This window comes from Bacillus velezensis, assembly GCF_001461825.1.
GTDB lineage: Bacteria > Bacillota > Bacilli > Bacillales > Bacillaceae > Bacillus > Bacillus velezensis.
Window position 1 is genome coordinate 461,372 of record NZ_LLZC01000019.1, and the last position, 113,852, is coordinate 575,223.

Here is a 113,852-nt window from a genome sequence, read left to right on the forward strand (position 1 = left end):
CGCATTTTCCGATATCGCTTAAATGCGGAGTAATCCCGAGCGACAGGCCGGTCGTTCCGAAAGCGGAACACACTTCAAAAAGCAGTCCGAGCAGCGTCTGATTTTTCTCCGTCACGGCCAGAATCAGCGTCGATCCGAACACGAGCAGAATCGCCATCATCGTAACGACCAGCGACTTCATGACATCAGCCTGGTGAAGCTCGCGTTTAAAGACCTTGACCGCTTTATTCCCCCGGGCAAAATGAAACAGAGCAAGAAGGTTAAGCGCAAACGTCGTCGTACGGATTCCGCCGCCGACCGAGCTCGGTGATGCGCCGATAAACATGAGGGCACAGATGAAAAATAATGTCGGCGCCGACAGCTGGCTGATATCAATTGTCGCAAGCCCGCCGCTTCGCGTAGCGGTTGATTGAAAGAGACATAAAAATAAAACATCATGCCAGCTTTTCCCCTTCATGACATGGCTTGCTTCAAGTGCGTAAATGCCCACGGCTCCGAACAAAACGAGCATTCCGAACGTAACGGTCGTAATTTTCGTAAACAGCGTGAATGAGTATCTGCGCTGTTTTGAAAACAAAAAGTCCTTTACTTCAACGAGCACCGGAAAACCGATCGCACCGAAAATAATCAGAAGCATCGTAATAAACTGCACGAAATAGTCATGTCTGAACGGGACGAGTGAATTTCCCGTAATATCAAAACCGCCGTTTGTCGTGGCGCTGACGCTCGCAAAGAATCCGTGCAAGTACGCCTGTTCAAACGAATCATAATACGTTAAAAAATATGTTCCTAAGATGATGCCGCCTAAAAACTCGATTAATAAAATCAAAAACAGCACTTGCTTCATCAGGTTGACGATACCGGAAAACTGCGATTGATTCTGATCCACCATGATGAGCTTCCGTTCCCGCAGACCGATCCGTTTGCCCATAATGAGCCAGACGAATGTTCCGAGCGTCATGATGCCGATTCCGCCGAATTGAAGCACGAAAGCCAAAATGACAATCCCGGCCGTGCTGAATGTATCAGCCGTGTTGACGACCGTTAAACCGGTGACACTGACTGAGCTGACAGCCGTAAACAGCGCGTCTATAAACGACCAGCTGGCCCCTTGTTTGTGGGCGGCCGGCAGACTTAGCAAAATAAATGCCACCGTCACAGCAAGAAAATAATATAATGCAATCAGCTGTGCTGGCGACAAGATCTGTATGAATTTCTTCAGTTTTAATTTCATAAGATAGTTCCTTCTGCCTCTCAAATGTAGTACGTAATTATTCTAATGATATTGGGAGAATTTTTAAAGGTCTTTTTAGAAAGATTTTTCATTACCTTATGTAATTTGCCGATCTTTAAACAAAAAACCTCTGAAACGATTGTCAGAGGTTTTGTTGATTATTTTGCTTCCAGCCTGCGAATGCGCTCATCGAGATCAGGGTGTGTGGAGAACAATGACGAATGCTTTTTGCCGTTAATTTTTAACGTCTGCACTGCCGTCTGGTCTTCTTCATTCACATGTCCTGTATAAGACTTCAGCGTACGCAGGGCGTGAATCATTTTATCCTTGCCGGCAAGGTCTGCACCGCCGCGGTCAGCGTGAAACTCTCTGTGGCGCGAGTAGGCGAAGACGACAAGACTGCCGAGAATGGAAAAGATAATCTGAAACACGATCATCGCGATAAAATGCACGACCGGTGCGAGGTCTTCTTTGACAAAGCGGCTTGCAACCCATGCCGCGATTCGGGAAAGGAATACGACGAACGTATTGACGATTCCCTGCAGCAGCGTCATCGTGACCATATCACCGTTTGTGATGTGTGCGACTTCATGGGCAAGAACCCCTTCCACCGCAGCATCATCCATCTGCTGCAATAAACCTGAAGAAACCGCGACAAGCGAACGGCGCTTAGAAGGCCCGGTCGCAAAAGCATTGACCTCCGGGGAATGATAAATGCCGACTTCAGGCATTTTCGTCATCCCTGCGGCACGGGACAATCTGTGCACACGGTCAACCAATTGCTGTTCTTCATAGCTGAGCGACTGTTTCTTCGGATTTAACACCCGGACGCCCATCATCGTTTTGGCCATCCATCTGGACATTCCGAGAGAAATAAAAGAACCGACAAAACCGACGACAAGACTGAACACGAGCAATGCCATCAGATCAATGCGGCCATTTTGTATATACGAGCCGACACCGGTAACGCTTGTAATAATCGTAAGCACAATTCCGATTGTCGTAATGACCAAAAGGTTCGTTAAAATAAACAGAAATATTCTTTTCGCCATAATTACCTCCGTCTTTTTTAAGATCAAAAGAACTTATTTACTTAAATTATAAATGATCTGTTTGAAAATGCAACAATTTCGACGTATGATGTTAATGTAATTCTCAGTGATATTAAAAAGTGAACACGTAATCAATCAGAGGTGAACCATGAACACGTTTAAACTGACCCGAACTGATATGGTCCGGCTTCTTTACGCGTTAAAAGGCCAAGGAGACGCAACTCCTCTCCAAATCTTATTGCACTCAGCGGATATGACCTTGGATGAAGCGGAAAGCCGTCTGCATATCCCTGAATTTCTGACGAGATTCGAACGAAAAAAAGAGAAAAAGGAATACGGGCTTTCAACTAACGAGATTGTCGAGCTGGGAAATCTGTGCGAGCTGACGTCTTTAAAATCAACCGCCGTCCAAAACTGGGTGAAGCGCGATATTAAAGATTTAATCGGCCACCCCTTACTCGGCAAAAAATATACAATTGAACAAGCTGTCATCCTTCTCATTGTACGTGATTTAAAATCAATTTATGACTTCGAACATATACGCGGCATATTAAAAATCGCTTTTAACACGATCACAGACAGATCAGACGACGTCATCAGCCCGATCAGCTACTATGAAAGCTGCGCCCAAGTGATTGATTATCTTCATCATAAGGCAAACCCGCCGATGAAGGAAACGAGCCTGCAGGAGCTCGTCGAAGAGCAGACGGACAAGCTCAAAGGCTGCTTTAAAGAACTCGGAAGCGGACAATGGAACAATATCAGATCCATAATCGCCGTCACGGTGCTCTCCGTTTTGACTTTCCATATTCAAGCCTCGGCCTACAAAATGATCAGCCATTTATTATAATTCATAACGCTTCTTCGCCCCGGTGTCTGCGCCGGGGTTTTTTTGCTGTACAACAATTGCCAGCATAATCAATACCGTTCCGTTTGAAACTAAAATGCGAAAACACATCTTGCCAGAGAAAAGGAGATGAAAAAGATGGCGAGCAGAAATAAACTCTTAGTTCCAGGGGCTGAGCAGGCACTTGACCAATTTAAATACGAAGTGGCTCAAGAATTCGGCGTGAACCTTAGCTCTGATACAGCAGCACGCGCAAACGGCTCTGTAGGCGGGGAAATGACAAAACGTCTTGTACAGCAGGCTCAATCACAATTAAACGGGAAAAATCAATAATGCAGCTTATTCGCCGGGACTTCTCGGCGAATTTTGATATTTATCGGCATTCTCCTTTCCGTGTCGGTAGCCGTTCGGATTCCTTCGGTCTGACGAATCTTCATGATGCCGATAGGATTCCCAATGTTCATTGCGATCATGATTCCAGTAATGATTGTAATACTTTTGCTTAGGCTCTTTGTCATTTCCGTTTTCCTGAGGATTTTGTGTTGGGGGCTGCTCTGTTTCCCCATCTTGTTCCTTCTGTGTGTTTTCCTCTGATCCGGAAGCTGCATTTTTTTCGGTTTGCTGATTGCCGTCCTGACTGTCCGGCTTCGCTTCTTCCGTACCGGGCGTTGTTTCATTGTTTCCCGGCTTCTCTGCTGCCTTTTCTTCATCAGGAGCTGTCTTTTCATCAGCCGCCGGCTTGTCTGTGTCCGGCTGCTCGCTTTGATCAGCGTCTGTTTCGGTATCTTTTTGATCTGTTTCATTGCCGTCGGTTTGCTTTTCAGGCTGTTTTTCTTCTGTTTTCTTTTCGTTTCTTCTTATGTAGCTGCCTGTTGACATCCCTTCCTGTTTTGCTTTTTCTCTTGTTTCCATATCAGATTCAAGCGATTGGACCTGGTAGGTGCCCTTATATTTTTCAGTCATGTCGGCCAGCTGTTTTTTAACGCCTTTTTTATATGTATTGTCATCTGTATTTTCATAAACCGTGGAAATTAAAATCTCTTTTGATTCCTTTACATATCCATGCTTGCTGCAATCGGTAATAATATTACTGATGACTTCCTTAAAATCGCTGCTTTTCCAATCTCCGATGTCACTGATGACCTGTTTGGCGTCATGGTTCAGCGGTGTCAGTTCAATGACTTCATATTTGCTGTTTAAAGCCATTTCAATACTGGGATTAATGTCAAGCGTCATATACGCGTAAGCTTTGTTATCCGAAAAAACCGGGAGCAAAATTAAAATAAACAAAATAATAGCAGTCATCGTAAACACTCCCAATTTAAAAGGGCGCAGTTTCAGAAAATCAAAAAAGCTGGCCCTTCTTCCCATACGCGTTTCGCCTTCGAACGTAATTTCCTCTCCGATTTCACAAGTGCGGTGATCATTTTTTGTTTTTAAAAATTGTCCGTCAGGGGTTAGCAACGTGACGAATTTTTTATTTTTCTCTACTATGATCCCTCTTCTCATGAGTGCAACACCCCTTTAAGATAATCTTTTAAATAAATATAATCACCGGTAATAATAATACTCATGGCGATGATATATTTTCGGTTCCGTTCGATCGTTTTTCTGCTGACCGACACGAGCTGCTCCAGCTGTTTGACAGGAAGCTGTTTTTTCTGGTGCAAAATGGACGCCAGCTCTTCATTTTCAACAAGCGTGTAGGCTACCTTAATCGCATTCTGCCTCGCATCTGTATGCTTCGGCGATTGTTCCAGCAGCTCTTTAAAAGACAGCCCGTATTCTTTGAGCTGCTTCTGAAAAAAAAGAATTTCTTCCCGGCGCTGTTCCTGTTCTATTTGTTTGCGGTATTCATCAATGGAAAGCTCCGCTTCGATAAGGCTCTGCGAAGATTCCTGGTCGTCGCCTTCCTGCACATCCATATTGATATGCTGAGCGGTTCTTGCTTCTTTTCTGATATAGTCTATCACTTTTCTTTTTATAATCAGCTCTGCAAATGCAAGCAGCGAATTACCTTTTTCAGCCGAATACTTTTCAATGGCTTCGTTAAACGCGATCAGCCCGATGCTGAATTCGTCGTCTTTTTCATCTATATATCGTTTACAAACGGATGAAACCGTCTTCGCGATAAAAGGCTTATATTGCTGTATTAAATCGTTCTGCAGATCTTTGTCGCCTTTTTGTATTTTTTCAACAGATGTTTCAAGCGTTTGCTTCTTTTTTCCCAATTTAAACAAAAGGCTAAGCACTGGTTTCACCTCAGTTCCTCCCTATAACTACTCATAATCATAGCTAATTTAGTAGGGATTCGCAAAGGAAGAAAAAGAGAAATCGATTTCATTTGTCTCAATTATGACAAGCCAATAAGACGTACTATACATGATTTCGTGCCCCCATGCAGAATTAAGGGGGTTTTCTCTGTGTTTTTTGTAACAATGCTGTTATAAAATTGTTATCATATGTCTTAAATGTAAGCGTTTCAAACAAAAAAAGGGAACCTGCTTTTTAAAAAGCCAGACTCCCTTTTTGATCATTTTACGCGTGTTCCCTTTTTTCCGATTCCGCGCCAGACTCTATTTGTTTTGCTCCTGACATAAACCATCCGCAAACCGCGATGGCAGCCAGAACCGCCCAGAAAATGATTTTCCAGGCCGCCGAATGGATGACATCTGCCGGAATTATACCGAGTTCCTCATGGGCCAATGTATAAAGAGCGAGCTTTACGCCTACCCATCCGACAATCACAAATGCCGCCGTTTCAAGGCCCGGCCTGGTTTTCAGTAAGGATACGAACATTGATGCCGCAAAACGCATAATGATTAAACCGATTACGCCGCCGGCTAAAATAACGAGAAACTGACCGCCGTCCAAGCCGCCGATGGCAGGAAGCTGAGTTCCCGGGAGCGTTACGGCAAGCGCGACCGCCGCTAAAATGGAGTCAACGGCAAAAGCGATGTCCGCGAGCTCCACTTTCAAGACAGTCTGCCAAAACCCGCTTTCTTTCTGCGTTTTCTGACCGGCGTTATCTTTAAATACATACCGCTTCAGCAAATGGCTGACCGCAATGTAAAACAGATATAAAGCGCCGACGGCCTGGACCTGCCAAACATTCACCAGAAAAGAAATGGCGAACAGCGACCCGAAACGCAAAATAAATGCACCCGCCAATCCGTAAAATAAAGCCTTCTTCCTTTGTTTTTCAGGAAGATGCTTCACCATCACAGCCATCACCAGCGCGTTATCCGCCGCCAAAATCCCTTCCAGCCCGATTAAAACGAGAAGAACCCATCCATACTCCAATAATAATGCAAAGTCCAATCCATTCCCTCCGTTTCTTTTTTCTATCATCCGAGCTTATACCGGCGGTTTTTTACGCAAAAAAGACCTTTGCCGATATAAGGCAAAGGTCTTGCTAGACATGAATGATTGGCATGCCAACAAAGCCGATGGATATGATCCATGAATTGACGACTTTGTTTCCGGAATATCCGGACGCTACTCCCCTTTGGGATTTCAAGAAATATTTGTTTATACGCTCATGATAAAGCCTGTTTCATCATTTGTCAACGCTTAACTTTTTTAACAAATTGAGAAATTTTTTCTGTTTTGGCCCGCTGTTTTCTTCTCTTTAAAAACATCCAAAGAATGAGAAGCAACACAATGAATATACCGAGCGGCAGCATATATTGATCGAGAATGGAACCGACGCTTTTCCAATTTTCCCCGAGTTTCATTCCGAGGTATACGTAAGCAAATGTAATCGGCAGCATCGCCGCATATGTATATAGAGAGAACACCCAGACATTCATCTTCGCAATGCCGCACGGCAAAGAAATCAGCGTCCTGACCCCCGGTATAAAACGGCCGCTGAACGCGACCAAACCTCCGTGCTTCTGAAAGAAATCATCTGATTTCTGCAGGGATTCGGGTTTTATCCATATATACTTTCCATATTTCAGCAAAAACGGCCGACCGCCCAGCCTGCCGATTCCATATAAGACAAGCGGACCTGAAACACCGCCGAGCGAACCGGCAAACACGGTCCCGGCAAGCGTCATATCCCCTTTTGAGACCCAATAGCCCGCAAGCGGAAGAACAATTTCCGCCGGGATGAATTCTATACTGAGCGCCAAAAAAATCCCGGCGTAAGATAAGCTTTTAAACGCCTCTATTATTGATATGATGAAATCTTCGATGATCTATCACTCCCGGCTTACGTCTATATTCCGAAACTTAAGAATGATTTTAACACAAAACCTTGAGGCTGAAATATCTTTTAGACATGCCCCGTTATAAATGTGAGTCGTTTCAGATCGGTATAGCGGGAGGGAATGACATGAGCAATACAACGTCCCGCCTGTCTCCTGATTGCTTGTCTGGCGGCGTTTACATCACTGAAGATCTCCGGAAAAGTTACCCTTCGCGGGAAGCGGCGGCTGACCGCGGATTCAGCATATGGGCATTGCGTTTTGCCGGGATCTTTTCCATCACCGGATCTGTTTTTATGGGAGCGGGAAATTCTCTCAGGCATTACATGGGAATGCGTGGGCATTTCCCGGGGAATGATTTTGTATAATCTTTTTGATTACCACTGATGATTTTCAGGGACTTCAGCGCTTTAAAGAACTTACCGATTCACTGATTGTAAATAGAGAATTCATTTGCTTTTCAGCCGACCATTGCCGCCTGAGGAAATGGAACAGCCGCTCCATGAAGCGCCGCAACACCCATAAGTTGCTACACATGGAACGGACCCGTTTATCCACAATAAAGACAAAAAGGAGTTTTTATTCATGCACACGATGTGGAAGGGTTCGATCAGTTTCGGTCTCGTCAATATCCCGGTCAAGCTCTTTGCGGCCACTGAAGATAAAGATATAAAATTCCGCAGTCTTCATAAAGAAGACCATGCGCCGATTAAATACGAAAAAATCTGCACCGGATGTGAAAAAAGTCTGGAACCTGACGAAATCGTGAAAGGCTATGAGTATGTAAAAGGGAAATACGTCATTATGACAGACGAAGACTTGAAAGACGTAAAACAGGAACATGAAGAAAAAGCGGTTGAGATTGTTGACTTTGTCCAGCTGCAGGAAATTGATCCGATTTATTTTAACCGGTCGTATTATGTCGGGCCGGGAGATAACGGCACAAAAGCCTATACACTTCTGCGGGAAGCGCTGAGAACGACGGGTAAAATCGGGATTGCCTCCATTACGATCCGCTCTAAACAGCAGCTTGCGATTCTTCGCGTGTATGACAACTGCATCGTGATGGAATCCATTCATTATCCGGATGAAGTCAGAAATGCCGGACATGTGCCGGGCGTTCCCGAGCAGACAGCCGTTAATGAAAAAGAGCTGCAGACGGCGATTACGTTAATTAATGAACTGACAACCGAGTTTGACCCGGAACAATACGAAGACACATACCGGAAAGCCCTTCTCGCTAAAATTAACGATAAGCTCGAACATGAAGAAGCGGGCGTGACACCGGCTGCTGCCGGTCCGCGCGAAGATGTCATCGATCTTGTCAGCGCGCTTCAGGCAAGCATTGACCGGACGAAGCGGCCGGATCGCGAACAGGCTGCACCGGCGCGGACAAAAGACGCCGCGTCAGCAGGCGGCGGAGGCAAAAAGCAAAAGACGACCAGACAAAAAGCCGGAACATCTTAATCATGGTGCTGACGATGCAGCCGATTTTGACCTCTGTACCGCCTGAAGGCAGTGAGTGGCGCTATGAGGTAAAGTATGACGGATTCCGCTGTCTTCTCCGCATAGACGAAAGCGGCGTTACATTAACCAGCAGAAACGGACAGACGCTGACGAATCAATTTCCAGAAATCACGGCTTTTGCGGCCCGGTGTTTTCAGCACATGAAAGACAGGTTCCCCATTACGCTTGACGGAGAGCTTGTCTATTTAATCAATCCGTACAGAGCGGACTTTGAGCATCTTCAAATCCGCGGACGTTTAAAACGGACGGAAGCAATTGAAAGCACCGCTGATAGACGGCCGTGCCGCTTTCTGGCATTTGATCTCCTCGTTCTGGAAGGCGCCGGCACCGTCTCATTACCGTATGTGAAACGGAAGCGCGCCCTTTCCAAACTGTTTAAAGAAGCAAATCTTCCCGCCTGCCCTCATCACTTAGCGGAAGAAGCGATTCAATACATTCCGGAGCACACTGATTTTGATGCGCTTTGGGACAAGGTCGTCCGCCATGACGGAGAAGGTATCGTAGCAAAAAGGGCTTCCAGCGGCTGGGCGGAAAATAAACGCTCTCCCGACTGGCAAAAGTATAAACATATGAAAACGGCTCACGTGCTATTAACCGGATTCAATCCGAAGAACGGGTATGTGACGGCCTCGGTATTAAAAGACGGCACCGCCATCCCGATCGCTTCCGTTTCCCACGGCATGCAGGCGGAAGAAAAAAACGCCGTCAGAACCATTATGGAGACCCACGGAAAAAAACAAAAAAGCGGCGAGTATACACTTGAGCCTTCTATCTGCATGACCGTGCAGTATTTAACCATATTGCAGGACACGCTGCGTGAAGTATCTTTTGTGTCTTTTCAGTTTGAAATGGATTGGACGGAATGCACGTATCAGCAGCTCATCCTCCGCTCTAAAACGCTGCCGCCGAAGCTGCAGTTCACAAGCCTGGATAAGATCGTTTTTAAAAAACGTGAAAAAACGAAAGCAGATTTCCTTAGTTATATGGTGAAAATGAGCGATTTTCTTATGCCCTTTCTTAAAGATCGGGCCGTCACGGTGATCCGTTATCCGCACGGCGCGCCTGGCGAATCTTTTTTTCAAAAAAACAAACCGGACTACACGCCGGACTTTGTCTCAAGCGTGTTTGACGGGAGCCACGAGCACATCGTATGCAGCAGCATACCGTCACTTCTATGGCTGGCTAATCAGCTGGCGCTTGAATTTCACGTTCCGTTTCAGACAGTGCATTCTGAAAGGCCCGCAGAAATCGTCATTGATCTTGATCCTCCGTCAAGGAATGATTTTCCTATGGCAGTGGAGGCTGCGCATGTGCTGAAACAGCTGTTTGACTCATTCAGCATTACGTCATTCCCGAAGCTCTCCGGAAATAAAGGCATTCAGCTCTACATCCCGCTTTCACCGGAAGCATTCACCTATGAAGAAACCCGTGCGTTCACAATGCTCATCGCCGATTATTGCGTCAGGACGCGCCCGGATCTTTTTACGACAGAGCGGTTTATCAAAAACCGAAACGGCAGGCTCTACCTAGATTACTTGCAGCATGCCGAAGGGAAAACCATTATCGCCCCCTATTCGACCCGGGGCAACGAATTGGGAACGGTTGCGGCTCCCCTTTATTGGAGCGAAGTCAACTCCTCTTTAACACCTGATGATTATACGATCGATACAGTAGTGAACCGCGTCAGGACAGAGGGAGATCCGTTTTATGATTTTTACCGGAATCCGCAGGACGGCCCGCTTTCAATCGTGCTTGAGCAAATCAAGAGAAAGAGCTGACGCTTTTTGTCAGCTCTTTTCAGTCTGATACGTGCACATCAATTTTTCTTTGGAAATAAATAAATAGCAGGAGTAAGGAATGTTTTTGAGGGTGAGCTGTTTTGCAGTAAAGTATAAAATCGGAATATGGGCCGCTTTCTTAAACAGCCTGTAGCAGCCGCTGGACGGTTTTATCACATCAAAACCGAGTCTCGCCGCTCCTTTATGAAGCATTGTAATGCCGACGACTCCCTTAATCTCGTCTTTCCGTTTATGCTGGTTAATATAATCCGCTAAATGAGGCATGGATTGATATACCTTCTGATATAGCATAATCCCCCTTCTGACCGCGCTTTCAATAGGCTGCAGCTCTTTCAGGAGTTTGACATTATGAAGATGAATCTTAACTAACACGTCGTTTTTTTTAATTCTGGTTCCGTCGCTCAGGATGACTTCTTTTCCTTTATATCTTGTCAAACGGACGCGGAATACATTCGATTGCCGTTTATCAATCAGCGTCAGCCGGGTAAAGAAGAAATAAAGCGGATCAAGTAAGTACCATATAGACAGCAGACAGCTTCTCACATGTTCACCTTCTTTATATTCAAAGCACCCTCATATTTTGGCATGGGGCATGTCACATTATGATTGGTAAATAATGATGCCGACCTGTATCAGCTTATGCAAAAACCGCTTCAGGCTCTACTGTCCGGAACAGAAAAAAACACTCTTCCTGAAGAAGAGTGTCTGTATCCGCTTTCTTTTAACGGAAAAGCAAATGCTGGCTGTGAATTCCCGCTTTTTTCAGTAAGGCTATCAGCTGTTCCTGTTCTTCAGGCATAAGTCCTGAAAACGCTCTCGCAATTCTCAATGAATGAATCGGATAAATTTTATCCAAATACTCGTTTCCTTTATCAGTTAAATGGGCGTAAACAGACCGTTTGTCCTTCGGGTCTTGTTCTCTGACCAAAAACCCGTTTCTTTCAAGCTTGTCGATGACATAGGTGACATTCCCGCTGACAAGCAAAAGACGCGACCCGATTTGCTGAAGCTTTTGCGGTCCTCTCGTATAGAGCAGCTCCAAAACGGCAAATTCAGTCGGATTAAAACCGTGTTCTTTACTGTCGCGGATGCTGTGTTCAGACACACTCTTGAAAGCCCTTGCAAAAACTTTGTACAAATTCATCGAACGCATCACTTCTTCTTCGTTAAATGATAATCTCATCATATCTACCCCGTATTTAAGATTTTTATAAAAAAATAATGTAAACCCTTACAATTCATAAGAGTCGTTCTTTGTTTTATATTCTATTCGTGCCGTTTTTCAGAATTCCTTCTTTTTTATATAAAAAAATACCCTTATACATCATTTAATTTGTATAAGGGTTCCGTTCTTTATAGGGAATGTTCCGAAAAAAATACGCGTATTCCTTTCTCAGCTCCGTAATTGTCATGGAATTGAGTATTTCTTTCGTATAGACTCCGATCTGAAGAAGCTTTTTGGAATAATGGTTTCTCTCTTTGTCCAATGCATTTTGAAGCAAACGACTCATGGCGGCCTCCTTTGTTTTCCGTTATTCTATGATCAGAATAACGCTTTTATATCAAAGACGTATAAAGCCATTGTAAATCTTCTGTGGATTATGATGTTTTTCGGTAAAGTCCGTTCTGGACGGCTCTGAGCAGCGGAAAAGCATGTTCCCCGGCAAGCTGCATGAACGCCTCCAGCATTTCATCGCGTTTCATATCTAATTCAATGATTTCTTTTGCCAGCGAAACCGCTTTTTCTTTCTCCATTCCTATCCTTCCTCCTCATTGTGTCTGTACAGTAAGCATAAAACGGGGCAAAGGACCATGCATTAACCTTGTCAATTTTTCTGCCGCTTTTTTTCTAAAATTTTCTATTCCGCGTCAGAAAACCTGACAAGCGTCAGGTTTTTTCTCTTTTTTTCTTATATAATATGAGTAAAAGACATCCAGGGGTGGAAAAATGACGACAGACGAACAATCTTACAAAGATAAAAAAGTAATCTCGATCGGCATTGTAAGCGAATTAACCGGATTGTCAGTCAGACAGATCAGATACTATGAAGAACGGAAATTAATCTACCCGCAGCGTTCATCACGGGGAACGAGAAAGTATTCCTTCGCGGACGTTGAGCGGCTGATGGATATTGCCAACAAGCGGGAAGACGGCGTGCAGACGGCTGAGATTTTAAAAGACATGCGAAAAAAAGAACAGGCTCTCAAAAACGACCCGCAGCTCCGCAAAAAAATGCTGGAAGGACAGCTTAATGCTCATTTTAAGTATAAAAACCGCTGATCAAAAAAGTCCGCCTCCTGTGAGACGGACTTTTTTTATAAAGCATGAAGAAATGCAGTTGCAATGCCGAAATAAATTAATAAGGACAAAATATCGTTCAGCGTCGTAATCAGCGGTCCTGATGCAATCGCCGGGTCAATGTTCAGTTTATGAAGAATAATAGGGACAATCGTTCCGGCCATCGTACCGATAATCAACGTTGCAAGCAGCGATGAACCGACGACAAAACCGAGCGTTAAGTCTTTCTGCCAGACGGTTGCGACAATCGTAATCGCGATCGCACAGACGATGCCGATATAGATACCGGTTCTTAATTCACGGAAAATCAGTTTAAAGATGGTTTTTTTATTCATTTCTTCTTTAGCCAGTCCTCTGATGACGACGGCGAGTGACTGTGTGCCTGTATTACCCGTTGTTCCCGCAATCATCGGCATGAAAAATGCGAGGGCGACTACTTTTTGCAATGTATCTTCAAAATAATTCAGAATGCTTCCGGAAATCAATCCGATAAACAAAAGCAGAATGAGCCACGGCAAACGGCGGTACGCCGCAACGTACGCTTTCGTATCAAATGTAATCGCCTTACCGGAGGCTGCGAATTTTTCGTAATCTTCATCGGCTTCTTTAATCACGACGTCAATAATATCATCGACAGTGACAATACCGACAAGCACATGATTTTCTTCCACGATCGGAATGGCTAAAAAGTCATACCGCTGGATCAGCCGGGCGACTTCTTCCTGATCTTGGAGCACCCCGGCCGAGATGACACGCGTAAACATGAGATCCTGCACTTTATCCTCAGGCTCGCCAAGAATTAAATCTCTGTAAGAGAGCACTCCGACAAGCTGCTTGCTGTCATTAATCACGTACAAATAATTTATTGATTCTGCGATTTCTGCAAAGCTTTTCAGCTTCACGACCGCATCTTTTACTGTATAATGCTGCGGAATCCAGACGAAGCGGTTCGTCATCATCCGGCCCGCCGATTCTTGCGGATAGTTCATCAAAAGCTGTACGGCCTTTGATTCCTCAGCTTCCATGCTGGATAAAAGCTGTTCTTTCAGTTCTTCATCCATCTCTTCCAGCAATGCGGCGAGATCGTCGTTATCCATTTTATTCATTGCGAGAGTGGCTTTCGTTTTACCGACTTTATGCAAAACGGCAAGCTGAAATTCCCGCTCAAGCTCTCCGATCATGTCGGTGATGTCATCAACCGTCATATATGACAGATAGCGGGCCCGGTGCTTTTCCGGCATTTCTTTAAACAAAAATGCCATGTCATAGGGCTGAAGCTCATCTATCATGTTTCGGAATTCTTTTATTTTTCCGTCCCGCAATAAAATGATAATGCGTAATATGAGTTCGTCATAGGTCATGTTTTGGACCATCGGGACTCGTACCTCCTTTACGGAGACGCGCCGTCCGTCAAGGGAAGTGCGGCGGTTTGTCTCCTCATCATGTCGTCACTGGTTATCTGGCTGTATATGGGTACTTCTTCTGACATACTCGAATGGGGAGAATCCATACTCCGCACCTCCTTATCATGCTCAGTCGTGTACGTTTTGAGGCATAAAAAAAACCTTCCGATATGAAGGCGAAAACAAGCACGGCAAATAAACGTGCGGGGCCTCCAATCGTAGAGCTTTAGCACTGTATGGCATAGGACAGCCATCCAGCTGCGTTAAGAATCACCTTATGTCGATGATTCCTGTTGACCCATTGGCGTCTTTGGACATTTTTGGGCAGCAGCGTATCTCCATACAGGAGCCTCACCTAACGAAGTTCTTATTTGAATTGACACACTGAGATTACAGAAAAAAAAGGAATGTGTCAACCTTAAATTTGTGATTTCAGCACATGCCTATAAAATAAACGGAATAAAGGCATAAAGCCCTTATTCCGGCAAATCGCTTTCATCCTCTTCTGAAAGGAAATGATAGGATTCATGCAGCATGAGCGCGTACTCCCCTTCTTTTGTCGGATGCGGTACATACTCAGCCTCGTTGATATACTGCTCTTCCCTTTTCTTCATATGACAGACCTCCTGTTCAATTTTAGATTGTCCAAAAGAAGACCCGTTATCATAGGAAAAAAAATCACTTGCGGAGCGGGACATGCAGCTATATTTTTCGGATCGTGAAAAAGTTCCTAAGCAGCCACGGGCCCGGTTTGAAACCGAGCGTTAATTGCCACGCGCCGATCGCCTGCAGTCCGAACTCCCGAACGAGAACCATTTTTTCACTCATGCTCCGCACATCCTCAAACCACACTTCATGCGTTCTTCCATTTTCATCAGTATACCGGAAGTAAGGGGAACGCTCCTGCTGGGAATAACGAATCACTGATTGATGCTTCATGGCCGTTTCCATGGCGCGCTGGTTGGAGATGGCGGATCCGATCGTTCCGGGACGGTACGGAATCACCCAATCATACCCGTACAGCGGAACACCGAGAATCACTTTTCTTCTCGGCACCCTGCTGATGGCAAAATTGATCGTTTGCCTGACCTCTGTCAAAGGCGCCACGGGTCCCGGCTCACTGCCGGCGTGGTGCCAGTCGTACGCCATAATGAACATATAATCGACGACGGCTCCGATTCCGCCGTAATCATATCCCCTCAGCCACGGCACTGCATCACTTGTTTTCGCCGGAACCGATATCGTTAACGCGAGCTGATGCTCTGAAAGCCGGGTTTTTAACTGCCGGAGAAATCCTGTGAAGAGGTCCCTGTCAGCTTCTCTGACCCGTTCAAAATCGATATTTACACCGCCGTATCCCTTTCTTACGGTTAAGGAGACGATATTGTTGACGAGATTCGTTCGTGCCGTCGGATTTTGCAGCACTTGATGGGCTAATTCCGGACTGAATCCCCCTTCTGTCAGATTTGTAATAACGGCAAGCGGGCGCACTCTGTTCTGCCATGTGGTTTCTATTGCGGTTCTGTCGTTTAAATCGTTAATGATATCTCCGTTCGGGCCAAAATGATATTCAAACAAAGAAATCGCCGAAGAATACGGCGCAAAATCATTAATTAACTCTCTATCCGCTTCAGGCGTCCGAATGACATAAAATTGCAGGGTTCCCGCAAGATAGTTAGAGATATCAGGGATCTTCACTTTCATACCCGCCCGCAGCCGGTTCGGCGGAATATCCGGGTTTGCCTGCATCAGCTGCATCTGCGGCACATAAGCCTTACCTGCGATAACGGCATACGTATCATTCGGCTGAACCGTATATTCATTAAGAGGGATTAAAAGCGCCTGCCCCGGAACGATATTCGTTTCCTCAAGCCCGTTGACGCTTCTGATGCTGTCAACAGGGTATCCGTACTTTCTGCTGATGGAAAATAACGAGTCGCCAGACTGCACTGTATGAACAAACATAGATGTCCTCCGTTTCCTTTTGATCAAAAGGGCTCTTCTTATCTTTATGAATGATCATCCGGTCCGATTCCAAACTCTGTTTGGAGAAAGGCTGTTTACAAATCAGACATGATCAACTATGATGATGTCATCATAAAAAACTGTATAGGAAACGCACTAGGGGTGCTGTTATCGGCTGAGATAAAACATGCGGCAGGCGTGTTTTGATCCCTTATAACCCGATCTGGATAATACCAGCGTGGGGAAGTGCAGATTGACCGGAGCGCAGGGTTTTTCCCCATGCGTTTTCGTTCTGCTGCTGCATATTCCCTCGGATATGCAGTTTTTTATTTTTCATTAAAAAACGGGGGAGGACACCGCAATATGAAACTGAATATAAACCGCCTGTAAAATCATCTCTTTCATACATACGACTATCCGATAAGAAAGCAGGAGATCACAATGAAAAATTGGAAAATGAGAGAAATTGTCGTCATGTCCGTCATCAGTGTAGTATTTGCTGTCATTTATTTAGTATCAACTCATGCAAGCAATATAGCGGCAGGGTTTTTCGGCCGGATGAGCTACGAACCGATTTACGGTATCTGGTTTATCGTCTCGGTAATTGCCGCGTACATTATTCAAAAACCGGGAGCGGCTCTTGTTTCTGAAATCATCGCCGCGTTTGTGGAGTGCTTACTCGGAAATCCGTCAGGACCGATGGTGATTCTGATCGGGATCGCACAGGGAATCGGTGCGGAAGCGGTCTTTTTTGCGACACGCTGGCGGATTTATACCCTGCCCGTGCTTCTTTTATCCGGTATGGGGTCTTCTGTGACGAGCTTCATTTATGACTTGTTCGTTTCCGGATACTCTGTTTTGAATCCGGGTTTATTAGCCGTCATGCTTCTTGTCCGTCTGATCTCAGGTGCGCTTCTTGCCGGCCTTCTCGGCAAAGCAATCAGTGATGCGCTGGCTTACACAGGGGTGCTGAACGGCATGGCGCTCGGAAAACAATTCAAGAAGAAAAAGAAACAGGTGAACCAAGATGCAGGCATCTGAGCCCCTTCTATCGGCCGGCTGTCTTACCTTTTCTTATGATCAGGATGAAAAGCCGATTCTTCAAAACGTGTCCTTTCAGCTCCGCAAAGGAGAGCGGGCTTTATTACTCGGGCCGAGCGGATGCGGCAAAAGCTCGCTCGCTCTCTGTTTAAACGGTCTGTACCCGGAAGCATGCGATGGGGTTCAATCGGGAACCGTTTCTTTATACGGAACACCTCTTTCACATCTGACAGAACCCGCCGCCAGGTCCATCGGCGTCGTGTTTCAAGATCCGGACCAGCAGTTTTGCATGCTGACGGTTGAAGATGAAATCGCCTTCGGCTTGGAAAATTTGCAATATACAAAAGAAGATATGGACGCAATCATCGATGACGTTTTAGAAAAATTAGAGATCACTCATCTGAAAACGCGAACGATCGCTTCGCTGTCAGGCGGTTCAAAACAAAAAGTGGCGCTTGCCTGTATCATTGCGATGGAACCGGAACTCATTATTTTGGACGAACCGACGGCACAGCTTGATCCATATTCCGCACGTGAATTAGTGCGGCTGATCAAAGATCTACAAGCAAAAAAAGGCTTCGGCCTTCTCGTTATCGAACATCAGCTTGATCATTGGGCGCCGTGGATGGACAGGACGATTGTCCTTGACGAAACGGGTCAGAAGGTGATGGACGGAGAGACGGACGTTATCTTTGAAACAAAGATTGAAGAGCTGATGCAGCTCGGCATTCCGATTCCGCGTGTGATCTCTTTGCAGGAGCACGTCAGCATTCCTTTTACATTGTGTAAAGAAAAGCTGTTTCACGAACCTGTACCATCTCTCCCCGAATCCCGGCCCGCCGCGCTTTCGGCAGAAGACGCGCTGAACGTTCACGAGCTGTCATTCTCAAGAGGAGCAGACGTCATTTTTCAGGATGTGAGCTTTTCCGTAAAAAAAGGTTCAATCACCGCGATTGCCGGCCCTAACGGAACAGGAAAATCCACGCTCCTTTCTGCCGCGGCCAAGCTCATCCGTCCGCTGGGCGGAGACATCAAAATAGACGGCAGACCGATTGATTCCTATTCTGAAAAAGAGCTGCGGCGGCTGATCGGATATGTTTTCCAAAATCCTGAACACCAATTTGTCACAGATTCCGTCATTCAAGAGCTGATGTTCGGTTTTGAAAGCAGCAGAGCCGCAAAGGAGAAAGCTCTTCAGCTGTTAACCCGATTCGGCCTGAGACGCCATGCCTCACAGCATCCGTTTTCTTTAAGCCAAGGACAAAAACGCCGGCTCAGCGTCGCGACAATGCTTATGCACAATGTGAACGTTTTGATGCTTGATGAACCGACTTTCGGACAGGATGCCAAAACGGCGCGGGAGTGTATGCAAATGCTCCGTGAGATTCAAAAGGAAGGAACGGCTGTTTTGATGGTGACACACGATATGGAACTCGTCTCAGATTATGCCGACACGATCCTTGTGCTCTGCGGCACGAAACTGGTATTCCGGGGAACTCCCGACGCTTTATTTTCTGATAACACCGGGATCGCCGAGCAAGCGCATTTGGCTTTGCCGCTGCGGTATGAATGGATGAAACACGACAGGAGGCGGAGAAATGAACTTGCGGCTGGAGGCTGTTAACCCGTCAATAAAGGCGGCGGCTGTATTGTTATGCGTCATTATGCTGTCGTTTATTTATAATCCGTACACCCCTGCTTTGTTTTATATCATCATTGCAGGAGGCGTCCTCTCGGCGGGGCGTGTGCCGCTGAAAAAATGGCTGCTGTTCACGATTCCGTTTGTCATTCTGGCCTTCGGTTCTTTATGGACAGCCGCCGTATTCGGAAACGTCCCGACAACCGGAAGCAACCTGCTGTTTAAGCTCGGGCCGATTGCCGTCAACAGTGATAACGCGGCGCTCGGGATTTCTATCGCGTTTCGTATTTTATGTTTTTCCGCTTTGTCGATGATGTTTCTTTTCACAACCGATCCGATTCTGTTCATGCTCAGTCTGATTCAGCAGTGTAAGCTGCCGCCCAAGCTTGCATATGGCGTTATCGCGGGGTTCCGGTTTCTCCCTCTTCTGAAAGATGAAATCCTGATCATCCGGCAGGCGCACAGAATCAGGGGCGCGGCGTCTGATTCCGGGCTGAAAGGAAAGCTCTCCGCCGTCAGGCGCTTCACCATTCCGCTATTGGCAGGCGCAATCAGAAAGGCGGAACGCACGGCGATCGCGATGGAATCTAAAGGCTTTACGGGGAGCCGAAACCGCACGTTTTACAGAACTGTTACCGTGCGCCGCGCCGACTGGTGCTTTTTCCTGCTCGTGCTTCTGTTATTCGGCGCAAGCTGGCTCATTTCATTGTTGTTTGTATAAAAACAGGCCGCCGGAGTGATTCGGCAGCCTGTTTTGTTATGTATGTTATTGGTGATAATTGAGAGCCTGAGCGAGATTGGACTTGATCGTAATATCTGAGAAATTAATGCCGAGCTGTACGGCGGTTTGAGCGATTTCCGGCCTGATTCCGGATAAAGTGGACGTGACGCCGATCAATTTCAGCGCCTCAACTAATTTAAAAATCTGATGCGCCACCATCGTATCGACAACCACTACACCCGACAGGTCAATAAACAGATGTTCAATCAGCCGTTTTGCACATGTGCTCAGCGTATTTTCAAGAATGAATTTGGCGCGCTCCGTGTCAATATCGCCGACAAGCGGCAGCAGCGCCGTCCGTTTGCTCAGCGTGATAACCGGCGAGCTTAACTCCAAAATCATTTCTCTTTGCGCGTTCAGCTGCATTTTCGAGTTATGCTCGGCATGATCGACAAACGTGTAAATCGTAAAATCAAATACTCGTACAATTAAATTCTCCCATTTCTTCCTTTCTCCCTCTGCAAACGAAGATTCATGTTTATCGGCAAACGCATCATAATAACTGATGTATAGCCTCCGGTTTCTCATGAATTCACGGACCACATACTGGACGGGTGTATCCAGATGCTTCTGGTCTTTCGCGAGCTCAATCACCCACTGCTCGAACTCTTCTAAAAATTCTTTTTCCGGCATGATATACATTTTATTAATATGCCGGTAAAATTCTTTATCCTGCTCCGTCAGTTCTTCTGTGATGACAGGATTTGCCAAAGAATAAACCGAATTCGGGTCCGAATCTTCCATCGTTTCGATCCACTCTTTCGCAATTTGATCCGCTTGTTCTGTAAAATAGTCGTATAATGCTTCATTTATCTTCATATCTCTTCTCCTTTCCCATTTCCAATTATAGCGTCAGCGGGTCATGAATGAAAATAAAAGCTGTTAAACTATCCATTTATTTGAAATTTTTTAGTGCAATAGATTACGCCTTTTTTATGAAAATGCTTCAAATGACTCTTTCCGGCCGGCATGCTCTGCCATAAAATAGTAGCAACACCCTTGTATCCACTCGCAAGCATAAAAAAGGAGGGCTTTTTTATGAATGGTGAAATGCATTTGATTCCTTATGTCACGGATGAACAGATCATGGATGTGAACGAGCTTCCAGAGGGTATTAAAGTGATTAAGGCGCCAGAGTTGTGGGCAAAAGGGTTTAAAGGCAAGGATATTAAAATCGCGGTGCTTGACACAGGCTGCGACATCAATCATCCTGATTTGAAAGACCGGATTGTCGGCGGGAAAAACTTCACCGATGATGACGGAGGCAAAGAAGACGCGATTTCCGATTATAACGGACACGGGACACACGTTTCCGGAACGATTGCCGCCAATGATTCAAACGGCGGAATTTCGGGTGTTGCGCCGGAAGCAAGCCTTTTAATCGTTAAAGTTCTCGGCGGGAAAAACGGCAGCGGCAAATACGAATGGATCATTAACGGCATCAACTACGCCGTTGAACAAAAGGCCGATATCATTTCCATGTCACTCGGCGGGCCAAGCGATGTGCCTGAATTGAAAGAAGCCGTCGCAAATGCGGTAAAAAGCGGTGTTCTGGTCGTTTGCGCGGCAGGAAACGAAGGCGACGGAGACGAGCGTACAGAGGAACTGTCGTATCCGGCCGCTTACAACGAAGTGATCGCAGTCGGATCAGTCTCAATCGCCCGTAAATCGTCTGAATTTTCAAACGCCAATAAAGAGATTGACCTGGTGGCTCCGGGAGAAAATATTCTCTCCACCCTTCCCAACCATAAATACGGGAAGCTGACGGGCACTTCAATGGCCGCCCCGCATGTGAGTGGAGCGCTTGCCTTAATAAAAGGGCTTGAACAGGACGCGTTTCAGCGGACGCTTTCTGAGGCTGAAGTCTACGCCCAGCTCGTGCGGCGGACCCTTCCTTTGGACATCGCCAAAACATTGGCCGGGAACGGGTTTCTGTATTTAGACGCGCCTGAAGTGCTGATGGAAAGAGCCGAACAGGCACAGCTGCTGTCTTTCTGATATTTTTCTCATATAATGAATGGTCAGCTTGTCACATCACCAATTTTTAAAATGTGAGATTTTCTATTGACAGTGATCTGAATAAGCTGATAAGATAACCAACAAATGATGTAACTTTTCAAAAAAATTGAAATACTTTCTCTTATCGAGAGTTGGGCGAGGGATTGGCCTTTTGACCCCAACAGCAACCGACCGTAATTCCATTGTGAAATGGGGCGCGTGATTTTTGCGCCGAGACGACTGTCTCATAAGGCACGGTGCTAATTCCATCAGACGTGATCTGAGAGATGAGAGAGGCTTACATTTTGAAGTTAAAGCCTCTTTCTCTCATGAGAAAGGGGCTTTTTTGTTACATCTCACTTAAAGGAGGAAACTTAATGACAACAATCAAAACTTCGAACCTCGGTTTTCCGAGAATCGGCTTGAACAGAGAATGGAAAAAAGCGCTTGAGGCTTATTGGAAAGGAAACACTGACAAAGAAACGTTTCTTAAAGAACTTGACGGTTTATTCTTATCAGCTGTCAAAACACAGCTTGACCAACATATCGATATCGTGCCGGTCTCTGATTTCACCCATTATGACCATATGCTTGATACAGCCGTCAGCTTTAACTGGATTCCGGAAAGATTCCGCAGCATCACGGATCCCGTTGATACATACTTTGCGATTGCCCGCGGTGTAAAAGACGCCGTTTCCAGTGAAATGACGAAATGGTTTAATACCAACTACCATTACATCGTTCCTGAATATGACGAAAGCATTGAATTCCGTCTGACGAGAAACAAACAGCTTGATGACTACCGCCGGATCAAAGAAGAATTCGGAGCGGAAACGAAACCTGTCATTGTCGGTCCGTACACATTTGTCACGCTTGCGAAAGGATACGAAGAATCAGAAGCGAAAGCGATTCAAAAACGCCTTGTTCCTCTTTATGTGCAGCTGCTGAAAGAGCTTGAAGCTGAAGGCGTCAAATGGGTTCAGATCGATGAGCCGGCCCTTGTGACAGCTTCTTCTGAAGACGTCCGTGCCGCCAAAGACCTCTATGAAGCGATCACAAAAGAGCTTTCAGGACTGAATGTTCTCCTGCAGACATACTTTGATTCGGTTGATGCATATGAAGAACTCGTTTCTTATCCCGTACAGGGAATCGGGCTTGACTTCGTGCATGATAAAGGCAGAAACCTTGAGCAGCTGAAAAAGCACGGCTTCCCGAAAGATAAAGTGCTGGCAGCCGGTGTGATCGACGGCCGCAACATTTGGAAAATCGATGTTGAAGAACGCCTTGATGCGGCTCTGGATATCCTCAGCCATGCTGACGTTGAGGAGTTATGGATTCAGCCTTCAAGCAGCCTTCTGCACGTGCCGGTGGCAAAACACCCTGACGAGCATCTTGAAAAGGATTTGCTGAACGGCCTGTCATACGCTAAAGAAAAACTGGCGGAACTCGGCGTCTTAAAAGAAGGGCTTCTGTCCGGCAAAGCGGCCGTCAGTGAGCAGATCGAAGAGTCAAAAGCGGCACTTAAGGCTTTAAAAGCATTCGCAACAGGAGCGAACTCAGCTCAAAAAGAAGAGCTGAATCAGCTGACGGAAAAAGATTTCTCCCGTCCGGCAAGCTTTGAAGAACGATTGGCGCTGCAAAATGAATCACTCGGTCTTCCCCTTCTGCCGACGACGACAATCGGAAGCTTCCCTCAATCTGCCGAGGTGCGGAGCGCACGGCAAAAATGGCGGAAAAAAGATTGGACGGATGAACAGTACCAAGCCTTTATTAATGCGGAAACGAAGCGCTGGGTTGACATTCAGGAAGAAATCGGCTTAGACGTGCTCGTTCACGGAGAATTTGAGCGGACGGACATGGTGGAATACTTCGGTGAAAAACTGGCCGGATTCGCCTTTACGAAATATGCATGGGTGCAGTCTTACGGTTCACGCTGCGTACGTCCGCCTGTCATTTTCGGAGATGTCGAATTTATCGAACCGATGACGGTAAAAGATACGGTCTACGCCCAATCGCTGACGGAAAAACACATGAAAGGCATGCTGACGGGACCTGTCACCATCTTAAACTGGTCATTCCCGCGTGTGGATATTTCAAGAAAAGAAATCGCCTTCCAGATCGGGCTTGCCCTCAGAAAAGAAGTAAAAGCGCTTGAAGATGCCGGTATCCAAATTATCCAAGTGGATGAACCCGCGCTCCGCGAAGGACTGCCGTTAAAAACGCAGGATTGGGATGAATATTTAACTTGGGCCGCAGAAGCATTCCGGTTAACGACGTCTTCTGTGCAAAATGAGACGCAGATTCATACGCATATGTGTTACAGCAACTTTGAAGATATCGTAGATACGATCAATGATCTTGACGCGGATGTCATTACAATCGAACACAGCAGAAGCCACGGAGGATTTTTAGAATACTTGAAAGAACATCCTTACGTGAAAGGCCTCGGACTCGGTGTATACGACATTCACAGCCCGCGTGTGCCGGCAACTGAAGAAATCTATCAAATTATTGATGACGCGCTTGAAGTGTGTCCGACTGACCGCTTCTGGGTAAACCCGGACTGCGGACTGAAAACAAGACAGCAGGAAGAAACCGTTGCGGCATTAAAAAATATGGTCGACGCCGCGAAACAGGCACGAAAAAAACAAGCTCAGCTTGTATAATGAAAACAGCCATCCGCAAATCGCGGGTGGCTGTTTTTTCTGGGCGTGCTACTTATTCTTCAGCGCTTCTGCAAGTTCATATAATGAATCATGCTGCTTAATTTGATAGCCCCGCCCTTCTTTTTGCAAATACCCTTTTTGGCAGAATTGCGTCAGCACATGCAAGAGATGACGGTAAGATACACCCAAATAATCACAGACCGTTACGTGCTTCTCTTTATAAACCCCTTCATAAGCCGTCTGCAAAATAAAATCAGCAAGCCGGTTTTCAAGCGGGAACGCCAGACTTTGTGAATATTTCGAAGCCATAAGCGTTGCCTTAGCACTTAAAAACTTAGCCAACTCACGCAGGAATTTCGCATCCTGCAGCAATTGCGCGCGGCAGCGGTAAATAGGCAGAGCAAAACAAACAGTCTTCGCTGAGGCTTGAATTCCTTTTGTGTAATACACTTCATGTAATAGTTCCATCTCTCCGATGTAATCATTTTTGTTGATAAAATTAATTAAAGAAACTTTCCCGTTTTGATGGGTTACATATATTTTCGCTTTTCCTTCAATCACGTAAAACAGGAAGTCAGGCCTCCTGCCCTCTTGAATCATCCATTCGTCCCGCTCATATTCGTGCACTTCCATAAACTTTTCAGCGGGGAAAGAGAATAAATGCGCGATTGAGTGTTTTTCTAACTGATGCCGCTTTTTCTCGCCTTTATAAATTTCCATCGTCCACCCCAAAAATATGAGATATCTCATATTGTCTTTATGTCTTTACATGATAACATGCCAATTAAAGGAGGAACGGGAATGAAAGCATATCGCTGGATGAGTCTGCATTTTTTTAGTTTTTTTATGACATGGGGTGTTTTTCTGCCCTATTGGACGGGATGGATGGTGCATATAAAAGGGGTTTCCGTATCCGAAGCCAGTTTCATTATGAGCCTGGGCTTGGCGGCAAGAGGGATTTCCACATTATTTTTCTTCCCTTATTTATCAGGAAAATTCAGCAGCAAAGCCTTATTAAACGGCGCCAGAATCGGGACGCTTCTCGCACTTTTATGTTATATTCCCGCTGATTCTTTTCAAAGCCTGCTTCTTGTCACATTAGTGCTGCATGTGTTCTACCCTGCTTTAATGCCTGCTTTAGACAGCGCTTGCGGCGTCCTTGTACAGCATAACGAATTAAAGGCTTATGGGACAAGCCGCCAGTGGGGGTCCGCGGGTTTTGTTTCAGCCGGCGTCATCCTGTCCGTCTTTACAGGTATATTCGGAGATCAAGCGATTTTATGGGCACTGCTTTTGGGCACCCTGATATTCGCATGCCTCAGCTTTATGCATGCACCAGCTGTTCTCTCGAAACGGCCGGAAACAGACCGCGCAAGAAAAGAGGGTATGTTTGCCTTATTCCGCATCAAATATTTCGGTCTGGTGCTCGCAATCGTTATCTTACTGCAGGCGGCACATGCATCTTACTACAATTACGGTTATCTCTTTTTGCAGGAAATCGATGCGCCCGCATATGCCATCGGAATCATCATCAACATCGCCGTTATCGCGGAGATTATCTTCTTTGCAATCGCTGACCGATACTTTCATCAATTTACGGCAGGCTCTTTGCTCGCCTTGGCGGCGCTTGGTGCTACCGTACGCTGGATACTCGTATTTGCCTTTCCGCATATCATCATTTTCTGTATTGCGCAGACGCTGCATGCCTGTTCATTCGCTATGGGACACTATGCATTTATGAAATACTTAATTAAAAATATTTCACCGGCGCAAATCCCGAAAGCCCAAGGCATATATTCAGCGCTTGCTCTCAGCTGGAGCACTGCGGTATTTACTATTTTCGGAGGTTTTTTATATGAAATTGAACCCCGGTATGCCTTTATCGGAATGATTGTTTGTACGATACCATCCATGCTTCTCGCCCTTTTATACAGAAAACTTGAAATGAAAAAGAGAGTTTTTGCAGGAAACGCTCAAGATATGTAGCCATCGCTTTATAGACGATCACATGTCCCGCTGTCATTTTGACCGATTTGCGAATGCTGTGCGATGTATTTTCTCTATATTTAAAGTATTTCCTTCATATATGATGAATTTAATGAAGGGAATTCGTTCAGAAACTTGGACAGAGTCAGTGAATATACTGATACAGTACTGCTTACGCTTATTTCGGGGAACTTTGTTCGTAATAAAATGATTTTCAGCCAACTCATAAGGAGGGACATTGTGTCACAGCCTAATTTGCCTAATATCACCCCTGTCGTTACACTTTCCAGAGACGATACCATTAACCTTCTTCTTTCGTCAATTGCTATGGAAGAGCTGGGAATGGCACATATTCTGAATGCGGAAGGGGAAAAAATCCAATACGCGCTCGGAACGATTCCCGGATTAACAGGGCCCCCGTCAAGTCTTGCGGATATTCTGAACCTGAATGAGAGCGTCCGGGATACGCTTGACAGCTTAATGAAACAGGAGCTTCTTCTCGGTTCAAAATTGGACAGTATCTCAAATATCCCTACACTGGCGGGACCGACTGGTGCTACGGGGCCGACGGGACCAGCCGGAGGGCCCGCAGGACCTACGGGAGCAATCGGCCCGGCCGGAGCGACAGGGCCAACCGGACCGACCGGGCCGACGGGGGTCACCGGTGCGGGTCTTCAAGGGATTGTTGCTTTTAATCCGCTGATTGCTCCCACTTATACACCCGGACAGGTTGTCTTGTATAACGGAAGCTCCTATGTCGTGAACACACCTTCGCCGGCAGGGATTCCGGATACGTCTGCCGATTATACGCTTTTAGCTGCCGCAGGATCAACCGGGCCGATCGGACCAACAGGCGCTACAGGAGCCGGATTGACAGGATTGACAGCTTTTGATCCCGCTGCTGCGCCTTTTTATACAGCGGGGCAGGTTGTATTGTATGAGGGTGCTTCTTATGTCGTAAATATCAATAACCCTTCAGGCATTCCCGGGACATCGCCGGATTATACACTGCTTGCCGCCGCGGGGCCGACCGGGCCGACAGGGGTCACGGGCGCCGGACTGCAAGGCATCGTACCGTTTGATCCCCTCGCCGCCGCTGCCTATACCGCCGGACAGCCAGTTACTTTCAACGGCAGCTCTTACGTCGCAAACGTAAACAGCCCGGCGGGAACCCCTGGAGCCTCAGCTGACTATACACTTTTAGCTGCGGCGGGAATTACCGGCGCTACTGGCGTTACCGGACCGACCGGATTTACCGGCGCTACTGGCGGCACCGGACCGACCGGAATCACCGGCGCTATTGGCGAAACCGGGCCGACCGGAATCACCGGCGCTACTGGCGTTACCGGACCGACTGGAATTACCGGCGCTACTGGCGGCACCGGACCGACCGGAATCACCGGCGCTACTGGCGTTACTGGACCGACTGGAAGCACCGGCGCTACTGGCGGCACCGGACCGACCGGAATCACCGGAACAAGTCTGACAGCAACTTCCGGCTATGCAAGCAATACGGGCGGCGGTGTTGTCGCAGTTATTGTCGGCGGCACGACCATTTCTTTACCGAATGAACAAAACCTTTCTGCGGATATAACGGTTAATGCCGCAAATACCGTATTCACCGTTGCTCCGGCGGGACGTTACTATATCTCCTACCATATTAATTTAACGGCCGGCTTGCTTGTAAGTTCGCGTATTTTAATCAACGGCACTCCTCCTGCAAGTTCGATTATCGCCCCGGTCGCGTCTTTGGCAAACTTTAATAACTCCTTTATTGTGACATTGCCAGCAGGCAGCACCATCCAGCTTCAGCTGTTCGGATTATTGGGTGCGGCCACATTGCTTGGAGGAAGCGTCGGTGCAGCTTTAAACATTATTCGATTATCTTAATGGAACATGCAAAAAAAAGGATCAGGCGTTTGTCCGCTGATCCTTTTTTAATTGAGACAGAAGCTCTTGCGCGGGTTTAAATTGAGGATTGAACTTCACGGATTTTTTGGCGTAAGCGATGGCCGTCATATCATGGTTTAATTCAGCATGGCATTTTGCCATATAATAAAAAGCTCTGAAATCGGCGGCACCTTTTAAAATTAAGTGATCAGCGTTTTCTCCTTCAACCTGCGTTCCGTTTTCAAATGCTTTGATTGCCGCTCTGTACTTTTCCAAATGATATAATACAAGGCCTTTATAATAATGAAGATTGCTGTAATCAGGATATAGCTTGAGCACTTTTTCAATCCCTTGTTCGGCTTCTTCATACCGTTTGAGCTCAAGCAATATTGTATATTTCAAATAATACAGGAGAGACGGAGGCATTCGTTTTTCGCTTAAAAATTGAAAAATTGAGCCGTTGACAAGATGTAATGCTTTTTCATAGTCTTTTATTCTGTAGCATTCACTTGCCAAATGATAGACAAGCCACGGATCAGGATTTTCCTCTGAAAGCTCTTCATTTAAAATGCTGATATTCCGTTTATGTTTTTGCTTGATCTTTTCTTCCTGCTCCAAGTAGCCGTAGTGATGAATCACACATGGGATCGTGAAAAAAGTATTGTTTTCTTCCTCATTGGAAGCCGAGATATTCTCGTGAATTCTGCCTTGATACAGAAGGCCTTTATGATTGCGGAACAGTCTCGGCTGCATGCTTTCAAACGCTTCGTTTTCATCGAGCTGCTTCCCCGTATAATTGATGATTTTCAAAAGGCCCCGGCTCGGTAATCCGTCATGAAGCAGCGAAGTTAAAAAGCGGCCCGTCTCCTGATCGAGCTCTTCATCCGCGTCAAGCACTAAAATCCAATCTCCTTCGGCATGCTGCAGGGCGTAATTTCTGGCCTTTGCGAAATCATTCTCCCATTCGAAATCAAACACTCTTGCCTGAAAGCTTTTGCATATATCTTTTGTATTATCTTGTGATCCGGTGTCTGCGATGACGATCTCATCAACGATGTCTTGTACACTTGATAAACAACGGGAGATGTATCTCTCCTCGTTTTTCACAATCATGCAAAGAGTCAGTTTACATTCAGCATTTCCGCTCATTTTCTCACCTTTCCCGATTTTGGAGTTGTTGATTGAACCAAGGCCGTTCAGGAGTGCCGTTCATCGTTATGATGACAGGCCGCACCCATCTGACGGCAGGTTCGGCAGTTGATTCTGCATCCCATTCCTGAAGCTGCCTGACAGCCCGCTTCGTAATGGGATGCGCCCGGAATTCGCGCGGGCTTTCAAAAATGAATTTTTTCGTTCGTTCCGTAACTGTCTTCATTTCATGAAAGTGCCGCTCATACATCTGCTTCTGCTCTTCTTCCAAGCTGACCATTAAAAACAGCCGGCCGCCTGTTTCCATCTGACAGCGGCACAATGCGGAGAACAGCCTGATTTCTTCTTTGTAATCTGAATCCCTTCTTTTATCCACGGTCACAGATAATATATTTAACAGCGCAATCGTGAGGCAATGCATGGCTTCAAAAGATGTCTGTTTCGCTTTTGAGATGCTTGGATACGGCATATGCTTCACCCGTCTCTTTTTTTATGAACGCTCCCCGCCTTTCTTCTTCCAACCGCAGTCCTCACAATCCCCGCACTCACAGCAGCCAATGCGGCCGTAAAACAGGCCGTCACACGGATCTTCAGGATGCGGATTCGGAAAGCACGGGTCGCATGGATCTTCCGGATCACTGGGATCGTCCGGATTCCACGGGTCATCAGGATCGCCCGGATCACTCGGATTACTTGGGTCGTCCGGATTCCACGGGTCATCAGGATCGCCCGGATTACTCGGATTGCTTGGATCGTCCGGGTCCATACAGGCTTCAGAATCCTGTAAGAAGATAATGTCCTCAAGCTTCGTCTGCAAAAGGAGTTGTGATTTCATGACGGTGCGCAGGAGCCGTTCAGTGCTTCTATTGATTGATGACAATTCCTCCAAGGAGGGATCGCCGGAAGCGCCGAGAAACATTTGAATCCTTTCCGCTTCCGCCTGCAGAATATGGGATAGTCCGATTTCTTCCATAGCCACGGATGAAAGAAGGAGGTTCAGGGTCTCACATCTGGAGAGTGTAATGTCGGGGGTGATGTTCGGTATGTTTGGAAGAGACATCGATTTCTCCCTCTTTTCTCTTGGTGTCATTATGCAAAAGTGCTATATCGTATTCTTATTCCGGGAGAGAAGAGATCATTACTGATGTTTTCGTTAATAAAATATCCCGGATATAAAATCCGGGATATTCGTTCGTTGATTTATTTTAATTCAAGTTTGACGTCTACATTTCCTCTTGTTGCTTTTGAATACGGACAGAACTCGTGAGCGGCGTGCACTAGCTTCTCCGCCGTTTCTTTGTCAAGATCTTTTGTATCAATGACGAGCGTTACGCCGATTTTGTAACCTCCGTCACTCTCATCTTTTAAAAGGCTGACCTGTCCTTCAATTTCAGAGGTCATGTCGATTTTTTGTTTTTGGGCGGCAAGCTCAAGCGCTCCCCCGAAGCAGGCAGCATACCCTGCCGCAAAGAGCTGTTCAGGGTTTGTGCCGGTTTCTCCGTCTTTTTTTGCATTCGGCATGATGATGTCAAAATCCAGCACCCCGTCTTCGGATTTAATATGTCCTGCTCGTCCGCCGACTGCGGTCGCTTTTGAAGTAAATAATGCCATTATTATCAGCCTCCTCATTGTACTTACTGTATATATTGCCCCTGCTCATATTTTTAAACATGAGGAATAGGAAATGGACCGTTTTTCGGCTACAATAGGGGTAACGTTAACAAACAAAGAGTTGGTGAAAGAAGTAATGGCAGAAAAAGATTTTGAACATATGAAACTGGAGAATCAGCTTTGTTTTTTGCTGTACGCAAGCTCAAGGGAAATGACGAAACGGTACAAACCGCTGCTTGATAAGCTCAACGTAACTTATCCCCAGTATTTGGCGCTGCTTTTATTATGGGAGCACGAAGAACTGAATGTGAAACGGATGGGTGAGCTTTTGTACCTGGATTCCGGAACGCTGACACCGATGCTGAAACGGATGGAGCAGCACGGAATCATCATGAGAAAGCGGTCGGCTGAAGACGAGCGATCCGTGACGATCAGGCTCACAGATGAAGGACGGGCCTTGCAGAAAACAGCGGCGGATATCCCCATTGCCATGCTGGAACAGACGGGACGGTCAAAAGAGGAATTAAAGCAGTTAAAGCAGTCGCTTTATGAGGTTTTGAATACGCTGCACGGCAAAAAATAAGGATGCCCCGAATGGGCATCCTTATTTTTATTCTGCTGCCAGAAGCTTCACTTCAATATTTCCCGCTGTCGCTTTTGAATACGGGCAGACACCGTGCGCTTTTTGAATAAGGGCTTCAAGCTCCTGTTTATCAATGCCGGATGCTTTGACCTCAAGCGTAACGCCTAGTTTATATCCTTGGTCTGCTTCATCTTTCAGCAGACTGACATGTGCAGTGACCTCTGTTTCAATACTCAGACGCTCTTTTCTCGCTACGAGCTGAAGAGCGCTGTCAAAGCAGGCTGAATATCCTGCGGCAAACAGCTGCTCAGGGTTTGTGGCATGTTCGAGCTTTTTTGCTCTTGGCGTTCCCGGCATGGCAACATCAAGATTCAGCACTCCGTCAGAAGACGTGACTTTCCCTTCACGTCCGCCGGCGGCTGATACGGTTGCAGTAAATAATGGTTTTGTCATGTGAATTCACCTCTATTATATTGTGTACAATTTAATCTTACACAATATAATAGAAACCGTCAATCTTTCCGCATAAAAAAAGCCTACCCTTTTTGAAGGATAAGCTTAAAAGATTATACGCGGATTTGTCCGTTTCCTTTGATGATGATTTTTGTAGATGTTAACGCCGGAAGCCCCATCGGCCCTCTCGCGTGAAGCTTTTGCGTGCTGATGCCGATTTCGGCTCCGTATCCGAATTCAAAACCGTCCGTAAACCGGGTTGAAGCATTATGATACACGGCGGCGGCGTCAACGGCGGTCTGGAAGTAAGCCGCATGCTCGGCGTTCTCCGTCAGAATGGCTTCTGAATGGTTTGTGCCGTACTGCTGAATGTGGCGGACCGCCTCCTGTACGTCCTGCACCGTTTTCACACTGAGAATCGGCGCCAGGTACTCCGCTCCCCAATCGGCTTCTTCTGCTTGTTTCGCTTGAGGCTCCAGTCTGCAAATCACCTGGTCTCCCCGGAGCTCCACCCCTTTTTCTGTCAGCTGATTCAGCAGCTTTCGCCCGTGTTCTTCGGCCCATTTTTCATGAATCAAAAGAGATTCAATCGCGTTGCAGACCGAAGGACGCTGTGTTTTGGCATTGATGACGATCTCGCCTGCCATTTGAGGATCTGCTGACTCATCTATGTACACGTGGCAATTGCCCGCTCCGGTTTCTAAAACGGGTACGGTTGATTCCCTGACCACAAGATCAATTAAATTTTTACCGCCGCGCGGGATCAATACATCCAGCCCGTCATTTAATGTAAAGAGCTGTTTGGCGGTTTCTTTGCTTGTATCTTCTATGAGCTGAACGGCATCAATCGGAAGCTTTGACAGCCCCAGTGCGCGTTTCATCACACTGACAAGCGCTATGTTGCTGTGGATGGCGGAAGAACTTCCTCTGAGCACAACCGCGTTTCCGGTTTTCAGGCAGAGTGTGGCCGCGTCTACGGTAACGTTCGGTCTGGCCTCATAGATCATGCCCACTACTCCGAGGGGCACGCGGATTTTTTCAATGGATAATCCATTCTCTTTTTGAATGGTCTCCAGCGATTCACCGACGGGATCTTCAAGACCGATTAATAGTTCCACGGCGTCCGCGATATCGAGCAGGCGTTTTTCATCAAGAGTCAGCCTGTCAATAATGTCAGGTGTCAGTCCTCTGTTCCGTCCCGCTTCAATATCTTTCTGATTCTCTGTTAAAATCAGCCGGCGTTCATTTCTGAGTCCGTCTGCAATACATTGGAGCGCTTCGTTTTTTTCAGCCGTCGTTTTCATGACCATTTCGGCAGCCGCTTCTTTTGCCAAAGCCGCTTTTTGCAATACTTCACTCATTTGTGTTCCCCCTCGTCAAATAAATTCACCCAATCATCTCTGTGAATCACTTCCACCTGCTTCGTTCCTGAAAGCTGGTCGCTCCGCTTCCCTTTGGCTTCTAAAATTTCATCGGATGAGTACTGCGTCTGCCCTTTGCCGATAATGCCGCCGGGCCCTCTGACTTCCACTACAGCCCCTTTCGGAAAACTGCCGCAGACATCGGCGACACCGGCCGGGAGGAGACTTGACCCGTTATGGATCATCGCCTGCTCCGCTCCCCCATCAATGATGATTTCCCCTGATATCGGAGAATGAAACATGATCCATTGCCGTGTATTATTCACTGAGGACAGGTCTTTATCGCCGATATAAGTGCCGTCGCCTTTTCCGTCTAAAATTCCCATCAGTTTTTCCCGTCCGGAGCCGGTTCCGATAAACACCTTCACCCCGAGCGACAATGCGGTCTGGGCGGCGAGAAGTTTTGACTTCATGCCTCCGGTGCCAACCTTTGAGCCTGCTGATCCGGCATACCCGAGCAATTCTGGTGTGATGTCATTCAGATAGTCGAACCGCTTTGCGTCCGGGTTTTCATTCGGATTGGCATCGTACAGCCCGTTAATGTCTGTGAGAATCATTAATTGGTCTGCATGAATCAACCCGCTTACAAGCGCCGACAGCATGTCGTTATCACCGAACGTCAGCTCTTCGACTGATGTGGAATCATTCTCATTAATAATCGGCACGACTCCCCGCTCCAACAGTTCCATTACAGTGGCATAGGCATTTCTGTACCGCTCTCTTTTTGAGAAATCATTTCTTGTTAATAAAATTTGTGCCGGCGTCAGACCGTATCTTTTTAAATGGTCCATATATTGCTGCATTAAAAGCGTCTGGCCGACTGCGGCAGCTGCCTGCTTTCCTTTTATCGTAACGGGTCGCGACGGATAGCCGAGAGCGGAAAAACCCGCTGCCACCGCGCCTGAGGTAATGAGGATCACTTCATGCCCGTTTTCTTTTAATAAAGAAATGGCTTCCGTATGTTCCTTGATTTTTGCTTCATCAATACTTCCGTTACTGTTGGTGAGCGAGCTGCTCCCGATTTTCACAACAATTCTTTGTTTTTTCATCATTTCTCCTCCGTGGCAATCAATCCAAACCGGCTCTCGTCAATAAAAAAAGCCCATTCCGTCCTGAAAAATAAGGACGAAATGGGCTTTCCGTGGTACCACCTTGTTTGAACGCGTTTTTCACGCGTCCCGCTTTCCTGTAACGCCAGGTTATCGCGCCTGAGTTTTCCCCTCAGGACTCCAAGGCAGGTTCGGCAGGTTTCATGCGGCAAAATGTTTCAGCGGGCCATTTTGCTCTCTGTCACAGAAAGTTCTGCGTACTGATCCTCTTCAACGCTCAATGATTTTTTTATATTATGCAAAGAAAACAGGTTCTTGTCAAGACATTTTCATCCATAAAAAACAGTCCGCCTCCCCGGCGGACCGTCATTAATTAAATACGATCGTTTTGTTTCCGTGAACGATGACGCGGTCTTCCAGATGCCATTTTACGGCTCTTGCCAACACGCTCCGCTCAATCGTTCTGCCGATATTCTTCAGATCCTCTGCGTGATCTCTGTGATCGACGCGTTCAATATCCTGTTCAATAATCGGCCCTTCGTCAAGATCGTCCGTCACATAGTGAGAAGTCGCGCCGATTAATTTCACTCCGCGCTCATAAGCCCGTTTATACGGATTAGCGCCGATAAAGGCCGGCAGAAATGAATGGTGGATGTTAATAATCCGATTCGGATGGGCAGATACAAAATCAGACGTCAAAATCTGCATGTATCGGGCAAGAACGATCACATCAATCTTATACTGCTCCAGCAGCTCAAGCTGGCGCCGCTCCACTTCGGCGCGGATGTCTTTGTTAGCTTTCATGTAATGGAACGGAATATTCAGCGGTTCGACCACTTCTTTGGCCTCTTCGTGGTTGCTGATGACGACCGCAATTTCGGCCATCATATTGCCGCTTTGCCATTCCCAAATCAGTTCATGAAGGCAGTGCAGCTCCTTCGATACAAAGATCGCCACTCGCTTCAGCTCACTTGCCAGAGACAGGCTCCATGTCATGCCGAATGTCTGGGCGATTGAGGCGAACGCCTGCTGTAAGTCCTCTTTTTTCTCACGAATGCCCTTACAGTCGAATTCGATCCTAAGAAAAAACCGTCCGCCTTCAGGGTCAGTCGTGTATTGATTTGATTCAATAATGTTTGCGCCATGTTCAAACAAAAACGCCGACACGGCCGATACAATTCCCGGCTGGTCGGGGCAGCTGACAAGCAGGCGCCCTTTTTCCTCATTCCCGCGGCGGTATTCTTTCAGCCGCTGTGTCATATATGAATTCATCTGTTTTAATCCCTCGTATCTTCATAATTCGTAACTTACTAATAGATTATACTGAAGATTTGATAAAAATCAATTTACGAAAGAATTTTCAGCCCTACGGCAGCGCATAAAATAAGCGCAATGAAAAAGATGCGCTTCGCATCCTTCTGCTCGCCGTAGAAAAGAATGCCGGCTAATGCGCCGCCCGCTGTGCCGATACCGGTCCAGATCGCATAGGCCGTGCCCATCGCGATCGTCTCCATCGCATAAGAAAGCAGGGAAAAAGAAGCCGCAAATCCGGCGATAATGAAAAGAATCCATTTGACTTTCTTTTCTTTTTGAAATTGATTCATTAAAATGACCCCGAGCATTTCACAAAGACCCGCGGCTATCAGGCTGATCCAATGCATTACGCCTTCTCCTCCTTCGTCTCAGGCTTATCCTGTGTGACCAGCTTTAATCCGATGACACCGATCAGCAAAACGCCGATCAGCACGATTTTCACCGGATCGGCCTGTTCTTTGAAAAGCAGGATTTCACTGAGCACGGTGCCCGCTGTCCCGAGTCCGGTAAAGACCGCGTATACCGTTCCTACGGGCAGGCTGTCTGTCGCCTTGATTAATAGATAAAAACTGATGATGATTCCCATAATCGTGCCGCTCCACGCCAGTGCTGAATCAGCATGTTTCAGGCCGGTGACCCATACCACTTCAAATACGGCCGCTATGACCACTAAACCCCATTTCATGTTCTTCACCCTTTCTGTATCCGGACAATACAAAAAAGCCCGGATAGTCGTCTCTCATGAGATTGACTCTCCCGGGCTTTTTTCCCTCCGTGTGCATATGCGGGATATGTCCGCATATGTGTTTTCTCTCGGACCAGGCCATGTATGAACATGCGGAACCCTAGAAAACATGTCTGTTCGTATCATACTACATTTCGCCGAAACGTTCAACGTCAGATGTGATGTCAAAAACCGTCAGCTGCCTCTCCCATTTGGTAACGGTCTCACCGGGCACCATGCCGATTTTTTCCGCGACACGGACGGAGGCAGCGTTTTCCGGATCAATCAGCGCCGCTATGCGTCCGTATTGCTGCATATGAAAACCGTAGTCCAGACAGGCGTTCGCCGCCTCTGTCGCATAGCCGCAGCCCCAGTGGCGGCGGGCAAACATATAGCCGATTTCCATCAAAGTGTTTCCGTTTACCGTCTGCGGAACGATTCCGCATTGACCGAGAAATGCGCCCGTCTCTTTATCCTCTCCGATCCAAAGACTGACGCCGTATCCTTTCGCCAATCGTTTGTTCCAGGCAATCCATTCCTTCGTTTCCCGTCTGCTTTTAAGAGAAGGATAATATTTCATGACCTCTCTGTCGGTAAACAGCCCGTACAAATTTTCTTCATCGTCATCCCGCATAGTCCGCAGACGGATACGCCCGGTTGTCAGGATGGTGCCGGAAGACTTATGTTCCATCATGCACGCCACGTCTCCTTTCCCTGTAATAGATTATGGATCCGGCAGGAAAAGTCCTTTCTCAGCATAAAAAAACCGCTTTTTTAAAAAGCGGTTTGACGATTACCAAGGTTTATCTGTTCCGAGCGCCTCGGCCAGGGCTTTGCTGTGTTTTAAGCGGTTTTTTCGTTCTCCGGCGCGCTGAACGGCCGTATTGTGAAGCATGACTTCTTCCTCGGTTTCCGGCACGATCCGCGGAACGGGTACCGATTTCCCGTTTGAATCAAGCGCGACAAAGGTCAGAAACGACGTTGCCGCAAGCTCGCGTTCGCCCGTCATCAGATGCTCTTTAATGACTTTGACAAACACCTCCATAGACGATGTGCCGACCCATGTGACGTAAGATTCAAGGCATACGGAATCCTGTTGGCCGATGGGGCGCAAAAAATCTACAGAATCCATTGAGGCCGTGACTGTTTCACACCGGCAGTGGCGGGCCGCGGAAATTGAAGCGATATCATCAATGTAGCTCATCAGCTTTCCGCCAAACAGCGTATTGTGATTATTCGTATCAAGCGGAAAAACCCTGCTTGTTTTAACAACCCTTGTTTCTTTGCAAAATCTTGATTCTGGCAACTTCATATTATTTAAACTCCCCTTTGGTGTCTGGTCGTTTTGACTCATTCATCTGTACCCTATTAAACAATACTTTGACCGTTTTGTCTAAAATTTTAAATATTAAGTTGGTTAGATATTCTCTCAGAAATGTTTCATTATTCATCACATCCGGGAATAATAAACGCACATTGAATACCGATAGGAGGATATCACATGGACGTATCCATTCCCAAATCCACGCGGAAACCGGCTTGCCGCAGTGAGTTTGATGCTTTGCAGACAGTCATCTTATGCCGGCCGGAACACATGGCCATCAAGGATATTATTAACGGAACGCAGAAACATTTCAAACAAGAAAATATTAACATACCCGTTGCCCTCAAACAGCATAGTGAGTTTATTGACATTTTAAGATCTCATCAGATTGAAGTCGTCCTGCTGCCTGCCGATCCCGCATTGCCTGAACAGGTATTCACCCGGGATATCGGATTTGTTTTAGGCGAGACGGCGTTTGTTTCAAACATGGCGGCTTCAGTCCGGCAGGGAGAAGAAACAGTGTTTCAAGACCTGCTTGACAATAAGAAAATCCCTTATACGCGACTGAAAAAAGCGAACATTGAAGGCGGCGACATCTTGATCGCAGACGGCACCGTTTACGCCGGGCTGAGCAAGCGCACGGATAAAGCGGCTGTCCGGGAGCTGCAGGAGGCGCTGCCGGAGATGACGGTTGTGCCGATCCCTCTCAAGGAGGATTTCTTACATTTGGACTGTGTATTTAATATGATCTCGGAAACGGAAGCGCTATACTGCAAAAATGGCTTGCGGCAGAAAGAAATTGATCTTCTCACCGAACGTTTTGAGATGATAGAAGTGCCTGAAGAAGAGCAATTCACGCTCGGCCCGAATATCCTGTCAATCGGCAATCAGACAATTATCAGCCTGCCGCAGCACCGTCATACGAACCGCGAGCTCAGAAAAAGAGGTTATACGGTCATTGAAACCGAGTTTTCCGAAATTATTAAATCAGGCGGTTCCTTCCGCTGCTGCACCTTGCCGCTTGTCAGAACATCTTAAACATTTACAAGGCAGTTTCCTTCAAGATACGTTAATATAGAGAAGACAAGACTCTAAAGGGGGAAACCGAATGGCTAAGTACATAGGATACGCGGGAACATATACAAAAGGCGGAAGCGAAGGCATTTATTGTTTTGAACTTGATACAGAAGCGAAACGGCTCAGCCGGCCGAAGCTGGCAGCAAAGCTCGGCAACCCGACATACGTCACTCCGAATTCTGATAACAGCATGCTGTATTCCATTGAAAAGACAGACGGAAAAGGCGGCGTCGCAGCCTATCAGATTCATCAGAACAGCGGGGAATTAACTTTTGTGAACCATCAGCTGATTGAAGGCCCGTCTCCATGCCACGTCAGCATTGATGATAAACATGAATATGTGTTAACCGCTAATTACCACAGCGGAAAAGTGCACGCCTTTCCCGTCAATGAGGACGGAAGTCTGCGGGAGCCGGCTGCCGAAGCCGCTCATACGGGAACAGGTCCTCATGAAAGACAAGAGAAACCGCATACCCATTTCGCAGGCTATACACCTGAGCATAACTACATTGCAGCCGTCGATTTAGGGACGGATACGCTGTATACTTACCAAATGAAAAACGGTTCGCTCACAGAGGTGAAAACTCATTCTTTCGCACCGGGTTCAGGGCCGCGCCACATCGTTTTCCATCCGGCGGAAAAATACGCCTATGTCATGACGGAAATCAGTAATGAAGTCATCGCGCTTGAATACAACCCGACCTTAGGTGAATTCAGAGAGCTGCAGGTCATTTCCGCTTTGCCTGAAGGCTTTACGGACAAATCGCAAGGCAGCGCGATCCGCATATCTAAAGACGGCAGATTTCTTTATGCCGCCAACCGCGGACATGACAGCATCGCCATCTATAAGATCAACCAATATTCCGGTGAATTGTCTCTGATTGAATGGGTGCCGACAGAAGGAAACTGGCCGCGTGATTTCGCGTTTGACCCTTCCGAGACATTCCTTGTCGCGTCAAACGAAGAAACGGGAAATCTGGTTTTGTTTGAACGTGATCCGGAAACAGGCAAATTGACTCTGCTTCAATCTGACATTCCGGTTCCGTATCCGGTCTGCGTGTCATTTCTGCATCAGGTTTAATCAAAAAAGAAAGCTGACTTTATATTGTCAGCTTTCTTTTTTGTATAAATGGCAGGCGACAAAACGCCCCGCCTTCACTTCTTCAAGCTCAGGCGTTATCTTACCGCAGAGCTCCATCGCTTCAGGACACCGCGTCCTGAATACACAGCCGCTCGGCGGGTTAAGGGGGCTCGGGAGCTCCCCTTTCAGAATAATCCGTTCACGCTTGTCCTCAAGAAGCGGATCAGGAATCGGGATTGAGGATAAAAGCGCCTTCGTATAAGGATGAAGCGGTTCCCGGTAAAGCGCAGCGCTTTCTGCAATTTCCATCATGCGGCCCAAATACATCACGCCGATCCGGTCGCTGATATGCTTGACCATTGATAAATCGTGGGCGATAAATAAAAATGTCAGCCCTTTCTCTTTCTGAAGCCTTTTTAAAAGGTTGACGACCTGAGCCTGTACCGACACATCCAGCGCTGAAATCGGCTCATCCGCCACGATAAATTCGGGATGCAGAGAGAGCGCTCTGGCAATCCCGATTCTCTGCCTCTGTCCGCCGCTGAATTCGTGAGGATACCGGCTGCCGAAATCCGGATGGAGCCCGACAGCTTCAAGCAGTTCATCCGCCATCATCAGACGGGCTTTTCTTGTATTGTAAAGATTGTGGATTTCCATCGGCTCCATAATAATTTCCCTTACGGTCAGGCGCGGATTTAACGAGGCGTAAGGGTCTTGGAAAATCATCTGCAGCTTGCGGAAGAAGACAGACCGCTGTTCTGCCGCGGCACGGTGTATATCCGTCCCTTCATATGATACCGAACCGGCCGTCGGGTCATACAGACGGAGAATAACCCTTCCGAGCGTCGATTTACCGCATCCCGATTCTCCGACAAGTCCGAATGTTTCCCCTCTTTTAATGTGAAAACTGACACCGTCGACTGCTTTTACGGCTTTCTTTCTTCCTGCGTCAAAATGCATTTTCAGCCCGCTGACTTCAAGGAGCGGAGATGCCGTCATTTTCTATTCCCCCTTTTCGCTTATACAGCGGCGTACGGTACATAATTCTTTTTCATAGACGGTTCCTTCTAAAGACAGCACTTCGATTGTTTTTCCCGTTTTCGGGGAGTGCAGCATTCGGCCGTCTCCCAGCGCCAAACCGACATGGTGGATCGCGCCTTTTCCTTCTTCATAGGCGAAAAACAAAAGGTCAGCCGGCCGGATATCGTTTACCGCCGCGCCGCACCCGGCTTTTGCTTGGTCCTTTGCATCACGGGGAAGGGTATAGCCGTTTGCTTTAAATATCGAATACATAAACCCGGAACAGTCAAACCCGAAACCGCTCAGTCCTCCCCATAAATACGGAAGCCCGAGAAACATCATGCCCGTTTCGATGACATCGGCCGCCCGTCCTTCCGTATGCCGGCACTCGTCTGCGTCAGCTTCATTTACGAACCGTTCTCCGAGGGGCGTCACCACCCGGAAAAAACCTTTTTCACGTCCTGGAGCCGGAAGACGCGTTAAGAAACTTACTTCCAAGTCCGGTTCGCCGTTTGTGTGATATAAAAAAGCTGTCGGTTTGGTAATCCATACGGCGGGGGAAGATGTATGAAAGCCGTCTTTTGAAAGCTGGCTTTTTTTCATCCAGCCCGGATATCCGCGCGCGTCCTTGTTTGAAGGCTGGCCGGGAACGGCGACAAAAGCCCATTCCCCTTCCTCTTTGAGAATGATCACTTCTTCTCCGAAAAGCACTTGCGTTTGGACAAGGTTGTCTGTGCATAATTGCAGCCGCTCTTCATATCCCATAGACACTAACCATTTTCTGATCTGCGGCGGGTTTTCGAGCATCGGCGCATCATCCGAACGGGGAGATGACGGCAGCGTCCATACGTTGGCTGCCGCCGCTGTAACGGCTGCTCTCATCCTTTCGCCTCCTCTTGTATCGACACACCGGTAATGCCGAGACCCGGTTCATCGGGAATCGTAATCTGACTGCCGCTGTATGTGATGCCGCCTTGAATCAAATCATCTTTCAGCATAAGCGGCGCATCAAAATCAAACCTTGTCACATTCCGTTTGCCCGCGGCAAAATGAGCCGCGGCGGTGATGCCGAGCTTGGTCTCAATCATGCTGCCGACCATGCATTCCACGCCGCACGTTTCGGCCATCGCATTGATTGTTTCCGCCTGCTTTATGCCGCCCGCTTTCATCAGCTTAATATTGATTAAATCGGCGCTTCTCGTCTGCAGCACGTGAAAGGCCTGACGGGGGGTAAAGACGCTCTCATCCGCCATAATCGGCGTGTCTACGGCATCTGTGACCTGCTTCAGCCCGGCGATATCGTCTTTATGAACAGGCTGCTCGACCAGCTCAATGCCCAGGCCGGCGTCTTCCATCTTTCGGATCGCAGTCACGGCTTCTTTCGGCGTCCAGCCTTGGTTGGCGTCCAATCTCAGTTTGACGTTTCCGCCGACACGTGATCTGATCGCCTGAATCCGGGCAACATCGTCCGATATGTCACCTATGCCGACTTTTATTTTTAAAATATGAAATCCTTTGTTCACATAACGGTCTGCATCCCCCGCCATCTCCTCAGGAGAATTGACGCTGACGGTAAAATCTGTTTCCAGTGTATTCCGATAGCCTCCGAGAAGCCGGTAAAGCGGCTGTCCGTGCATTTGCGCCCATCCGTCATATACAGCCATATCCACCGCGGCTTTTGCGCTTTGATTTCTTTCCAACAGCCGGCTGATATCATACAGAACAGCTTCCGTGCCGAAAAGGCTCCGCCCCAAGAGAACGGGCTTCAGCACATCGTGGACGGCGCTTTCAATACCGGCCGTGCTGTCGCCTGTAATGACAACCGTCGGCGGCGCCTCCCCCCAGCCGGTCAGACCGTTGTCAAAAGTGAGCTTCACAATGACCGATTCAGCATTGTAAACCGTGCGCAAAGCGGTCTTAAACGGCTTTTTCAGCGGCACGGACATCCGTCCCGTTTGAATATCTGTAATCTTCACGCCTGATCACTCCCTTCCGGAAACCCCCGATTCAATCGTTACCGCTTTGGCCGCCGTATCCATAACCGCGCGGACTCCGATCGGAACGGCGAAGCTCGGTGAACAATGGCCGATTTTAAAGCCTTTAAGCGCGGGCTTCCCTGATTTGACAATGTAATCATTCAGCACTTGCTCTAAGGTAAGGGACTTTTCTTTGTTTTTCGGTTCGCATTGGTGAAAGTCACAGACCAGGATTCCGGCTGCATCTGACAGTTTTCCTGCCATCTTTAATTGATTCAGCATTTTGTCGATTTGATACGGCTCCTCATCAATATCCTCGATAAACAGCAATTTGTCTTTCGTATCGATTTCAAACGGCGTGCCGAGCGTGGACGTAATGAGCGACAGATTGCCGCCCGCAAGCTCTCCCTCGGCCCTTCCGCCTGTCAGCACCTCTAAGGGAGAAATGTCCTCCGTATAGGTGAATTCCGTTTCTGCAAAAAGCTGATGATACGACGCTTTTGTCAGGGGATCAGCGTCTTCAAGCCCGACATCCGTGCTCAGCATCGGGCCGTGAAATGTGACGAGCCCCGTATTTTGATGAATGGCGGTATGTAAAAACGTAATATCGCTGTATCCCCAGAAAATTTTCGGATTGCGGCGGATTAAGCCGAAATCGATGTCGGCGGCAATGCGGCCCGTGCCGAATCCTCCGCACGCGCATATCACCGCTTTGACATTCTGATCACTAAACATGTCATGGAGATCATCGAGACGCGCCCGGTCCTCTCCCGCCAAATAGCCGTGACGAGTCTTCAGCGCCCGGCCGAGTTTCACTTGAAGGCCAAGCTCATTCTCTAAAAAACGCAGCGCGGTTTGCAGCGTCCCGCTCTCAGGCGGGCTTGCGGGCGCAATCACACCGACCGTGTCGCCTTTTTGCAGTGCTTTCGGTTTATGGTTCATGACTTTTTCAATCTCCTTTCCGGATTGAAAAGTGAAACACGCCGCTCCTTTAATGGATAAAGAGCGGCATATGTTTCCGCTGTAAGATCAGGACTTTTCCGCCCATTTCAGATCAATGTAACCGACGGGGTGCCGGACAATGCCCTTCACGCCGCTGTTCTGCAGATGCACCTGATTGTAAAAGTAAATCGGAATGATCGGAGCCTCATTCATGAGCAGCTTTTCCGCTTTATGCATGAGCGCAAAACGTTTTTTGGCATCGGCCTCCTGTTTTGCCTGCTTGATGCAGCCGTCGTATGCCGCGCTGCCCCAGCCGGTGCGGTTCATGGAATTATCCGTTTGGAAAGCCTCAAGAAAACTGATCGGATCTGCGTAATCCGGTAAAAATGAGCTTTGAGAGAACTGGAACTTCAGTCCTTTCTGCTCTTCTAAAAAGACGTTCCATTCCATATTGGCGAGCTTAACGTCTATACCGAGCACACTTTTGAGCTTCTGCTGAACCGCTTCCGCTATTTTCTTATGCTCCGGTTTTGTGCTGTATGTCAATGTAACGGCGGGCAGCTTGTCATAATGCTCTTCCGCCATGCCTTTTTCCAGCAGTTTTTTGGCTTCTGATTCATCCGGATTTAATAAACTGCCGCCCGCTTCGCGGAAATCTTTCCCGTCAGGCTGAGTAAATCCCGGGGATACAAAGGCATGTGCCGGCTTTTCACTGTTTTTGGTCACATAATCCGTGATTTCTTTCTGATCAATCGCTGCGGCGAACGCTTTTCTGATCTTCTCATTTTGAAACGGCTCCATTTTTACGTTAAAACGATAGAAATAGAGTCCGGCCTGATCCCACGTGCGGACATTTTTTCCTCCCATCAGCTGCTCGCTCAGCTCTGCCGGCACAAAGGCGGTATCCAAATCCCCCGACTGGAACATCTGATAGTCGGTATTCCGGTCACTGACCATCGCCCAGGTGACTTTATCCAGTTTCACCGTCTTTTTATCCCAATACGTCTCGTTTTTGACCATCGTCATGCTGTCGTCATGCTTCCATTCCGTCAGTTTGAACGGCCCGTTGCCGACAAAGGTTTTTGCTTCAGTGAACCATTTCGGATCAGCCTTGGCGACCTTCTCATTAATCGGGAAATACGCCGGATTGGACACGACGCTCAGAAAATAATCCTGCGGTGCCGCCAATGTGACGACAAGCGTTTTTTTATCTTTTGCCGTGATTTTCACGTCTTCTTTTTTGCCTTTTCCGCTGTTAAATTCTTCCCCGCCTTTGATCATATAGCCGAGAAATGCGGAAGATGCGCCCGTTTTCGGATCGAGCATCCGTTTCCAGGCGTACACGAAGTCTTCCGCCGTAACGGGATCGCCATTTGTCCATTCGGCGTTATCACGGATATTGAAGGTATATGTCAGCTTATCAGCGGACACCTTCCAGCTTTCCGCCATGGCCGGTTCGGGTTTATTATCTTTTCCGAGCCTCGTCAATCCTTCCATGATGTTATTCAGCGGCTGCCAGGAAACATTATTAAATCCGATCGGCGGATCAAGTGAGGTCGGCTCATTTTCGTTATTGAGCCGCAGCACCGTTTCACCCCCCTGTTCTTTTGCTTTGCCGGGTTCTGTCCCCGCCTGTTCATTGGCTGTACAGCCCATCAGAGCAAACGAAACAACAGCAATCACACCGATCGCCCATCTCTTTTTCATTTCAATCCCCCTTTTTCCTCTGCTGCCGTCAGCTGCTGCTTCAGCCGCTCTGCACGGTGATCCTGAAGCCAGCAATTAACGATATGGCTTTTGGATTTCACGGTTGTTGCCGGGTATACCTTTTCACAGACGATCATCCTGTCCGGGCAGCGGGCGGCAAACGGGCAGCCCGGCGGCGGATCGAATAAATCAGGCGGCGTCCCGTCAATCGGCGACAGCTCACTATCCTCCATATCCAGCCGCGGCACTGAACGAAGCAGCCCCTTTGTGTATGGATGAGCCGGACGGTAAAAAATATCATGCCTCGTGCCGATTTCGGCGATTTTCCCCGCATACATGACGGCGACTCTGTCGGCGGTCTGAGCGACGACGCCGAGATCATGCGTGATCAGAATAATAGACACGCCTGTTTTTCTTTGAATCTTCTTAAATAATTCAAGGATTTGCGCTTGAATCGTCACATCAAGAGCCGTTGTCGGTTCATCGGCGATCATAATTTCCGGCTCGCAGATCAGAGCCATCGCGATCACGATCCGCTGCCGCATGCCCCCGCTTAATTGGTGGGGGTACTGCTTCAGGCGGGATTTCGAGTCCGGGATACCGACCAGATCCAGCATGGCGAGAACTTCGGATTCAGCTTGTTTTCTTGTCATGGCGCGGTGTTCCAACAGCGCTTCTGAGAGCTGATCCCCTATGGTCAAAGTCGGATTGAGCGCCGTCATCGGGTCCTGAAAGATCATAGAAATATCGCGCCCCCGGATTCCCCGCATTTCCCGATCCGACATTCGGCAAAGATCTTTCTGTTTAAATTGTATGCTTCCGGATTCAATCTTTGCCGAATGTTTCGGAAGAAGGCCCATCACGGCTTGTGACGTCACGCTTTTTCCGCAGCCCGATTCACCGACGATCGCAAACGTTTCACCTTTATATAAATCGAAGCTGACGCCTCTGACGGCTTTTACAGTGCCTCCGTATGTTGAAAAAGTAACATGCAGATTTTGAACGGAAAGAACTTGCTGCGCCATTTTTCCTACCTCCTCAGTTTCGGGTCTAACGCGTCCTGCAAGCCGTCTCCAAGTACGTTAAACGCGTACATCGTCAAGGAAATGAAAAAAGCGGGGAAAAACAGCCGCCACCAATGGCCTGATAAAATCGCCGGCAGCCCGTCGTTTGCCATGACGCCCCAGCTTGCAAACGGCGCCTGAATGCCGAGTCCGAGAAAACTTAAAAATGATTCCGCAAAAATCGCCGCCGGCACCGTAAGCGTCATTTGGACAATAATGGCTCCCATCGTATTCGGCAGCAGATTTTTCTTAATGATCCGAAATGTTTTCGCTCCAAACGTTTTCGAAGCCAATACGTGTTCATCATGCTTCATCCTCAGCACCTGTCCTCTGACGATCCGCGCCATGCCGACCCATCCCGTCACGGTCAGAGCGACGATAATGGAACTGAGCCCCGGCCCCATCAGCACCATTAACAAAATGACAACGAGCAGATACGGCAATCCGTAGAGAACCTCGATGATTCTCATCATGGCGCTGTCTGTCCGGCCCCCTTTGTAGCCGGCGACGCCTCCGTAGATAACTCCGATCAAAAAGTCGATCAGCGCCGCCATCACACCGACAAATAAAGAGATCCTCGCTCCGTACCACGTTCTTGTAAACACATCCCGGCCAAGTTCATCGGTTCCGAACCAGTGTGAAAAAGACGGCGGAAGATTCTGCTCGGCGAGCGTCTGCCTTGTCACGCTGTGCGGTGATATCAGCGGACCGAACACAGCCGATAGAAACAGGCAGCATAATATCACAAGGCCGGCCATCGCCAATTTGTTCTTTTTAAGCCGCCGCCACGCATCCTGACTGTAAGACAGGCTCGGACGCTTGACCGACTCGGTTTCACCCTTTCTTTCCGCGCCCGGCTGAAACCAGTCATCAGGCACTTCTGTGTGTTTTACCGTTTCTTGCGGGAGATTCATCAGGATCACCCTTTCTTATGAAGTTTTATGCGCGGGTCTAACAGGCCGTATGCCAAATCAACCAGAAACAGCAGGACGATCAGAATCACACTGTAAAATACGGTCGTTCCCATGATGACCGGGTAATCACGCTGATTGATGCTTTCTACGAAATATTTGCCCATTCCCGGTATGGCAAAAATTTTCTCGATGACGAAACTGCCCGTTAAAATACTTGCGGCAAGCGTCCCGAGTACTGTCACAACAGGCATAAGAGCGTTTTTTAATGCGTGTTTGATCACAATTTTGACGGGAGAAAGCCCCTTTGCTTTTGCCGTGCGGATGTAATCCTGAGTCAGCACTTCGGCCATGCTTGATCTTGTCAGCCTCGCGATAATGGCCATGGGACCGACGGCAAGCGCAACAGTCGGCAGGACCATGTGAACGGGACTCGTCCAGGTAGCTGCCGGAAACCATTTCAGATGAACCGCAAATTGCTGAATCAGCAGCGTAGCCATAATAAAATTCGGAATAGAAATCCCGAGCACCGCAAGGCTCATGGCCGCATAATCGAGAAAGCCGCCGCGCCTGAGAGCGGCCATTATGCCGAGCGCGAGCCCGGAAATAACAGCGATGATGATCGCCGTTATCCCAAGCTCAAACGAGACCGGAAACCCGCGTTCAAGCATGGCGTTTACACTGTCTGACGGTTTTTTAATTGAAGGACCGAAATCAAAGGTAAGAATGGATTTTAGATAGATGGCGTATTGAGTGATAAGAGGTTCGTTCAGATGGTAGTAGGATTCGAGATTTCGCTGGACCGCTTCGTTTGTGCCCCGCTCTTCGTTAAAAGGCGAGCCGGGTATCACTTTCATCATGACAAATGTCAGAGTGGTGATGACGAGGACGGTCATAATCATGGCGATAAAACGTTTGATAAAATACCGCAGCAATGCCGTTCACCCCTTTAACAGAATGTTGTTCTCATGGCGAGTTCTGTCATGACGAGCATGGCCTGATAGGCTTCCGGCATGTCTTTTGCCTGAAATTGAACGATTGTCGTTCCCGGGATGATTTCTGTGCCCGGCATTAAATGGGCCCATTCAGCCTGTCCGTAGTTGGCAAATTCAATGCCTAATACAGGTCTTTCAGGCGGAGTCAGCGGTTTGACCTTATCTTTATTTTTGAGCGCATAGGCTGTTTTTTCCGTCAGGAGCCGTCCGGCTTTTTGAGGGGACAGGCATTTGACCGCGGTTCTTGAAATGGTTTGTTTGACGGCGGCAGTCGTTACATTCGGGATCAGCTCCTCCGCTTCTTTTGCGGCGCAATCGTCTCCGGCAGCCATGATGACAGGGACATCGTAAAATCCGGCGAGATAGGCATTTAACCCCAGTTCACCGACCGGCTTATCATTTATGTAAAAGTGGCGGACGCCGAATATCATGCTGTGCGACATGACGCCCGGCATCGACGCTCTCGCATGATAGCCGATAAACATCACACCTGAATACGATTCATCAAGCCCCTGCATCATGGAAAACGGCTTGACATCCCCCGTAATCAGCTCTGCCTCAGGGTGAAGTTTTTCCGCGAGCAGATTATTCATCTTTGAGTGGCTGTCATTCACGGTCACTTCCGTGCATCCGTTATTAAACGCTTCTGCGATGCACCAGTTTGCTTCTTCGGTCATCAGAACCCTGCCGCGCTCATAATTGTGCATGCGGGAATTGACAAATGTTTCATCAGGCAGTCCGGAAATCCCTTCCATATCCACAGATAGATACAGTTTCATGTAATGCCTCCTTTTTTACTTAAAATTTCGATATTAAATTATGAATATTCTAACAAATTATATTAAAAAAGGATGAAACATGCAATATACCATTCTGCTATTATGGGAAAAAACAAACCCTTTTCACCGGGAAAAGGGTTTGCTGATAGAAAAAGTTACATACCGTTTTTGCTTATATGATGACGCTGAAACTGTCTGACCGCACTTCTGTATTCACGATCGGGAATGACCTGATGCCTGATCGGTTCAGCCGCCTGCTTACGGACGGCATGCGGTTTATGCGCCAGCTTATGTCCCATGCCGGTCGCATTCATGACAAATGATAAACACACTAAAAGCAAGCTTAAGATGAAAGCAATAAGAAACAAATCGCTGTATGTTCCCATCAGCAGGTCATGCGGCGATTGTGTGCCGCGCGCGCCCCGAAGCATGCCGGAAGCATCTCTTTTCGTAAAATACCCTATTAAAACAGGTGCGCCCATATAAATGAACAGCCTTAAAAACTGAACTGCCGTCATGCGTTTCACCAGTTCCGGAAGCGGTCCGCCCAACGCGGCTCCCATCAGTCCGGCTGCCACAATAAGCCCTGTCCCGGCCGCCAGCATCACGAAAAGCCCCGCAAATAGAATAAGCGGTATATGATGATCCGCCGACATCCATTGGAAATTCACGAACACCAGTATAACAGAGCCTGTTATGCCGAGCATGCCCGGACCGACTTTATCATATGCTAATGCACTGATGACAGCGGCGATGGCCACGCCTCCCAAAAGGCTCGCATATAGGAATATCAGTTGAGTTTGTGACATATGATATGCGGTCTGAAGCTCCCCGTGAAATGCAGAAAGACTGACCGCTATGGAAATACTGCCCGCAGCGATCATGAAAACACCCAGAATCGGCTTTGGAATCAGCATAAGTTTAATCGAAATCAGCGCATGTTCGTTTCTGTACTGCATGATCAGCAAGATCAGAAGAATGACGATGCTTCCTCCAAATCCCGCCAATGTCTGCCATGATGAAAAGCCCCATTTCGGCAGATGAATAAATGTATAGGCGGTCAGCACGGCTGATACACCCGCTAACAGAAAACCGATGCCGTCAAATGGAGATTTTTCAGCATTTTTATGAGCGTCATCCCGCAGCCACATATAACTGAAAATGAGGCCGAAAAAAGACAGCAGGCCAAAAATGCCGAACAGCCAATGCCAATGGCCGGCGCTTGCCGCCGCCGTGCCTAAAACGGTCCCCATAATGACGGACCCGTAAAATCCGCCGATTAACACAAATAATGCGTAATTCCGGCGCTCAATCGGAAACGAAAGCACCAGCATCGGGATCATAATCATCAGCATAGTGCCCGCCGCAGCTCCCTGTAAAAAACGGCCCGCGGCGAGCGGATAAATATCATTTGTCACAGCAGCAAGGAGCGCTCCGATGACACCCGCGGCCATCGAAATCATATAGACAGGCCGGGAGCCGAATCTTTTTCTTAAATACGGCCCCGCCGGCACGAATAAGGCAAATGCCATATTACCGATAATAATCGGATGAAAAGAGTCAAAGTTTTCCCCGCCGACCGTCTGCCGGACAAGGCTTTGGACAGCCGAAAGAGCGGTATTCGACATCAGCCCCGGCCCGACCGCCAGCACAGCGAGCAGAGAAATAATCCAGTGATGTTTTTCTTTCATGTGACAGCTCCTTTCTGACTATTTGACAAAGTGAAAAAGCTAACAGATTTCCCCCATTAGCTTGACAGAATTTTTCATATCTTTTCATGTGAAGGATTGAACATAATTTCTCATTTATTATTTCAAATCCGATGGAAATTGTCAATATAAAGCGCCTCCGTCCGATTACGCCTTTTTCACAATTTCCCACAATCTTTTCATTATTATCCCACACTTTTTGTTTAAGATGGAGTCAGTAATAATAGGCAAATCATGCTATGATGAAAATAGAGAAACGGAGTGAACATGATGGATAACTATCGTGATGAAAATCGGACAGACCAAAAAGAACAGGAAGTCCTTTTAGTAAAAGAAAACCCGCAGCCGGCCAGATATTCCGCGCCGGACGAGGACAAGAAAAAACGAAGCTTCGGCTGGTTCAGACCGCTTCTCGGCGGAGTGATCGGCGGAGGGCTCGCCCTCGGCATCTATACATTTACGCCGCTTGGAGACCATCAGACTCAAGATACTTCCAATACGGCTCCCGCTCAGGAAACGTCATCGGTAACCGCCAAGCAGACATCTTCTGATTCCGGCAGCAGCAAATCGGCAAACAGCTCATCGGCAAATTCAAGCAGCATTTCGAATATGGTGGAAGACATTTCACCGGCGATCGTCGGAATCACCAATCTGCAGAAGCAGCAAAGCAGTTCCGATTTATTCGGATTCGGATCAAGCTCAGATTCAAACTCAAATTCATCGGGTGAAGATGCGGAAACGGGATCGGGTTCAGGCGTTATTTTTAAGAAAGCAAACGGCAAAGCGTATATCATTACGAATAACCACGTGGTCGAAGGCGCCTCTTCCCTTAAAGTGTCATTATATGACGGCACCGATGTAACAGCTAAACTCGTCGGCAGCGACTCTCTGACAGACTTGGCCGTTTTAGAAATCAGTGATAAACACGTGACAAAAACGGCAAGCTTCGGCAGCTCATCCGCTCTCAGAACGGGTGAATCCGTCATCGCCATCGGTGATCCGCTCGGAAAAGACCTTTCCCGCACCGTCACACAGGGCATCGTGAGCGGCTTAAACAGAACCGTCTCGATCTCTACGTCAGCCGGCGAGTCAAGCATCAACGTCATCCAAACCGATGCCGCCATCAATCCCGGAAACAGCGGCGGACCGCTCTTGAATACAGACGGCAAAATCATCGGCATCAACAGCATGAAAATCAGCGAAAGTGATGTAGAAGGCATCGGCTTTGCCATCCCGAGCAACGATGTAAAACCGATCGCCGAAGAGCTTCTCACGAAAGGACAGGTGGAGCGCCCTTATATCGGCGTGAGCATGATCGACTTGGAACAAGTGCCGCAAAACTATCAGGAAGGCACACTCGGGCTTTTCGGCAAACAGCTGAATAAAGGCGTTTATATTCGCGAAGTGGCGCAGGGCTCACCTGCAGCCAAAGCCGGATTAAAAGCAGAAGACATCATTATCAGCTTAAAAGGGAAAGAAACCGACACGGGCAGCGAACTTCGCAATATTCTCTACAAGAATACGAAAGTCGGCAGCACCGTTGACGTGAAGATTATCAGAAACGGCAAGGAAATGACGAAAAAAATGAAACTGACTCAAAAAGAAGAAACATCTTCTTAACAAAAATCCAAGGCAGCCGCCTTGGATTTTTTATATACGGATGAAACTTTAGGCCTGGATCAGCCGTATGACTTAGTGTACAAAGGAGGATACATACACATGAAACAAACCGGACTTTTGCTGGTCGTTACCGGTCTGATCTTGCTGCAGCTGAGCATTCAGCTTCCTCAGCAAAACGCTGCTTGGGGAATGACGCTTGGTGCAAGCATTTTACTGAACCTTTCGGGAACCGGACTGATCATGCGCTCTCTGCACACGCAGACCGGCCGCAGATGAATAAAAAAAGCCGCGGGACATTCTGTATCCCGCGGCTTTTATTTCACATAAAAGCACCCTGTCCGCTGGCCGGACAGGGTGCTTCGGTTAAGACATATGCTGGTCCCGATAAATCTTTTCATTTTTAATGCCGTACGCTTTTTGCACGATATAGAGCGGACGATCTTTTGCTTCGTCATAAATCCTTCCGATATATTCGCCGATCATTCCGAGCATTAATAGAACGATGCCGCTGAATAACAGCTGTATCACAATCAGAGAGGACCAGCCCGTAATGGTGCTGTTCGTAAACAGCTTCATGTATAAAACGATAAACATATAGAGAAAACCCGCTCCGGACATGATCATTCCCGCATAACTTGCCGCCTTGAGCGGTTTATGAGAGAACGTTGTGATCCCGTCCATGGAAAGCTTCAGCATTTTTTTAAGCGGGTATTTCGTTTCCCCCGCAAGCCGCTCATCTCGTTCATATTCTACAGCAGTCTGCTTAAAGCCAACCCAGCTGACGAGCCCTCTGACAAAAGGATTTTTTTCTTTTAATTTTTTCATCTCATCACAGACTTTTCTGTCCAGCAGGCGGAAATCTCCGGTGTCGAGCGGAATATCAATATCAGTCACGTTCCGCAGCAGCCGGTAAAACATAGAGGCCGTCTGTTTCTTGAAAAAGGTTTCTCCCTTTCGTTTCGTTCTGACGGCGTACACCACATCGTAGCCTTCTTTCCACTGCTCAATCATATCAAGGATTAATTCAGGAGGGTCCTGCAAATCGGCGTCAATGACGACGATTGCATTCCCCTCTGCATAATCCATACCCGCTGTGATCGCGATCTGATGTCCGAAGTTTCTGGAAAAATCTATAATTTTCACTCTCGGATCAATCAGACTTTGCTCTCTTAAAATCTCAATACTGCGGTCTTTGCTTCCATCATTGACAAAGATCAATTCATAATGCTCTTTTGTTTGATCCATCACTTCTTTCAGACGCTGATAGGTTGTCTGAATGACGAGTTCCTCGTTATAAACCGGGACGACTATTGAATATTGAATATGTCTGCTCATGTTTTTTCCTCCTATTCATCAGATTGAAGTTCGTATAGTGAAGCTGATTGGTTCATTCCGCCCGGCCCGCCGCTCATTCGGCTGTTTTTACCTGAGGCCTTGCTGCTTTTTTTATCAGCTGCATCACTATTTTTCGTTTTCTGATCTGTGTTTGATTGCCATTTATCTGAAGATACTTTCTTTCCGTTTTTCTCAACCCACTGCACAATATCGTTATTTCCGCCTTTGCCCATTCCGGATGCTAAGAAGTATTTTACTTTCCCTTCTTTTACGAGCTTTTTAAATTGGGCCAGCGTAATGGCCGGGTCAGACCCGCTGTATCCGCCGATCGCCATGACCGCTTTTTTCGTTTTAATAATGTAAGGCGCCGCAGTGTTGGAATCGGTTGTTGCAAATAGATAGTCCGCTCCGGCGTTGTGTTTCTCTAAATAGTTGATCAGTTTTGTATTGACAGATGCGTTATCCATTCCCATGCCTTTTCCGCTTGTTGAAGCGAGCTGAGGGCCTGTTTCAGGCAATGAGCTGTTGCCTCCGTACAGAAGCGGTGTGCTCGCCCAATAAATCGGCATGACCATCAAGACGAGAAGGGCTGCAAGTGAAACATAGTAACTGAGCGGTTTTTGGCGCTGTTTGAATACGAACAGAGCGATGGCAGCCACTGCGCCGATAACGCCTACTCCGATGCTCCAGCCTGCGCCGATTTGATCATTGTAGTTTCTGAGGATAAACAGCTCAAATCCGGTTGTCACAAGAATAGCGGCCGGCAATAGCCAAGTTTTCCATCCCGCCTGCTTGCGGTACAGATGAACGAGGGCGACCCATCCCGCACCGACAAGTGCCGCGATCGGAGGCGCCAGCATAATGAGATAATAATGGTGGAAAAATTCTGCGACACTGAAGAATCCGGCAATCGGCACAAGCCACGCTGCCCAAAAGATCGTTTCCTTCTGTTCTGCTGATAATCGTCTTCTTTCTCTCGCCCCGGCGATCAATAAACCGGCCATTCCAAAAATCGCAAACGGCAGGAGCCAGCTGATCTGATCAGATAATTCCGTTTGGAAAAGGCGCAGCGGACCAGGGGTTCCCGTACCGAACATTCCTGAACCTGATTGCATTTTCGAGCCGGTGCCTGTACCGCTTTTTCCTCCGCCGCCGGGACCGCCTCCGCCGCCATCTCCGCCGCTTGGAGGGCCTCCTTGACCGCCGCTTGGCATTTCGCCGCCGCTTGGCATTTTCCCGTTAGATGGAGGTGCCGTCATACTGCCGTTTTGTGATTTGTCTCCGCTTGCTGAACTGCTGCTTGAAGACTGGCCAGGCGGTTTTTGCATTTGTGAAGAACCGCCGGAAGAAGACATCTCTTTCGATGCGTTTCCGTCCGGCCCGCCCTGGCCGCCGCCGGAACTTTGCCCTGTCAGCCGCTGAATCCCGTTATATCCGAAGGCCAATTCCAATACGGAGTTTGTCTGGCTGCTTCCGACATATGGCCTTTTGCTGGCAGGAATATTGTCAACAATGAGCGGCCATGACAATGAAACGGCTGCTAAAACGGCTAACGCGCTTACCAATGAAATGATTTTTTTCTTAATCGTGGTGTTTGCCGCAATCATATAGAACAGCAAGAAGGCCGGCAAAATCATATAAGCCTGAAGCATTTTTGTGTTAAAGCCTGCTCCGACGACAAAAAATGCCGCCAAAAGCCAAATCAGTCTGCCTTTTCTGATTGCTTTAAAGAGAAGCCATGTAGCGAACAAGAGGAAAAAGACCAGTAAAGCATCGACATTGTTCGTCCGCGCGACCGCTACTGCGATCGGTGTACACGCCATGACAAATGAGGCGATGCGCGCCGCCGTTTTTCCGAACGTCGGCTTTATTAATAAGTACATGAATAGAACTGAACCTACACCCGCCAATGCCTGAGGCAGGATGACGCTCCACCCGTGCATACCGAATATCAGCGCGCTGATCGTTTGAATCTGGTATGTAACAGGAGGTTTATCTACCGTGATAAACCCGGCTGCGTCAAATGAAGCGTAAAAGAAATTATGAAAGCTTTGAAGCATACTCGTTACCGCTGCGGTGTAATAAGGATTCACCGTATCGTCATTCCAGATGTTGTACATATTCAAGAATGCGGAAGCGAGTAAAATGAGAATTAAGACTGCGTCTATCTCGCGTTTTTTCATTTTCACCTGTGTTTTCACTCCTTTTGTTTAACTTTGAACAAGTGTAACAACCAAATGTGAAAAATTTATTAATAAACAAAGACAATTATTTTGCCGTTTACAAATAGGTAAAAAGAATGACAAAACGGGTAAAAAAGAAAAAAAAAGATGCCCCCGTCAAGCCGGGAGGCATCTGTCATGATTTCTGATTTACTGAATCGGTTTCAGCCGCGCTTCTATTTCAGAACGGCGGTGTTCGAGATAAGGCGGGAGCGCAACCGTTTTGCCCAGCTCTTCAGGTTTTTCATCAACCATAAATCCCGGACCGTCCGTTGACAATTCAAACAGAATTCCGTTCGGCTCCCGGAAGTACAGCGCTTTGAAATAATAACGCTCTACAATGCCTGAGTTGCTGAAACCTTCTTTCGTAATGATGCGGTGCCATAAAGCAAGCTCCTCTTCATTCTGGACGCGGAAGGCCACATGGTGCACGCTGCCTTTTCCAGGACGCTCGCGCGGAAGATCGTTTCTTTCAATGAGATGGACTTCTGTACGCGCGCCTCCGTTTCCGGATTCGAGCACCGTAACCGTGCCCCGGTCTTCATGCGTTTCTTTCCCGATTTCAGTGAAGCCCAGCACATCGGTTAACACACGCAGCGTCGGTTCTGCATACGGGACGGTCAATTCAACGGGACCAAGACCGCGGAAAGAATATTCTTCCGGTATGCCGCTTTGCTTCACCGCTTCACCGATGTCTTTTCCTTTTTCGTCAGCTGTCAGCACAAGCCGCTGTCCTTCATGATCCTGAAAAGCGAGTGTGTCCCTGCCCGCTATTTTCACGATCTCACTGTGAGAGACCTGATGCTCTTCAAATCGTTTTTTCCAATATTGGAGCGCTTGTGCATCCGGGACACGCAGCCCGATTGAAGAAATACTGTTTGTTCCCGCATGAAACGGCGCAATCCGCGGAATCTCGAAAAACGTCAATTCAGATCCCGGATTGGCTGTTTCATCACCGTAAAACAAATGATACATCGTCGGTTCATCTTGGTTTACGGACTTTTTCACAAGCTTCAGTCCCAGGATGTTCCGATAGAAATCTAAATTTTTCTGCGCATCAGCCGTAAATGCTGATACATGGTGTATTCCATTAACTTTCATTATGTTATCCTCCAGTCAATTATCTCGATTTCGAGATATTTATATATACAATTTATGTTATCCGGATCGTAAAGTCAACCCATCTGCTTCACAGACGGTTAGCAGACTGCCGCTCCCTAAATAACGAACCTTTGATATAAAAAAACCATTAATGTTCGCTTTTAAAACGGTATTTTTTCCTTCTCAAAAGCAGAAACCTTTATCTTTTAGGGAAAACAACAAAATCAGAAAATTTATTTTATTCGCGTTTCAGCAATTAGGGTTTACAATATGGAAAATAGTTTTTTCATCATGACGATTTTACATCTGGAGGGAAAGGATATGCAGATTGAAGAGAACGGACTTAAAAAAGAGATCGGCCTTACCATCGCCCTCTCACTTGTTATCGGCACCATCATCGGTTCCGGCGTATTTATGAAACCAGGCGCCGTGCTTGCCTACTCCGGTGATGCGAAAACCGCGCTTATCGCGTGGCTGTTAGGAGGTATTTTGACGCTTGCAGGCGGATTGACCGTTGCGGAAATCGGCACTCAGATTCCGAAAACGGGCGGACTTTATACATATCTCGAAGAAGTGTACGGCGAATTTTGGGGCTTTTTGTGCGGATGGGTTCAAATTATCATTTACGGCCCCGCCATTATCGGAGCAATCGGCTTGTATTTCGGCTCTTTGATGGCGCACTTGTTCAATTGGGATTCCGGCTGGTCTAAATTGATCGGGATTTCAGCCGTTTTGTTTTTAAGCATCATTAATATTATCGGAACGAAATATGGCGGCATCGTCCAGGGAATTACGACTGTCGGCAAATTGATTCCGATTATCTGCATGATCGTGTTCGGCCTTTGGAAAGGCGATCAGCATATTTTTACAGCCGTTACAAGCAGCATGTCGGACATGAATTTCGGCGCTGCCATACTGGCCACCTTGTTTGCTTATGACGGCTGGATTCTGCTTGCGGCACTCGGCGGCGAGATGAAAAATCCGGAAAAGCTGCTCCCGAGAGCGATGACGGGCGGACTGCTGGTCGTCACCGCCATTTATCTTTTCATTAACTTTGCGCTGCTGCACATTCTTCCTGCGACCGACATCGTCAAACTCGGTGAAAATGCGACCGGCACCGCTGCCGGAATGCTGTTTGGCGACATCGGAGGAAAATTGATCAGCGTCGGAATCATCGTCAGCATCTTCGGCTGTTTAAACGGAAAGATTCTCGCTTTTCCGCGTGTCTCGTTTGCGATGGCGGAACGGAAACAGCTGCCGTTTGCCGGACAGATTTCGCGGGTTCATCCGACGTTCCGCACCCCGTGGATTGCCGTGTCATTTCAGATCGCGCTGGCCATTATTTTTATGATCGCCAGCAATCCCGATAAGCTGTCTGAAATCTCTATTTTCATGATTTATATTTTTTACGTCATGGCCTTTTTCGCCGTGTTTATCCTCAGAAAAAAAAGCGGCGGAAAACCGCGCGCCTACAGCGTGCCTTTGTATCCGATCATTCCTGTTTTGGCCATCGCGGGTTCACTGTTTGTGCTGATCAGCACGATCATTACAGATACACTGAGCTGCGCGCTGTCCCTCTTGATCGGCCTCGCCGGGCTGCCGCTTTATTTTTGGCTGAAAAACGGCAGAAAAAACTGATAAAAACGGTTCCTTTTACGGGAGCCGTTTTTTTTCTGGCAAAATCACGTGCAAAAGTTGACAGCAAATTCACATCTTTTGTTATACTTTTTAAGCAAGATGTCTGAATTCGAAGTATGTTACGTTTTTTTGGCGAAGTGGGTAACATAAGAAAAACAGGATGAGACACGTTTTTACGAAAAAATCAAGAGGCGTTTTTTTCGACTTTATCTGTTTTTTTTCGACAAAAGGCTATATAATAATTTGATGTGTGCATTGTCTCATTCAAACAATGGAGGGTTTTTAATGATAAAAAGAAAAAAAGATAAGTTCTCACTCCTTTTAACAGAAATCGCAAAAAACATAGACGAAACCGCAGAATACTTTGTCAACTTTAAAGTGACGAACCAGACGACTTTAAAGGAATTTGCCGATACGTTAAAAGAGTTTGAAACAAAAGGAGATAATCATGTTCATGTCATGATTAAAGAGCTGAACAAAGCTTTTATCACTCCCATTGAACGTGAAGACATCCTTGAGCTGACAAACAGCCTCGATGACGTGCTTGACGGAATCGAACATTTTTCAGCAATGATGGAGATTTTCTCGATCACTTCTTCCGATGAGCATATCGATAAGTTCAGCGGATACATCAGAGAGTGCGCGAAGGAAATTTTAATCACGATTGAGCTGCTTGCAGAAAACCGATTGAAGGACATTCACCCTCACGCCATTAAAATTAAGGAATACGAGCACAGCTGTGATAACCTGCACCGTAAATCATTAAAAAATCTGTTCGGCACAGAAACCGATCCGATTAAAGTGATTCAGTACCGCGAGATTTACGAAACGCTTGAGGAAATTGCCGACTCTTGCCAAAGCGTTGCCAATAACCTTGAAACCATTATTATGAAAAACGCGTAACGAGGGGTTATAATGGATACTCTATTACTTTTAACGATATTAATTGTCATATGCGCTTTGGTATTTGACTTCATTAACGGATTTCACGATACCGCAAACGCAATCGCCACCTCAGTTTCGACAAAAGCGCTGAAGCCGCGGCACGCAATCGTCATGGCCGCCATCATGAACTTTCTCGGAGCGATGACATTTACCGGTGTGGCGAAAACCATTACAAAGGACATTGTGAATCCTTATACATTAGACAACGGGTCAGTTGTCATTCTGGCGGCTCTACTCGCCGCAATCGCCTGGAACTTGATCACATGGTATTTCGGCATTCCGAGCAGCTCTTCACATGCGATTATCGGAGCGATCGCCGGAGCGGCCATTGCAGCGTCAGGTTTTGCGACGCTTAATTATAAAGGGTTCATTAAAATTATCGAAGCACTTATTTTATCACCGATCATCGCCTTTGTTCTCGGCTTTATCGTATATTCGATCGTGAAGCTGATTTTTAAAGACAGCAATCTGGCGAAAACAAATAAACGCTTCCGCAGAGTGCAGATTTTGACGGCTGCCATTCAGTCCTATACACACGGAACGAACGACGCGCAAAAAGCGATGGGTATCATTACGATGGCGCTTATGACTGCCAATTTACATAAAAGTGATGCCATTCCTTTTTGGGTGCAGCTCTCTTGTGCCCTGGCAATGGGTCTCGGCACATCCATCGGCGGCTGGAAAATCATTAAAACCGTCGGCGGGAAAATTATGAAAATCCGTCCGGTAAACGGCGTATCTGCCGACTTAACCGGCGCAGCCATTATTTTCGGGGCCACGTTTATTCATCTCCCTGTCAGCACGACGCACGTCATTTCGTCTTCCATTCTCGGTGTGGGCGCTTCCCACCGCGTAAAAGGCGTAAACTGGGGAACGGCTAAACGGATGCTCATTACATGGGTCATCACCCTGCCGATTGCAGGTACACTCGGCGCCATCGCCTTTTTCATCTTAGATCTGTTTTTCTGATGACATCCGCTTCTTTACAGAAGCGGTTTTTTTGTGACAGGAAAATGATGTCATAACATAGAATGAACATAGCAGACCATTTTTCAAATTGTGAGGGATGCTCATGCTTTTGTTTTTTCAGATTATGGTGTGGACGATGGCGGCCGCACTCATTTTATATGTGTACGCATCCTGGCGGTATGAGGCAAAGGTAAAAGAAAAAATGTTTGCCATCCGTAAAACGTGGTATTTACTATTTGTACTGGGCTCCATGGTCTATTGGACATATGATCCCGAATCACTCTTTGCCGCATGGAGACAATATTTGATTGTTGCCGTCTGCTTTGCCCTTATTGATGCGTTTATCTTTTTGAGCGCGTATATCAAAAAGCTCGCCGGCAATGAATTAGAGACGGATACGCGGGAAATTTTAGAAGAAAATAACGAAATGCTTCACTCCTATCTTGAAAAACTGAAAACCTATCAATATCTGTTGAAAAATGAACCGATCCATGTATATTATGGAAGTACAGAAGCTTATGCGGAAGGCATCAGCAGACTGCTGGCCGCTTATGCCGAAAAAATGAATGTCACGGCTTCCTTGTGCGACTATTCCGCACAATCGGATAAGGACCGCTTGACGGAGCATATGCCTGATGCGGCAGACGTTCAGTCCCGTCTTAACCGTAAAGACGTCTACTATGATCAAAAAGGCAGGCTTGTGCTTATTCCGTTTACAGTCCAAAACCGCCATTACGTGATCAAACTCACGTCGGAAAACCTGTTGACGGAATTCGATTATTTGCTTTTCACATCGCTAACGAGCATTTATGATTTAATGCTGCCAATAGAAGAGGAAGGTGACGGTTAAATGGAGCAGGCATTTCAAAACGGGCAGCCGGAACAAAGAGCGAAACCGTTCAAAATGTTTAAAAAACGTTCAATGACAAGTATCGCAAGTTACCAGGTCAGCCCTCATACCGCCAGAATTTTCAAAGAAAACGAGCGGCTGATTGACAAGTATAAACAAAAAAAAGCTTGATTACACTAAGGACAGGAGACACGGCTCTTGTCCTTATTCCTTTTTTCCTTATCTTTCATATAATAAAACTAACAAAGAGATGCGACAGGTGATGATGTGAAGAAAATTGTCAGGCGCGTAAAGTTTGTGGATTACGGACGCTTCGGGCTTTCCGCTTATTCGCTGAGGATGCGGGCGAGGAATCTCGGGCTATTGAACCGGTTAAAAAAGAAAAAAGGCTGAATCCCGCAATGTGAACGGGACTCAGCCTTTTTTGTTAAAGCTGCATCAGAATTTTCGCTTTTACAGCGGGACCGTAGACGCCGTCAGACGTCAGTCCGTTTACAGATTGGAAGCGGGCCACGGCATCTGCGGTTTTCGGGCCGTAGATACCGTCAATGCCGTTATTGACAGCTCCTTTTTCAGGATAGAAATAAAGCGCGGCGAGCGCGTTTTGCACCTGGTATACCTTTTCACCGGACGTGTACGGCTCTGTCAGCTGAATCACCTCGTCCGGAAGAGAATACAGTGCTTCAACCGGCGGGCTGACGATCAGTACTTGTCCGACTTTAATCAGGTTCGGGTCAGCGATGTTATTCCATTTCTGCAGATCGGCCACGCTGACGCCGAATTTCCGCGCGATCGCTGACAGCGTATCTCCTTTTTGGACGGTATACGTCTGTCTTTCCCCAGAACCGATTCCCGCTTTAAACTCATCCCATGTATCCAACAGTCTTCTCGGACAAAGCTTTCCTGACCAATGCTTGTGCGCAACGACATTCGCAAGCGGGATGCCGTGCGACGTCATTAATGTGCGGATGAGCCATTGGGCGTTTGCCACGGCCTGTGAAAAGTTGCCGTCTGCGTTTTCACAAATTTCAATACCGATGGATTTACGGTTGCCGTCCCCGTTTCCGTCACCGGCATGCCAGCCGTTTTCGTTCAGCGGAAGATGCTGATAAATTTCCGTATCATCGACTGTGAAATGCCAGCTTGTCGGTGTATCGGGATTTTTCACATAGCTTGCGTGACTTTTGGCGTTAGCTCCGACTGCGGTATTGGCTGTATTGTGCACCGTAATGTAAATCGGTGTCATTGCATAGCCTGGGCGGTTATTGTTTCCTGCCGGGATAAAATCCTGTGTGATTTTTACCATATTCTCATCTCTCCTATTTCGATAAATTGTTTATTTTTAATAAAGCCTGCTGTTTTTTCCCTTTTGCTGTAACGTAATTGTTTTTAAACCAGGCGGCGGCAGTCGTTATGATTGTAAAAACGGCTGACCCGGCGGCATACAGCGTATCTGCAAGCTGGCTGACCTGGTCCTCCTGAATATTCAGCGGCGATTTGCCGAACATCAGCAAAGTTTGATTCAATAAAGCAAACAAAAGAAGCACCGTCCTGACGACCGTGCCTTTGTCCGCGAATTTCATATCGGTTTCCCCCTTACTTTTGCAGCAGATTGTACATGATGGCGATGGCTCCGCCAATGACGCCCGTGCAGATTGCTGTCACGATCGCTCCTGTAATGGTCCGCTTAATCCATGTTGTGTTTTCGTCAATTTTATTCAGTTTTTCATTCAGCGTCATGATTTGCTGATCGTGCCGGTCGGATACCCGCTCTAATACGGCCACCCGCTGTTCAAGCACCTTTTGTTCACCTTTGATTCCTGCGAATTCTTTTTGCACCGCTTGTTCATCCAGAAGCACTTCCGCTCCCCCCTCTTACATTGTTCTCACCTCCCTTCGGAAGTTTCATTCTTACGAAAATGCCGTGCCTTTGACAGAAAGGCTCCCGCCGGAAATTCTTTTGATTTCCATGACGATTTCCTTAAAGCCGGCAATATCAAATGACCACACTTCGTCTGTGCCTGATGTACCGGCGGCTGATGTTCCGTCTTCAGACCTGATTCCTCTGATCGGCACATTTTTTCCCGAGATGGATCTCCCCCAAAACGCGATATGGCCCGACTCAGCCGTGCCGGTGATTTCGACGAGAAGTTTTTTCCAAGCGCCCGCTGAGAAGATGCTTCCCTCGCCCGCCTCTGCTGCATTTTCATGAAAAATTACGTCTGTATATGAAAACGCCAGATCACCGCCCGTACCGACAGATTGGTATAAAACAAATTCGGACTGCTTTTGATTTCCATTTTCAAAACGGAACCGGTAATATCGTTTTGTCAGACTGACCCACCCCGAAGCGGTCAGCACTCCGCCTTTAACTGCGACAGAATGTGAAGCCGTCCACGAATTGTTATCCTCGCTCTCTTCGATAAAAAGAGTTCCGCTGCGGTCCGAATAAGCCCACCCCTGTGCTCTGTCTATTAAGACGGCTCCTAAACGGTCTTGTCCGAATTGGCTGTATACTTCAATCGCTTCTAACGGCGTATTGGTAAGAAGCTCTGCCATTCCGGACAAATCAGCAACCGGTGTGACATAATCGTTTTTGTTACCGCGATAAGCTTTTACGGCGCCGGGCCTGCCAAGTTGATCGGCGGGAAATTCAAATGAATGCTTTTTCATCGGCCGTCCTCCTTTTCTGATTTATTAAAAATGACAAATAAAAAAAGCCGTTCGGCTTATGACACAGCATTTTTATAGTTTTCGTATGTTTCACCCGTTATTTCTTGAAATTCCTCAGGCGTGATATACTTCGCGGCCACACCTTCCGCCAGATCTTCGGCAGAACAGTCATCATAGCCCATAGCCTGTTTTACCATTTCTATTGAGGCCCACTTATAAAACAAAGCGTAAACCCAAAAGTTAAGTCTCTTCATTTTTTCATTCTCCTTTTATGTTTAATAATTCTAATTTTAAAGACGCTAATTGCCTGCCGAGTGACTGCTGCGCTTGTTCGGCTGCTTTTCTGGCCAATTTCTCATTCGCCAGCTGTCCCCCGAGGCCTGCAAGCTGGTTTGAATCGGGAGCCGTATCTTTTTTTAAGCTGTCTTTATATGCTTCGTCAGCCGTTTCCACCCATTCTTGTTTCTCTTCATCAAAAAATGGGCGCCACATGCCTTCGCCGTTTATTTCCGGCGGAAAGTCCGCAGCGTTAGCCGGCATCAAATAATCTCCTGTCTCAGAATCCGGATAAAGCTCAACCGGAGTGCCTGTATAAATGTTGTCATTGTCATACGGAAATATTAATTTCATATTCTCGCTCCTTTACGTGAGTGCCAAAACAAGGTCAATATAATAGCCGTTCACGTTATTTTCTATATTGGCCATAATTCCCGTCAGCTTCATATCTCCATTAGAATAAATAATAAACTTGCTGTAACCGGTGGTGCCGCTGGCTGCAACCATCGTTACAACGCCTTTGGCGGGCGCACAAGAGGATGGCACACTCCCGAATACCACTTCTCTGTCCGTAAGAACGTGTCCGTTCAGGTGAAGGGTGTTTCCCACTTTGCGGTATTGAAGCGGCCTGTCTCCTGATTTAGCGCCATTTTTATAAGGAACATTTATCCAAGGTACATTCTCAGTATCAAGTTCAGTAACGAGGCGACGCCAGCCCTGCCAGCCCAAGTTCAAATCCAAATAGTTCGTGAACATATTATTTTTATAATCGACGGCAATGACATACCCAAACGTTCCCTTTCCCTCACTGTCAAGAGAGGTAAAATGAAACATGCCGCGGGTCGAAGCGTTGCTCGGACTGTTTGCCGCTTTGCCTGTTGAATAAAAGGTGCCGAACGCCCTGCCGTTTGTAACGATTTTTTCAAGAAAGTTATCATCATCACCAATTGTAAGAAGATAGCCGCCGTTATCGTTTGTTATTTTCGAAAGCTGTGCGCCGTTCCACATATTTTTATCCGCCTGTGTGACATGGATGTCTTTTTTATTGGCGTGAGCGTCTACTTTTGCTTGAGAGCCTGCATCTGTTTCTCTTTGGCTCCATTCCGACCATACGCCTTTAGTGCTGAAACTTCGGACGTATATGGGATTTCCGGCGGTCACTGTGTCTATAAACATTTGGACAAAAGTCGGTGATGCTCCGCGGGTTCTTTGCATTACAATTAATTGTCCGTATTCCGCAGGCTTATTTTCCGTATGCTGAACTGATATATAGTAGATACCGGACGTTTTTATATTGTCTAAGTTTGTTTCCGTTACCGTTTTAGCATTCCCGTCATTGTCAGTCAGATTGAATAACTGCCCTGCATTCCATTTGTCTTTGTCAGACTTGGTTACATGAAGATCTGTTTTGTCGGCATGCTCATTTACTTTTGCTTGTGCTCCGGCAGCTGTTTCAAATGGCATCCATTCCGTCCAGATGCCGTTTTTCAGCGTTTTTCTCCAAAATCCCCCGTCATCTGAGAAAGCGGCCGCCTCTCCGTTATTCTTTGAAGAATAAAGGTATATACCCTCTGACGGTTTAGGCGGGGTATTTACTCCAGTTGCAGCTGCTGAGAAAGTAAAGGTCTTATTTTGGCTGGCAGCGGTCTGATGAAAATCCTGTCCGTCAGAGATATCAATAAAAGCGGATCCATTATCTTTTGTCATTTTAGACAATTGCCCGTTATTCCACTTCTGGCGCTCTTCCTTCGTCACATGCCGGTCCAGATCTTGATTGTGCCGGTCGAAATCTTTTTTTGCTGCCTGCTGGACGTTGTCCACGTTTCCGAGGCCGATTTGGGCCTTTGTCGTTTTGTGCGGGTTGTTCATGTCGTTTTTATGGGCCGCCAGATCGGTGTGGGCGTCTTTTATGCCTTTTTCCCAGCGGTTGACGTCATCTTCGTTAATCGGATCGTCCGCAAGCCAGTCTGTTTTTTCTTCGTAAGCCATCGTTACACCACCTCAAAGGTAAATCTTAAATCAAGCGTTCTGTTATTGCTGAGATCTAAATTTGTTTTTCGTTCTGTGATGACGCTTCCTGTTTCGTCAAGCATCTGCACGGTTTCAATGTGTTTGACGTCTTCTTCCCTGCGTGTCAGAACGGTGACTGCGGCATCTTTTACGGAAATATCCGCAATCGGAGTTTCTTTGCCGTTTAACAGCACTTTTGTGATCCTGTTTTTCAGATCGGCTGCGGCACGCTGTCTGTAAGCGGCTGATATCATGGTAAGACCACCTCGTTATTGTTGAGTGTGACGGAATAACCGACCTTCAGTTCACTGACTTTTCGGTATCTCCGATTGTTGAGAATGACCCGGTCTTTGATTTCCAGTGTTTCGTTTAATGCGGCTCTCAGTGTATACGCCAAATGAGCGGGTTTGATTTTTTCAAGCGTTTCAATCAGCTCGTTCATGTGCTGCAGGTCATCAAGCCCGATATCGGCATAAAAACGATACTGCCCCGGAAACATCCGAACGTAAGCTGACGGATGTTTTAAAAAACGGTTTAGCGCCTGCTCGATCGCTTGATGTGTGATGGGCGGAATATTCGACATCTTCGAAATCAGCCTGAGCCGTCTCATATCCTCCGTGTCACCTGATTCCCGCGGTATTTTTAATATTTTTTCCCAGCGGTCAAGCCCCCACGTCGCCGTCGTGATAAAGAGCTGATCCGTTAAATCGAAAATATCGTTATTCTGCCGCTCAAACTCAGGAACTTCCGCCTCAAGCAGTTGTGCCATCTCCTTTAATCGGGTTAAAAACGGCGGGAGGTACGCCGTCATCTCATCGAGTCTGCTCAAGGATTGTCACCTCTTTGAGTTTAGGAATTTCCACGTCACTGAGCACGAGGTTTTCCGCCGCACCGTTCATTTTGATATCGGCGTAGTCACTGACGGATGCCGAGTTATAAACGATGTTGTTTATTTGTGATAAACGGACGGTGTTTTCTTCGAAGGCCATTTTCTTAAATAAATTCAGGACGCCTTTTTCAATCTCCGCTTTTACGTCATCGATCGAGCTGTTCAGCTCAGGCAGCACGGAAGCCGAGATTTCGATTTCCTTCCATACGGCGCTTTCCACCGTTACTGCCGCTCCGATCGGCGCCTGTCCTTCTCCCTGTCCTTCGTCCGGATCAATATAATCCTTTACTTTCTTGATCAGAATATCTGATGCCGGTTCCAAATTCGCATTTGTGATGACAACCTTCACCGTTCCGGCTCCGTTCCAAAGCGGGAAGATTTTCGCCCTGCCGACGCCGTCAACCTCTTCGGCCCATTGTTTATAATGCTGTTTATTTGCGCTGACTGCCTCCCGGCGGACACGGGTAAAATAGCGCGCCCTTAAGCTGTTGTCGTCTTCTTCCTCACGGCCGGGAATTAATATATCGCGCATGACTGCTTTCTCAAGCCCGGGTATCGTATCAAGCGGCAGCAGGTTCTGCCCTGAAATGCCGGCATTGCCCGCTTCACCGGCTGTTTCACATTCAAGCGTTCCATCCCCCGTATATTGAAAATACAGGTTATCAACGAAGAAACGGGAGCCTGGCGGAATGGTGATGCCCGCTGTGAATTCTCCTGCTCTGACCGCTTTTGTAGCAGGTGTTCGTTCAATTCCCGCTTCAGCAGCACGCCTGTCCAGAAATTCTCCCTGAGCCGTATCGGAAAACACGAGCTCCAGCACGGTATCAAGCCAAATATAAGACTTTGCGAGCTCAGCGGCCGCAGGCGCGAGCGCATTGTAAATGACGCTGCCTTCTCTCGTATCAATATCCGCCGTAACGCGCGCCAGCATTCTGTCCATAATGTCGTCAAACGTCTGAGCTTCAAACATCCTCACCCAGCACCTCCTCTATCTCAAGCATGCCCTCATCAGTTTCAACGGTAAAAGAGACGATGAAGGCATCATCTTTTTTCTCAATCTCAAAATTGGTAACGGCCAAAATACGGTCATCATACAGCAAGGCTTCTTCTATCAGTCTTGGAATCTCCATTTTTTTATAAGCATCCGTCGTGTTCTGATCTGAAAGCACTTCCTGCAGTTCATTTCCGATATCATGGCTGAAAACCGAATATGAATACCGTTCTGTGTGAAGAGCGATATAGACGAATTGTCTGATTGCGTCCAGTCCGTTTATCAGTTCATTGGTAATCCGGTTGTTTTCAAAATCAATTCGGTAGGTTTGTGAAGTCTCAACGGCCTCACTCGCATCCTCCAAATCTTCAAATTCGATTTCCGGTGTCAGGGCCATTGCACCCGCTCCTTTTAGATTTGATCATGTAAAAAAGCCCTCTTCGGATGATGAAGCGGCTTTAATAGGCTGATATTCTGGTACATTTCCGTCCGGATGCCGGTTAAATTTTGTCCAGTACAAAGAAAGACTGTCCTCCTGTTAAAGCGGCGGTCATCACCCGATCTCCCGCTTGGAGCTGATCATCTTCTCCGGATCTCAGCCGCTTCGGCACAATAAGTGCATCAGACGGAATCAAAAGTTTGTCGTGATCTTTCAGTTTCAGCTCGAGCGGCGAAATGGAGGTCACTTCGGCCGGCATCAGCTCCACCGGTGCTTCGGCGTCAACCGCTCCGACGGCTAAATGTTTAATGGCATCACTTAATCTCATCAGGATGTCCCCTCCGGAAGTGAATTTTTCTCCGTGACGTCAATCGTCATAGTATGTTTTGTTCCTTGGAATTCATGGCGGTCCGTATCTACATAATAGGTTTTCTTCAGCCCGATTTCCGGAATTGAAATATAGACAGGCAATCCGCTTTCCAACCCGGGAATACCGATCGCCTGTATATTTTTCAGCTCTTTCTTAACGCCTTTTTTCTCAGCCTGCTTCACTTTTGCGCGCTGTTTCAGCTGGGCTTCATTAATGTCGTCAGAAACCGTTTCGGTATACTGCAAAACGCCGAATGTTTTCATGCCCGCGCTGTCTGAGGCGGAAGCCTTCACGGTTTTATCGTCTTTTTGCAGCCGCATGACGACACGGGTTGCGGTGTCATCAATTGAGGTGCTGTATTGATACCCTGTGATATTAACTCCTGTTTCCAGCACCCATATGTCAGACGGCTCCGGCCATTCACGCAAGCCGAGCCTGCCTTTTTCTGAATAGAGCTGATAATTGCGCCCCGTCTGGCTTTTTGTCTGCTTTAACGCTTTTAGCATCATATCGTAAAGGCTTGTATCATTTTTAAAAACGAGTGATTTAATGGTATGGCCTGTGTTGGCAATGGATGTGACGGGAATTTGAAAATCGCTGGCGATCCTTTTTAATATTTGATCGGCGCGCTTGTTGGAAAACACGTAAACGTCCTGGTTTTTCACAAGGTATTGAAGCATATCGTATGCGGTGAAGGCGACGGTATGCTCATCGGGCGTTCTTGCAAAAACAACGCCGCGGAACAGCTCTTTTCCGTTCCATTTGAACAAAACCGTGTCCCCTTCTGATACGCCGTAATACGTCTGGCTGCCCTGCTTTACGACAATCTTCGCTTCGATGGAGCGGGGCGCCTGATATCTGTGTCCTTCCAGCGTGACGCTTTCTGTGACAAGCTCGAGCCACTCCGTTTCTTTTATGACAAATAGTTCAATCATCTTTTCACCCGTTTCATTGCGGTATCTTCAGCTTCTGCCCCGGGAAGATCCAATGCCCCGGCTGCCGGATATTCCGTTTGCTGCGCTTAATCATGGCGGTTTTATTCGCGTTCCAGATTTTCCGCCACTCCGTGTGTTTTCCGTAAAACTTGCCGGCGATGTCCCAAAGCGTATCCCCTTTTTTGACGGTATATGTTTTGGGTGAAGCTTTGGACGGGCGCTTCGCTTTCGTTTTTTTCTTTTGTTTGATTTTTCTTGGCGAAGCGGTTTTATATTCTTTCAGTACGATATCAAAATTCCGGTCGCCGATTTCATTGTCACCTTCGCTGTAATTAAAGCTTTCAATGCTGCATGTGACATTGATTTTTGTCCCTGTAATCAAAAACTGAACGGGTTTTTTCGCTTTCATCCATGCTTCAATGGCTGAAATGGCTTTTTCCGGCGAAGGGATGCTTTGATATTCAACAATCGGGCTGTACCGTTTCGGAAAAAAAGAAGAGAACGAAATTTCTTTCGCTCCCGGTTCTTCGATAAACGTCACCTCTCCAAGTCCGGTGACTTTCACGGAATCATTCTGCACGCTGTTTGCGATATCAATCGCTTCAGGGAGAACGGGAAGCCGGAGCTTGTCCTTTCCCTGAGACAGCCAAAATTCGTAAACAGATTTAGTCAAAAGCAACGGCCCCCTTTGCTCCGGTATACATGTCTTTTTGCAGTTCATCAATCAGCGCCTGTTTGATTTTGGCGGCGAGGCTGTCGGCGTCCTGTCCGTTATGGAAATGCTGATCGCCGCTGAATTCGATTTTAATCTCTTTTGTTCCCGTTTTTTGAACGGTTTGTCCGCCGCCTTTAACGGCTGCGGAAACCGTGCCGGCTGAAAGCGCCGCCGGTTCCGTCTGTGACGGGTCGGACACTTCCATGCCGAGCGCTTGAGCCGCTTTTTGCAGCAGATAACGGCCGCGGATGCCCCGCTCTTCAGGGATGATCCACTCCCGTTTGTTCCCTTCCCCGACACGGGCGATCTGCTCCTTGGTAATCAGACCCCCATTGGCATAACCGACGTAAGGGCCTCCATGAGCCATACTTTTAATCCCGGGGACATTGCTGATCGAGCCGTATCGGCTTTTAATATAGCCGATAGCGGCAGCGGCGTTGTGAATTGGATTTCTGATATCATTCATGCCCGGCGCTTTGTGATCTTCAAAGGTGCTCGGAATCGTCTGCATAAGCCCCTGTGACGGGTGTCCGGCTTTGGCGTTGCTGTCCCATAGATTAATGGAATTAGGGTTGCCGCCTGACTCATGCTGTGCGATCGTCATTAATCCCGGAAGCCAGCTGATCGGCGTATTGGTTGCTTTCATTGCGGCCAAAAGCCACTCTTTGACGCTTCCTCCCGCTGCACCCATGCCGGAAAAGGCTGCTGCAAGCGAGCCTGCCTGTTTTTCGGCGTATTTTTTCACGTCAACTGAGCCGAGACCTTTGACGACGCCGACTGAAGCAAAGCGTCCGAGACTCATCATGACACGGGAAGGAGAGTGAATATCAAGCTCTTCCCTGAATGCGTCCTCGACTTTTTTGGCCATATCTTTGGCAGCCTGTTTGACTTCGCTTCCTTTTGCAGTCATCCCTGATACGAAGTGTCCGATCAGGCCTGACCCCCAGCCGTTCGCGGAATCTCTTGATTGCACAAACGGTTTATTGATATGTGTGCTTACGTATTGCGACGTTCCCGTATCTTTTGCATTCTGTCCGGCCGAATATCCTTTCACCGTTGCGGCGCCCCATGATGACGATTGATTAACCGCCGATTGATAAGGTGTTTTCACCTTTGTTTTTAAAAATGAATCGGTGCCCGTCGGCGAAGTATTCTGACCTTTCACATAGCCCGCAACGACTTGCTTTCCGTAACCGGATGAAGACGAAATGAGGGCATTGAACGGCGTTCCGATGTTTTTTTCCTTCCAGCCGTCCATATCCACCGCTTTTTTGCTGATTCCGCTGTCAAAGCCTTCAGTAAACTGTTTGCCGAGTGATGAAGCCGTCCCGCCAAGTCCGGATGCCTCTACAGACGCCGCGGCCGATACAGATGCAGAAGAAGAAACACCGCCCGCTCCCGCCGGCACAGCAGAAGACTGAGCCGAAGCCGCGCCCATATCATCGACAACACGCATGCCGAGCTTAGACGCAGCTTGTGAAAGCAGCATCTTTCCGCGTCCGCGATTGTTGTCGACGGGGATGACAAATTCTTTACCGGCTTCACCGATCCAGGAAATGGTCGGCTTTGTAATGTAGCCGCCCGTGGCGTTTTTGTCCGTTTTTTTCTTTTTATCTCCGCCGCCTCCTGTGACAAAGTTCATTATGCCTGAAATCATTTTGCCGCCGGTTTTATCCCAAATCTTTTTCACCCAGTCGAATGCTGCAGAAAAAGCATCTGATATGGCCGTTCCCACTTTTACAAGAGGTTCTTTTATATGTTTCTCAAACCAGCCGCTTAACCCTTTCCATATATCCTTTACCGTATCTAAAGCAGTCTGGAAAGCATCTGATATTCCTTTACCGACATTTTTTACCATGTCTTTCACCGGATTCCAGACAGTATCCATGAACCAGCCGGAAACCGTACTGAAAACGGATTTAATTTTATCCCAAGCTCCTGTGATTTTACTCCAAATGGACGTCGCCACTCCGACGACAGCCGATTTTACGGGGGTCCACACGGTGCTCATAAACCAGCCGGATACTGTGCTGAAGACACCTTGAATCGTCGTCCACGCATTCACGATATTTGACCAGATGCTGGTCGCCACTCCGACGACAGCCGATGAAACCGGCGTCCATACATTTTCCATGAACCAGGATGACACCGTGCTGAAAATCCCTTGAATCGTTGTCCACGCATTCACGATATTTGACCAGATGCTTGTCGCCACTCCGACGACAGCTGATGAAACCGGCGTCCATACATTTTCCATGAACCAGGATGAAACGCTTCCCCAAGTATCTTGTATTGTTGTCCAAGCACTTTGCGCCGCTTTGGAAATATCATTCCATGTGTCTTTCAAAGCCCCTGAATCAAAGGCATCTCCCAAGCTGGAACCGCCTAAACTGCCGGCGATGCCGCCTACCGCGCCGCCGATTAATGTGCCCACTCCGGGAACAACGCTGCCGATTGCCGCTCCGGCCGCAGCTCCGGCAAGACCGCCGCCTGCTGAGCCGACCTTCTCTCCTGCATTATCTTTATTGATGCCGGCTAAATCAGTAAGTGATAACAATTCACCTATGCCGGGAATTCCTTTAGCGGCACCTTTTAACCCTTTCAAACCGCCTTTTAGCGCTTTTGAATCTCCTAAGCCTTTCAAAAGCGCGCCGATGCCTTTACCTGCCCCTTTTGTTTTCGGCGTGTTTACGGATGCCTGTTTGCTTTCCTTTACGGAGGAACCTCCTTTCGAGGATTTATTCCGCCCTTCGACTTTACTGCTTTTGCCCCTCGTCACTCCGGTACAGCAGCAGCAGCCCCCCAAAGCCCCGCCGGTTTTTTTGGCTGACTTTCCTGAAGATTTTGGCGCTGTTACCGTGCGCTGTGAACCCTTTGCCAGATCAGGACGCTTCGGGCCGTTGGAGCCGCCGGCAGAAAGGCCGCCCTTACTCTTTTCTTTTTTCGTGCCGCCTCCTAATAATCCGCCGATATTGAGTTTGCCTAATTTTTCAGCGATTCCTGAAAATATTTTTTCTATTAATTCCCCGGCTTTTTCGATGATCGCATCAGGACTGAATTTGCCGAACTTTTTATCAATGCCTCCGAACAGTGAGGATGTAAACTGCTCCACTTTTTCCAAAATCTTATCCGGATTGAGAAAATCGAATTTCTCAGAAATTCGGTCAATCGTGTCATTTACAAATTGTTCGGCGCGGTCGATTAGCTTATCAGGACTGAATTTACCGACAACGTCGTCGACTTTCTTCATAAACGAATCAGTAAAATGATCCAGCTCTTTCAATATGGTCTCCGGACTGAATTTGCTGACAACGTCATCTATCTTTTTCATAAATGAATCAGTGAATTTATCCAGTTCTTTCAATATGGCTTCCGGACTGAATTTACTCACGACCCCGTCTACCTTTTTCATAAACGAATCAGCGAATTTGTCCAGCTCTGCTAAGATTGTTGCCGGACTGAATTTGCTTGCGATTTCGTCCACTTTCCCCATGAATGAGGTCGTGAACTTGTCCAGTTCGGTTAATATCGTTGCAGGGCTGAATTTGCTCGCGATTTCGTCTACTTTTCCCATGAATGAGGTCGTGAACTTGTCCAGTTCAGCTAATATCGTTGCAGGGCTGAATTTGCTTGCGATTTCGTCCACTTTCCCCATGAATGACGTTGTGAACTTGTCCAGTTCGGTTAATATCGTTGCCGGGCTGAATTTGCTCGCGATTTCGTCCACTTTCCCCATGAATGAGGTCGTGAACTTATCCAGTTCGGCTAATATCGTCTCAGGGCTGAATTTGCTTGCGATTTCATCCACTTTCCCCATGAATGAGGTCGTGAACTTATCCAGTTCGGCTAATATCGTCTCAGGGCTGAATTTGCTCGCGATTTCGTCTACTTTCCCCATGAATGACGTTGTGAACTTGTCCAGTTCGGCTAATATCGTCTCAGGGCTGAATTTGCTTGCGATTTCGTCCGCTTTCTTCATAAAGCTTTCAGCGAATTTATCCAGTTCCGCTATGATTGTTTCCGGATAAAATTTGGATGCGATGTCATTGACTTTTTTCATGAAGGTGTCTGCAATGGAGTCAAGCATTGAAAAATCGTTTTTCGGCGAAGCAGGAGCAGCAGAAGCAGAAGCTTTTCCGACGTCCGGCATATTCTTTTGCATTGCAGCCAGCTGTGCTGTCACCTTTTCGTTTAACGATAATTGAATGACATTGTTTTTTCCCGTCAGCGAATCAATGCCCGCTGAAATTCGGCCGACTGTTTTCATGACGTGATCTATGACGCGTATAGTGACAGAGTACCCGTTCTTTAACGCAGATTGCATATAGCGTTTGATGCGTTCCATGGCAGGGGTCACTTCGTCTGACGCATACAGTGAAACGGTAAATCCTTTAAAACCGGCAGCCAGATCCCGCAATCTCTCAAATGCCGCTGTCGCGCTGTCTTTTGCTCCTATTTTAACGGTTAAAGACGCAGGCAGACCCGCTAATTGGGTTTGCACCTTTTGAATGACGGCACTGGCTCCGTCTTCAGCTGAAATAGAGATCATTTGTGCGCCCAGCTTTCTTTTCATAGAGCGCTGGATGCGGTCAATTGTTCTTAAAACAGATTTACTCTCTTTGCGTATATCAATTTCACTTTGACGTTTTGTCATTTTCCTGTATTTCTCAAGCGCTCTGAAGCCATTTTGGATTTTCCTTATTTTCTTTGAAACCCGATCTTCCAATTCAAAACGGGCGGTCAGCTTTGCCATGATGTCGCTCCCCCTTTCTTCGCTTGTTTTTCAAGAATGTCCAGCTTGTAACCGATTAAACCGTACAACAGCGCCTTAAAATGTCTCGGTGCTTCATATAACTCTTTCAGTTCTGATGGAGAATAATGAAGCTCATGCATCGCGTAATAGAGATACACGGCTTCCTTATTCCCATCTTTTATCAGTTTTTTGCTTCTTGCTCCAGATCTTCTAATTCATCTTCAAAACCATTGATCTCAATCGCTTTATTCAGCCAATTTGCATACTCACCGCCGACTGAAAGCACGCGTTTTGCCACCTCGACCGGATCTGCCGTTTTGTAAGCGTCGCGGAGCTCCTTAGACCGGAAATCAGGGTAAATCGTAGATTCAACCGCGATCCGCGCATAGAAGCGCTGGCTGTCTAAGTCTTTTACGCGGCCTCTGCCTTTCACATTTTTATATGTCGTGCTTTCCTTCTCCAGTTCGTCAATGCGCTCAGTCGTAATGGCTTTAAAAATAAAAGGCACGATGTTTCCTTTTTTATCGACAAAACGCTTTGAAAGCGGAACCCGAATCTCCTCAGCCTCGACTGTTTTACCCGGCATAAAGAATGACAGATCAAATACTTGTTCGTTTTTTTCGCTCATGATGAAAACTCCCTTACTTTTTTTTATAAAAAACAGGCCTGTAAAAAGGCCTGTTTCACTCATACCGATCTTAATTAAAACGTTTCAGAAAGCTTTTCCGGCACATCGAAATCTTCAAAGGTAAACGGCACTTCTTCTTCGAGTGCTTCTGAGTCTACGTCCAGTCCGGCGATTTTTGCAGAATCAAAGTTGACGTCATACAGAGTGACGCGTTCTGTTCCGCGGCCCGATGATTTGTCATCAAGAACGGCTTGCAGCGTAAAATACGGGTCGCTGCCTTTTTTGACGTAATCCATCATAAGGACGGCGAATTTGGATGTGACCTTGTAGAATGTTGCCGTGCCCGTTCCGTTGGCGCCTGTTGTTTTATGTCCCGTCATGCGGCGGCCCATGATGTTTACTTCTGATTTGTTTTTTTCCACGTTTGCTTCAAACGTTTTAATATGCGCCATCTCTTCTCCGTCTAGAAATAAACGGCCTTCTTTTCCTGAAATCGTGTTTTGCGCTTTTAATGCCATCTTAGTTTACCTCCACGTTAAAGTAGAATTTTTCTGCCGCATCCACAGGCTGTACGGCGAGATCGATTAAAAAGCCGTCGCGGTCTTCATTCAGCCCGATTGTAATGTCTTTGTCTGAATCAAAATTTGCGATGCCGCCCGCATCCTGAAGCGTAGTCAAATATTGAATGATCATCGTTTTGACGAATTGAAGGCCGTCATTTGTCGCAGGAAGATCGCTGCCCGTGCCTTTTTTCGATTTAATTAAGGCTTTCAGTTCACGTGTCAAATCGTTATTCACCGCATCAAGCACACGAACGATTTTGTTTTTCGCGAACTTTTTGTTTTTCTCTGCCGTAAATGTCACCAATGAGTTGATATCTTTTTCAACGCTGACTGACTTATCACGGGCATCATAAGAGAAAAGGAATTCACCTTTAGAAAGACGTTCGATCACTTCATCATGAGTCAGGCGGTGCAGCACATCGACGGCGCCTTCGTATTCAACGAATGTTAAGGATTGATTAAATGCGGCGCTGGCACTTGCGCCTGCCACCCAGGCGGTCGCATCTTCAGCTTTAATCTCGGTTCCGTCTTCCAGCAGCACACCTTCAGTAACATTGATAATGCCTTCATAATCTCCGCTGTAATGGGCGGTCACCCCTTGCACCTTCTGTCCCTGCGCATCGCGAAGGCGTTTAATGAATGCGGCAAATGTCGCTTTCAGCTGATCGTTTTCCGCGACAGGAAGAGCGATGACATCGAAATTCTCCGTTTCAGCCGCAGCTAAAAAATCCGTATAGTCTGAGTTGACCGGTGCTTTATCAGTTCCTCCCGCAAGACGGATGCCTGCCTGCGGGTTTAACGTTTCCCCGGATTCTTCCTCAGTTCCTGTCAGCGGGATGGAAGCCGACAGTTCGCCCGTTCCCGTAAATGTGACATAGCCGTTTGCTTTTAATTCTTCGGCTTTTTTCACCGTTTGTTTGTCAACTTCCGCTTCATCCATGTAAGTGGTCACATCGAAAGCGGTCTGATCAAGGACGTTTTCACTGATGCGGATGATGATGTCATTTCCTTTTGAACCGCCGTACAATGCGGTTGCTTTAACACCTTGCGAAAGGTCGGCGCTTGCTCTGATTCCCTCTGTCAGACGGTACATCAAAACGGTTTTTGCTTTCTTTTTCGCTTCACGAAGCAGAATCAGTGACGGATCTTCAATACTGAGCCCCACTTTTTTATTCAAATCTTCAATGCTTGAAATGGAAACGAATGTTTTCGCTTCCCCCCAGCCGGATGCGACGGGAAGGGCGACAATCCCGCGTTCACCGATCGATACCCGCTCCTGGGCGGTTGTTTTAAAGTTAAAATAGATTCCGGCACGTTCTTTTTCTTTTCCTTGCGTAAATGTTCCGCCGTTCATTATTGCATGACCTCCTTGGTTAAAAATGCTTCAATGTAAGACTTGGCTTGCGCTTTCGTCATTTGTTTTTGCTTCACGCCGAATAAAGCCCCCTGGAGAATCTCAGGTTTTACGCCGAAAAGCTCCTTCGCGTGCTTTGTTAAATCCGCCGTGTCATAAAGAACCGCTCGTTCCGCCGCTGCGGCGTTTTTCTTTTTATGTTGTTTCACTTTTGTTTCACCCCGCTGTTAATGTCCACATCCCGCAGTGCGGGAGATGTTTGTTTCTGATAGTAGTAGCGGCTCGTCCAGCGGATTGTGATCACTGCCTCGCCTTTGTCTCCGACTCTTGTTTCGATACGGCTGATGCGGACGAAATCACCGGTATCCTCCCCTGATTCCGTTAGCAGCGGAATCAGCTGTCTTGATTCTCTCACCGCATCGGCGATCCGGTCGGCTGCATAGAGCGCCTGCACCGAGTCGGCATGGAACAGCTTCACATTCAGACTGTACGTTTTCTTATAAGTGGAGACTGTGTCATTTTCGTCAAAAACAAATGGGGGCGGAATATATAGTGACGGCACCTGAAATTGTTCAGGCAGTTCATTTTCATATACGGGCACGCCGCACTGCTGATACAAAAAAGCGGCGATTGAACCGGTTTCGCGATTCATCCGATATCTCCCCCCAACGTGTTAAGCCACTGATCGAAACGCTTGTCCAGCGATTCGGCGAAGAGTGTTTCATACAAAAGAAGGGCTTTGTCCCAAAACCCATTCCCGCTGATCCACTGTTTTTTGAGCGCCATTCCCGTTGAAGCTGACGGATCATAGATGAACCGGGAGCCTTGAAAATACCCGGGCACCCATCTGACATTTTCATCTGAGACGGTCCAATGTCCGTCATTTATGAATGAGGCGTACTCTACATTGGTGCCGATTTCAAGGGTCAGTCCCCCGTTTTCAATGATCCATATATGATCCTGCGCTCCTTTTCGGAAAGAAGACAGCAGGTTTTCTGTATCAATCCCTCCCGAATGAATAAGCTCCTCCCGTACCAAGTCGAGAAAATCCTTCCCTGACTGCTCCAGCCATTCGCATGCCTGTCGGGCAAATTCTCCGGATGATGCCTTTTGCAGCGACCGATTCCATTGTTCAAGGTTTTTTATGCTCATAGTCTGTCATCTCTCACAGCGATAACCTCCCAATGGTGCTGTCTTGCTTTCTTCGGCATTTCCAGAATATACGCCTGTCCTTCCCAAATGATTTTGTCATTGACACGCACAACGGCCTCTTTCGGAAAATGAATGAGAAACCGCTGATATACCTTATGATCAGGATCAAGCTGAATAAGCTGCTGCTGTTTTTCAACAAACAGACATGGCACGTCTTCAGCATCGGGAACTTCCCGATAAGAAAAGACAGGCTGGAGCTTTTCGGCGGGAATCCCGAAGCGTCCGGCCTTCGGAACTGACACCGTCTCATGATAAATATCGCATCTGTCAGTGAGCAGCCGTTCGTAGCTCATAACGGTCTCACCTTTGCGTTTGCAGAAACCGGGGAATAACCCGGCGCGATATATTCACAGAGAAGATGGCGCACAGCCGGTTTTCTGATCCCGCCTTCACCTGCCACCGTATAGGAATAGTCACCTATCTTTTCAGATTGATAGGCGGAAGCGGCCGCTTCATTCTGGTTGATCAGCGCAAAATATTGAGAAAGCTTTAATAACGCAAGCTTAATCTTTTCGGGAAGCGGTGAGTAAATAGGGTCAGTGAACGAATGCCCCGTCATTCTGGCCGCTTCCGCCTCCGCCTCCAGAATGTCCTGTATAAGAAGCGGCTCCGGCCTGTTTTTGACTTGATCATAAACTGAATATGAAACAACGTCAGACGGCTGAATTAACATAACTGCCACCCCCGTCTTATTCTTTAACGTTTACGATTTTGGCGCTTGCATCTTCTTCTTCAAATTTGCTGTCAAGTTTAGCCGTCAGTACGATAATAAATTTGCGGCTGCGAATATCTTTATCTACTTCGATTCGGATATTCCGTGAAAAACCGAGAATGATATTTTTCGGGTGAGTCAAAATGATGTCAGACGCATCGTACTGGGAGTCACCTTCTCCGACCGAGTACGGCTGCAGATTGGACACTCCTTTGACCGGAACGCCGAATGCTGAAGACAAACCGCCCTGCACCGCAAGATCCCCCAGATTGGTCTGACGGTCAGCCACACGGTCTTTCCATTCAATCTCCATGCCTTGAGATGTGTAAAATCTGAATTCCTGAGGCAGGCGCAAATATTTTGCCGGAATGGCTTTTAAGCCTTTTTTAAATGTGGCTCTGGACAGCTCTTCCCCGTTTCCGTCAATGACATGAGATACAGTCTGCTTACGGATTCCGTCAAGCTGTGCCAAGTACGGATCAGAAGAAGATGTATCGCCGTTTACGACAAGCTCCTCAATATCGACTGCCGCCCGCTCCGCCAAAATCTGCATGATCGTCTGCTGCAGGCCGTCTTTTTCAATATTGTTTTCAAGCGTGTCATAGGTGATATTAATTTCCGCAATGACTTCTTTCGTATTCAGCTGCACCGTACTTGTTGCCGGGACGGTCAGCTGATCGTCAGTTAAGGCTTTTCCTTCCTCAGCGGCACGCAGAATCCGCTGGCCGAAACCGATTTTTTCAAATTTCTGCGAGTCATTTTCCATTTGAATCACACGCGATTCGCTGAAAATGGTCGGCGTGTTCTGCACCATGCGGATAAATGCTGAAGCTTGTGCGGGGTTCATTAAACCGCCGCTTTTTAAAGCGGAAAGTGACATTTCCGCCTTTCTGATGATATCTTGATTTCTCACTCTACAGTTCCTCCTTCTGACTGGGCTTAAAGCAGTCCGCTCCAAATGGATTTTTTAACAGGCTCTTGGCCGCCCGTCTCTTCTTCCGGCTGCTTTGATGCGCCTCTTACTTTTTCAAGCGCTTCAATGCGTTTAATAATCGGCGCGAGCATGTCCTCGACAAGCGTTTTCAGCTTTTCTTCATCAGACGGCGCAGCCGCCCCGTCTTTGTCTTCCGTGTTTTGGTCCAAGCTGTCAAGCCGCTTTAAAAGCGGGTGCAGCGCGTGTTCAATTGATTCTCTTACGTCTTCTTTTCTCATCTTGTTCAAGTCCTCTCCCTTGCGGTTTCTTGATTTGCGGTCACGGTCGAGAAATTGCTTGACCGCGCCGAATAAGCCGGCTTGCTTTTCTGCCGGCTCTTCGTAAACGTCAGCGGTTCCCGCCATGCTGTAGCCCGTAATGATACCGGCTTTAATCTGATCCCATACTTCATCGGAAGCTTTGGTGACAAGCACCCAAGATCCTTTCCGGATCACAGCATTCCCGATTTCAAAGTCATCCGGGGCGACGTACGACTCCACCACCTCGCCGGTCCCGCCTTCAAAATTATGATTTGTATCGATGTTGCGGGCGTCCGCCAAAAAACCGTGAGCGGCCTTTTCAATTTCTTCAGCCGTCATATAATCGCCATGTGCATCCGGGACATCCGGCTCGTAAACGATGCCGTAAACAAGCTTCTGCTCATCCGATTCGCTTTTTGTAAACACCTGCACCTTTTTTTCAAATGACGGAAGGCCTCCGGCTGATTTTGTAAAAAAGAATTCCGTTTGGTTCGCCGCCTTATCGACATAGCTCACAAAACTGATGACGGCATTTCTCAATTCTCTCGGCACGAGATGTTTTCACCCCCTTTCAGGATTGCTCCTTTTTCCCTTTCAGCACCGGCCGGCTGTAGTACTCTTCAGGCCATTCCTCAAGCGTCTTCCCGAGCACTCTTCCCGCCAGATCACGGAGGTCATTAGGAGAGACCGCGCCGGCGGAAATAAATGGCGTAAGCACCTTCGCAATTTCAAGCGGATCGCGAAAATCAGGCCCTTTTAATGTGAGCTGTACATCGTGGAGACCCAATTCAGGCAAAAATAACGTGTTGAGCTTATTAATCAGCGTTTTCCGCTCCGGCTGAAACACCTGCTCCTCCGTTATTTTCCGTGCCGTATCGGCGGTGGCTTTGTTGTATTCCTGCGCCTCGCCCGTATAAAGCGGCGGGAGACGGAAAGCGGAACGGAGTTTATTTCTGCTTTTGTCGTCATATTCAAGAAACAGCGCATCATCCTGCAGAATTTCCGCAAGTGATTTAATTTCCACAGACACGGGCGTAATGTCTTCGCCTCCGTGAAGGTCTTTTTCCTTCGCAATGCCTTCCGCCTCAATCAGCAGAAATTTGTGGGCGTTTTCCACCCCTTCCAGGTCATTCATATAATCCTGGAGCTCTTTGTACGAGGTTTCTGACAGCATGCCGTTTTCAACCGTAATGGCGGCCGGCACGTGACGGCCCTGCTTGAAATACATAAAATTCAGTTCTTCCGCTTTCCGGGCGCCGTACAGATTGACGATATTGCCGACCCAGCGCGGAATTCCGTAAGTGCCGCTGCCGATTTTTAAGTGAATGGCTTCATTTGCCCGATATTCTTCAGACAGGGTCTTTACGTATTCGCCGGTTCTCATGTCCATCATGCGGGGATCGCCGTATTCTTTAAAAAACACTTTCCGACCGTTCAGCATCTGAACATATTTACGAAACCGTTTTTGCCTTTTAATCGTTTTGGATGCGCCGTTTTCTTCATATGAAAATGTAACTTCAACGGGATCAGTCACACCGCATACGCGCATATGTTTCACATCCAGATATTCAATCCCCGCCGGTTTTCCCGCCCCGTCCCTAAGCACTTCGAGAAAACCGTTGCCCGTTTTTTCACGGTCTTCTATCGCATATCCGAGGATCGTCTCGGCCGATTCATCAAAATGAAGACATTTGTAAAAGCTCTCCAGCTTCATCCAGTTTTTTTCGGCCCGGGCCTTTTTTGTCGGAGAGCAATCTGGGCTATTTACATCAAAGGTATATTCCACATCAAACCCAAAACCCGTAATATTGACCCGATACGCGTCAATGCACTGCTGAAGAATCGTCGAATATTCGGCGATTGTTTTCAGTTCAATGAGATTATAGGGCGGTGAAATGATGTCTTCGCCGTACAGATCGGCAAATTGATCTTCGTTCATCTGCCTTGCCTGCGGCGCGGCCATTTTTGATTTAAAGACGGTGGCTCTAACGTTTTGATAGTTCGGCAACGCCTACCTCCTCCTTTCCCGATTCGGACGTCTCCGTTTTTGTGATGCATCTTTCAGATCCGCCGCGTCATAGTCATCCAGCGCATACCAAATGGCTGAAAGTGTGTGGGGATCAATTGAAAACTCATCTTCCGACAGAGCGCCGTTTTTGTTTTTTGCGTACGTTAAGTTCTGCAATTCGCGGATCGTATGTTGACAGTTGTCTGAGCAATAGATATGTTTGAACCGTTTCAGCTTTTTTGTATACTGAAGTCTTGAGCCCGGAAACTTTTTGGCCGCAACCATGCAAAAGCCCTGCCTGCGAAAATATTGGATGCTTTTCGGCTCAGCCGAATCCGCTTTGATCAGCTCTTTTTGATCCGCCAATTCCTGAAGCTCCTCAGCTGTCTGATCATCGGTCATTTTGTTTTTGTAATACTCCCAGAAAATATAAAGGTCTTTTTGATCCGGATCGACGGCAAGCCGGATGACCGCATTGTATGACTCTTCAAAACCGAAATCCATGCCCGTCCGAAACAGGGGGCGCCTGATGGAAGCAATCCGCTCCGTTACTTCGTTGTGCTCCATGACCTGAAACTGCGGAAACACGCGGATGCCGTTAACGCCGAACTGTCCTTTGCGGGCGATCCGGTATAAATCGGGATCGTAATGCCGTAAGCTGTCCAGCTGCTTAATATAGCTTTTCGGCAAAAACAGATTATCGCACGCTGTGGAATGGTGGTAATACGTATCTCCCTTAACGACGGTGCCTTTTTCATACAGCGTCTGATCATCCAATACGAACCGTTTTTTTTGGTCATCACGGAAAAAATGCCGGTACGTCCAATTGGAGGTGCCGACGGGATTTGTGGTGCATATCATATGAAGCGAAAGCTCGGGATGGCGCAGACGGCCGATCAGCTCCTTAAAGCCTTCATACTTCACTTCAGAGCATTCTTCAATCCAAATCAGTGAAATATGATGAATGGATTTCAATTTGGCCGGGTTGTCCATCCCTTTAAACATAATCCGGCTTCCGTTTGAAAATCTCAGCTGCATCGGCGAAGACACGGCCTTTACGGCATGTCCCAGCTCAAGCTCCCCGATAATGTCTTCAAACAAGGCAAAGGTAGAATCTCTGTGCGTATCGAAAACTTCCCGCACGACAAGCGCCGTCCGCTTTTCACGAAGCAGCTTCAAGATGATTTTCAGCGCGGTATGATAGCTTTTTGACGAGCCGTAGCCTCCGACGAGAAATTGGTACGTTTCATTCCAATTGAACAAAAAATCTTCAAAGCGCGGGTTGACCGCTTTTTCAATCATGACCGTTCCTCTTTTCGCGTAATGACAATGTCAATCGGCTTTTGGCTGTCTTCTGTTTTTTCCATCTTCTGCTGTGCCAGCTTTAATTTTTCATTTTCGATTTTTTGTTTAAATTGATCGGGGAAAAGGTCAAAGTACAAGGACAGCTTTTCAAGAGCCTTCATCTTGTCGGCAAGCTTGATTGCAATGCCCTCTTTTCCGAGTTTTGCTTCCGTGACGATGGTTCCGTCCAGAAGGTGCGAATCTTTAACATCAACGTAGCTGATTTCCTGCATAATCGGATTATCATTTTCGTCAAAGAGCGGCCCTGATTTTCCGAAGGCCTGAACCTCTTTTTTTCCGAAGGTTACATAATCGGTAATGTCGGCGAAAGCGATTTTCACATAGACTTGAAGAACGTCCATCGCTTCGACAAACACTTTATTGACCATTTCCTTTTTCATGCGGCTGATTTCTTTGGCGACTTTTCTGTTTTTTAACAGCCTGCTTCCCGTCACATGCGCGCTTTCCGGTGAATACCCGGCTTTTATCGCAGATTGGGTGGCGTTAAAGCTTTTCACATAATAAAGACAAAACAGCCGCTGGCGTTCGTTTAACTCATCACCTTCGCCCGGGTTGTTTTTTCCGCCGCTTTCCGCATTCTTATGGAGCGCCTCGTCCCAGCGCCCTTCTTTTTTCCATCTGCCGATCGTTCTTGCGGATACGCCTGATTTGCCGGCAAGGGCGCGATTTGTGATGCGGCCTTTATGAGACTGATAGATTGTAAATGCCTGTTCTCTTTTTGCGTTTTTCATGCTACGGCATCACCGCCACCTCCGACATGATTGTCTATAATAAAAAGCGGCTTCTAATCGGGCCGCTTTTTGTGATCGTCTGTTCACTTCTAGGTGGCAAACGTATGACAACTTATGAAGCAGGCGATTGATTTCTTTGTTCTTGCTGTTTTTGAATTTTTAGAAGCGCCCGTTTGACCGTCGTCTGTACGGTTGATTTCTTTACATTCAGCAAGGCGGCGATCCGTTCATATGAAAAGCATTCCGCTTTGTGGAGCAGCAGCATTTCTTTTTCTCTATCCGTTAAAACGGCTAATGCGTCCCGCAGTCTGATTCTGTCTTCTTCAGTCACATTCCCGGAAGGTTCAAACATCAGCGCCTGTGAATAGGTTTCTATAATTCTCGGATCTTTAATCAGCATTCTCTGATAAGCGTCTCTGCGGTCTATCGCTCTTCTTATGCCGGGCTGCCGGCCTTTTTCAAGCCATTCGATGACATATTCCACATCTGTAATGATTGTTCTGATGATTTTTTTATCTTTCAGTTCTTCTGAAGTAAGCACCGTTTCATCGGCTTCCTCCAGCTGCTTGTACCACTTTTTCGTCTCTTTCAGCGTGCGTTTATATTCAAATAGTAAGTCTTCCATGTAGATCCTCCTCTTTTTCGGAACAAAAAAAGGACACCAACCAATGCGCAGCATGTGCGCGATTGATCAGTGTCCGCAGGCTTTCCGTCTTGGACGTATTCTGTTTTTAATTCAATTTAAAGCCGATTTCATATTCGATCCGGGCCAGATCCCCTTTTCGCGTTTCGACAAGCGTTTTGCCGTGCTCCGGCGCTTCGGCGAGCCACGCTTCCTTCTTCAGTCCGTCTACAATAATCACCCGAACCTTGCCTTCTTCCAGCTGGCTTTTTAATGTTGTATGTTCAATGTCGGTCAGTTTTTTAGGATTCATGTTTTACGTCCTCCGTCTTTTTCAGGATGTTTACTTCATGTATGAGGCTTCCGAGCTCATTTATGAACGCTTCTTTTTCTTCAGAACTTTCTCCCCGGAGCAGGCGGAGAGCCGTTTCGGCCGCCTCAAAAAGTTCCGGGGCTTTCGCCATCAATGCCGCGTTGATCTGCTGAGAGTATGAACTTAAGTTGAAAACGGCCGCGATGAGCCTTCCGTTTGAATAAGGGAACTTCTCTTTATCCGCTTCGCTGTAAGCGGAATAAATGTAAATGGGTTTTTCTTCTCCGCTGTGTACGGCCCGCCATGGAGCGGGGCTGTGTTTTTCTTGCAATGGTTATCCTCACTTTCCATCAGCCTCATGCCATGCTTCAATTTGCTTTTCTATCCGTTTCGCCCTGAACAGCAGGCAAAAAAGCCACTTGATATATTTATACACGTGCATCAAGCCTCGCTTTTGCGTCTTGAACCATTCGCTCAAGACGTTTAATGACCGGCGTTAAATCAGTGCCTGTTTTGCAGTTCGGGCAAGGGTGAAAGACAGCGCCGAAACCCGTTTCCGTCACAACGACCTTCTTCGGCCCGCACAGTTTACACATTATCTCGCCCCCTCTAATCTGTGGTTTACGTCAAATGAATTGCCATTAATGATGACTAAATAATCGTTGCACATCTCATAAATTCTTGTGCCCAAGGCTTCATCAACCTGCACCAGTCCGTCACAGGCCAGCTCGCTCGAGATAAGAACCGGCTTATGATTTAAATAGCGGTAATTCACGACGGCGTACATTTGTTCAATCTGCCAATCGGTCGCCCGGGGTTTTCCGTTCAGCGGTTTGAACAGATCGTCAATAAAAAGCACATCCGCCTGTTTCATACGGCCAAGCTTTGCATCAAGCAGATCAAAATCATTTTTTAAATCCGTAAAGCCCTCCACAAAAGGAAAATACAGCACCGGTGTCTGCTTCTGTCTCATGACATAATTGCTGAGAGCGGTCAAAAGATGGGTTTTTCCCGATCCCGGACGCCCTAAAAGGGCAATGCTGTTTTTCCGGCAGTTTTTAATCTTGTCGAAGTTTTCAACATATTCAAGGGCGCACTCATATGCGTCGACGACTGCCTGAGGCTTGCCCCGCGTGATAAATCCTTTGAAATCCAGCTTCCGAAAGGCATCTGTAATCTCACTTGCGCTGAGGATGCGCTCTGCTTTTCGTTCGGCGGCGCAGCGGCACTTAACCCACACATCCATTCCCAGCTGGTTTTTGAGATAACCGCCCTGATCTTTACAGAGCGGACAGTCAAAGCGGCTTTCGTCTGATTCTTCCGGTCTGTCCGCCAGTAATGGACGTTTTCCGTTTTTCAGGTCGGCCAGTATTTGCTCGATCGTTCGTTTTGTCATGTATCGTATTCCTCTCTTTTTTTGTTGTGATTGTCCTTCCCGCAATTCGTGCATTCAAGCGGTCTTCCATATACTTGGCGCAATAGCTGAAAGCCTTGATCGTTTCAGCTGAAGAGGTGCGCCGCTGTTCAAAAGCGGTAAAGCATTCGCCGAGCCATTTGATTGCTTCTTGTGCTGACGCACCGAGGGAAACAATACGGGCGATGGCCTGATAATCCCGGGGCGAGGGGTATACGCTCCGCCCCTCCTGTGCAGACCTTAATCTGATAAAATGGGCGGCAATGTCGTTAATCGCTTCTTCAGCAGTATGATTTTTTGTTATATCTATTTCTCTCCGGACATTTTTGTCCCGGTGATCCGCCGATATTGTCCGGTCTGTGACTTCCGGGCGGGTCAATGTCTTTTTCGGCGTGAATCTTTTCGAGTGCTTTACGGAGACGATGAGTCCGTAAGGGGCGCGGACGGTTTTGATATATTCATGCTGTTCCAAAACCTCAAGCCACCGTCTGACGGTTTTTTCGCTGACGGCAAATACGTCGGCCATTTCTTTTGCTTTTACGGGCTTATGACCGAGGACGATCCCCCACTTTACGCCGTCTTTTACGTGTTCCTTTGTCGTTGAGCTGATGAACCATAAAAACAGCCATATGGCGGACCCTATCTTTTCATAATGTTCTGAATTCAATAATCCGGAATAGATGAAAAACGGGTAGCTTTTACGATTCATATTGGACGTCTCCGTTTTTCTTCAGACTTATATAGCGTTCATACTGCAATCGGTTATCAAATCGGAATACCGGAAGTCCGCAAGCGGTAAAAGATATCGAACCGCCTGCTTTTCCTAAACATCTCTGGTCAGCCGGATTGCTGCTGAAACGGATGATTATCGGCTGCATCTCTCACCCTCCTGATCAATTTCTTATCGTATTTTGATACATTACGTATCCTTATGTTGTTGATTATATACGATACATTTCGTATCATCAAGACCTTTTTGATACTTTTTTTATCATCTCTTTATTTTGATACATTTTGTATCTATAATCATAAGTAACTTAGGGTGTTGAAAAAAGAGAGGTCATTCGGATGATAGGCGGAAGATTAAAGAGTCTCAGAGGAAAGAAAACGCAGGAAGAAGTCGCAAATCATATCGGTGTCTCGCGCGCCAGATATTCTCATTATGAAAACGGCCGATCTGAACCCGATTACGACACGCTGCAAAAGCTTGCGGATTATTTCAAAGTGTCGACTGATTATTTGTTAACCGGAAAAGAACCTTCAGATGAAGACATGTTTGCCGATCCCGACCTGCAGATTGCATATCGGGACATGCAGGACTTTTCGCCGGAAAGCAAGCAGCAGGCCATTGAATTCATTAATTATTTAAAAGAAAAAGAGAAAAACCGCAGGCCGAAACATAAATAATCCGCTCTTTTCCTTTAAATTGCTTAACGTTCAGCCGATATAAAAGATGAATGTTTATTTTTAAAAGAAAAGGGAATTGATTCAAAGTCCGATCAGGGCTTTTCTTTCTCGCTTAAAAAAGAACATATGTTCGAAAGGGTGTATTCAATTGGGCGATTTTTTAACACATCTTGAGGAATACGTCAAAAACTTATATTGCCGCATGGGAATGACCGCCCCTCTCCATATTGATATGCAGATGATTGCCAAGGAGCTTGACATTTGGATTCATTTTGAAGATACGCACAGTATGATGCTGAAGCGGGACGGCATGTACAGCATCGTCCTGAATCAAAAAAAGTCACCCGAAGAGCAATGGCAGGATTTTGCGCACGAACTGTGCCATGTGCTGAAGCATACCGGCAACCATTTTCATATGAACAAGCTGTTCAGGGAACTGCAGGAATTTCAGGCCAACCATTTTATGTACCACTTCTGTGTGCCGACCTTTATGCTGTTAAACATGGAGCTTCCCCAGCGGAGAAGCCATGCCGTTATTTTAATCGCAGCCGCTTTCCGGGTGACGGCATCATTTGCGGAAAAAAGGCTGGAGCTGTTTGAACGGCGTAAAGCAGGTATTCAATTTCAGAAGCGGCTCGCTTGTCTGTTATCCGACAAGCGGCCGAATGGGTATTATGAAAGCGGACAGACACACTTGCATGCCGCTGAAGAAAAAACGCCGTATTTTATTGAAAACTAGCGGCACTCTGCGGGAAGAGTGTCAGCATTTTGACATCGGAAGAAGTGTATTGTGAAGCCACATTGGCGCCGGTTTAAGATGAGGCGCAGATGCGAACGCGACCGGGACCGAAATATACCTGAACTCGCCCCGTCCGTCAAAGGCTTCACCGCGGGCCCATCTTCCTTGTGAACTCTCATCTCCTCTGGAAAAGTTAAACAGGTCATACGACACTTCCTGCTTTTCGAGTTCACGCGGAAACGTCGCAGGCACGACAATGTCCCGTTCTCTTTCTTCCAGCTCTTTTATCGCCGCGTACCACATATTTTGATGATACGTATCTCTTGCAATTAAAAAGGACAGCATATCCCTGACACCCGGATCGTCAGTCATCGCATACAGCCGGGTCACCTGAAGGCGTCCCTGGGATTCCGCATTTAAATTTGCCCGAAAATCTGCAAGTAAATTCCCGCTGGAAATAATGTATTTCGCATTCCAAGGGTATCCTTCAGCGTCAGCCGCCATTGCGCCTAAACCTGCAACAATGGCGTGCTGCGGATTCATTCCCCCCATAACAGCCGCGACGGCCGGGTCACTTTTATAGGCATTTTCCTGCACATCAGCCGGCGCATCGTCCAAAAGCCTTGAAATCATCGTCGCAAGCATTTCCACATGTCCGATCTCTTCCGTTCCGACATCATGCAGCAAATCTCTATATTTTTCATCGGCACGGCAGTTAAAGCCTTGAAACAAATATTGCATCATGACGCTGATCTCACCGTACTGCCCTCCAAGTACTTCTTGAAGCTTTTTCGCGTAAGCCGGATCAGGACAAGACGGCTTTGCGCGGTATTGAAGCTCTTTAATATGATAAAACATACTATTCCCCCATTCTTTCAAACAATCTTAGTGTATGAAAGAATGGGCAGGCGGTGCGAGTCCGTTTTCTTTACTCATAAAAACCGGCCTTCACGGCTTCTACATACCGAAAAAACAGATCGGTTGGCGTATATTTTTCTCCCCGGCAGCCAAAATTGCTGAACAGCGCGTGTCTCTGCGCCGTGCTCACTTCCAATTGCAGCCCCATTTTCCTTTTTGTCCGATTGACAATGTTGCCGGGATTTACACCTGCCAGCCGATCGTTCTTCTCTGTCAGCTCGGCATCAAACCCCGCTTCACGCAGCAGATCACAAATCAGTCTTGCTTTTTCCAGATCCGCGCCCCCGACGAGTGTATTTGCCTTTTTCAGATCATGATACCCGTGAAAAGCCAATCCGTAATGATGGGCGTTCACTTTTTCTAAAGCCAGGGGTTCGTCAAAGCGTGTGCTTGTCAAGTGGAGAGAACGGTTATTGCACCGCTTCGTTCCTTCAAATAAATAAATTGAGCTTTGGTCAGAAAATGCCCGCACCAACTCACTGACTCCCGGCTCAATCCTGCCGCCGTGGGGAGCGAGGACGATACATTTACTTCCCTCTTTTTCTTCATAAATAATTCTGTATTCCGATTCAGCAGCTGAAAGGGCTGCGAAATTGTCATATCTATCTTTCATGTGTAACATGCTCTCCTTTTCCAGTCAGCACCAGTTTACTCTACTCATCTGGGAATGGAAACCTTTTTATAGTATGATTTGATAGAATACGTATCAGGGGGGATATATCATGGGGTTCATCAATGGATTGCTGGGCAATGCGTCGACAATATCGACGGCTGAAGCAAAAGAAGAACTGGCCCGTATTCTGCTGGAAGGTGAGAATGTCAACGCCGCGTTTAAGCTCGTACGAGATATCATTGTCTTTACGGATAAGCGTCTTATTCTTGTTGATAAACAGGGACTCACGGGGAAGAAAACGGAGATTCAATCCATTCCGTACAAGAGCATTTCCAGATTCAGCGTAGAAACCGCCGGCCGCTTTGACCTTGATTCAGAGCTGAAAATTTGGATTTCAGGAGCGGAACTTCCCGCTGTCTCAAAGCAGTTTAAAAAAGATGAAAGCATTTATGATATTCAAAAGGCCCTTGCCGCAGTTTGTATGTAAGAAGAAACGGAAGCCCGGGGAGCTTCCGTTTTATTGATTACAGTTTTTCTTCAATTTTGGCCTTCGTTTTCGGGCCGTAAATTCCGTCTGCCGTTAATCCGCTGACGGATTGAAAACGTTTTACGGCATTTGCCGTTTTCGGACCGTAAACGCCGTCCGCCCCATGATTTTTTGCTCCTTTATCGGGATAAAAATAAAGAGCGGATAAAGCGTTTTGCACTTGTTTTACGTTTGTCCCTTTCGTCAGCGGTTTCGTCACTTTGATCACACCGGATGGAAGCGGATAGGAAGGCACAGCCTGACTTTTTGAAGAAGAACCCGTCTGAGCGAGCTTGATCACTTGTCCGACTGTAATGTGATTCGGATCGGTGATATGGTTGATGCTTTGCAGCGATTTTACGCTGACACCGTGCGATGCGGCGATTTCCGATAAGGTGTCGCCTTTTTTCACATGGTATTCAGAGGCGGAAGAAGAAATAGAGGCTTTTTTCGCCGGCATACTTCCGCTTAATTTCTTTGCAATCTTCGCCTTCACTTCATCCCAGCGGCCTTCAGACAAAATGCGGTGCGGGCAGTACTTTCCGTTCCAGTCCTGATGCTTTCTGATTCTGTCAATCCCCCAGCCCCGTTCTTTCAAAAGCTGCGCCGCGAACGCAATCGCCAGTTCTTCTGCGGCTCTGTACCGTTCGCCGCCTGACTTGCTGTAACAGATTTCTATAGCAATCGACTTTCGGTTTCCGGTACCGTTCGTGCCGTCTCCCGAATGCCAGGCATTCCGGTCCAACGGAATTCCCTGGATCACTTCTTTGTCATCAACCGCAAAATGATAGCTCGTTGATTCGCTGTTTCCCGTCATATAGCTGATTTCATTAGCGGCGGATGCGTCGTTTGCCGTGTTATGAATGGTAATATACTCCGGCGTCATCGGATTCGGACATTTTAACGCATATTTATCAGCCGATACGAGCCGTTTTTTCACTTCAATCCCCACTCTTCATCTCTCCTTATGCCTTTTTCATCAATAGGTGGCATTCGTAGGACAGATAACTTGAGCATATAGACCCTGCATTCGGATAAAAATGGAATGGATACGCATGCAAAAAATAAGACCCTTCCAAAGAAGGGTCTTTATGTTATGTTTGGTTGCGCGCGGCAATATGGAATGTGCCGTCCGCTTGGTTTTCCAAATGGCTTTCATGGCCGATCACCTGTGTAAAGCTGAACCCGACAGCAACAAGCAGCAATCCTGACAACAGTTTAGATTTCATATAGACAATCTCCTCTCTGGATTTGTTTTTGGGCGTGCACCATTTTTTCATAAAACGTGAGCGCTTTTTCAGGCTGTCCGTGTTTCATGTAAAATTTGGCAGCATCATGCGCCAATTCTTCCACATACGGATACAGCATGTGTTCTTCCAGAAAATCAAACGTGTGCCTGACGGATGCGTTATCCATTTCCTTGCCGTATAACGCATGTAAAAATTGGAACAGATTCACAAACAATTCATCATTGTATTCGCGGGCGATACTGAGCCCGAGGCGGTATTGCTTCTCTGCTTCGGCTGTAGTGTTCTGTTTATAAAGAACCTGTGTTAATGAGTAAATAGAATGCGGAAGATTATCGAACTTTTCTGACCTGCAAATGGAAACGGATGTCTCAAAATATTCGGCTGCTTTAGAGAGGTCTCCCATTTTTTCGTAACAGTTTCCGAGATTATATAAGGCTGAACTGATAAGACGGGGATTGCCTTCTTGTTTTGCAAGATCTAAAGCAAGTTCTAAGTGGGGCAATGCTCTTTCTGGATACTGCATGTCATCATAATTCCCTGCAATAACGAATTCACATTGGATTCTGCGGACGTTGTACGTCTCATACGATTGGTACGTTTCAAGGGCTTGAACGGCATAACTCATGGAGACGTAGGTTTGTTTCAGGTTGTAAAATATCTCGGCCATTTTAAAAGCAAACTCAGCTTTCTCGATGTCATCAGAAACGAGTGCAAGGTTTTTTTCAGCCCGTTTGTAATACATCATGGCGTTTAGGAACATTTTCTGTTTAAATTCGTACATTCCTCGAAAAAAATTAAAGTAGTAATCAAGCAGTCCTGTCAGTTTATACTGGTTGCCTTCAATGTCTTCCAATAATTCTGAAAACTCAGGCTGAGAAGGGTCCTCCTTTAAGGGCTTGATGTAATCCAGCATGACACGGTGTCTGAATTCCATTAATGAATAATACAGCAGCAGATCCTGATCTTCTTCCATATCCTCGATCTCTCTCTCTACTTCACGTTTGACGCGCTCCGCCTCAAGGACGTGAAACTGCCGGATATGGGTATACCATTCATTAATTTTGAGCCCGACAAAAGAGGACGGAATAGTCTGCTTCATCCTCAATAAATCCCCCCTTTTGGAATGACCGAGATATGTCATATTTTATCATATTTGCTAGAAAAAGAAGAACGCAAAAAGACCGCAATTGTCGAATTTCGGATATCCGCAACGATTTATCTCCGTCACAAGCTTATTGCTTGTTTCTTCCGTGCCGTTGATATAGCATATCCTTGCAGCTTTTATTCTGTATTAAATGGGGGTTTTCACATGACAGCACAAAATCAATTGGTCAGCCACTTTCTGTCACATCGAAACGTGACGATTGAACTGGCGGAAAAAATCAGCCGCGAGCATTACGACTACAAACCGGCAGAGACATCAATGTCCGCTCAGGAACTTGTAAAACACATCGTTTATTCTTTTCTTATGTTTGCAAACGTCATTAACGACGGAAACGGATCAGCCATCCAGAACAAACCGAAAGAAGAAGCGGAAACAGACCTCGTCAAACTGGCGGAAGCATGTACTGAAAAAACGACAGACATTCTGTCACAGCTGACTGAAGAGCAGCTGAACCGCGAAATTGACCTGACCGCCTCTTTCGGCAGAAAAGTGACCGGCGCTGCTCTCCTTCAGCTTGCCATGGAGCATGAAATTCATCATAAAGGCAACCTTTTCGTGTATGTCAGAGAAATGGGCCACACGGAACTTCCGTTTTATCAGCAAAAATCATAATCCGGCCATCCGCCGGTCTGCGACATAACAGCAGGCTGGCGGATTTTTTTGTTCTGTATAAAATTTTCCGAAAATTTAATTGATTACCGCCTCTTAATCATATATAATCTGATAAAAATAGTAGGATTATTCAGGAGGCACACAGATGACTGTAAGCATTGTGTTTATGGGTTTCTTTGTCGGAACGCTTGTCGGATTGACGGGTGTGGGAGGAGCGGCGCTTTTGACTCCTTTACTGATCGTTTTGGGGATCAACCCCTCAATCGCCGTCGGCACTGACCTTTTATATAACTCCATCACCAAACTGTTCGGTGTCGTTTCTCATTGGAAGCAGCGTACCGTTCAATTTAAACTTGTCGGCTACTTGGCGCTCGGAAGCATTCCCAGCGCAACAGCCGCCATCGGTGTTCTTCACTTGTTTCCCGCTTTTCACCAGCATCAGGAGCAGATTATCAAACAGGCGCTCGGCTACGTGCTGACCCTTGTCGCCATTTCCATTATCGCCCGCCTTTTTTTCGATAAAAAACTGCGGCCGAACCGCTGGCAGCAAAAAACGCTTGAAGAAAAGCGGACACTCATGATATTGATCGGCGTCATTTTCGGCTTCATCGTCGGCCTGACATCTATTGGGTCCGGCTCGTTATTTGCGATCGCCATGCTATACCTGTTCAGAATGAAAACGGCAGAAGTAGTGGGAACGGATATCGCACATGCCTTTCTGCTCGTAACTGCTGCCGGTCTGTTAAACGCAAGCTTCGGAAGCGTCGATTACCTGCTTGTATTGAATCTGTTGATCGGCTCTGTGCCGGGTGTGCTTCTCGGCAGCTTCTTTTCGCCGAAATTCTCACCGCGCCCGCTGCAATTTGTGATGGCGGCGATTATTTTAATCAGCGGAATAAAATTAATATAAAAAAGGCGGTCTGTTGTCAGATCGCCTTTTCCCTTATAACGTCACACCGGACTTAAAGATTGCAAGCTCCCGAAAATCGTTTTTTTCGTTATTGACGAATTCTCCGCTTGCAACTTTAATAATGTATTGAATAAAATCTCTTACAATGTGATCTTCTGTTGTTTGGTCTTCCGCCAATCTGCCCGCGTTGTAATCAATCCAATGAGGCTTTGATTGAAATAAATCGGTATTTGTTGATACTTTCACAGTCGGGACAAATGTGCCGAACGGCGTGCCTCTTCCGGTTGTAAACAAAACGATGTGACAGCCCGCCGCTGCGAGCGCTGAAGAAGCGATTAAATCATTGCCGGGCGCACTGAGCAGTGTCAATCCCTTTGTTTTCAGGGTTTCACCGTATGTCAGCACATCAGAAACCGGTGCAAGACCGGCTTTTTGGGTGCAGCCGAGCGACTTGTCTTCGAGCGTTGAAATGCCGCCTTCCTTATTCCCTGGTGACGGGTTTTCATAAATCGGCTGCTCGTGCTTCATAAAATATTGCTTGAAATCATTGATCAATCGGACTGTTTTATGAAACACTTCTTCGCTCGCCGCACGCTGCATGAGAATCGTCTCAGCGCCGAACATCTCAGGCACCTCCGTTAAGACCGTGCTCCCTCCCTGTGCAATCAAGTAATCTGAAAATCTCCCTAATAAAGGGTTTGCGGTGATGCCGGAAAAACCGTCCGACCCGCCGCACTTCAATCCGATGCTCAATTCTGACAGCGGAATCTCCTCACGTTTATCTCCCTTTGCCGCAAGGTGTATCTCTTTAAGTAGCGCAGTCCCCGCTTCAATTTCATCTGTGACAGCCTGTGATTCGAGAAATTTCACCCGATCTCCATTCACTTCAGAAAGCGTTTCCTTAATCGCCGCCAGCTCATTATTTTCACAGCCCAGCCCTAAAACCAGCACACCGCCCGCATTTGGATGACGGATGGCGTTTATCAGCATTTGTTTCGTATTCTCATGATCATCGCCAAGCTGGGAGCAGCCGTATTGGTGCTTTAAAACCAGCACATTGTCAAAGGGCGCAATGTCTTTCGCCTCTTTTACGAAGCGCTGCAGGATTTTCTCAGCGACGCCGTTTACACAGCCGACTGTAGGTACGATCCACAGTTCATTCCGGACGCCGGATGTACCGTTTTCTCTTTTGTAGCCTTTAAATGTCCGGTTCTCATTTGTAAAAGGATTGTCCTCGAAGCGCGGTGAATACGTGTATTCTTGCACATCGGATAAATTCGTTTGCAGATTATGGGTATGAATATGCTCGCCGGCCGAAATCCGCCTTGTCGCACGCCCGATCGAAAAACCGTATTTAATGATGCTGCCGTTTTCTTCAATGGTTTGCAGCGCGATTTTATGCCCCCGCTTTACAGGGTCCTTCACTTCAATCGTCAGTCCGTGTGTATGCAGCCGCTCCCCTTTGTTAAAATGGCGCATGGCGAGAAGCACATTATCGTTTTTATGGATTTTTATGACCTCTTTCATTTCACTTCCCCCTTTTTGCCGCAGCATTCATGTAACGCATGCTTCATACCCCGCTTATGAATGACAGACAGAAAAAAAGCCGTTCGTTCAGTCAGCCCCGGAAGATGATTCAGATTCTTCCCCCACAATCGCTCTTCTCCTAATATGGCAGATGCCGCTTGAAACATATCATCTTTGCAACGGGACCGCGCCATTTGAAAACGGTTAAGAACCTCCTCGCCGTCAGCCGGTTTGTTCGGTCCGTTCCAGTATGAATAGATCATGGCGCTGAACGAAAATACCAGCTTCTCAGGTAGCCGGCCCTCCTGTTCGATATAAGCCTTCAGCGTCGGCAGGTTTCTTGTTTTGAATTTCGCGGCAGCGTTAAGGGTAATGCTTTGCAGATAATGTTGGATATAAGGGTTTTTAAACCGCTGTAACACATCTGCCGCGTATTGGGTGACACCCTCCATTTGCAGCACAGGGAGGATTTCTTCATTGATCAGCTCTTCGATGAATCTGCCCGTCACCTCGTGCTCAGCCGCTTCCCGGACGGTTTGCAGTCCGTATAGTAAAGCCACTGGCGCCAATGCCGTGTGAGCGCCGTTTAAGATTCTCACCTTTTTTGTCCTGTAAGGCGTAAGGTCAGACGTGATCAGTGCGTTCAGCCCGGCCTCAGCAAAAGGAAGCTCATTCTGAAGCTGTTCCGGCCCTTCTATCACCCACAAATAATAATGCTCACTGACCACAATCAGACGGTCTTCGTATCCGAGAAAATCGGTAAGTTCTTCCGTGGTATCAACAGGAAATCCGGGAACAATCCGATCCACGAGAGTATTGCAGAAGATGTTCGCGTCATGAATCCATTGAGTAAAATCAGGCTCCAGCTCCCACAGCCCGGCATATTGAAGCACGGCAGCCTTCAGTTTCCGTCCGTTTTCTTCGACCAGTTCACATGGAAGCACAATGCACCCTTTCTCGGCGTCACCCGCAAATGCCTTATAGCGGAAATAAAGGAACGCCGCTAATTTCCCGGGGAATGTTTTTTGAGGTCTATCCTCAAGCCGGTCGCCTTTCTCAAACGTAATTCCCGCTTCTGTCGTATTGGAAATGATAAAACGAAGCTCCTCTTGTGCTGCCAGCCGTTTAAAGGAATCATAGTCAGAAAAAAGATCAATGCCGCGGCTGATGGATTTGACGATCATGTGTTCTTCAGACGGTTTTCCGTCCTTTATCCCCCGCAAAAAAAGCGTAAACAAACCGTCCTGCTCGTTTAAACGTTTGATTTTCTCAGAGCCTCTCGGCTGTACGGCGACAACGCTTCCGTTAAAATCCGTCAATTGATTCATTTGATCGATCTGCCAGTCTGCGAAGGCCCGCAAAAAGTTGCCTTCGCCGAACTGAAGGACTTTTTCAGGATATTGAATGTATTCACCGCACATCTTTTTATTCAGCTGACGCAAGCTGTCCGCCTCCTTCTGCATTTATGCACACGTTAACATTTTTCTGTACGAAAACCCGGATAATCAGACGGGCCGTTATGTGAGTTTTTTAATTGAATCTCTTATCATCACCTCGGTGTTTTCGTATATTTTTTCCGCCGCCGTATCCGGGTCGGCGATTAGCGCCAAAATCTTCTCTGCGCCGAGTATGCTGATGTTTTCAACCGGGCGTTTTACTGTCGAAAGCCTCGGCGTCATGTATTGGGAAATGCCGATGTCATCAAACCCGATAACGGATATATCTTCCGGAACGTTCAGGCCTTTGGCGAAAATGGCATTCATCGCCCCGATCGCCATATCATCGTTTGAACAAAAAACAGCCGTAGGCGGTGATTGAAGCGCCAAGAGTTTTTCCATCGCCTGACTGCCGCTTTCCATATCATAGCGGCCTTTTACACTGTATTCATGCTTAATCGGGATAGAATGATCAATTAAAGATGTCAAATAGCCTTCTTTCCGCTGAGAAGTTGACCTGAATCCTTCCTTTCCCTCAATGATCGCGATATCTCTGTGTCCGTTTGCGATCAGGCAGTCGACCGCCTGTCTGGAGCCTTCTTTATCGTTTGACAGGATATTGGTGATGCTCCGGTCATCAATGTCCCGGTTCAGCACGACAAGCGGGATGTTTTTCTCGCGAATATGATAAATAAATGAATTATCACTGTCGCTTTGGCTCATTAAAATGATTCCGTCATATCTCATGGGCGTAATGGTTTCAAAGCTTTTCAGGTCGTCAATCGCGCGGACGAACAAATTGTATTCCTCACTGATTGTGCGGTTTACACCTTTGATGGTATCGGAAAAAAAGCTGTGTGAGGTTCCGTTTGTGATGCTTGTAAAAAACAGTCCGATCGTATGGGACTTTTGCATGGCAAGGCTTTTTGCATTTACATTCGGTGTGTAATTCAGCTGTGAAGCGAGCTCTAATATTTTCTGTTTTGTATGCTCTTTAATGTAGGGGCTGCCGTTAAGTGCCCGGGATACGGTGGTGTGGGATACGTTGGCGAGTTTTGCGATATCTTTTATGGTTACCATCGTTTTTCCTTTCTTTCTGTATGCTGTCATTTATTTCTATTGTACCATTAACGGACAGCCCATAAAATCACTAAAGTTGAGGTTTTGCATGATGTAAGTCCTGAACGAGCTCGGCATGCTGCCGGTCCGTCAGTTTATACATCAAACCGATAATCAGCATGGCGCACGCTAAAGCGAAAGCCGGGTACAGCAGCAGAAGCCCTTTAATCCCGATTAACGTGCCTTTTGTCTGAGATGCATTCGGGATATAGCCGATAACGCTCAGCCCGATGCCTGAAAGAAAACCTGATAAAGATTGGGCGAGTTTTCTGGAGAAGTTGAAAAGCGAATATGTCGTCGCCTCCTTCCGTTCACCCGTCTTCCATTCTCCGTAATCAATAATGTCCGACACAAGCGCCCACGTAATGCCGTTTGGTATGCTGATCCCGATAAAAGCAATGCTCGCTAACGCCGTAAAGATATATACATTTGACGGGAGACAGAAATTCAGCGCATCAGCCGCGGCGCTGACGGCAAAACCGATCATCACCGTTTGCTTTTTTCCGAAGCGTTTGACGAGTTTCGGCATAAACAAAACACCTAAAAATGAAGAACCGATGATGATAAAACTCATGTAGGACATCAGCTCCGCATTGTTGAGATTGTACTGGGCGAAGTAAACAAGCATAGCGGATTTAATGTTATATGCCGATATTGAGAAAATCGTCATGAAAACGACGGTCAGAAGCGGTTTGTTGCCGATAAAGCATTTGAAAACCGACATGACGGACAGCTTTTCTTTCGGCGCTTCACGGACGATAATTCTTTCTTTGCAGTTTCGGTAGCAGATCATAAATCCCGCGATTCCGATTACGGCCATCATTCCCATGACTGCCGGGTAGCCGATGTGAACGTTATCAAAATGAACGAGAATCGGGATGACGATGACACTTGTAATGAGCAGCGCGCCGAGGGAGCCGATCTGGCGGAATGCAGAAAGCGCCGTTCTGTCCTCCGCATCCTGTGTAATGGCCGCGCCGAGGGAGCCGTACGGAATATTGACGAAAGAATAAGCGACCCCCCACAGCATGTAAGAAGCATAGGCGTACACAAGCTTCCAGGTGACGCTCACGTCCGGTGACACAAAAATCAATACGGTCATGACCGCAAGAATAATACTTCCGAATAATAAATACGGCCTGAATTTACCCCGGGGTCCGATCTTTTTTCTGTAGTCAATGGCCGAGCCGACAATCGGATCAGTCACAGCCGCAAACAGCTTGCTGACCAAAAAAATACTGCCGGCGAACGCTGCCGGAATGCCTGCGACATCTGTGAAAAACTTCAGCAAATAGATCTGCCCGAGATCAAACATAAATCCGTTCCCAAAATCTCCAAATCCATAGGATACTTTTTCTTTCAGACTCAGCTTATGCTCCTTCACTTTTGCGGCAGGTGCTGTCACGACAGGCACATTACTCATAGGCCACCTCTTTCATTCCATTTTTTAAAAGCGGAAATATTCCTCAGCATTCCGGTAACAAATCCCCTCAACAATCTTTCCTAAAAGCTCCATATCGTAAGGCGCTTCGCCTTGTTCCGCCCAGCCGCCGATCAGCGTGCAGACAAGCCGCCTGAAGTATTCATGGCGGGGATAGGACAGGAAACTTCTTGAATCCGTCAGCATCCCGATAAAACGGCTGAACAGGCCCATGTTTGATAACGCTTTCATTTGCTGGAGCATTCCATCTTTCGTGTCATTGAACCACCAGGCTGTGCCGAATTGAATTTTCCCCGGTGTTTTCCCATCCTGAAAGCTGTTGATCATGCTGGCGATAATATAGTTGTCATTCGGATTCAAAGAATACAAAATCGTTTTAGGCAACTGCCGCTTTTTTTCGGCGGAATCTAACAGCCGGGCAAGCGGTTTTGCGATACGTTCATCATTAATTGAGTCATATCCTGTATCAGGACCGAGGCTGCTGAACTTATTTGTATTGGTATTTCTTAACGCGTTAATATGGAACTGCATCGCCCAGTCCAGTTCGGCGTAAAGACCGCAAAGATATTGCAGCGTCCGTGTTTTGAATTTCTTTTCATCTTCAAAAGACACATGCTCTCCGCTTAATCCGGCTGCAAAAATCCGGGCCGCTTCCTCTTCGGTCGTCTCGGCATAAACCATTTGATCTAACGCATGATCCGACACTCTTCCCCCGGCATTGTGAAAAAAGCGGACGCGGGATTCTAACGCATCTAAATACGATTGGTAGGTGGTGACAGCTATTCCGGAAGCGCTCTCCAGTGAACGGACCCAATCGGCAAAACCCGGTCTGCTGATGTCCAGTCCTTTGTCAGGCCGAAATCCGGGCAGCACTTGAACCGGAAAATCACTTTCTTTCAACAGTTCGTGGTATGTCAGCGCATCGGCAGGATCGTCGGTTGTGCAAATGACTTTGACATTTGATTTCAGAATGAGATCCCTTGCGCCAAACCCGTCTCCCTGCAGGAGCTCATTCGTTTTTTTCCAAATGGCCGCGGCCGTTTTTTCATTCAATACGTCATAAATGCCGAACCAGCGCTGCAGCTCTAAATGCGTCCAGCTGTACAGCGGATTGCCTATCGCCATCGGCACCGTTTTTGCCCAGGCGAAAAACTTCTCTTCATCTGAAGCGTTTCCGGTAATGCAGCGCTCTTCAATGCCGTTGGCCCTCATAATCCGCCACTTGTAGTGGTCACCGTAAAGCCATGCCTCCGTAATGGTTGCGAAGGTTTTATTTTCATAGATTTCCTTTGGGCTTAAGTGACAGTGATAATCAATGATCGGCATGTTTTCAGCGTATTCCCGGTACAGCTTTACGGCCGTTTTACTATCCAGTAAAAAATCATCACCCATAAAAGCTTTCACACTTTCATCCTCCCTCTTAAAAATGTTAACGTTAACAAAATGGTTCTTTTTTATTTTAGCTTCCTCTTTCTCACATATCAATCATTTTTATTTTATTTTTCAGAAAATTGTATCCGTTAACATTTTCATACAAAAAAAGACACTGCCGAGAAAGTCCGGCAATGTCTTCTGTGTGATCTTAAGGATTAGTAAGCGAGGCTGAATAATCCTTTGATATGTGTTAAATAACGTACGTTACTTGCTTCTTTCATTAAAGATGCCGGAAGACCTTTCAGCGGAGTAGAGTTCGCTCCGATGATGGCAACCGCGTCTTTACGTCCGAGGCTTGCAAGCGTACCAGAGTTTACAGGCTTGAATGTTTCAAGCGTTTTTCCTTCTAAGTAAGCGAACAGGTTGTAACCGACAAGTTCACCCATCTGCCAAGCGATTTGCGCTGTCGGCGGGTACGGACGGCCGTCCGGCGCAAAGTATACAGCGCTGTCTCCGACAACGAATACATCTTCGTGAGAAGTAGATTGTAAGAAATCGTTAACCGTCGCACGGCCGCGGTTCACTTCAAGGCCGGATTCGCCGACTAACGGGTTGCCTTGTACGCCGCCTGTCCATACAAATGTGTTGGCAACGACTTTTGAACCGTCTTTCAGATCAATAACGTTTCCTTCAACATTTGTAACAGGAAGACCTGTTAAGAACTCAACGCCGCGTTTTTCAAGACTTTTTGTCGCGCGTTCGATAAGGTCATCAGGAAGAACAGGAAGAATTTTCGGACCTGCTTCTACTAATTTCAGTTTGATTTCTTTCGGATCTACGCCGTATTTTTTCGTAAGGTTCGGCATGATGTCAGCAAGCTCACCGACAAGCTCGACGCCTGTTAAGCCGCCGCCGCCGATAAGGATCGTTGCATCAGCTTCGTTTTTCGTTTTAGCGTATTCACGCACACGGTCTTCCACGTGTTTGTATACTTTGTTGGCATCAGCAGCAGATTTCAGCACCATGCTGTTTTCTTCGAGTCCAGGAATGCCGAAATAAGCCGTAACAGAACCAAGTCCGACAACAAGCGCGTCATAAGTCAGCTTAGAACCGTCAGAAAGGGCAACTTCTTTCTTATCAACTGAGAAAGAATTGACTTCTGCGATTTTAATGTCGACGTCTTTTCCTTTCAGAAGTTTTTCAAGCGGCATAGCAACAGCCTGTTCAGACACGTTGCCTGCTGCAAGGCGGTGCAGTTCCGTAATGATTTGGTGAGTCGGGTATTTGTTCACAACGGTTACGCGTGCTTCATCTTTACTGTAATGTTTGCGAACGGTTAAAGCAGAAAGAACTCCGCCGTAACCAGCGCCTAAAATGACAATATGTTTTGACATCGTATATCCTCCGTCCTTTATATCAATTTGAATCTGAGATTATTTTTGTTTTTCGTTCATGATTTCAAGATAGCTGTTAGCAAAACGGAACAGCTTTTGAGCTTGAGGATCTTTCAGCATGCGCAGCAGGCCGAAAAGTCCGATCGTTTCATTGCTTGCATCCGCGCGGTCTTTTGCTTCGATCGCAGTAGCCGCCACTTCTTTCGCTGTTTCTTTCACCGGCTCAAGAATTTCTGTAAGCGCACCCACTGTATCGCTCTTCAATACTTCGTCTGTCGCTACAGACTGTGCAAAATCATAAGACTTCGTTAAAATATTTACTAACTCAGTCAGTTTTGGAAGCTGATCCACTAAAACAGTCAGTGATTCTTGAACTTCAGGTTTTAGCAGCTGATCAATAAGATCGCGTTGGCCTTGGCTGACAGATGCATTTGTTTGATCGATTGTTTCTGGCATATCCGATTCTCCTTTACTATAAGCAGTATGCTGATTTTTTTGGAAAGGGTAGCCTTTCCCCCTTCATGCAGAAAAGCATGAAAAAGCAAGATTGTGAATTCATGCACAATCATTTACAAAAATAAATGTTTACTACCCAGTTTTTCACTTTGCCATATCCAGTATTATTTTTATATCAACAAAAACAATTGAATAAGTCAAAATTTCTTTTTCCTCTCTGAAAATAGCAAACATAAAAAACCCCAATTTGATTTACTCTTATATAATAACACTTTTTGAACAAAATTTGAACGTGAATTGTTTCGTTTATGAAATTATTTATATGGCGGGGGTGTAATAACGTTTCTTTTAGGCTATTTTTTTACAGACCATCCGCTTTTCCCCTGTCATTTTTCCCACAATTTTAAAAGCGGGCCCGATTTTCCCGTAAAGGGGTCGCATTCCGGGAGCGGGACACGGCTGATTTCTTCTGAAGTTCTATCATTTTTCTCCGTTTTTGTATCGTACTGCCGGCCGCCCGGATAAGCCCCGATCACGGTAAAATCAGAACTGCCCGACAGTTTTTTATGTCCGGTGCCGGCCGGAATGACCGCTGCGTCTCCCATTTGAAGAACGGCGTCCGCTCCTTGTTCCCCGCCGAACCTCAAAACCGCGTTTCCTTTTACCGCGACAAGAACTTCGTGCGTGGTGCTGTGAAAATGGTGATACGGAAATACTCCGCCCGTCCAGCTGTTCGACCAATCGTGCCGGCGGAGGACGGACTCTGCTTTTTGTACCGTTTCTTCATTAAATACCGCTTTATAAATAACAAGCGGAAGATTCGGGTTATTCGGAATGCGGCCGTCATCTTCGAAATAAAGCACTTGAATATCCTCTTTCTGCACTGTTTTCACCTCCGTATATGTCTGTTTCCCATTCATCATTTGTTAAAACGCTATTTTCTCATATTCCATTGCGAAGCCTGCCGGTGAATAGTATAGTATAAAAAAATATGTGTCAAAATGAGGGATTTAATGAAAGCCATCGTGATCGGAATATTGGCATCTCTGTTTTTTGCAGTCACCTTTATTTTAAACAGGGCGATGGAGCTTTCCGGCGGAAGCTGGATGTGGAGCTCTTCCCTGCGTTTTCTTTTTATGGTTCCGTTTTTATTTTTGATCGTTTATGCGAAAGGAAAATGGGCGCCGCTCTGGCATGAAATCCGAAAAAAACCGTTTTTTTGGCTGAAGTGGAGTTTTACCGGGTTCGTGCTGTTTTATGCCCCGATTACGTTTGCGGCGGCATATGGGCCGGGCTGGCTGATCGCCGGCACGTGGCAGATTACAATTGTCGCGGGTGTGCTTCTGTCGCCGTTTTTCTACGAAACAAAACATTCACCGGCGGGCTCGGTTTCTGTCAGACAAAAGATCCCGCTGATTTCGCTGGTTACTTCCGTCATCATCCTGATCGGAGCCGGTCTGATTCAGCTTCAGCATGCGGGTTCTCTGTCCGGCCGCACGATACTATTCAGCGTGGTGCCGGTCGTCATTGCCGCTTTTGCCTATCCGCTCGGCAACCGCAAAATGCTGGAACAATACGGCGGAAAACTCGATACGTTTCAGCGGGTGCTCGGCATGACGCTCGCAAGCCTTCCGTTTTGGCTTTTGATCGCCGCTTTCGGCTGGCATAGAGACGGGCTTCCCTCAATGGGACAGACATTCCAATCCTTTATCGTCGCACTCAGTTCTGGCGTTATCGCAACAGTATTATTTTTCCGCGCCACCGATATGGTGAGGAATGAGCCGCAGAAGCTCGCTGCTGTTGAGGCGACGCAGTCCGGAGAGGTTCTTTTTGCACTGATCGGCGAAATCGTCTTTTTATCCGCGGTGTTTCCGTCACTTCTTTCATTTGCCGGACTGTTCATTATTATTGCGGGAATGGTCATGCATACATTCGCTTCCCGGCAGACAGACCAGAAAACGGCTGAGCAAACGTCAGCCAATCTCACCGGTTCCTGATTTTTTACGAAAGGTGTCATCCTGTATGAAAGAAGAAACTCCGGCAATATCTTTTCTGTCAGCCGGCAAACGCTTTGAACAAAACAATACGTCCTTTGATGTCCTAAGCCGTGTAACCGGACATATTCAAAAAGGTTCTATCACGGCGTTGATAGGGCCTTCCGGCGCGGGAAAAAGCACATTGCTGTCACTTTGCAATCTGATGAATACACCTGATGAAGGGGAAGTGCTTGTATTCGGAAAAGAAATAAGACACTGGGACATCAGAGAGCTCAGAAAAACCGCGGGCCTTGCATTTCAATCAGCTCCCGTCATGGACGGCACGGTGCGGGACAACCTTCTGCTCGCAGAAAAACTCCACGGGGCGCAGCACTATACGCCTGAAGAGCTCGCAGATTTTACAGATCTTCCGCGCGGGCTTCTGGATCGAAATGCAAAAGAATTATCCGGAGGTCAGCGGCAGAAGCTCTCATTAGCGCGAACTCTCGCCGGACTGCCGTCCATCCTGCTGCTGGATGAAATCACATCGGCGCTGGACCCGTCATCCGTTCTCACCATTGAGAAACTGATTACGAAACTCCATCGGCAAAAACAGCTGACGATCCTGTGGATCACCCATAACCTTGAACAAGCGGAACGATTATCCGATACAGTATGGTTTATGGCTGAGGGACGGCTTTTAGAGACCGCGGAAACGAAAACGTTCTTTAAAGAACCGAAACACGAAAAGGCCCGGGCGCTTTTACAAGGGAGCGGGTGCTGATATGAATGATCTTTCTCTGTTACTAACAAGTATATTTGTCATTATCGCTTTATTCCTGTCTAAATCTTTTAAAGCCGGCGTCGAAAAGGATATGATCGTCGCAACCGTCAGGGCCGTCATTCAGCTTCTCATCATCGGCTATGTGCTGTCGCTGATTTTTCGCGGTGATCACCCGGTGTTTATCATATTAATGGTGCTTCTCATGCTCACGGCCGCTTCGCACAATGTCGCCAAACGGAAAAAAATACGGATCGGCTCATTTTGGCGCGTTTTTCTGACACTGGCGATCGCGGAAACCGTGACGCAGGGACTTTTACTGACCCTGCATATCATTCCGTTCACTTCAAGATATGTCATTCCGATAAGCGGTATGGTCATCGGAAACTCCATGGTGCTCTCAAGCCTGTTTTTAAGCCGGCTCAGTTCGGAAGCAGACCTGCGGAAAGAAGAAATCCAGCTGATTCTCTCTCTCGGAGGGACGCCTAAGCAGGCCGTCCGGCAGATATTGACGTCCAGTATGAAGCTCAGTATGATCCCGACGCTTGAAAGCCAGAAAACATTGGGTCTCGTTCAGCTTCCCGGCATGATGACGGGGCAGATTTTAGCGGGGGCTGATCCGATACAGGCGGTGCGCTTTCAGCTGCTGATCGTTTTTACAACGATGGCCTCCGCTCTTCTTACATGTATCATACTCAGCGCCTTGACATATCCTTCCCTTTTCACGGAACACTGGCAATTAAAAAAATTCAGCAGGGAAGCGTAGGCTTTTTTCCCTGCTGAATGATGGTTTATGACAAGGTCAGAGATTCATAGTAACGGGATAATTCAATAATCATCGCTCCCATCCGCTCAATGTCCGGAGCAAGGACCCTCTTTACCCCTTCATCCCGGATCGCTTCAGCCGTCACTTTGCCGACTGCGGCGGCAAGCACATGTTTTTCGAATGCCTGCTGCAATTCTTTTGTGAACCCTTTTTCTTTTGCATAATCAAAGAGAGAGCGCACTTGAATGGCTGTCGTAAAACATACGGCATCGACCTCTCCGTTTAACAGCTCTCCCAGCAGTTTATCGACCGTCTCCCTTTCAGGCGGAATATGCTGATACGGCAGAACAGGGAATACCTCCGCTCCGTTTTTCTCAAGGAACTCCGTTAAGACCGGCGCTTTTTCGCCATGAAGCTGTATCATGACTTTTTTATCTTTAAAGTCAAATCGTTCCAAGGAGCGGATCAGCCCTCTTGTTGTACCGTCTTCATCTGAGGCATGCGGCGTGATGCCGAGCTTTTTTAAGGCCGCATATGTTTTATAGCCTCTGCAGCCGATTTTCGCTTCATGAACGGCCGCTAAAAATTCTTCTTTCAGACCGATTTTTTCTGATACCGACAATAACGTTTCCGTACCGATGCCTGTGGTGAATATCACCCAATCGGCTTTTTGCCCGGCAAATGTTCTTACGTCGGGTTCAATTTGATCCTCCGCCAGGTATACGGTTCCTTGGAGGGAACGGACGACTGCCGTTCCGCCCTGCTTTTCTATTAATTTTGTGATCTCTTCTGTTTTCCGCGAACCGCCGATGGCAATCCGTTTCCCGTTCAATCCTTTTCCCATCGCTGTTTTCTTCTTCCCTTCAGATGCCGGGCGCCCTATGGCAGGCCGTCATTTATTTCTATTATTGTTACGCAATCAGCCGGGAAAATCAAGCTATGCTCCCGTTGAATCCCCCGTGCAGTTGCTGTATCATTAACCGGGCAGAACGATTTGATTCGCGGAGGGACTTTCAATCATGGAAACAAAAAAAGAGTTCGAGACAAAAGGATACGATACTTCGGTCATTTATGAGTTCAATGAATATCCTGATGTTCACAGCGGCCGATGTGACAATTGCGACTACACGCTGTTTAAAAGTTCAGTGAAGGGCGGAAAATTTTTGAGGGAATGCCGGAGATGCGGCATGAAGAAAAACATATAACAAAACAGGCAGCCGTCTTCCGGTGCGCTGCCTGTTTCTCAATCAATTTTCGACGGCCGCCGTTTTCAAAAATTCTTCAATGGCGCAAACAGCCTGTTTGGGGCCGCCGGTTTCTTCTATTTTCTGCTGCATGCTTTTCACGCGGCTGAGGATGTTCTTATCGCCGTATACGTTCTGAACGTCTTTTTGCAAACGGGCCACAGTGACTTCTTTCGGCGGCAGATGCACGCCAAGCCCCAATTCATCCACACGCTTTGCGGTGACCTCTTGTTCGTGCATTTGCGGAACGACAACGAGCGGGACACCCGCATTCATCGCTTCCATTGTACTGTTCATCCCGCCGTGAGATACGAACAGCTTTGCTTTCTCCAGCACATCAAGCTGAGGAACGTGCTGGCGGATGATAAAGTGATCGGGGACATCCGAAAAACTTTCCGGATCAATTGTTGTGCCGACTGACATAATAACCCGCCAGTCCGAGTCCCGAAACGCGTCAATACACATCCGGTAAAATTCAGGCCAGGCGTTAAACGCCGTTCCCAGTGAGATGAGCATAAGCGGACGGTCATCGGCTGCATCAATTTCCAGACTTCCCGTATTTGTGCGTTCTCCAAGAGACGGACCCACAAAACAGAATCGTTCATCAAAGGTTTCCTGTTTCGGCTGAAAGGCCCTTGGCATAAAGACAATATTCAGTTTTTCAGGCATAAAAAATTCTTCCATTGTCATCCGTTTCAATTGTTCATTTTCAATCTGCTCCTGATATTCTTCTATCGCCTGTTTGGCGGCTTCCAGTGTTTCTTCGTCTCTTCCTAATTGAAAATACTCATTCATTGCATAGCTCGGGCAGAACTTTACGGCCGGGATGCCGCCATTATCCGCAAACAATTTTCCGGCAAGAGCTAAAAAATCAAACAGGACGATGTCAGGAAGGTCGTCTTTGTACAGCTCTTCCAACTGCGGAAGCACTTCAACCGCTTCTTCCAGAAACATCACAAACGCGTCATTTTTATTTACCCGTTCTTTTATCGTCTCCGGGTCCGCCTTTATGCTTGTGCGGTATAAAACGGGAATGGCGCCCGTTTTGGCAACGGAAGCTTCAAATTCCTCAGTCACAGCGAATGTCACTTTATACCCGCGATTGACAAGTTCCTCGGCTACAGGCAGCGTGGGATTGACATGACCGTGAGCGGCCACATTAATTATGGCGATGTGTGTTTTTCTCATCTTTTTTCTTCTCCCTCATTTTCGTTTATCTCCGCTTCTAAAGACTCCAGCCCGTACATGACACTGTTTCGGATCGGCTCAATCCCGACGGGCTCAAGGTGTGAAAAGGTTTTTACAATTCCTTTCAGCGCGGCTTCCGCTTCAAGTCTGGCAAGCGGAGCGCCTAAGCAGAAGTGTACGCCGAATCCGAAGGAAAGGTGCGGATTCGATTGGCGATGAATATCAAATACGCCCGCCTTCTCAAATTTGTTTTCATCACGGTTGGCAGATGCAACGTAGCAGAGAACGATCTCCCCGCTTTTCAAGCGGCGTCCGCGCAGTTCAGTGTCGTGCCGGACCGTCCTTCTGACAAACGGAGCGGGAGCGCGAAAACGCAGCGTTTCTTCCACCGTTTGCGCGATGAGAGAAGGGTCCTGTCTCAGCTCTTCATAAAGGCCGGGCGTTTCTAATATGCTGTAAACCGCATTTGAAATGAGATTAGTCGTTGTTTCATTTCCCGCCACTAAAAGCAGGTTGCAAAACGGGATCAGATCTTCTGCCGTGAGCTTCTCTCCCTCTTCTTCCTCTTTTATCAAAATAGAAATAATGTCTTGGCCGGGCTTTTTTCGTTTACTTTCTATTATTTCCGCAAAAAACGCCGCCAGCTCCGCCTCACATTGGTCACGTTCCTGCTGATTTTTCTCCGCCGCTTCAGGACTCGCATCTTTCGGCATGCTGACGAGAATGTCCGACCATTTTTTAAACTGATCCATACGTTCGGACGGAACGCCTAATAATTCTGAAATCACTATGACCGGCAAAGGGTAAGAGAGATCTTTAACGATATCAATCCGCCCTTTGTTCTTTGCCTGTTTCAGGAGATGATCGGTAATGTCTTTAATTCTCGGCTCCCATTCCTTCAAGACGCGGGGAGTGAAAGCGCGATTGACGGCAGATCTGATTTGGGTATGCTTCGGCGGGTCCATATTCAGCATGGACTTTGCAATCGAGCTTTTCACATCAGTCATGAGGCTTGAGAACGTCTCTTTATCACTGATGACTTTTTTGACATCATCGTATAAAAACACACTCCAAACCTTCGTTTCTTCATCAAAGTGTATAGGGCTTTCCCGTCTCATTTTTTCGTACCAAGGAAAAGGGTTGTATACGTCCAGGCCGTTTTTTCCTTTCATCAGGGTTCTTTGGATGGCTTGTCTCGTGCTCCTCAGCTTACTCATGTTTCATCACTCCTGATTGTTTCATATTTGAATAGTTGACGTACCTTGAATTTTATCCTAGCACATATTTTCAATTTTTTTCTATTCATAACCTGAACTATTAACATAACACAACAAAAGTCATAAATCCGGAGGTGAAATTTCTCCCAAGAAAACAGCAGAAGCGCACAAAAAACCCGAGCCTTCGGCCAGGCTCGGGAGATATGTTCACTCATTCGTCTGCGGTTTCTGGTGCTGCTTTTGGTCTTCAGGAGGCTGCGTATTTCTTTCCATATCGTCCGTATCAGCGCCCATGCCTTTCAGGAAAGAAAACAGCAGAGTGACGGCCTTGTTGATTTCCGGGTCTTTTAAAGCGCGGACGATATCAAAATACCCCGTCTTCCTGCCGCTGTCTTTTTCCTCGACGGCCTTTGTGACGCCCGCATTGATTTTAACGATAAACGGCTCAAGCTGTTTTACATCGAGCATGCCGAGAACGCCGCTTAACAGCAGGAGATTTTTCAGCATATTGGCCGTTTCCGGAGTATTCGCCTTCTTCACCAGGATATCCATCACTTTGTCTCCCTGGCCGAAGAGCCCGCGCAGAAGCGCCAAAACGCCGCGCTCGTTCATGTGCTGAAGAATGTGCAGAGATTCCAAAATCGCGTCTTTATTTCGTAAAAGAGCCGTCTCGATCTCTTCTAAGTCCTTTTTTCGTTTGTCTTCTTCTGTGACGGTCTGTTTTCGGATGCCGCTGATTGCTTTAGCCATTTTGCTGTTTCCCCCTTTTTACGGCGTCTCCCGGAAATACATAATCTTTACGCGCCCATTTCCGCTCAACCCGGACACCGATCTGCGGCTGCGGGTTTCCATAACGGAAATTGATTTTCGGAAGCGGATTAACGCCTTCTTTTTTCAAAATCTCCATCTTCGCTGATGTTTCTTTATAAGCCGGTGTATCGGTATCCTTATCCGCATAGCTGCTTGTCAAAAGGTTAATGGCGGCGTCTTTTGAATCGTTCATCGGAAGATAGACTTGTTTGCCTTTTACCCTGTCTGTGATGACGCATTTGACTTTCACATTTCCGTACGGTGATGTCAGACGGACAAGCGTTCCGTCTTCCAGCCCTCTTTCTTCGGCGAGTTCGGGCGAGACCTCAAGGAACACACTCGGTGTTTTTTCGGATATTCCTTTTGATCGGTAAGTCAGATTTCCTTCGTGAAAATGCTCGAGCAGCCGCCCGTTATTCACATGGATATCATATTCTTCACCAAATTCTTTCGGCTCGGTCCACTGAACGGGATATAAAATCGCTTTGCCGTCTGAAAACGGGAACTTATCCGTAAATAAAAGCGGTGAATCGGTTCCGTCCGCTGCAACCGGCCATTGCAGTGAATTGTAGCCTTCGAGACGTTCGTAAGTGACGCCTGCATAGAGCGGCGAAAGCATTGCCGCTTCTTCCATAATGTCTGCCGGATGTTCATAGTGCCAATCAGCGCCCAGACGGTTGGCGATGTCCGTAATGATCTGCCAATCAGGCTTTGAATCGCCCAGCGGTTCAAACACTTCGTAAAGGCGCTGCACCCTCCGTTCCGTATTCGTAAACGTCCCTTCTTTTTCAAGGCTCGGGCTTGCCGGAAGCACGACATCGGCGAACTCGGCCGTACGCGAAAGAAAGATATCCTGCACAACGAAGAAAT

The 113,852-nt window shown here is 47.2% G+C and carries 127 protein-coding genes, 4 riboswitches and 1 other annotated feature (2 of these 132 running past the window's edge); of the genes, 33 read left to right on the forward strand and 94 right to left on the reverse strand.

Annotation, left to right across the window (positions count from 1 at the left end):
* Both AR442_RS12775 and htpX read right to left on the reverse strand, forming a co-directional pair.
* A protein-coding gene (locus AR442_RS12775) for a TrkH family potassium uptake protein (RefSeq protein WP_007408478.1) crosses the window boundary here: on the reverse strand, positions 1-1,234 show its 5' portion. The gene continues 119 nt to the left of window position 1, outside the view; only the first 1,234 of its 1,353 coding nucleotides appear in the window; its start codon is at positions 1,232-1,234; its stop codon lies off the left edge, out of view.
* Positions 1,235-1,392: 158 nt separating this feature from the next.
* On the reverse strand, positions 1,393-2,286 hold the full coding sequence (htpX, locus tag AR442_RS12780) for a protease HtpX (protein ID WP_007407207.1): 894 nt from the start codon (positions 2,284-2,286) through the stop codon (positions 1,393-1,395).
* A gap of 148 nt (positions 2,287-2,434) precedes the next feature.
* Between htpX and AR442_RS12785 the strand changes: the two genes are divergently transcribed.
* The gene (locus AR442_RS12785; protein WP_014417567.1) at positions 2,435-3,136 is read left to right on the forward strand and encodes a DUF1836 domain-containing protein; all 702 of its coding nucleotides are present in this window, start codon (positions 2,435-2,437) and stop codon (positions 3,134-3,136) included.
* A 135-nt stretch (positions 3,137-3,271) separates the two neighbouring features.
* Positions 3,272-3,466 carry an alpha/beta-type small acid-soluble spore protein gene (locus AR442_RS12790; RefSeq protein ID WP_003154717.1) on the forward strand — a complete coding sequence of 65 codons (195 nt, stop codon included), beginning with the start codon at positions 3,272-3,274 and terminating at the stop codon, positions 3,464-3,466.
* Positions 3,467-3,472: 6 nt separating this feature from the next.
* Here the strand turns inward: AR442_RS12790 and AR442_RS12795 are convergent, their stop codons facing one another.
* The 4 genes from AR442_RS12795 to AR442_RS12810 all read right to left on the reverse strand — a co-directional run bounded on the left by AR442_RS12795 (position 3,473) and on the right by AR442_RS12810 (position 7,335).
* The gene (locus AR442_RS12795) at positions 3,473-4,642 is read right to left on the reverse strand and encodes an anti-sigma factor domain-containing protein (RefSeq protein ID WP_014417566.1); all 1,170 of its coding nucleotides are present in this window, start codon (positions 4,640-4,642) and stop codon (positions 3,473-3,475) included.
* A complete protein-coding gene (gene sigI / locus AR442_RS12800; protein ID WP_003154719.1) occupies positions 4,639-5,394 on the reverse strand; it encodes an RNA polymerase sigma factor SigI in 756 nt (251 codons plus the stop codon). Before sigI ends, AR442_RS12795 begins: the two co-directional genes overlap by 4 nt.
* Before the next feature lie 277 nt (positions 5,395-5,671).
* Positions 5,672-6,454: a TerC family protein gene (locus AR442_RS12805; protein ID WP_014417565.1), complete on the reverse strand. Its 783-nt coding sequence runs from the start codon at positions 6,452-6,454 to the stop codon at positions 5,672-5,674.
* Positions 6,455-6,699: 245 nt separating this feature from the next.
* A complete protein-coding gene (locus AR442_RS12810; RefSeq protein ID WP_369878818.1) occupies positions 6,700-7,335 on the reverse strand; it encodes a DedA family protein in 636 nt (211 codons plus the stop codon).
* Positions 7,336-7,472: 137 nt separating this feature from the next.
* Between AR442_RS12810 and AR442_RS12815 the strand changes: the two genes are divergently transcribed.
* From AR442_RS12815 to AR442_RS12825, 3 genes are all read left to right on the forward strand, one after another.
* Complete coding sequence (locus AR442_RS12815; protein ID WP_032863779.1) at positions 7,473-7,712, forward strand: hypothetical protein; 240 nt, start codon at positions 7,473-7,475, stop codon at positions 7,710-7,712.
* Positions 7,713-7,929: 217 nt separating this feature from the next.
* Positions 7,930-8,811, forward strand: a complete 882-nt coding sequence (ku, locus tag AR442_RS12820; RefSeq protein WP_007610913.1) for a non-homologous end joining protein Ku — start codon at positions 7,930-7,932, stop codon at positions 8,809-8,811.
* A 2-nt stretch (positions 8,812-8,813) separates the two neighbouring features.
* Positions 8,814-10,649 (forward strand): DNA ligase D, encoded by a 1,836-nt coding sequence (locus AR442_RS12825; protein ID WP_053285012.1) that lies wholly within the window; start codon positions 8,814-8,816, stop codon positions 10,647-10,649.
* 9 nt (positions 10,650-10,658) lie between these two features.
* Here AR442_RS12825 and AR442_RS12830 read toward each other — a convergent pair whose 3' ends face one another.
* The 4 genes from AR442_RS12830 to AR442_RS20340 form a co-directional block, all read right to left on the reverse strand.
* Positions 10,659-11,213 (reverse strand): YkoP family protein, encoded by a 555-nt coding sequence (locus AR442_RS12830; protein WP_007407215.1) that lies wholly within the window; start codon positions 11,211-11,213, stop codon positions 10,659-10,661.
* A 178-nt stretch (positions 11,214-11,391) separates the two neighbouring features.
* Positions 11,392-11,856 carry a MarR family winged helix-turn-helix transcriptional regulator gene (locus AR442_RS12835; protein ID WP_007610911.1) on the reverse strand — a complete coding sequence of 155 codons (465 nt, stop codon included), beginning with the start codon at positions 11,854-11,856 and terminating at the stop codon, positions 11,392-11,394.
* 142 nt (positions 11,857-11,998) lie between these two features.
* Positions 11,999-12,181, reverse strand: a complete 183-nt coding sequence (gene fbpA, locus AR442_RS12840; protein ID WP_003154731.1) for a Fur-regulated basic protein FbpA — start codon at positions 12,179-12,181, stop codon at positions 11,999-12,001.
* Positions 12,182-12,269: 88 nt separating this feature from the next.
* Positions 12,270-12,425, reverse strand: coding sequence for a hypothetical protein (locus AR442_RS20340; protein WP_003154733.1), 156 nt, complete (start codon positions 12,423-12,425; stop codon positions 12,270-12,272).
* 193 nt (positions 12,426-12,618) lie between these two features.
* Here AR442_RS20340 and AR442_RS12845 point away from each other — a divergent pair, with 193 nt between their 5' ends.
* On the forward strand, positions 12,619-12,951 hold the full coding sequence (locus AR442_RS12845) for a MerR family transcriptional regulator (RefSeq protein ID WP_003154734.1): 333 nt from the start codon (positions 12,619-12,621) through the stop codon (positions 12,949-12,951).
* A gap of 35 nt (positions 12,952-12,986) precedes the next feature.
* Here AR442_RS12845 and mgtE read toward each other — a convergent pair whose 3' ends face one another.
* The 3 genes from mgtE to AR442_RS12855 form a co-directional block, all read right to left on the reverse strand.
* Positions 12,987-14,342: a magnesium transporter gene (mgtE, locus tag AR442_RS12850; protein WP_012117400.1), complete on the reverse strand. Its 1,356-nt coding sequence runs from the start codon at positions 14,340-14,342 to the stop codon at positions 12,987-12,989.
* Between the two features lie 234 nt (positions 14,343-14,576).
* Positions 14,577-14,742, reverse strand: a riboswitch (M-box (ykoK) riboswitch).
* A 106-nt stretch (positions 14,743-14,848) separates the two neighbouring features.
* Entirely contained in the window at positions 14,849-14,986 is a 138-nt protein-coding gene (locus AR442_RS20475; protein WP_003154740.1) for a transcriptional regulator SplA domain-containing protein, read from the reverse strand.
* A gap of 88 nt (positions 14,987-15,074) precedes the next feature.
* Entirely contained in the window at positions 15,075-16,337 is a 1,263-nt protein-coding gene (locus AR442_RS12855; RefSeq protein ID WP_007407217.1) for a glycoside hydrolase family 18 protein, read from the reverse strand.
* A 148-nt stretch (positions 16,338-16,485) separates the two neighbouring features.
* A riboswitch (TPP riboswitch) is annotated at positions 16,486-16,599 on the forward strand.
* A gap of 179 nt (positions 16,600-16,778) precedes the next feature.
* On the opposite strand from AR442_RS12855, the gene AR442_RS12860 reads away from it, so the two are divergent.
* The 3 genes from AR442_RS12860 to AR442_RS12870 are packed head-to-tail and all read left to right on the forward strand — an operon-like array spanning position 16,779 to position 19,738.
* Positions 16,779-17,378 (forward strand): ECF transporter S component, encoded by a 600-nt coding sequence (locus AR442_RS12860; RefSeq protein WP_014417560.1) that lies wholly within the window; start codon positions 16,779-16,781, stop codon positions 17,376-17,378.
* On the forward strand, positions 17,365-19,002 hold the full coding sequence (locus tag AR442_RS12865; RefSeq protein WP_053285013.1) for an ABC transporter ATP-binding protein: 1,638 nt from the start codon (positions 17,365-17,367) through the stop codon (positions 19,000-19,002). Before AR442_RS12860 ends, AR442_RS12865 begins: the two co-directional genes overlap by 14 nt.
* Entirely contained in the window at positions 18,977-19,738 is a 762-nt protein-coding gene (locus AR442_RS12870) for an energy-coupling factor transporter transmembrane component T family protein (protein ID WP_053285014.1), read from the forward strand. Before AR442_RS12865 ends, AR442_RS12870 begins: the two co-directional genes overlap by 26 nt.
* Before the next feature lie 45 nt (positions 19,739-19,783).
* Here AR442_RS12870 and AR442_RS12875 read toward each other — a convergent pair whose 3' ends face one another.
* The gene (locus AR442_RS12875) at positions 19,784-20,617 is read right to left on the reverse strand and encodes an STAS domain-containing protein (protein ID WP_053285015.1); all 834 of its coding nucleotides are present in this window, start codon (positions 20,615-20,617) and stop codon (positions 19,784-19,786) included.
* A 219-nt stretch (positions 20,618-20,836) separates the two neighbouring features.
* Between AR442_RS12875 and AR442_RS12880 the strand changes: the two genes are divergently transcribed.
* A complete protein-coding gene (locus AR442_RS12880; RefSeq protein WP_029974679.1) occupies positions 20,837-21,796 on the forward strand; it encodes a S8 family peptidase in 960 nt (319 codons plus the stop codon).
* 139 nt (positions 21,797-21,935) lie between these two features.
* A riboswitch (SAM riboswitch) is annotated at positions 21,936-22,090 on the forward strand.
* A gap of 83 nt (positions 22,091-22,173) precedes the next feature.
* Positions 22,174-24,462: a 5-methyltetrahydropteroyltriglutamate--homocysteine S-methyltransferase gene (gene metE / locus AR442_RS12885; protein ID WP_053285016.1), complete on the forward strand. Its 2,289-nt coding sequence runs from the start codon at positions 22,174-22,176 to the stop codon at positions 24,460-24,462.
* Between the two features lie 48 nt (positions 24,463-24,510).
* On the opposite strand, the gene yeiL is transcribed toward metE, so the two are convergent.
* Positions 24,511-25,182, reverse strand: a complete 672-nt coding sequence (gene yeiL / locus AR442_RS12890) for a transcriptional regulator YeiL (RefSeq protein WP_053285017.1) — start codon at positions 25,180-25,182, stop codon at positions 24,511-24,513.
* An 81-nt stretch (positions 25,183-25,263) separates the two neighbouring features.
* Here yeiL and AR442_RS12895 point away from each other — a divergent pair, with 81 nt between their 5' ends.
* On the forward strand, positions 25,264-26,448 hold the full coding sequence (locus AR442_RS12895; protein WP_053285018.1) for an MFS transporter: 1,185 nt from the start codon (positions 25,264-25,266) through the stop codon (positions 26,446-26,448).
* Positions 26,449-26,688: 240 nt separating this feature from the next.
* Entirely contained in the window at positions 26,689-28,338 is a 1,650-nt protein-coding gene (locus AR442_RS12900; RefSeq protein WP_053285019.1) for a BclA C-terminal domain-containing protein, read from the forward strand.
* 21 nt (positions 28,339-28,359) lie between these two features.
* On the opposite strand, the gene AR442_RS12905 is transcribed toward AR442_RS12900, so the two are convergent.
* The 4 genes from AR442_RS12905 to ohrB all read right to left on the reverse strand — a co-directional run bounded on the left by AR442_RS12905 (position 28,360) and on the right by ohrB (position 31,098).
* Positions 28,360-29,487, reverse strand: a complete 1,128-nt coding sequence (locus tag AR442_RS12905) for a glycosyltransferase (protein WP_053285020.1) — start codon at positions 29,485-29,487, stop codon at positions 28,360-28,362.
* 4 nt (positions 29,488-29,491) lie between these two features.
* The gene (locus tag AR442_RS12910) at positions 29,492-29,956 is read right to left on the reverse strand and encodes a hypothetical protein (protein ID WP_014417550.1); all 465 of its coding nucleotides are present in this window, start codon (positions 29,954-29,956) and stop codon (positions 29,492-29,494) included.
* Between the two features lie 21 nt (positions 29,957-29,977).
* Positions 29,978-30,547 carry an alpha-helical endospore appendage domain-containing protein gene (locus tag AR442_RS20870; RefSeq protein WP_014417549.1) on the reverse strand — a complete coding sequence of 190 codons (570 nt, stop codon included), beginning with the start codon at positions 30,545-30,547 and terminating at the stop codon, positions 29,978-29,980.
* A gap of 140 nt (positions 30,548-30,687) precedes the next feature.
* The gene (ohrB, locus tag AR442_RS12920) at positions 30,688-31,098 is read right to left on the reverse strand and encodes an organic hydroperoxide resistance protein OhrB (protein WP_003154758.1); all 411 of its coding nucleotides are present in this window, start codon (positions 31,096-31,098) and stop codon (positions 30,688-30,690) included.
* Positions 31,099-31,171: 73 nt separating this feature from the next.
* Between ohrB and AR442_RS12925 the strand changes: the two genes are divergently transcribed.
* A complete protein-coding gene (locus AR442_RS12925; RefSeq protein ID WP_014417547.1) occupies positions 31,172-31,681 on the forward strand; it encodes a MarR family winged helix-turn-helix transcriptional regulator in 510 nt (169 codons plus the stop codon).
* A 27-nt stretch (positions 31,682-31,708) separates the two neighbouring features.
* Here the strand turns inward: AR442_RS12925 and AR442_RS12930 are convergent, their stop codons facing one another.
* From AR442_RS12930 to AR442_RS12965, 8 genes are all read right to left on the reverse strand, one after another.
* Positions 31,709-32,134: an organic hydroperoxide resistance protein gene (locus tag AR442_RS12930; protein ID WP_007610880.1), complete on the reverse strand. Its 426-nt coding sequence runs from the start codon at positions 32,132-32,134 to the stop codon at positions 31,709-31,711.
* A gap of 113 nt (positions 32,135-32,247) precedes the next feature.
* On the reverse strand, positions 32,248-33,495 hold the full coding sequence (proA, locus tag AR442_RS12935; RefSeq protein ID WP_014417546.1) for a glutamate-5-semialdehyde dehydrogenase: 1,248 nt from the start codon (positions 33,493-33,495) through the stop codon (positions 32,248-32,250).
* Positions 33,492-34,604 (reverse strand): glutamate 5-kinase, encoded by a 1,113-nt coding sequence (gene proB, locus AR442_RS12940; protein ID WP_007610876.1) that lies wholly within the window; start codon positions 34,602-34,604, stop codon positions 33,492-33,494. Before proB ends, proA begins: the two co-directional genes overlap by 4 nt.
* 69 nt (positions 34,605-34,673) lie before the next feature.
* Positions 34,674-34,887: a binding site (T-box leader), on the reverse strand.
* Between the two features lie 86 nt (positions 34,888-34,973).
* On the reverse strand, positions 34,974-35,876 hold the full coding sequence (purU, locus tag AR442_RS12945) for a formyltetrahydrofolate deformylase (RefSeq protein WP_003154764.1): 903 nt from the start codon (positions 35,874-35,876) through the stop codon (positions 34,974-34,976).
* A gap of 74 nt (positions 35,877-35,950) precedes the next feature.
* Positions 35,951-36,265: a DMT family transporter gene (locus AR442_RS12950; RefSeq protein WP_007407235.1), complete on the reverse strand. Its 315-nt coding sequence runs from the start codon at positions 36,263-36,265 to the stop codon at positions 35,951-35,953.
* Entirely contained in the window at positions 36,265-36,603 is a 339-nt protein-coding gene (locus AR442_RS12955) for a DMT family transporter (protein WP_053285021.1), read from the reverse strand. The genes AR442_RS12950 and AR442_RS12955 overlap by 1 nt, the downstream gene beginning before the upstream one ends.
* 66 nt (positions 36,604-36,669) lie before the next feature.
* A riboswitch (guanidine-I (ykkC/yxkD leader) is annotated at positions 36,670-36,778 on the reverse strand.
* Between the two features lie 12 nt (positions 36,779-36,790).
* A complete protein-coding gene (locus AR442_RS12960; RefSeq protein WP_053285022.1) occupies positions 36,791-37,336 on the reverse strand; it encodes a GNAT family N-acetyltransferase in 546 nt (181 codons plus the stop codon).
* Positions 37,337-37,435: 99 nt separating this feature from the next.
* Positions 37,436-37,954 carry an acyl-CoA thioesterase gene (locus tag AR442_RS12965; RefSeq protein WP_021493808.1) on the reverse strand — a complete coding sequence of 173 codons (519 nt, stop codon included), beginning with the start codon at positions 37,952-37,954 and terminating at the stop codon, positions 37,436-37,438.
* A gap of 189 nt (positions 37,955-38,143) precedes the next feature.
* On the opposite strand from AR442_RS12965, the gene AR442_RS12970 reads away from it, so the two are divergent.
* Together AR442_RS12970 and AR442_RS12975 are read left to right on the forward strand one after the other, a co-directional pair.
* A complete protein-coding gene (locus AR442_RS12970) occupies positions 38,144-39,004 on the forward strand; it encodes a dimethylarginine dimethylaminohydrolase family protein (RefSeq protein WP_053285023.1) in 861 nt (286 codons plus the stop codon).
* A 70-nt stretch (positions 39,005-39,074) separates the two neighbouring features.
* Complete coding sequence (locus AR442_RS12975) at positions 39,075-40,124, forward strand: lactonase family protein (protein WP_021493810.1); 1,050 nt, start codon at positions 39,075-39,077, stop codon at positions 40,122-40,124.
* A 27-nt stretch (positions 40,125-40,151) separates the two neighbouring features.
* On the opposite strand, the gene AR442_RS12980 is transcribed toward AR442_RS12975, so the two are convergent.
* The 10 genes from AR442_RS12980 to AR442_RS13025 form a co-directional block, all read right to left on the reverse strand.
* Positions 40,152-41,123 carry an ABC transporter ATP-binding protein gene (locus AR442_RS12980; protein WP_053285024.1) on the reverse strand — a complete coding sequence of 324 codons (972 nt, stop codon included), beginning with the start codon at positions 41,121-41,123 and terminating at the stop codon, positions 40,152-40,154.
* Between the two features lie 3 nt (positions 41,124-41,126).
* On the reverse strand, positions 41,127-42,026 hold the full coding sequence (locus AR442_RS12985) for a C40 family peptidase (protein WP_022553461.1): 900 nt from the start codon (positions 42,024-42,026) through the stop codon (positions 41,127-41,129).
* On the reverse strand, positions 42,023-43,120 hold the full coding sequence (locus tag AR442_RS12990) for a mandelate racemase/muconate lactonizing enzyme family protein (RefSeq protein ID WP_021493812.1): 1,098 nt from the start codon (positions 43,118-43,120) through the stop codon (positions 42,023-42,025). Before AR442_RS12990 ends, AR442_RS12985 begins: the two co-directional genes overlap by 4 nt.
* Before the next feature lie 6 nt (positions 43,121-43,126).
* The gene (locus AR442_RS12995; RefSeq protein WP_022553463.1) at positions 43,127-44,062 is read right to left on the reverse strand and encodes a S66 peptidase family protein; all 936 of its coding nucleotides are present in this window, start codon (positions 44,060-44,062) and stop codon (positions 43,127-43,129) included.
* An 87-nt stretch (positions 44,063-44,149) separates the two neighbouring features.
* A complete protein-coding gene (locus AR442_RS13000) occupies positions 44,150-45,769 on the reverse strand; it encodes a peptide ABC transporter substrate-binding protein (RefSeq protein WP_022553464.1) in 1,620 nt (539 codons plus the stop codon).
* Entirely contained in the window at positions 45,766-46,794 is a 1,029-nt protein-coding gene (locus AR442_RS13005) for an ABC transporter ATP-binding protein (protein WP_015388346.1), read from the reverse strand. Before AR442_RS13005 ends, AR442_RS13000 begins: the two co-directional genes overlap by 4 nt.
* Positions 46,795-46,799: 5 nt before the next feature.
* A complete protein-coding gene (locus AR442_RS13010; RefSeq protein ID WP_003154782.1) occupies positions 46,800-47,747 on the reverse strand; it encodes an ABC transporter permease in 948 nt (315 codons plus the stop codon).
* Between the two features lie 5 nt (positions 47,748-47,752).
* A complete protein-coding gene (locus AR442_RS13015; protein WP_007610853.1) occupies positions 47,753-48,679 on the reverse strand; it encodes an ABC transporter permease in 927 nt (308 codons plus the stop codon).
* Between the two features lie 14 nt (positions 48,680-48,693).
* Positions 48,694-49,518, reverse strand: a complete 825-nt coding sequence (locus AR442_RS13020; RefSeq protein ID WP_007407248.1) for a M55 family metallopeptidase — start codon at positions 49,516-49,518, stop codon at positions 48,694-48,696.
* 155 nt (positions 49,519-49,673) lie between these two features.
* Positions 49,674-51,209: an MFS transporter gene (locus AR442_RS13025; RefSeq protein WP_053285025.1), complete on the reverse strand. Its 1,536-nt coding sequence runs from the start codon at positions 51,207-51,209 to the stop codon at positions 49,674-49,676.
* A 288-nt stretch (positions 51,210-51,497) separates the two neighbouring features.
* Between AR442_RS13025 and htrA the strand changes: the two genes are divergently transcribed.
* The gene (gene htrA / locus AR442_RS13030; protein WP_152908836.1) at positions 51,498-52,847 is read left to right on the forward strand and encodes a serine protease HtrA; all 1,350 of its coding nucleotides are present in this window, start codon (positions 51,498-51,500) and stop codon (positions 52,845-52,847) included.
* A 99-nt stretch (positions 52,848-52,946) separates the two neighbouring features.
* Complete coding sequence (locus AR442_RS20655; protein WP_014417532.1) at positions 52,947-53,123, forward strand: hypothetical protein; 177 nt, start codon at positions 52,947-52,949, stop codon at positions 53,121-53,123.
* Between the two features lie 87 nt (positions 53,124-53,210).
* Here the strand turns inward: AR442_RS20655 and AR442_RS13035 are convergent, their stop codons facing one another.
* The 3 genes from AR442_RS13035 to AR442_RS13045 form a co-directional block, all read right to left on the reverse strand.
* On the reverse strand, positions 53,211-54,182 hold the full coding sequence (locus AR442_RS13035; RefSeq protein ID WP_025649641.1) for a glycosyltransferase family 2 protein: 972 nt from the start codon (positions 54,180-54,182) through the stop codon (positions 53,211-53,213).
* Positions 54,183-54,193: 11 nt separating this feature from the next.
* The gene (locus AR442_RS13040; protein ID WP_014417530.1) at positions 54,194-56,371 is read right to left on the reverse strand and encodes an ArnT family glycosyltransferase; all 2,178 of its coding nucleotides are present in this window, start codon (positions 56,369-56,371) and stop codon (positions 54,194-54,196) included.
* Between the two features lie 183 nt (positions 56,372-56,554).
* Positions 56,555-57,505 carry a ring-cleaving dioxygenase gene (locus tag AR442_RS13045; protein WP_053285027.1) on the reverse strand — a complete coding sequence of 317 codons (951 nt, stop codon included), beginning with the start codon at positions 57,503-57,505 and terminating at the stop codon, positions 56,555-56,557.
* Positions 57,506-57,826: 321 nt separating this feature from the next.
* On the opposite strand from AR442_RS13045, the gene AR442_RS13050 reads away from it, so the two are divergent.
* From AR442_RS13050 to AR442_RS20875, 6 genes are all read left to right on the forward strand, one after another.
* Positions 57,827-59,143 (forward strand): APC family permease, encoded by a 1,317-nt coding sequence (locus AR442_RS13050; RefSeq protein ID WP_007610842.1) that lies wholly within the window; start codon positions 57,827-57,829, stop codon positions 59,141-59,143.
* Positions 59,144-59,428: 285 nt separating this feature from the next.
* Positions 59,429-60,046: a DUF47 domain-containing protein gene (locus AR442_RS13055; RefSeq protein ID WP_003154804.1), complete on the forward strand. Its 618-nt coding sequence runs from the start codon at positions 59,429-59,431 to the stop codon at positions 60,044-60,046.
* A 12-nt stretch (positions 60,047-60,058) separates the two neighbouring features.
* The gene (locus AR442_RS13060; RefSeq protein WP_003154805.1) at positions 60,059-61,057 is read left to right on the forward strand and encodes an inorganic phosphate transporter; all 999 of its coding nucleotides are present in this window, start codon (positions 60,059-60,061) and stop codon (positions 61,055-61,057) included.
* A 103-nt stretch (positions 61,058-61,160) separates the two neighbouring features.
* A complete protein-coding gene (locus tag AR442_RS13065; protein WP_007407256.1) occupies positions 61,161-61,907 on the forward strand; it encodes a type II toxin-antitoxin system SpoIISA family toxin in 747 nt (248 codons plus the stop codon).
* Positions 61,908-62,078 carry a type II toxin-antitoxin system SpoIISB family antitoxin gene (locus AR442_RS13070; RefSeq protein ID WP_003154807.1) on the forward strand — a complete coding sequence of 57 codons (171 nt, stop codon included), beginning with the start codon at positions 61,908-61,910 and terminating at the stop codon, positions 62,076-62,078.
* 96 nt (positions 62,079-62,174) lie between these two features.
* Positions 62,175-62,300 carry a hypothetical protein gene (locus AR442_RS20875; RefSeq protein ID WP_003154809.1) on the forward strand — a complete coding sequence of 42 codons (126 nt, stop codon included), beginning with the start codon at positions 62,175-62,177 and terminating at the stop codon, positions 62,298-62,300.
* 34 nt (positions 62,301-62,334) lie between these two features.
* On the opposite strand, the gene AR442_RS13075 is transcribed toward AR442_RS20875, so the two are convergent.
* From AR442_RS13075 to AR442_RS13240, 36 genes are all read right to left on the reverse strand, one after another.
* A complete protein-coding gene (locus tag AR442_RS13075) occupies positions 62,335-63,213 on the reverse strand; it encodes an N-acetylmuramoyl-L-alanine amidase (RefSeq protein WP_007407257.1) in 879 nt (292 codons plus the stop codon).
* 13 nt (positions 63,214-63,226) lie between these two features.
* Entirely contained in the window at positions 63,227-63,490 is a 264-nt protein-coding gene (locus AR442_RS13080) for a phage holin (protein ID WP_021493820.1), read from the reverse strand.
* 13 nt (positions 63,491-63,503) lie between these two features.
* Positions 63,504-63,767, reverse strand: a complete 264-nt coding sequence (locus AR442_RS13085; protein ID WP_021493821.1) for a hemolysin XhlA family protein — start codon at positions 63,765-63,767, stop codon at positions 63,504-63,506.
* Positions 63,768-63,818: 51 nt separating this feature from the next.
* A complete protein-coding gene (locus AR442_RS13090; RefSeq protein WP_021493822.1) occupies positions 63,819-64,580 on the reverse strand; it encodes a hypothetical protein in 762 nt (253 codons plus the stop codon).
* Positions 64,581-64,636: 56 nt separating this feature from the next.
* Entirely contained in the window at positions 64,637-64,834 is a 198-nt protein-coding gene (locus tag AR442_RS13095) for an XkdX family protein (RefSeq protein ID WP_007610833.1), read from the reverse strand.
* Positions 64,835-64,838: 4 nt separating this feature from the next.
* A complete protein-coding gene (locus AR442_RS13100) occupies positions 64,839-65,210 on the reverse strand; it encodes an XkdW family protein (RefSeq protein WP_017417608.1) in 372 nt (123 codons plus the stop codon).
* Between the two features lie 12 nt (positions 65,211-65,222).
* On the reverse strand, positions 65,223-66,845 hold the full coding sequence (locus tag AR442_RS13105) for a pyocin knob domain-containing protein (RefSeq protein WP_053285028.1): 1,623 nt from the start codon (positions 66,843-66,845) through the stop codon (positions 65,223-65,225).
* Between the two features lie 2 nt (positions 66,846-66,847).
* Positions 66,848-67,120, reverse strand: coding sequence for a hypothetical protein (locus AR442_RS13110; protein WP_003154822.1), 273 nt, complete (start codon positions 67,118-67,120; stop codon positions 66,848-66,850).
* Positions 67,117-67,695, reverse strand: coding sequence for a putative phage tail protein (locus tag AR442_RS13115; RefSeq protein WP_021493825.1), 579 nt, complete (start codon positions 67,693-67,695; stop codon positions 67,117-67,119). The genes AR442_RS13110 and AR442_RS13115 overlap by 4 nt, the downstream gene beginning before the upstream one ends.
* Positions 67,679-68,725 carry a baseplate J/gp47 family protein gene (locus AR442_RS13120; protein ID WP_021493826.1) on the reverse strand — a complete coding sequence of 349 codons (1,047 nt, stop codon included), beginning with the start codon at positions 68,723-68,725 and terminating at the stop codon, positions 67,679-67,681. Before AR442_RS13120 ends, AR442_RS13115 begins: the two co-directional genes overlap by 17 nt.
* Complete coding sequence (locus tag AR442_RS13125; protein WP_003154825.1) at positions 68,718-69,143, reverse strand: DUF2634 domain-containing protein; 426 nt, start codon at positions 69,141-69,143, stop codon at positions 68,718-68,720. The genes AR442_RS13120 and AR442_RS13125 overlap by 8 nt, the downstream gene beginning before the upstream one ends.
* Positions 69,144-69,246: 103 nt before the next feature.
* Positions 69,247-69,513, reverse strand: coding sequence for a DUF2577 family protein (locus AR442_RS13130; RefSeq protein WP_021493828.1), 267 nt, complete (start codon positions 69,511-69,513; stop codon positions 69,247-69,249).
* Positions 69,513-70,490: an XkdQ/YqbQ family protein gene (locus AR442_RS13135; protein ID WP_053285029.1), complete on the reverse strand. Its 978-nt coding sequence runs from the start codon at positions 70,488-70,490 to the stop codon at positions 69,513-69,515. The genes AR442_RS13130 and AR442_RS13135 overlap by 1 nt, the downstream gene beginning before the upstream one ends.
* Before the next feature lie 13 nt (positions 70,491-70,503).
* Complete coding sequence (locus AR442_RS13140) at positions 70,504-71,163, reverse strand: LysM peptidoglycan-binding domain-containing protein (protein WP_022553482.1); 660 nt, start codon at positions 71,161-71,163, stop codon at positions 70,504-70,506.
* A complete protein-coding gene (locus AR442_RS13145; RefSeq protein WP_053285030.1) occupies positions 71,156-75,958 on the reverse strand; it encodes a transglycosylase SLT domain-containing protein in 4,803 nt (1,600 codons plus the stop codon). The genes AR442_RS13140 and AR442_RS13145 overlap by 8 nt, the downstream gene beginning before the upstream one ends.
* Positions 75,946-76,098, reverse strand: a complete 153-nt coding sequence (locus tag AR442_RS20345; RefSeq protein WP_015239684.1) for a hypothetical protein — start codon at positions 76,096-76,098, stop codon at positions 75,946-75,948. Before AR442_RS20345 ends, AR442_RS13145 begins: the two co-directional genes overlap by 13 nt.
* Before the next feature lie 41 nt (positions 76,099-76,139).
* Positions 76,140-76,586, reverse strand: coding sequence for a phage tail assembly chaperone (locus AR442_RS13150; protein WP_032874591.1), 447 nt, complete (start codon positions 76,584-76,586; stop codon positions 76,140-76,142).
* A gap of 74 nt (positions 76,587-76,660) precedes the next feature.
* A complete protein-coding gene (locus tag AR442_RS13155; RefSeq protein ID WP_003154837.1) occupies positions 76,661-77,104 on the reverse strand; it encodes a phage tail tube protein in 444 nt (147 codons plus the stop codon).
* Between the two features lies 1 nt (position 77,105).
* Positions 77,106-78,503, reverse strand: coding sequence for a phage tail sheath family protein (locus AR442_RS13160; RefSeq protein ID WP_007610810.1), 1,398 nt, complete (start codon positions 78,501-78,503; stop codon positions 77,106-77,108).
* On the reverse strand, positions 78,503-78,712 hold the full coding sequence (locus AR442_RS13165; RefSeq protein ID WP_007610809.1) for a YqzN/YkzM domain-containing protein: 210 nt from the start codon (positions 78,710-78,712) through the stop codon (positions 78,503-78,505). The genes AR442_RS13160 and AR442_RS13165 overlap by 1 nt, the downstream gene beginning before the upstream one ends.
* Positions 78,709-79,155: a hypothetical protein gene (locus AR442_RS13170; protein WP_029973074.1), complete on the reverse strand. Its 447-nt coding sequence runs from the start codon at positions 79,153-79,155 to the stop codon at positions 78,709-78,711. Before AR442_RS13170 ends, AR442_RS13165 begins: the two co-directional genes overlap by 4 nt.
* Positions 79,152-79,655, reverse strand: a complete 504-nt coding sequence (locus tag AR442_RS13175) for an HK97 gp10 family phage protein (protein ID WP_053285031.1) — start codon at positions 79,653-79,655, stop codon at positions 79,152-79,154. Before AR442_RS13175 ends, AR442_RS13170 begins: the two co-directional genes overlap by 4 nt.
* Positions 79,652-80,008 carry a DUF3599 family protein gene (locus tag AR442_RS13180; protein ID WP_053285032.1) on the reverse strand — a complete coding sequence of 119 codons (357 nt, stop codon included), beginning with the start codon at positions 80,006-80,008 and terminating at the stop codon, positions 79,652-79,654. The genes AR442_RS13175 and AR442_RS13180 overlap by 4 nt, the downstream gene beginning before the upstream one ends.
* A complete protein-coding gene (yqbG, locus tag AR442_RS13185) occupies positions 80,005-80,388 on the reverse strand; it encodes a protein YqbG (protein WP_053285033.1) in 384 nt (127 codons plus the stop codon). The genes AR442_RS13180 and yqbG overlap by 4 nt, the downstream gene beginning before the upstream one ends.
* Positions 80,389-80,404: 16 nt before the next feature.
* The gene (locus AR442_RS13190; protein ID WP_007407274.1) at positions 80,405-81,340 is read right to left on the reverse strand and encodes a phage major capsid protein; all 936 of its coding nucleotides are present in this window, start codon (positions 81,338-81,340) and stop codon (positions 80,405-80,407) included.
* Between the two features lie 26 nt (positions 81,341-81,366).
* Positions 81,367-82,212 carry an XkdF-like putative serine protease domain-containing protein gene (locus tag AR442_RS13195; RefSeq protein WP_007407275.1) on the reverse strand — a complete coding sequence of 282 codons (846 nt, stop codon included), beginning with the start codon at positions 82,210-82,212 and terminating at the stop codon, positions 81,367-81,369.
* A gap of 19 nt (positions 82,213-82,231) precedes the next feature.
* Complete coding sequence (locus tag AR442_RS13200; RefSeq protein ID WP_094296112.1) at positions 82,232-83,623, reverse strand: phage portal protein; 1,392 nt, start codon at positions 83,621-83,623, stop codon at positions 82,232-82,234.
* A 48-nt stretch (positions 83,624-83,671) separates the two neighbouring features.
* The gene (locus AR442_RS13205; protein ID WP_053285035.1) at positions 83,672-84,970 is read right to left on the reverse strand and encodes a PBSX family phage terminase large subunit; all 1,299 of its coding nucleotides are present in this window, start codon (positions 84,968-84,970) and stop codon (positions 83,672-83,674) included.
* A complete protein-coding gene (locus AR442_RS13210) occupies positions 84,967-85,764 on the reverse strand; it encodes a terminase small subunit (RefSeq protein WP_021494030.1) in 798 nt (265 codons plus the stop codon). Before AR442_RS13210 ends, AR442_RS13205 begins: the two co-directional genes overlap by 4 nt.
* 112 nt (positions 85,765-85,876) lie before the next feature.
* The gene (locus tag AR442_RS13215) at positions 85,877-86,389 is read right to left on the reverse strand and encodes a sigma-70 family RNA polymerase sigma factor (protein ID WP_007407279.1); all 513 of its coding nucleotides are present in this window, start codon (positions 86,387-86,389) and stop codon (positions 85,877-85,879) included.
* 106 nt (positions 86,390-86,495) lie between these two features.
* Positions 86,496-86,699 (reverse strand): XtrA/YqaO family protein, encoded by a 204-nt coding sequence (locus AR442_RS13220; RefSeq protein ID WP_007610788.1) that lies wholly within the window; start codon positions 86,697-86,699, stop codon positions 86,496-86,498.
* Positions 86,689-87,030, reverse strand: a complete 342-nt coding sequence (locus AR442_RS13225) for a hypothetical protein (protein WP_015239676.1) — start codon at positions 87,028-87,030, stop codon at positions 86,689-86,691. The genes AR442_RS13220 and AR442_RS13225 overlap by 11 nt, the downstream gene beginning before the upstream one ends.
* A gap of 97 nt (positions 87,031-87,127) precedes the next feature.
* Positions 87,128-87,295 (reverse strand): hypothetical protein, encoded by a 168-nt coding sequence (locus AR442_RS20660; protein WP_162838272.1) that lies wholly within the window; start codon positions 87,293-87,295, stop codon positions 87,128-87,130.
* Complete coding sequence (locus tag AR442_RS13230) at positions 87,295-88,095, reverse strand: ATP-binding protein (protein ID WP_053285036.1); 801 nt, start codon at positions 88,093-88,095, stop codon at positions 87,295-87,297. The genes AR442_RS20660 and AR442_RS13230 overlap by 1 nt, the downstream gene beginning before the upstream one ends.
* Positions 87,995-88,822, reverse strand: coding sequence for a phage portal protein (locus AR442_RS13235; RefSeq protein WP_053285037.1), 828 nt, complete (start codon positions 88,820-88,822; stop codon positions 87,995-87,997). The genes AR442_RS13230 and AR442_RS13235 overlap by 101 nt, the downstream gene beginning before the upstream one ends.
* Positions 88,812-88,991 (reverse strand): hypothetical protein, encoded by a 180-nt coding sequence (locus AR442_RS13240; protein ID WP_014417518.1) that lies wholly within the window; start codon positions 88,989-88,991, stop codon positions 88,812-88,814. The genes AR442_RS13235 and AR442_RS13240 overlap by 11 nt, the downstream gene beginning before the upstream one ends.
* A 190-nt stretch (positions 88,992-89,181) precedes the next feature.
* Here AR442_RS13240 and xre point away from each other — a divergent pair, with 190 nt between their 5' ends.
* Positions 89,182-89,520 (forward strand): HTH-type transcriptional regulator Xre, encoded by a 339-nt coding sequence (xre, locus tag AR442_RS13245; RefSeq protein WP_003154871.1) that lies wholly within the window; start codon positions 89,182-89,184, stop codon positions 89,518-89,520.
* A 148-nt stretch (positions 89,521-89,668) separates the two neighbouring features.
* The gene (locus AR442_RS13250) at positions 89,669-90,259 is read left to right on the forward strand and encodes an ImmA/IrrE family metallo-endopeptidase (RefSeq protein ID WP_021494032.1); all 591 of its coding nucleotides are present in this window, start codon (positions 89,669-89,671) and stop codon (positions 90,257-90,259) included.
* 21 nt (positions 90,260-90,280) lie between these two features.
* On the opposite strand, the gene AR442_RS13255 is transcribed toward AR442_RS13250, so the two are convergent.
* Together AR442_RS13255 and AR442_RS13260 are read right to left on the reverse strand one after the other, a co-directional pair.
* Positions 90,281-91,117 carry a manganese catalase gene (locus AR442_RS13255; protein WP_021494033.1) on the reverse strand — a complete coding sequence of 279 codons (837 nt, stop codon included), beginning with the start codon at positions 91,115-91,117 and terminating at the stop codon, positions 90,281-90,283.
* A 70-nt stretch (positions 91,118-91,187) separates the two neighbouring features.
* Complete coding sequence (locus AR442_RS13260) at positions 91,188-91,790, reverse strand: poly-gamma-glutamate hydrolase family protein (RefSeq protein ID WP_021494034.1); 603 nt, start codon at positions 91,788-91,790, stop codon at positions 91,188-91,190.
* A 109-nt stretch (positions 91,791-91,899) separates the two neighbouring features.
* Between AR442_RS13260 and AR442_RS13265 the strand changes: the two genes are divergently transcribed.
* Complete coding sequence (locus tag AR442_RS13265) at positions 91,900-92,277, forward strand: PH domain-containing protein (protein WP_017417600.1); 378 nt, start codon at positions 91,900-91,902, stop codon at positions 92,275-92,277.
* A gap of 37 nt (positions 92,278-92,314) precedes the next feature.
* Here AR442_RS13265 and AR442_RS13270 read toward each other — a convergent pair whose 3' ends face one another.
* From AR442_RS13270 to AR442_RS13280, 3 genes are all read right to left on the reverse strand, one after another.
* On the reverse strand, positions 92,315-93,268 hold the full coding sequence (locus tag AR442_RS13270) for an N-acetylmuramoyl-L-alanine amidase (protein ID WP_017417599.1): 954 nt from the start codon (positions 93,266-93,268) through the stop codon (positions 92,315-92,317).
* Between the two features lie 142 nt (positions 93,269-93,410).
* Entirely contained in the window at positions 93,411-93,545 is a 135-nt protein-coding gene (locus tag AR442_RS20480; protein WP_003154881.1) for a PhrA family phosphatase inhibitor, read from the reverse strand.
* Positions 93,535-94,671 carry a Rap family tetratricopeptide repeat protein gene (locus AR442_RS13280; RefSeq protein WP_087920760.1) on the reverse strand — a complete coding sequence of 379 codons (1,137 nt, stop codon included), beginning with the start codon at positions 94,669-94,671 and terminating at the stop codon, positions 93,535-93,537. Before AR442_RS13280 ends, AR442_RS20480 begins: the two co-directional genes overlap by 11 nt.
* 204 nt (positions 94,672-94,875) lie before the next feature.
* On the opposite strand from AR442_RS13280, the gene AR442_RS13285 reads away from it, so the two are divergent.
* Both AR442_RS13285 and AR442_RS13290 read left to right on the forward strand, forming a co-directional pair.
* Positions 94,876-95,343 carry a DinB family protein gene (locus AR442_RS13285; protein ID WP_021494037.1) on the forward strand — a complete coding sequence of 156 codons (468 nt, stop codon included), beginning with the start codon at positions 94,876-94,878 and terminating at the stop codon, positions 95,341-95,343.
* A gap of 145 nt (positions 95,344-95,488) precedes the next feature.
* Entirely contained in the window at positions 95,489-96,253 is a 765-nt protein-coding gene (locus AR442_RS13290) for a sulfite exporter TauE/SafE family protein (RefSeq protein WP_007610763.1), read from the forward strand.
* A 33-nt stretch (positions 96,254-96,286) separates the two neighbouring features.
* On the opposite strand, the gene AR442_RS13295 is transcribed toward AR442_RS13290, so the two are convergent.
* The 8 genes from AR442_RS13295 to AR442_RS13330 all read right to left on the reverse strand — a co-directional run bounded on the left by AR442_RS13295 (position 96,287) and on the right by AR442_RS13330 (position 105,884).
* Positions 96,287-97,780, reverse strand: coding sequence for a UxaA family hydrolase (locus tag AR442_RS13295; RefSeq protein WP_053285038.1), 1,494 nt, complete (start codon positions 97,778-97,780; stop codon positions 96,287-96,289).
* Positions 97,777-99,222 (reverse strand): tagaturonate reductase, encoded by a 1,446-nt coding sequence (locus tag AR442_RS13300; protein WP_021494039.1) that lies wholly within the window; start codon positions 99,220-99,222, stop codon positions 97,777-97,779. Before AR442_RS13300 ends, AR442_RS13295 begins: the two co-directional genes overlap by 4 nt.
* A gap of 75 nt (positions 99,223-99,297) precedes the next feature.
* Positions 99,298-100,296, reverse strand: a complete 999-nt coding sequence (locus tag AR442_RS13305) for a LacI family DNA-binding transcriptional regulator (RefSeq protein ID WP_007407297.1) — start codon at positions 100,294-100,296, stop codon at positions 99,298-99,300.
* Positions 100,297-100,366: 70 nt separating this feature from the next.
* The gene (locus AR442_RS13310; protein ID WP_014417510.1) at positions 100,367-101,758 is read right to left on the reverse strand and encodes an MFS transporter; all 1,392 of its coding nucleotides are present in this window, start codon (positions 101,756-101,758) and stop codon (positions 100,367-100,369) included.
* Between the two features lie 24 nt (positions 101,759-101,782).
* Positions 101,783-103,180: a glucuronate isomerase gene (gene uxaC, locus AR442_RS13315; RefSeq protein WP_021494041.1), complete on the reverse strand. Its 1,398-nt coding sequence runs from the start codon at positions 103,178-103,180 to the stop codon at positions 101,783-101,785.
* Between the two features lie 185 nt (positions 103,181-103,365).
* Entirely contained in the window at positions 103,366-104,544 is a 1,179-nt protein-coding gene (locus tag AR442_RS13320; RefSeq protein WP_014417508.1) for an NAD(P)/FAD-dependent oxidoreductase, read from the reverse strand.
* 39 nt (positions 104,545-104,583) lie between these two features.
* A complete protein-coding gene (locus AR442_RS13325) occupies positions 104,584-105,000 on the reverse strand; it encodes a DUF1641 domain-containing protein (RefSeq protein ID WP_003154908.1) in 417 nt (138 codons plus the stop codon).
* A gap of 386 nt (positions 105,001-105,386) precedes the next feature.
* On the reverse strand, positions 105,387-105,884 hold the full coding sequence (locus AR442_RS13330) for a cupin domain-containing protein (RefSeq protein WP_014417507.1): 498 nt from the start codon (positions 105,882-105,884) through the stop codon (positions 105,387-105,389).
* A gap of 129 nt (positions 105,885-106,013) precedes the next feature.
* On the opposite strand from AR442_RS13330, the gene AR442_RS13335 reads away from it, so the two are divergent.
* From AR442_RS13335 to AR442_RS13345, 3 genes are read left to right on the forward strand one after another with little or no spacing between them, the layout of a single operon-like run.
* On the forward strand, positions 106,014-106,997 hold the full coding sequence (locus AR442_RS13335) for a DMT family transporter (protein ID WP_053285039.1): 984 nt from the start codon (positions 106,014-106,016) through the stop codon (positions 106,995-106,997).
* Between the two features lie 25 nt (positions 106,998-107,022).
* Complete coding sequence (locus AR442_RS13340; RefSeq protein WP_053285040.1) at positions 107,023-107,760, forward strand: ABC transporter ATP-binding protein; 738 nt, start codon at positions 107,023-107,025, stop codon at positions 107,758-107,760.
* 1 nt (position 107,761) lies between these two features.
* Complete coding sequence (locus AR442_RS13345) at positions 107,762-108,523, forward strand: ABC transporter permease (RefSeq protein ID WP_053285041.1); 762 nt, start codon at positions 107,762-107,764, stop codon at positions 108,521-108,523.
* Between the two features lie 25 nt (positions 108,524-108,548).
* On the opposite strand, the gene AR442_RS13350 is transcribed toward AR442_RS13345, so the two are convergent.
* Complete coding sequence (locus tag AR442_RS13350; RefSeq protein WP_021494045.1) at positions 108,549-109,367, reverse strand: uroporphyrinogen-III synthase; 819 nt, start codon at positions 109,365-109,367, stop codon at positions 108,549-108,551.
* A gap of 175 nt (positions 109,368-109,542) precedes the next feature.
* On the opposite strand from AR442_RS13350, the gene AR442_RS13355 reads away from it, so the two are divergent.
* Entirely contained in the window at positions 109,543-109,728 is a 186-nt protein-coding gene (locus AR442_RS13355; RefSeq protein ID WP_003154919.1) for a DUF8096 family protein, read from the forward strand.
* Between the two features lie 42 nt (positions 109,729-109,770).
* Here the strand turns inward: AR442_RS13355 and AR442_RS13360 are convergent, their stop codons facing one another.
* From AR442_RS13360 to fdhF, 4 genes are all read right to left on the reverse strand, one after another.
* Entirely contained in the window at positions 109,771-110,955 is a 1,185-nt protein-coding gene (locus AR442_RS13360; RefSeq protein WP_053285042.1) for a macrolide family glycosyltransferase, read from the reverse strand.
* Positions 110,952-112,172 carry a cytochrome P450 gene (locus tag AR442_RS13365; protein ID WP_021494048.1) on the reverse strand — a complete coding sequence of 407 codons (1,221 nt, stop codon included), beginning with the start codon at positions 112,170-112,172 and terminating at the stop codon, positions 110,952-110,954. The genes AR442_RS13360 and AR442_RS13365 overlap by 4 nt, the downstream gene beginning before the upstream one ends.
* 207 nt (positions 112,173-112,379) lie before the next feature.
* The gene (locus tag AR442_RS13370) at positions 112,380-112,922 is read right to left on the reverse strand and encodes a helical membrane plugin domain-containing protein (protein ID WP_012117344.1); all 543 of its coding nucleotides are present in this window, start codon (positions 112,920-112,922) and stop codon (positions 112,380-112,382) included.
* Positions 112,915-113,852, reverse strand: partial view of a formate dehydrogenase subunit alpha gene (gene fdhF / locus AR442_RS13375; protein WP_021494049.1) — the end only. The gene runs 2,020 nt beyond the window's last position; 938 of the gene's 2,958 nt are visible here — the last part of the coding sequence; its start codon lies beyond the right edge, outside the window; the stop codon is at positions 112,915-112,917. The genes AR442_RS13370 and fdhF overlap by 8 nt, the downstream gene beginning before the upstream one ends.

Coding starts and splice junctions, on each gene's coding strand:
- htpX (WP_007407207.1), bottom strand. CDS start 2,286: ATGGCGAAAAGAATATTTCTGTTTATTTTAACGAACCTTTTGGTCATT.
- AR442_RS12785 (WP_014417567.1), top strand. CDS start 2,435: ATGAACACGTTTAAACTGACCCGAACTGATATGGTCCGGCTTCTTTAC.
- AR442_RS12790 (WP_003154717.1), top strand. CDS start 3,272: ATGGCGAGCAGAAATAAACTCTTAGTTCCAGGGGCTGAGCAGGCACTT.
- AR442_RS12795 (WP_014417566.1), bottom strand. CDS start 4,642: ATGAGAAGAGGGATCATAGTAGAGAAAAATAAAAAATTCGTCACGTTG.
- AR442_RS12815 (WP_032863779.1), top strand. CDS start 7,473: ATGAGCAATACAACGTCCCGCCTGTCTCCTGATTGCTTGTCTGGCGGC.
- ku (WP_007610913.1), top strand. CDS start 7,930: ATGCACACGATGTGGAAGGGTTCGATCAGTTTCGGTCTCGTCAATATC.
- AR442_RS12825 (WP_053285012.1), top strand. CDS start 8,814: ATGGTGCTGACGATGCAGCCGATTTTGACCTCTGTACCGCCTGAAGGC.
- AR442_RS12835 (WP_007610911.1), bottom strand. CDS start 11,856: ATGATGAGATTATCATTTAACGAAGAAGAAGTGATGCGTTCGATGAAT.
- fbpA (WP_003154731.1), bottom strand. CDS start 12,181: ATGAGTCGTTTGCTTCAAAATGCATTGGACAAAGAGAGAAACCATTAT.
- AR442_RS20340 (WP_003154733.1), bottom strand. CDS start 12,425: ATGGAGAAAGAAAAAGCGGTTTCGCTGGCAAAAGAAATCATTGAATTA.
- AR442_RS12845 (WP_003154734.1), top strand. CDS start 12,619: ATGACGACAGACGAACAATCTTACAAAGATAAAAAAGTAATCTCGATC.
- mgtE (WP_012117400.1), bottom strand. CDS start 14,342: ATGGTCCAAAACATGACCTATGACGAACTCATATTACGCATTATCATT.
- AR442_RS20475 (WP_003154740.1), bottom strand. CDS start 14,986: ATGAAGAAAAGGGAAGAGCAGTATATCAACGAGGCTGAGTATGTACCG.
- AR442_RS12855 (WP_007407217.1), bottom strand. CDS start 16,337: ATGTTTGTTCATACAGTGCAGTCTGGCGACTCGTTATTTTCCATCAGC.
- AR442_RS12860 (WP_014417560.1), top strand. CDS start 16,779: ATGAAAAATTGGAAAATGAGAGAAATTGTCGTCATGTCCGTCATCAGT.
- AR442_RS12865 (WP_053285013.1), top strand. CDS start 17,365: ATGCAGGCATCTGAGCCCCTTCTATCGGCCGGCTGTCTTACCTTTTCT.
- AR442_RS12870 (WP_053285014.1), top strand. CDS start 18,977: ATGAACTTGCGGCTGGAGGCTGTTAACCCGTCAATAAAGGCGGCGGCT.
- AR442_RS12875 (WP_053285015.1), bottom strand. CDS start 20,617: ATGAAGATAAATGAAGCATTATACGACTATTTTACAGAACAAGCGGAT.
- AR442_RS12880 (WP_029974679.1), top strand. CDS start 20,837: ATGAATGGTGAAATGCATTTGATTCCTTATGTCACGGATGAACAGATC.
- metE (WP_053285016.1), top strand. CDS start 22,174: ATGACAACAATCAAAACTTCGAACCTCGGTTTTCCGAGAATCGGCTTG.
- yeiL (WP_053285017.1), bottom strand. CDS start 25,182: ATGGAAATTTATAAAGGCGAGAAAAAGCGGCATCAGTTAGAAAAACAC.
- AR442_RS12895 (WP_053285018.1), top strand. CDS start 25,264: ATGAAAGCATATCGCTGGATGAGTCTGCATTTTTTTAGTTTTTTTATG.
- AR442_RS12905 (WP_053285020.1), bottom strand. CDS start 29,487: ATGAGCGGAAATGCTGAATGTAAACTGACTCTTTGCATGATTGTGAAA.
- AR442_RS12910 (WP_014417550.1), bottom strand. CDS start 29,956: ATGCCGTATCCAAGCATCTCAAAAGCGAAACAGACATCTTTTGAAGCC.
- AR442_RS20870 (WP_014417549.1), bottom strand. CDS start 30,547: ATGTCTCTTCCAAACATACCGAACATCACCCCCGACATTACACTCTCC.
- ohrB (WP_003154758.1), bottom strand. CDS start 31,098: ATGGCATTATTTACTTCAAAAGCGACCGCAGTCGGCGGACGAGCAGGA.
- AR442_RS12925 (WP_014417547.1), top strand. CDS start 31,172: ATGGACCGTTTTTCGGCTACAATAGGGGTAACGTTAACAAACAAAGAG.
- AR442_RS12930 (WP_007610880.1), bottom strand. CDS start 32,134: ATGACAAAACCATTATTTACTGCAACCGTATCAGCCGCCGGCGGACGT.
- proA (WP_014417546.1), bottom strand. CDS start 33,495: ATGAGTGAAGTATTGCAAAAAGCGGCTTTGGCAAAAGAAGCGGCTGCC.
- proB (WP_007610876.1), bottom strand. CDS start 34,604: ATGAAAAAACAAAGAATTGTTGTGAAAATCGGGAGCAGCTCGCTCACC.
- purU (WP_003154764.1), bottom strand. CDS start 35,876: ATGAATTCATATATGACACAGCGGCTGAAAGAATACCGCCGCGGGAAT.
- AR442_RS12950 (WP_007407235.1), bottom strand. CDS start 36,265: ATGCATTGGATCAGCCTGATAGCCGCGGGTCTTTGTGAAATGCTCGGG.
- AR442_RS12955 (WP_053285021.1), bottom strand. CDS start 36,603: ATGAAATGGGGTTTAGTGGTCATAGCGGCCGTATTTGAAGTGGTATGG.
- AR442_RS12960 (WP_053285022.1), bottom strand. CDS start 37,336: ATGATGGAACATAAGTCTTCCGGCACCATCCTGACAACCGGGCGTATC.
- AR442_RS12965 (WP_021493808.1), bottom strand. CDS start 37,954: ATGAAGTTGCCAGAATCAAGATTTTGCAAAGAAACAAGGGTTGTTAAA.
- AR442_RS12970 (WP_053285023.1), top strand. CDS start 38,144: ATGGACGTATCCATTCCCAAATCCACGCGGAAACCGGCTTGCCGCAGT.
- AR442_RS12975 (WP_021493810.1), top strand. CDS start 39,075: ATGGCTAAGTACATAGGATACGCGGGAACATATACAAAAGGCGGAAGC.
- AR442_RS12980 (WP_053285024.1), bottom strand. CDS start 41,123: ATGACGGCATCTCCGCTCCTTGAAGTCAGCGGGCTGAAAATGCATTTT.
- AR442_RS12985 (WP_022553461.1), bottom strand. CDS start 42,026: ATGAGAGCAGCCGTTACAGCGGCGGCAGCCAACGTATGGACGCTGCCG.
- AR442_RS12995 (WP_022553463.1), bottom strand. CDS start 44,062: ATGAACCATAAACCGAAAGCACTGCAAAAAGGCGACACGGTCGGTGTG.
- AR442_RS13000 (WP_022553464.1), bottom strand. CDS start 45,769: ATGAAAAAGAGATGGGCGATCGGTGTGATTGCTGTTGTTTCGTTTGCT.
- AR442_RS13005 (WP_015388346.1), bottom strand. CDS start 46,794: ATGGCGCAGCAAGTTCTTTCCGTTCAAAATCTGCATGTTACTTTTTCA.
- AR442_RS13010 (WP_003154782.1), bottom strand. CDS start 47,747: ATGAATCTCCCGCAAGAAACGGTAAAACACACAGAAGTGCCTGATGAC.
- AR442_RS13020 (WP_007407248.1), bottom strand. CDS start 49,518: ATGAAACTGTATCTATCTGTGGATATGGAAGGGATTTCCGGACTGCCT.
- AR442_RS13025 (WP_053285025.1), bottom strand. CDS start 51,209: ATGAAAGAAAAACATCACTGGATTATTTCTCTGCTCGCTGTGCTGGCG.
- htrA (WP_152908836.1), top strand. CDS start 51,498: ATGGATAACTATCGTGATGAAAATCGGACAGACCAAAAAGAACAGGAA.
- AR442_RS20655 (WP_014417532.1), top strand. CDS start 52,947: ATGAAACAAACCGGACTTTTGCTGGTCGTTACCGGTCTGATCTTGCTG.
- AR442_RS13035 (WP_025649641.1), bottom strand. CDS start 54,182: ATGAGCAGACATATTCAATATTCAATAGTCGTCCCGGTTTATAACGAG.
- AR442_RS13045 (WP_053285027.1), bottom strand. CDS start 57,505: ATGAAAGTTAATGGAATACACCATGTATCAGCATTTACGGCTGATGCG.
- AR442_RS13050 (WP_007610842.1), top strand. CDS start 57,827: ATGCAGATTGAAGAGAACGGACTTAAAAAAGAGATCGGCCTTACCATC.
- AR442_RS13055 (WP_003154804.1), top strand. CDS start 59,429: ATGATAAAAAGAAAAAAAGATAAGTTCTCACTCCTTTTAACAGAAATC.
- AR442_RS13060 (WP_003154805.1), top strand. CDS start 60,059: ATGGATACTCTATTACTTTTAACGATATTAATTGTCATATGCGCTTTG.
- AR442_RS13065 (WP_007407256.1), top strand. CDS start 61,161: ATGCTTTTGTTTTTTCAGATTATGGTGTGGACGATGGCGGCCGCACTC.
- AR442_RS13070 (WP_003154807.1), top strand. CDS start 61,908: ATGGAGCAGGCATTTCAAAACGGGCAGCCGGAACAAAGAGCGAAACCG.
- AR442_RS13075 (WP_007407257.1), bottom strand. CDS start 63,213: ATGGTAAAAATCACACAGGATTTTATCCCGGCAGGAAACAATAACCGC.
- AR442_RS13080 (WP_021493820.1), bottom strand. CDS start 63,490: ATGAAATTCGCGGACAAAGGCACGGTCGTCAGGACGGTGCTTCTTTTG.
- AR442_RS13090 (WP_021493822.1), bottom strand. CDS start 64,580: ATGAAAAAGCATTCATTTGAATTTCCCGCCGATCAACTTGGCAGGCCC.
- AR442_RS13095 (WP_007610833.1), bottom strand. CDS start 64,834: ATGAAGAGACTTAACTTTTGGGTTTACGCTTTGTTTTATAAGTGGGCC.
- AR442_RS13100 (WP_017417608.1), bottom strand. CDS start 65,210: ATGAAATTAATATTTCCGTATGACAATGACAACATTTATACAGGCACT.
- AR442_RS13105 (WP_053285028.1), bottom strand. CDS start 66,845: ATGGCTTACGAAGAAAAAACAGACTGGCTTGCGGACGATCCGATTAAC.
- AR442_RS13110 (WP_003154822.1), bottom strand. CDS start 67,120: ATGATATCAGCCGCTTACAGACAGCGTGCCGCAGCCGATCTGAAAAAC.
- AR442_RS13120 (WP_021493826.1), bottom strand. CDS start 68,725: ATGTTTGAAGCTCAGACGTTTGACGACATTATGGACAGAATGCTGGCG.
- AR442_RS13125 (WP_003154825.1), bottom strand. CDS start 69,143: ATGGCCCTGACACCGGAAATCGAATTTGAAGATTTGGAGGATGCGAGT.
- AR442_RS13130 (WP_021493828.1), bottom strand. CDS start 69,513: ATGAGATTAAGTGATGCCATTAAACATTTAGCCGTCGGAGCGGTTGAC.
- AR442_RS13135 (WP_053285029.1), bottom strand. CDS start 70,490: ATGATTGAACTATTTGTCATAAAAGAAACGGAGTGGCTCGAGCTTGTC.
- AR442_RS13145 (WP_053285030.1), bottom strand. CDS start 75,958: ATGGCAAAGCTGACCGCCCGTTTTGAATTGGAAGATCGGGTTTCAAAG.
- AR442_RS20345 (WP_015239684.1), bottom strand. CDS start 76,098: ATGCATGAGCTTCATTATTCTCCATCAGAACTGAAAGAGTTATATGAA.
- AR442_RS13150 (WP_032874591.1), bottom strand. CDS start 76,586: ATGAGCGAAAAAAACGAACAAGTATTTGATCTGTCATTCTTTATGCCG.
- AR442_RS13155 (WP_003154837.1), bottom strand. CDS start 77,104: ATGGCATTAAAAGCGCAAAACACGATTTCAGGAAAAGAAGGCCGTTTA.
- AR442_RS13160 (WP_007610810.1), bottom strand. CDS start 78,503: ATGAACGGCGGAACATTTACGCAAGGAAAAGAAAAAGAACGTGCCGGA.
- AR442_RS13170 (WP_029973074.1), bottom strand. CDS start 79,155: ATGAATCGCGAAACCGGTTCAATCGCCGCTTTTTTGTATCAGCAGTGC.
- AR442_RS13175 (WP_053285031.1), bottom strand. CDS start 79,655: ATGAGCATAAAAAACCTTGAACAATGGAATCGGTCGCTGCAAAAGGCA.
- AR442_RS13180 (WP_053285032.1), bottom strand. CDS start 80,008: ATGAGCTACGAACGGCTGCTCACTGACAGATGCGATATTTATCATGAG.
- yqbG (WP_053285033.1), bottom strand. CDS start 80,388: ATGTTAATTCAGCCGTCTGACGTTGTTTCATATTCAGTTTATGATCAA.
- AR442_RS13200 (WP_094296112.1), bottom strand. CDS start 83,623: ATGGCCGCGCCGCAGGCAAGGCAGATGAACGAAGATCAATTTGCCGAT.
- AR442_RS13205 (WP_053285035.1), bottom strand. CDS start 84,970: ATGATTGAAAAAGCGGTCAACCCGCGCTTTGAAGATTTTTTGTTCAAT.
- AR442_RS13210 (WP_021494030.1), bottom strand. CDS start 85,764: ATGAAAAACGCAAAAAGAGAACAGGCATTTACAATCTATCAGTCTCAT.
- AR442_RS13215 (WP_007407279.1), bottom strand. CDS start 86,389: ATGGAAGACTTACTATTTGAATATAAACGCACGCTGAAAGAGACGAAA.
- AR442_RS13220 (WP_007610788.1), bottom strand. CDS start 86,699: ATGAATCCTAAAAAACTGACCGACATTGAACATACAACATTAAAAAGC.
- AR442_RS20660 (WP_162838272.1), bottom strand. CDS start 87,295: ATGTGTAAACTGTGCGGGCCGAAGAAGGTCGTTGTGACGGAAACGGGT.
- AR442_RS13230 (WP_053285036.1), bottom strand. CDS start 88,095: ATGACAAAACGAACGATCGAGCAAATACTGGCCGACCTGAAAAACGGA.
- AR442_RS13235 (WP_053285037.1), bottom strand. CDS start 88,822: ATGAATCGTAAAAGCTACCCGTTTTTCATCTATTCCGGATTATTGAAT.
- AR442_RS13240 (WP_014417518.1), bottom strand. CDS start 88,991: ATGCAGCCGATAATCATCCGTTTCAGCAGCAATCCGGCTGACCAGAGA.
- xre (WP_003154871.1), top strand. CDS start 89,182: ATGATAGGCGGAAGATTAAAGAGTCTCAGAGGAAAGAAAACGCAGGAA.
- AR442_RS13255 (WP_021494033.1), bottom strand. CDS start 91,117: ATGTTTTATCATATTAAAGAGCTTCAATACCGCGCAAAGCCGTCTTGT.
- AR442_RS13260 (WP_021494034.1), bottom strand. CDS start 91,790: ATGAAAGATAGATATGACAATTTCGCAGCCCTTTCAGCTGCTGAATCG.
- AR442_RS13265 (WP_017417600.1), top strand. CDS start 91,900: ATGGGGTTCATCAATGGATTGCTGGGCAATGCGTCGACAATATCGACG.
- AR442_RS20480 (WP_003154881.1), bottom strand. CDS start 93,545: ATGAAATCTAAACTGTTGTCAGGATTGCTGCTTGTTGCTGTCGGGTTC.
- AR442_RS13285 (WP_021494037.1), top strand. CDS start 94,876: ATGACAGCACAAAATCAATTGGTCAGCCACTTTCTGTCACATCGAAAC.
- AR442_RS13290 (WP_007610763.1), top strand. CDS start 95,489: ATGACTGTAAGCATTGTGTTTATGGGTTTCTTTGTCGGAACGCTTGTC.
- AR442_RS13295 (WP_053285038.1), bottom strand. CDS start 97,780: ATGAAAGAGGTCATAAAAATCCATAAAAACGATAATGTGCTTCTCGCC.
- AR442_RS13305 (WP_007407297.1), bottom strand. CDS start 100,296: ATGGTAACCATAAAAGATATCGCAAAACTCGCCAACGTATCCCACACC.
- AR442_RS13310 (WP_014417510.1), bottom strand. CDS start 101,758: ATGAGTAATGTGCCTGTCGTGACAGCACCTGCCGCAAAAGTGAAGGAG.
- AR442_RS13320 (WP_014417508.1), bottom strand. CDS start 104,544: ATGTCAAAACATATTGTCATTTTAGGCGCTGGTTACGGCGGAGTTCTT.
- AR442_RS13325 (WP_003154908.1), bottom strand. CDS start 105,000: ATGCCAGAAACAATCGATCAAACAAATGCATCTGTCAGCCAAGGCCAA.
- AR442_RS13335 (WP_053285039.1), top strand. CDS start 106,014: ATGAAAGCCATCGTGATCGGAATATTGGCATCTCTGTTTTTTGCAGTC.
- AR442_RS13340 (WP_053285040.1), top strand. CDS start 107,023: ATGAAAGAAGAAACTCCGGCAATATCTTTTCTGTCAGCCGGCAAACGC.
- AR442_RS13345 (WP_053285041.1), top strand. CDS start 107,762: ATGAATGATCTTTCTCTGTTACTAACAAGTATATTTGTCATTATCGCT.
- AR442_RS13350 (WP_021494045.1), bottom strand. CDS start 109,367: ATGGGAAAAGGATTGAACGGGAAACGGATTGCCATCGGCGGTTCGCGG.
- AR442_RS13355 (WP_003154919.1), top strand. CDS start 109,543: ATGGAAACAAAAAAAGAGTTCGAGACAAAAGGATACGATACTTCGGTC.
- AR442_RS13360 (WP_053285042.1), bottom strand. CDS start 110,955: ATGAGAAAAACACACATCGCCATAATTAATGTGGCCGCTCACGGTCAT.
- AR442_RS13365 (WP_021494048.1), bottom strand. CDS start 112,172: ATGAGTAAGCTGAGGAGCACGAGACAAGCCATCCAAAGAACCCTGATG.
- AR442_RS13370 (WP_012117344.1), bottom strand. CDS start 112,922: ATGGCTAAAGCAATCAGCGGCATCCGAAAACAGACCGTCACAGAAGAA.